At 62.6% G+C, this 113367-nt stretch carries 111 protein-coding genes, 3 tRNA genes and 1 pseudogene (2 of these 115 running past the window's edge); 44 read left to right on the forward strand and 71 right to left on the reverse strand.

The window, feature by feature from the left end:
• Positions 1–118: the 5' portion of a prolyl oligopeptidase family serine peptidase gene (locus ABUH87_RS03360; RefSeq protein WP_419956663.1), read on the reverse strand. The gene continues 1958 nt to the left of window position 1, outside the view; 118 of the gene's 2076 nt are visible here — the first part of the coding sequence; its start codon is at positions 116–118; the stop codon falls past the left edge of the window.
• A 96-nt stretch (positions 119–214) separates the two neighbouring features.
• On the opposite strand from ABUH87_RS03360, the gene ABUH87_RS03365 reads away from it, so the two are divergent.
• Positions 215–1348, forward strand: coding sequence for an AI-2E family transporter (locus ABUH87_RS03365; RefSeq protein ID WP_367769487.1), 1134 nt, complete (start codon positions 215–217; stop codon positions 1346–1348).
• Here the strand turns inward: ABUH87_RS03365 and der are convergent, their stop codons facing one another.
• Positions 1349–2722: a ribosome biogenesis GTPase Der gene (der, locus tag ABUH87_RS03370; protein ID WP_367769490.1), complete on the reverse strand. Its 1374-nt coding sequence runs from the start codon at positions 2720–2722 to the stop codon at positions 1349–1351.
• 87 nt (positions 2723–2809) lie between these two features.
• Entirely contained in the window at positions 2810–3112 is a 303-nt protein-coding gene (locus ABUH87_RS03375) for a DUF3297 family protein (RefSeq protein WP_367769494.1), read from the reverse strand.
• 77 nt (positions 3113–3189) lie between these two features.
• Here ABUH87_RS03375 and ABUH87_RS03380 point away from each other — a divergent pair.
• From ABUH87_RS03380 to ABUH87_RS03400, 5 genes are all read left to right on the forward strand, one after another.
• Positions 3190–3264: transfer RNA gene (locus tag ABUH87_RS03380), tRNA-Val, on the forward strand.
• Positions 3265–3633: 369 nt separating this feature from the next.
• Positions 3634–4920 (forward strand): serine--tRNA ligase, encoded by a 1287-nt coding sequence (serS, locus tag ABUH87_RS03385; RefSeq protein WP_367769497.1) that lies wholly within the window; start codon positions 3634–3636, stop codon positions 4918–4920.
• 3 nt (positions 4921–4923) lie between these two features.
• Positions 4924–5688 (forward strand): 5'/3'-nucleotidase SurE, encoded by a 765-nt coding sequence (gene surE / locus ABUH87_RS03390; RefSeq protein ID WP_367769500.1) that lies wholly within the window; start codon positions 4924–4926, stop codon positions 5686–5688.
• Positions 5685–6326 (forward strand): LysM peptidoglycan-binding domain-containing protein, encoded by a 642-nt coding sequence (locus ABUH87_RS03395; RefSeq protein WP_367769503.1) that lies wholly within the window; start codon positions 5685–5687, stop codon positions 6324–6326. The genes surE and ABUH87_RS03395 overlap by 4 nt, the downstream gene beginning before the upstream one ends.
• Positions 6323–7366, forward strand: a complete 1044-nt coding sequence (locus ABUH87_RS03400; RefSeq protein ID WP_367769506.1) for a potassium channel family protein — start codon at positions 6323–6325, stop codon at positions 7364–7366. Before ABUH87_RS03395 ends, ABUH87_RS03400 begins: the two co-directional genes overlap by 4 nt.
• On the opposite strand, the gene ABUH87_RS03405 is transcribed toward ABUH87_RS03400, so the two are convergent.
• The gene (locus ABUH87_RS03405; protein WP_367769509.1) at positions 7363–7755 is read right to left on the reverse strand and encodes a DUF1761 domain-containing protein; all 393 of its coding nucleotides are present in this window, start codon (positions 7753–7755) and stop codon (positions 7363–7365) included. The two genes, ABUH87_RS03400 and ABUH87_RS03405, sit on opposite strands and share 4 nt — an antisense overlap.
• Before the next feature lie 69 nt (positions 7756–7824).
• Here ABUH87_RS03405 and rimO point away from each other — a divergent pair, with 69 nt between their 5' ends.
• Positions 7825–9213, forward strand: coding sequence for a 30S ribosomal protein S12 methylthiotransferase RimO (gene rimO / locus ABUH87_RS03410; protein ID WP_367769512.1), 1389 nt, complete (start codon positions 7825–7827; stop codon positions 9211–9213).
• A 241-nt stretch (positions 9214–9454) separates the two neighbouring features.
• Entirely contained in the window at positions 9455–10216 is a 762-nt protein-coding gene (locus ABUH87_RS03415) for a competence/damage-inducible protein A (RefSeq protein ID WP_367769516.1), read from the forward strand.
• Positions 10217–10356: 140 nt separating this feature from the next.
• On the opposite strand, the gene ABUH87_RS03420 is transcribed toward ABUH87_RS03415, so the two are convergent.
• Both ABUH87_RS03420 and ABUH87_RS03425 read right to left on the reverse strand, forming a co-directional pair.
• Positions 10357–11205 carry a TauD/TfdA dioxygenase family protein gene (locus ABUH87_RS03420; protein ID WP_367769519.1) on the reverse strand — a complete coding sequence of 283 codons (849 nt, stop codon included), beginning with the start codon at positions 11203–11205 and terminating at the stop codon, positions 10357–10359.
• 103 nt (positions 11206–11308) lie between these two features.
• Positions 11309–11854 carry a murein L,D-transpeptidase catalytic domain family protein gene (locus ABUH87_RS03425; protein WP_419956656.1) on the reverse strand — a complete coding sequence of 182 codons (546 nt, stop codon included), beginning with the start codon at positions 11852–11854 and terminating at the stop codon, positions 11309–11311.
• Between the two features lie 19 nt (positions 11855–11873).
• Here ABUH87_RS03425 and ABUH87_RS03430 point away from each other — a divergent pair, with 19 nt between their 5' ends.
• The gene (locus ABUH87_RS03430; RefSeq protein WP_367770364.1) at positions 11874–11996 is read left to right on the forward strand and encodes a hypothetical protein; all 123 of its coding nucleotides are present in this window, start codon (positions 11874–11876) and stop codon (positions 11994–11996) included.
• A 152-nt stretch (positions 11997–12148) separates the two neighbouring features.
• Here ABUH87_RS03430 and rplA read toward each other — a convergent pair whose 3' ends face one another.
• Complete coding sequence (gene rplA / locus ABUH87_RS03435; RefSeq protein WP_367769522.1) at positions 12149–12850, reverse strand: 50S ribosomal protein L1; 702 nt, start codon at positions 12848–12850, stop codon at positions 12149–12151.
• A 4-nt stretch (positions 12851–12854) separates the two neighbouring features.
• Positions 12855–13286 carry a 50S ribosomal protein L11 gene (gene rplK / locus ABUH87_RS03440; RefSeq protein WP_367769525.1) on the reverse strand — a complete coding sequence of 144 codons (432 nt, stop codon included), beginning with the start codon at positions 13284–13286 and terminating at the stop codon, positions 12855–12857.
• Positions 13287–13600: 314 nt separating this feature from the next.
• On the opposite strand from rplK, the gene ABUH87_RS03445 reads away from it, so the two are divergent.
• Positions 13601–14656 carry an acyltransferase family protein gene (locus ABUH87_RS03445; RefSeq protein ID WP_367769528.1) on the forward strand — a complete coding sequence of 352 codons (1056 nt, stop codon included), beginning with the start codon at positions 13601–13603 and terminating at the stop codon, positions 14654–14656.
• Positions 14657–14722: 66 nt separating this feature from the next.
• On the opposite strand, the gene nusG is transcribed toward ABUH87_RS03445, so the two are convergent.
• From nusG to ABUH87_RS03475, 6 genes are all read right to left on the reverse strand, one after another.
• A complete protein-coding gene (gene nusG / locus ABUH87_RS03450) occupies positions 14723–15259 on the reverse strand; it encodes a transcription termination/antitermination protein NusG (RefSeq protein ID WP_367769536.1) in 537 nt (178 codons plus the stop codon).
• Positions 15260–15299: 40 nt separating this feature from the next.
• Positions 15300–15494 carry a preprotein translocase subunit SecE gene (secE, locus tag ABUH87_RS03455; protein WP_367769539.1) on the reverse strand — a complete coding sequence of 65 codons (195 nt, stop codon included), beginning with the start codon at positions 15492–15494 and terminating at the stop codon, positions 15300–15302.
• A 124-nt stretch (positions 15495–15618) separates the two neighbouring features.
• Positions 15619–17127 (reverse strand): hypothetical protein, encoded by a 1509-nt coding sequence (locus ABUH87_RS03460; protein ID WP_367769542.1) that lies wholly within the window; start codon positions 17125–17127, stop codon positions 15619–15621.
• Between the two features lie 27 nt (positions 17128–17154).
• Positions 17155–17230 (reverse strand) — tRNA-Trp (locus tag ABUH87_RS03465).
• A gap of 117 nt (positions 17231–17347) precedes the next feature.
• On the reverse strand, positions 17348–17839 hold the full coding sequence (locus tag ABUH87_RS03470) for an asparaginase domain-containing protein (protein WP_367769545.1): 492 nt from the start codon (positions 17837–17839) through the stop codon (positions 17348–17350).
• A gap of 94 nt (positions 17840–17933) precedes the next feature.
• Positions 17934–19217 carry an MFS transporter gene (locus tag ABUH87_RS03475; RefSeq protein ID WP_367769548.1) on the reverse strand — a complete coding sequence of 428 codons (1284 nt, stop codon included), beginning with the start codon at positions 19215–19217 and terminating at the stop codon, positions 17934–17936.
• 178 nt (positions 19218–19395) lie between these two features.
• Here ABUH87_RS03475 and ABUH87_RS03480 point away from each other — a divergent pair, with 178 nt between their 5' ends.
• Together ABUH87_RS03480 and aat are read left to right on the forward strand one after the other, a co-directional pair.
• A complete protein-coding gene (locus ABUH87_RS03480; RefSeq protein WP_367769551.1) occupies positions 19396–19713 on the forward strand; it encodes a DMT family transporter in 318 nt (105 codons plus the stop codon).
• 73 nt (positions 19714–19786) lie between these two features.
• Positions 19787–20596: a leucyl/phenylalanyl-tRNA--protein transferase gene (gene aat / locus ABUH87_RS03485; RefSeq protein ID WP_419956657.1), complete on the forward strand. Its 810-nt coding sequence runs from the start codon at positions 19787–19789 to the stop codon at positions 20594–20596.
• A 35-nt stretch (positions 20597–20631) separates the two neighbouring features.
• On the opposite strand, the pseudogene ABUH87_RS03490 reads toward aat, so the two are convergent.
• The 4 genes and pseudogenes from ABUH87_RS03490 to ABUH87_RS03505 form a co-directional block, all read right to left on the reverse strand.
• Positions 20632–21006, reverse strand: a pseudogene (locus ABUH87_RS03490) (DUF2155 domain-containing protein); the annotation flags it as partial.
• Positions 21007–21052: 46 nt separating this feature from the next.
• Entirely contained in the window at positions 21053–21454 is a 402-nt protein-coding gene (locus tag ABUH87_RS03495; RefSeq protein WP_367769562.1) for an NADH:ubiquinone oxidoreductase subunit NDUFA12, read from the reverse strand.
• A 13-nt stretch (positions 21455–21467) separates the two neighbouring features.
• A complete protein-coding gene (locus ABUH87_RS03500; RefSeq protein WP_367769566.1) occupies positions 21468–22010 on the reverse strand; it encodes a DUF192 domain-containing protein in 543 nt (180 codons plus the stop codon).
• Entirely contained in the window at positions 22007–22609 is a 603-nt protein-coding gene (locus ABUH87_RS03505; RefSeq protein WP_367769569.1) for a regulatory protein RecX, read from the reverse strand. Before ABUH87_RS03505 ends, ABUH87_RS03500 begins: the two co-directional genes overlap by 4 nt.
• Positions 22610–22749: 140 nt before the next feature.
• Between ABUH87_RS03505 and ABUH87_RS03510 the strand changes: the two genes are divergently transcribed.
• Positions 22750–24513, forward strand: a complete 1764-nt coding sequence (locus tag ABUH87_RS03510; RefSeq protein WP_367769573.1) for a fatty acyl-AMP ligase — start codon at positions 22750–22752, stop codon at positions 24511–24513.
• 3 nt (positions 24514–24516) lie between these two features.
• Here the strand turns inward: ABUH87_RS03510 and ABUH87_RS03515 are convergent, their stop codons facing one another.
• On the reverse strand, positions 24517–25269 hold the full coding sequence (locus tag ABUH87_RS03515) for a TonB family protein (protein WP_367769576.1): 753 nt from the start codon (positions 25267–25269) through the stop codon (positions 24517–24519).
• A gap of 85 nt (positions 25270–25354) precedes the next feature.
• On the opposite strand from ABUH87_RS03515, the gene ABUH87_RS03520 reads away from it, so the two are divergent.
• Both ABUH87_RS03520 and ABUH87_RS03525 read left to right on the forward strand, forming a co-directional pair.
• Positions 25355–26074, forward strand: a complete 720-nt coding sequence (locus ABUH87_RS03520) for a dienelactone hydrolase family protein (RefSeq protein WP_367769579.1) — start codon at positions 25355–25357, stop codon at positions 26072–26074.
• A gap of 289 nt (positions 26075–26363) precedes the next feature.
• The gene (locus ABUH87_RS03525; protein WP_367769582.1) at positions 26364–28934 is read left to right on the forward strand and encodes a TonB-dependent receptor; all 2571 of its coding nucleotides are present in this window, start codon (positions 26364–26366) and stop codon (positions 28932–28934) included.
• Between the two features lie 96 nt (positions 28935–29030).
• On the opposite strand, the gene ABUH87_RS03530 is transcribed toward ABUH87_RS03525, so the two are convergent.
• Positions 29031–30107 carry a phosphotransferase gene (locus ABUH87_RS03530; RefSeq protein WP_367769585.1) on the reverse strand — a complete coding sequence of 359 codons (1077 nt, stop codon included), beginning with the start codon at positions 30105–30107 and terminating at the stop codon, positions 29031–29033.
• A gap of 137 nt (positions 30108–30244) precedes the next feature.
• Between ABUH87_RS03530 and ABUH87_RS03535 the strand changes: the two genes are divergently transcribed.
• The 5 genes from ABUH87_RS03535 to ABUH87_RS03555 all read left to right on the forward strand — a co-directional run bounded on the left by ABUH87_RS03535 (position 30245) and on the right by ABUH87_RS03555 (position 36020).
• Complete coding sequence (locus ABUH87_RS03535; RefSeq protein ID WP_367769588.1) at positions 30245–31462, forward strand: CaiB/BaiF CoA transferase family protein; 1218 nt, start codon at positions 30245–30247, stop codon at positions 31460–31462.
• Positions 31462–31914 (forward strand): Zn-ribbon domain-containing OB-fold protein, encoded by a 453-nt coding sequence (locus ABUH87_RS03540; protein ID WP_367769591.1) that lies wholly within the window; start codon positions 31462–31464, stop codon positions 31912–31914. The genes ABUH87_RS03535 and ABUH87_RS03540 overlap by 1 nt, the downstream gene beginning before the upstream one ends.
• Positions 31911–33092 (forward strand): thiolase family protein, encoded by a 1182-nt coding sequence (locus ABUH87_RS03545; RefSeq protein ID WP_367769594.1) that lies wholly within the window; start codon positions 31911–31913, stop codon positions 33090–33092. Before ABUH87_RS03540 ends, ABUH87_RS03545 begins: the two co-directional genes overlap by 4 nt.
• Before the next feature lie 95 nt (positions 33093–33187).
• Positions 33188–34387 carry an amidohydrolase family protein gene (locus tag ABUH87_RS03550; protein ID WP_367769596.1) on the forward strand — a complete coding sequence of 400 codons (1200 nt, stop codon included), beginning with the start codon at positions 33188–33190 and terminating at the stop codon, positions 34385–34387.
• Between the two features lie 52 nt (positions 34388–34439).
• A complete protein-coding gene (locus ABUH87_RS03555) occupies positions 34440–36020 on the forward strand; it encodes an MFS transporter (protein WP_367769599.1) in 1581 nt (526 codons plus the stop codon).
• A gap of 66 nt (positions 36021–36086) precedes the next feature.
• Here ABUH87_RS03555 and ABUH87_RS03560 read toward each other — a convergent pair whose 3' ends face one another.
• The 4 genes from ABUH87_RS03560 to ABUH87_RS03575 form a co-directional block, all read right to left on the reverse strand.
• Positions 36087–37136, reverse strand: a complete 1050-nt coding sequence (locus tag ABUH87_RS03560) for a phosphotransferase family protein (protein WP_367769602.1) — start codon at positions 37134–37136, stop codon at positions 36087–36089.
• A gap of 111 nt (positions 37137–37247) precedes the next feature.
• Entirely contained in the window at positions 37248–38102 is an 855-nt protein-coding gene (locus ABUH87_RS03565; RefSeq protein ID WP_367769605.1) for an IclR family transcriptional regulator, read from the reverse strand.
• Positions 38103–38208: 106 nt separating this feature from the next.
• A complete protein-coding gene (locus tag ABUH87_RS03570; protein ID WP_367769608.1) occupies positions 38209–39765 on the reverse strand; it encodes a class I adenylate-forming enzyme family protein in 1557 nt (518 codons plus the stop codon).
• A 174-nt stretch (positions 39766–39939) separates the two neighbouring features.
• Positions 39940–41331, reverse strand: coding sequence for a helix-turn-helix domain-containing protein (locus ABUH87_RS03575; protein ID WP_367769611.1), 1392 nt, complete (start codon positions 41329–41331; stop codon positions 39940–39942).
• Between the two features lie 139 nt (positions 41332–41470).
• Here ABUH87_RS03575 and ABUH87_RS03580 point away from each other — a divergent pair, with 139 nt between their 5' ends.
• The 7 genes from ABUH87_RS03580 (at position 41471) to ABUH87_RS03610 (ending at position 49666) form a co-directional block, all read left to right on the forward strand.
• Positions 41471–43057 carry an isocitrate lyase gene (locus ABUH87_RS03580; RefSeq protein WP_367769613.1) on the forward strand — a complete coding sequence of 529 codons (1587 nt, stop codon included), beginning with the start codon at positions 41471–41473 and terminating at the stop codon, positions 43055–43057.
• Positions 43058–43145: 88 nt separating this feature from the next.
• Positions 43146–43322, forward strand: a complete 177-nt coding sequence (locus ABUH87_RS03585) for a hypothetical protein (protein ID WP_367770367.1) — start codon at positions 43146–43148, stop codon at positions 43320–43322.
• A 198-nt stretch (positions 43323–43520) separates the two neighbouring features.
• Positions 43521–44630, forward strand: coding sequence for a type III polyketide synthase (locus ABUH87_RS03590; RefSeq protein WP_367769615.1), 1110 nt, complete (start codon positions 43521–43523; stop codon positions 44628–44630).
• Positions 44631–44632: 2 nt separating this feature from the next.
• Positions 44633–45337 (forward strand): methyltransferase domain-containing protein, encoded by a 705-nt coding sequence (locus tag ABUH87_RS03595; RefSeq protein WP_367769617.1) that lies wholly within the window; start codon positions 44633–44635, stop codon positions 45335–45337.
• The gene (locus ABUH87_RS03600) at positions 45337–46440 is read left to right on the forward strand and encodes an NAD(P)/FAD-dependent oxidoreductase (protein WP_367769620.1); all 1104 of its coding nucleotides are present in this window, start codon (positions 45337–45339) and stop codon (positions 46438–46440) included. Before ABUH87_RS03595 ends, ABUH87_RS03600 begins: the two co-directional genes overlap by 1 nt.
• Positions 46441–46513: 73 nt before the next feature.
• On the forward strand, positions 46514–48592 hold the full coding sequence (locus tag ABUH87_RS03605) for a putative bifunctional diguanylate cyclase/phosphodiesterase (RefSeq protein WP_367769623.1): 2079 nt from the start codon (positions 46514–46516) through the stop codon (positions 48590–48592).
• Positions 48593–48733: 141 nt separating this feature from the next.
• Complete coding sequence (locus tag ABUH87_RS03610) at positions 48734–49666, forward strand: 1-phosphofructokinase family hexose kinase (protein ID WP_367769626.1); 933 nt, start codon at positions 48734–48736, stop codon at positions 49664–49666.
• A 15-nt stretch (positions 49667–49681) separates the two neighbouring features.
• Here ABUH87_RS03610 and ABUH87_RS03615 read toward each other — a convergent pair whose 3' ends face one another.
• Positions 49682–50329 (reverse strand): TetR/AcrR family transcriptional regulator, encoded by a 648-nt coding sequence (locus ABUH87_RS03615; RefSeq protein ID WP_367769630.1) that lies wholly within the window; start codon positions 50327–50329, stop codon positions 49682–49684.
• Positions 50330–50474: 145 nt separating this feature from the next.
• Between ABUH87_RS03615 and ABUH87_RS03620 the strand changes: the two genes are divergently transcribed.
• Positions 50475–50801: a 2Fe-2S iron-sulfur cluster-binding protein gene (locus ABUH87_RS03620; RefSeq protein WP_367769633.1), complete on the forward strand. Its 327-nt coding sequence runs from the start codon at positions 50475–50477 to the stop codon at positions 50799–50801.
• A 22-nt stretch (positions 50802–50823) separates the two neighbouring features.
• Positions 50824–52071 (forward strand): cytochrome P450, encoded by a 1248-nt coding sequence (locus ABUH87_RS03625; protein WP_367769636.1) that lies wholly within the window; start codon positions 50824–50826, stop codon positions 52069–52071.
• 38 nt (positions 52072–52109) lie between these two features.
• Here the strand turns inward: ABUH87_RS03625 and ABUH87_RS03630 are convergent, their stop codons facing one another.
• The 6 genes from ABUH87_RS03630 to ABUH87_RS03655 all read right to left on the reverse strand — a co-directional run bounded on the left by ABUH87_RS03630 (position 52110) and on the right by ABUH87_RS03655 (position 58834).
• On the reverse strand, positions 52110–52952 hold the full coding sequence (locus tag ABUH87_RS03630; protein ID WP_367769639.1) for an alpha/beta fold hydrolase: 843 nt from the start codon (positions 52950–52952) through the stop codon (positions 52110–52112).
• A complete protein-coding gene (locus tag ABUH87_RS03635) occupies positions 52949–53905 on the reverse strand; it encodes an aldo/keto reductase (protein ID WP_367769647.1) in 957 nt (318 codons plus the stop codon). The genes ABUH87_RS03630 and ABUH87_RS03635 overlap by 4 nt, the downstream gene beginning before the upstream one ends.
• Before the next feature lie 91 nt (positions 53906–53996).
• Positions 53997–54599: a DUF938 domain-containing protein gene (locus ABUH87_RS03640; protein ID WP_367769650.1), complete on the reverse strand. Its 603-nt coding sequence runs from the start codon at positions 54597–54599 to the stop codon at positions 53997–53999.
• Positions 54600–54640: 41 nt separating this feature from the next.
• Positions 54641–56203, reverse strand: coding sequence for a DHA2 family efflux MFS transporter permease subunit (locus tag ABUH87_RS03645; RefSeq protein ID WP_367769653.1), 1563 nt, complete (start codon positions 56201–56203; stop codon positions 54641–54643).
• Positions 56203–57381, reverse strand: coding sequence for an HlyD family secretion protein (locus ABUH87_RS03650; RefSeq protein ID WP_367769656.1), 1179 nt, complete (start codon positions 57379–57381; stop codon positions 56203–56205). Before ABUH87_RS03650 ends, ABUH87_RS03645 begins: the two co-directional genes overlap by 1 nt.
• On the reverse strand, positions 57374–58834 hold the full coding sequence (locus ABUH87_RS03655) for an efflux transporter outer membrane subunit (RefSeq protein ID WP_367769665.1): 1461 nt from the start codon (positions 58832–58834) through the stop codon (positions 57374–57376). Before ABUH87_RS03655 ends, ABUH87_RS03650 begins: the two co-directional genes overlap by 8 nt.
• A 78-nt stretch (positions 58835–58912) precedes the next feature.
• On the opposite strand from ABUH87_RS03655, the gene ABUH87_RS03660 reads away from it, so the two are divergent.
• A complete protein-coding gene (locus tag ABUH87_RS03660) occupies positions 58913–59527 on the forward strand; it encodes a TetR/AcrR family transcriptional regulator (RefSeq protein ID WP_367769668.1) in 615 nt (204 codons plus the stop codon).
• Between the two features lie 51 nt (positions 59528–59578).
• On the forward strand, positions 59579–60859 hold the full coding sequence (locus ABUH87_RS03665; protein ID WP_367769671.1) for an MFS transporter: 1281 nt from the start codon (positions 59579–59581) through the stop codon (positions 60857–60859).
• Between the two features lie 7 nt (positions 60860–60866).
• Here ABUH87_RS03665 and ABUH87_RS03670 read toward each other — a convergent pair whose 3' ends face one another.
• The 29 genes from ABUH87_RS03670 to ABUH87_RS03810 all read right to left on the reverse strand — a co-directional run bounded on the left by ABUH87_RS03670 (position 60867) and on the right by ABUH87_RS03810 (position 91316).
• A complete protein-coding gene (locus tag ABUH87_RS03670; protein ID WP_367769674.1) occupies positions 60867–61775 on the reverse strand; it encodes an NAD-dependent epimerase/dehydratase family protein in 909 nt (302 codons plus the stop codon).
• Positions 61772–62902, reverse strand: a complete 1131-nt coding sequence (gene proB, locus ABUH87_RS03675; protein ID WP_367769677.1) for a glutamate 5-kinase — start codon at positions 62900–62902, stop codon at positions 61772–61774. The genes ABUH87_RS03670 and proB overlap by 4 nt, the downstream gene beginning before the upstream one ends.
• Positions 62903–63005: 103 nt before the next feature.
• A complete protein-coding gene (gene obgE / locus ABUH87_RS03680) occupies positions 63006–64061 on the reverse strand; it encodes a GTPase ObgE (protein ID WP_367769680.1) in 1056 nt (351 codons plus the stop codon).
• Positions 64062–64158: 97 nt separating this feature from the next.
• Positions 64159–64234, reverse strand: a tRNA-Ala gene (locus ABUH87_RS03685).
• 94 nt (positions 64235–64328) lie between these two features.
• Positions 64329–65027, reverse strand: a complete 699-nt coding sequence (locus ABUH87_RS03690) for a hypothetical protein (protein WP_367769684.1) — start codon at positions 65025–65027, stop codon at positions 64329–64331.
• Positions 65028–65162: 135 nt separating this feature from the next.
• The gene (locus ABUH87_RS03695) at positions 65163–65903 is read right to left on the reverse strand and encodes a Bax inhibitor-1/YccA family protein (protein ID WP_367769687.1); all 741 of its coding nucleotides are present in this window, start codon (positions 65901–65903) and stop codon (positions 65163–65165) included.
• Positions 65904–66018: 115 nt separating this feature from the next.
• On the reverse strand, positions 66019–66831 hold the full coding sequence (gene proC, locus ABUH87_RS03700; protein ID WP_419956658.1) for a pyrroline-5-carboxylate reductase: 813 nt from the start codon (positions 66829–66831) through the stop codon (positions 66019–66021).
• Between the two features lie 53 nt (positions 66832–66884).
• Complete coding sequence (locus ABUH87_RS03705; RefSeq protein ID WP_367769690.1) at positions 66885–67403, reverse strand: type III secretion system chaperone family protein; 519 nt, start codon at positions 67401–67403, stop codon at positions 66885–66887.
• A gap of 131 nt (positions 67404–67534) precedes the next feature.
• Positions 67535–69370: an SPOR domain-containing protein gene (locus ABUH87_RS03710; RefSeq protein WP_367769693.1), complete on the reverse strand. Its 1836-nt coding sequence runs from the start codon at positions 69368–69370 to the stop codon at positions 67535–67537.
• A 281-nt stretch (positions 69371–69651) separates the two neighbouring features.
• The gene (gene ftsZ / locus ABUH87_RS03715; RefSeq protein WP_367769696.1) at positions 69652–71241 is read right to left on the reverse strand and encodes a cell division protein FtsZ; all 1590 of its coding nucleotides are present in this window, start codon (positions 71239–71241) and stop codon (positions 69652–69654) included.
• A gap of 153 nt (positions 71242–71394) precedes the next feature.
• Positions 71395–72672, reverse strand: a complete 1278-nt coding sequence (gene ftsA / locus ABUH87_RS03720) for a cell division protein FtsA (RefSeq protein WP_367769699.1) — start codon at positions 72670–72672, stop codon at positions 71395–71397.
• Positions 72672–73601 carry a cell division protein FtsQ/DivIB gene (locus tag ABUH87_RS03725; protein WP_367769702.1) on the reverse strand — a complete coding sequence of 310 codons (930 nt, stop codon included), beginning with the start codon at positions 73599–73601 and terminating at the stop codon, positions 72672–72674. Before ABUH87_RS03725 ends, ftsA begins: the two co-directional genes overlap by 1 nt.
• On the reverse strand, positions 73598–74581 hold the full coding sequence (locus tag ABUH87_RS03730) for a D-alanine--D-alanine ligase (protein ID WP_367769705.1): 984 nt from the start codon (positions 74579–74581) through the stop codon (positions 73598–73600). Before ABUH87_RS03730 ends, ABUH87_RS03725 begins: the two co-directional genes overlap by 4 nt.
• Entirely contained in the window at positions 74578–75474 is an 897-nt protein-coding gene (gene murB / locus ABUH87_RS03735; protein ID WP_367770326.1) for a UDP-N-acetylmuramate dehydrogenase, read from the reverse strand. The genes ABUH87_RS03730 and murB overlap by 4 nt, the downstream gene beginning before the upstream one ends.
• An 8-nt stretch (positions 75475–75482) precedes the next feature.
• Complete coding sequence (murC, locus tag ABUH87_RS03740; protein ID WP_367769710.1) at positions 75483–76892, reverse strand: UDP-N-acetylmuramate--L-alanine ligase; 1410 nt, start codon at positions 76890–76892, stop codon at positions 75483–75485.
• Complete coding sequence (murG, locus tag ABUH87_RS03745) at positions 76889–78076, reverse strand: undecaprenyldiphospho-muramoylpentapeptide beta-N-acetylglucosaminyltransferase (protein ID WP_367769713.1); 1188 nt, start codon at positions 78074–78076, stop codon at positions 76889–76891. The genes murC and murG overlap by 4 nt, the downstream gene beginning before the upstream one ends.
• Positions 78073–79278 (reverse strand): FtsW/RodA/SpoVE family cell cycle protein, encoded by a 1206-nt coding sequence (locus ABUH87_RS03750; protein ID WP_367769716.1) that lies wholly within the window; start codon positions 79276–79278, stop codon positions 78073–78075. Before ABUH87_RS03750 ends, murG begins: the two co-directional genes overlap by 4 nt.
• Positions 79278–80621 (reverse strand): UDP-N-acetylmuramoyl-L-alanine--D-glutamate ligase, encoded by a 1344-nt coding sequence (murD, locus tag ABUH87_RS03755; RefSeq protein WP_367769720.1) that lies wholly within the window; start codon positions 80619–80621, stop codon positions 79278–79280. The genes ABUH87_RS03750 and murD overlap by 1 nt, the downstream gene beginning before the upstream one ends.
• Positions 80622–80629: 8 nt before the next feature.
• Positions 80630–81700, reverse strand: a complete 1071-nt coding sequence (mraY, locus tag ABUH87_RS03760) for a phospho-N-acetylmuramoyl-pentapeptide-transferase (RefSeq protein WP_367769724.1) — start codon at positions 81698–81700, stop codon at positions 80630–80632.
• Positions 81701–81715: 15 nt separating this feature from the next.
• Positions 81716–83185, reverse strand: coding sequence for a UDP-N-acetylmuramoyl-tripeptide--D-alanyl-D-alanine ligase (locus ABUH87_RS03765; protein ID WP_367769727.1), 1470 nt, complete (start codon positions 83183–83185; stop codon positions 81716–81718).
• 1 nt (position 83186) lies between these two features.
• On the reverse strand, positions 83187–84653 hold the full coding sequence (locus ABUH87_RS03770; RefSeq protein ID WP_367769729.1) for a UDP-N-acetylmuramoyl-L-alanyl-D-glutamate--2,6-diaminopimelate ligase: 1467 nt from the start codon (positions 84651–84653) through the stop codon (positions 83187–83189).
• Positions 84650–86464, reverse strand: a complete 1815-nt coding sequence (locus ABUH87_RS03775; protein ID WP_367769732.1) for a peptidoglycan D,D-transpeptidase FtsI family protein — start codon at positions 86462–86464, stop codon at positions 84650–84652. The genes ABUH87_RS03770 and ABUH87_RS03775 overlap by 4 nt, the downstream gene beginning before the upstream one ends.
• Positions 86465–87010: a hypothetical protein gene (locus tag ABUH87_RS03780; RefSeq protein ID WP_367769735.1), complete on the reverse strand. Its 546-nt coding sequence runs from the start codon at positions 87008–87010 to the stop codon at positions 86465–86467. It abuts the gene before it with no gap.
• Positions 87007–87981 (reverse strand): 16S rRNA (cytosine(1402)-N(4))-methyltransferase RsmH, encoded by a 975-nt coding sequence (gene rsmH / locus ABUH87_RS03785; RefSeq protein WP_367769738.1) that lies wholly within the window; start codon positions 87979–87981, stop codon positions 87007–87009. The genes ABUH87_RS03780 and rsmH overlap by 4 nt, the downstream gene beginning before the upstream one ends.
• The gene (locus ABUH87_RS03790; RefSeq protein ID WP_367769742.1) at positions 87978–88478 is read right to left on the reverse strand and encodes a division/cell wall cluster transcriptional repressor MraZ; all 501 of its coding nucleotides are present in this window, start codon (positions 88476–88478) and stop codon (positions 87978–87980) included. Before ABUH87_RS03790 ends, rsmH begins: the two co-directional genes overlap by 4 nt.
• 340 nt (positions 88479–88818) lie before the next feature.
• Entirely contained in the window at positions 88819–89352 is a 534-nt protein-coding gene (locus ABUH87_RS03795; RefSeq protein WP_367769745.1) for a Gldg family protein, read from the reverse strand.
• A 190-nt stretch (positions 89353–89542) separates the two neighbouring features.
• Positions 89543–89887: a hypothetical protein gene (locus ABUH87_RS03800; RefSeq protein WP_367769748.1), complete on the reverse strand. Its 345-nt coding sequence runs from the start codon at positions 89885–89887 to the stop codon at positions 89543–89545.
• Between the two features lie 16 nt (positions 89888–89903).
• Positions 89904–90902 (reverse strand): cysteine synthase A, encoded by a 999-nt coding sequence (locus ABUH87_RS03805; RefSeq protein WP_367769751.1) that lies wholly within the window; start codon positions 90900–90902, stop codon positions 89904–89906.
• Between the two features lie 96 nt (positions 90903–90998).
• A complete protein-coding gene (locus ABUH87_RS03810; protein WP_367769754.1) occupies positions 90999–91316 on the reverse strand; it encodes a 2Fe-2S iron-sulfur cluster-binding protein in 318 nt (105 codons plus the stop codon).
• Between the two features lie 119 nt (positions 91317–91435).
• Here ABUH87_RS03810 and ABUH87_RS03815 point away from each other — a divergent pair, with 119 nt between their 5' ends.
• Positions 91436–92053: a DNA-3-methyladenine glycosylase family protein gene (locus tag ABUH87_RS03815; protein WP_367769762.1), complete on the forward strand. Its 618-nt coding sequence runs from the start codon at positions 91436–91438 to the stop codon at positions 92051–92053.
• 17 nt (positions 92054–92070) lie between these two features.
• On the opposite strand, the gene ABUH87_RS03820 is transcribed toward ABUH87_RS03815, so the two are convergent.
• Positions 92071–92397 (reverse strand): 4a-hydroxytetrahydrobiopterin dehydratase, encoded by a 327-nt coding sequence (locus ABUH87_RS03820; RefSeq protein ID WP_367770329.1) that lies wholly within the window; start codon positions 92395–92397, stop codon positions 92071–92073.
• An 11-nt stretch (positions 92398–92408) separates the two neighbouring features.
• On the opposite strand from ABUH87_RS03820, the gene ccmA reads away from it, so the two are divergent.
• The 4 genes from ccmA (at position 92409) to ABUH87_RS03840 (ending at position 95553) form a co-directional block, all read left to right on the forward strand.
• Positions 92409–92987, forward strand: a complete 579-nt coding sequence (gene ccmA, locus ABUH87_RS03825) for a heme ABC exporter ATP-binding protein CcmA (protein ID WP_367769765.1) — start codon at positions 92409–92411, stop codon at positions 92985–92987.
• Positions 92984–93643 (forward strand): heme exporter protein CcmB, encoded by a 660-nt coding sequence (locus tag ABUH87_RS03830; protein ID WP_367769768.1) that lies wholly within the window; start codon positions 92984–92986, stop codon positions 93641–93643. Before ccmA ends, ABUH87_RS03830 begins: the two co-directional genes overlap by 4 nt.
• A gap of 72 nt (positions 93644–93715) precedes the next feature.
• Positions 93716–94861 (forward strand): sulfotransferase family protein, encoded by a 1146-nt coding sequence (locus ABUH87_RS03835; RefSeq protein ID WP_367769771.1) that lies wholly within the window; start codon positions 93716–93718, stop codon positions 94859–94861.
• Positions 94862–94929: 68 nt separating this feature from the next.
• Positions 94930–95553: a carboxymuconolactone decarboxylase family protein gene (locus ABUH87_RS03840; protein WP_367769774.1), complete on the forward strand. Its 624-nt coding sequence runs from the start codon at positions 94930–94932 to the stop codon at positions 95551–95553.
• A gap of 6 nt (positions 95554–95559) precedes the next feature.
• On the opposite strand, the gene ABUH87_RS03845 is transcribed toward ABUH87_RS03840, so the two are convergent.
• The gene (locus ABUH87_RS03845) at positions 95560–96480 is read right to left on the reverse strand and encodes an SDR family NAD(P)-dependent oxidoreductase (RefSeq protein WP_367769777.1); all 921 of its coding nucleotides are present in this window, start codon (positions 96478–96480) and stop codon (positions 95560–95562) included.
• A 147-nt stretch (positions 96481–96627) separates the two neighbouring features.
• On the opposite strand from ABUH87_RS03845, the gene gntA reads away from it, so the two are divergent.
• From gntA to ABUH87_RS03860, 3 genes are all read left to right on the forward strand, one after another.
• Positions 96628–97341, forward strand: coding sequence for a guanitoxin biosynthesis heme-dependent pre-guanitoxin N-hydroxylase GntA (gene gntA / locus ABUH87_RS03850; protein ID WP_367769786.1), 714 nt, complete (start codon positions 96628–96630; stop codon positions 97339–97341).
• Positions 97338–97922, forward strand: a complete 585-nt coding sequence (locus tag ABUH87_RS03855) for a DUF1989 domain-containing protein (protein WP_367769789.1) — start codon at positions 97338–97340, stop codon at positions 97920–97922. Before gntA ends, ABUH87_RS03855 begins: the two co-directional genes overlap by 4 nt.
• A 221-nt stretch (positions 97923–98143) precedes the next feature.
• The gene (locus ABUH87_RS03860) at positions 98144–98590 is read left to right on the forward strand and encodes a hypothetical protein (protein ID WP_367769792.1); all 447 of its coding nucleotides are present in this window, start codon (positions 98144–98146) and stop codon (positions 98588–98590) included.
• A gap of 22 nt (positions 98591–98612) precedes the next feature.
• On the opposite strand, the gene ABUH87_RS03865 is transcribed toward ABUH87_RS03860, so the two are convergent.
• The 4 genes from ABUH87_RS03865 to ABUH87_RS03880 all read right to left on the reverse strand — a co-directional run bounded on the left by ABUH87_RS03865 (position 98613) and on the right by ABUH87_RS03880 (position 101308).
• Entirely contained in the window at positions 98613–99071 is a 459-nt protein-coding gene (locus ABUH87_RS03865) for an NfeD family protein (RefSeq protein ID WP_367769795.1), read from the reverse strand.
• On the reverse strand, positions 99071–100039 hold the full coding sequence (locus ABUH87_RS03870) for an SPFH domain-containing protein (RefSeq protein ID WP_367769798.1): 969 nt from the start codon (positions 100037–100039) through the stop codon (positions 99071–99073). The genes ABUH87_RS03865 and ABUH87_RS03870 overlap by 1 nt, the downstream gene beginning before the upstream one ends.
• A 73-nt stretch (positions 100040–100112) precedes the next feature.
• On the reverse strand, positions 100113–100439 hold the full coding sequence (locus ABUH87_RS03875; RefSeq protein ID WP_367769801.1) for a hypothetical protein: 327 nt from the start codon (positions 100437–100439) through the stop codon (positions 100113–100115).
• Between the two features lie 5 nt (positions 100440–100444).
• The gene (locus tag ABUH87_RS03880) at positions 100445–101308 is read right to left on the reverse strand and encodes a dienelactone hydrolase family protein (protein ID WP_367769804.1); all 864 of its coding nucleotides are present in this window, start codon (positions 101306–101308) and stop codon (positions 100445–100447) included.
• A 156-nt stretch (positions 101309–101464) separates the two neighbouring features.
• Between ABUH87_RS03880 and ABUH87_RS03885 the strand changes: the two genes are divergently transcribed.
• The gene (locus ABUH87_RS03885; protein WP_367769806.1) at positions 101465–102217 is read left to right on the forward strand and encodes an SDR family NAD(P)-dependent oxidoreductase; all 753 of its coding nucleotides are present in this window, start codon (positions 101465–101467) and stop codon (positions 102215–102217) included.
• Positions 102218–102243: 26 nt separating this feature from the next.
• Here the strand turns inward: ABUH87_RS03885 and ABUH87_RS03890 are convergent, their stop codons facing one another.
• The 4 genes from ABUH87_RS03890 to ABUH87_RS03905 form a co-directional block, all read right to left on the reverse strand.
• Positions 102244–102645 carry a VOC family protein gene (locus tag ABUH87_RS03890; protein ID WP_367769809.1) on the reverse strand — a complete coding sequence of 134 codons (402 nt, stop codon included), beginning with the start codon at positions 102643–102645 and terminating at the stop codon, positions 102244–102246.
• Between the two features lie 81 nt (positions 102646–102726).
• A complete protein-coding gene (gene purU, locus ABUH87_RS03895) occupies positions 102727–103581 on the reverse strand; it encodes a formyltetrahydrofolate deformylase (protein ID WP_367769812.1) in 855 nt (284 codons plus the stop codon).
• On the reverse strand, positions 103582–104616 hold the full coding sequence (locus ABUH87_RS03900) for an NAD(P)H-dependent flavin oxidoreductase (protein WP_367770332.1): 1035 nt from the start codon (positions 104614–104616) through the stop codon (positions 103582–103584).
• A gap of 131 nt (positions 104617–104747) precedes the next feature.
• A complete protein-coding gene (locus ABUH87_RS03905; RefSeq protein WP_419956659.1) occupies positions 104748–106007 on the reverse strand; it encodes an aspartate kinase in 1260 nt (419 codons plus the stop codon).
• Positions 106008–106102: 95 nt separating this feature from the next.
• On the opposite strand from ABUH87_RS03905, the gene ubiG reads away from it, so the two are divergent.
• Positions 106103–106861 (forward strand): bifunctional 2-polyprenyl-6-hydroxyphenol methylase/3-demethylubiquinol 3-O-methyltransferase UbiG, encoded by a 759-nt coding sequence (gene ubiG, locus ABUH87_RS03910; protein WP_367769815.1) that lies wholly within the window; start codon positions 106103–106105, stop codon positions 106859–106861.
• Positions 106862–106872: 11 nt separating this feature from the next.
• Here ubiG and ABUH87_RS03915 read toward each other — a convergent pair whose 3' ends face one another.
• On the reverse strand, positions 106873–107961 hold the full coding sequence (locus ABUH87_RS03915) for a potassium channel family protein (RefSeq protein ID WP_367769818.1): 1089 nt from the start codon (positions 107959–107961) through the stop codon (positions 106873–106875).
• A 366-nt stretch (positions 107962–108327) separates the two neighbouring features.
• Here ABUH87_RS03915 and ABUH87_RS03920 point away from each other — a divergent pair, with 366 nt between their 5' ends.
• The 3 genes in view from ABUH87_RS03920 to ABUH87_RS03930 are tightly spaced (at most 7 nt apart) and all read left to right on the forward strand, a layout consistent with a single transcriptional unit that may run on beyond the window.
• Positions 108328–109485 carry an efflux RND transporter periplasmic adaptor subunit gene (locus tag ABUH87_RS03920; RefSeq protein ID WP_367769820.1) on the forward strand — a complete coding sequence of 386 codons (1158 nt, stop codon included), beginning with the start codon at positions 108328–108330 and terminating at the stop codon, positions 109483–109485.
• Between the two features lie 7 nt (positions 109486–109492).
• Positions 109493–112702 carry an efflux RND transporter permease subunit gene (locus ABUH87_RS03925; RefSeq protein WP_367769823.1) on the forward strand — a complete coding sequence of 1070 codons (3210 nt, stop codon included), beginning with the start codon at positions 109493–109495 and terminating at the stop codon, positions 112700–112702.
• Positions 112699–113367: the start of an efflux transporter outer membrane subunit gene (locus ABUH87_RS03930; protein ID WP_367769826.1), read on the forward strand. Its footprint extends 801 nt past the window's final position; the window shows 669 of its 1470 coding nt (coding positions 1–669); the start codon lies at positions 112699–112701; its stop codon lies beyond the right edge, outside the window. Before ABUH87_RS03925 ends, ABUH87_RS03930 begins: the two co-directional genes overlap by 4 nt.

The following is a 113367-nucleotide window of genomic DNA, read 5'->3' on the forward strand; positions in this document are numbered from 1 at the left end:
CCTCTGCTGCCGAAGCAATACTGGCAGGACATACAAGGCTCACAGCGGCGCTGGCGGCCAAGAGAAGCGGAAGGGCTCGGCGCAAGATATCGTCTCCGGAGGTTGAGCTAAGCTGCATCATTGCAACGACAAACCGGTGAAATCCAGCGGCGCGATTGCGGGTCCCCGCGAACAAACTGCTGGAACCTGCTTCAAACCTGCTACTTATCCGACCATGGTCGAAACCGAACCCCACGACTCCAGATTTGATGATCGCGGCTTCCTGGCTGTCGTGGCGATCGTCACGCTGCTCTTCTGCTGGCTCATTGCCCCTTACTTCGGTGCGATCCTGTGGGGTCTGGTGGCAGCGATCCTGTTCGAGCCCGCGACGCAACGTCTGGCCACGCACCTGAATGGCCACACGAACTTCGCAGCGGCCTTGGTGCTTCTGCTGATCGTTGGATTGATCCTTGTTCCTGCACTCCTTCTCGGGACCAGTCTCGTGCAGGAGGCGACGGCTCTCTATGAGCGGATCCGCCTCGGAGAGATTGACGTCGTCGGCATGCTGAACGGCGTCCGGGATGCGCTCCCCAGTCGCGTGCGCCAATACATTGACGCTCAGGACCTGAGCGACTTTGACTCCCTCCGGCGGATGTTCGGCACCGGGATTGCGGACGGTCTGCAGAGCATTGCTTCACGCGCGCTGGTCGTGGGGCAAGGCGCGCTCAGCTTTCTCGCCGCACTGGGCGTCATGCTGTACCTGACCTTCTTCCTGTTGCGTGATGGTCGCCGCTATGGAGCGATCATCCGCTCGGCCCTGCCGCTCCGGCCCGATCTGCGTGACAGGCTTATCGACCACTTCGTGATTGTAGTGCGGGCCACGATGAAAGGCACGGTCGTCGTTGCCGTGGTGCAAGGGGTCCTCGGCGGCTTCATCTTCTGGGCACTCGGCATTGAAGGCGTGCTTCTATGGGGCACGCTGATGGGATTCTTTTCGCTGCTGCCGGCGATAGGGACGGGCATCGTCTGGGTGCCCGTGGCAATCTACCTGCTTGCGACAGGCGCGTGGGTCAAAGGCGCCGTCATGATCTTCTGCGGCTTCTTCATCATCGGCCTCGTCGACAATCTCCTGCGCCCAATCCTGGTCGGTCGTGACACACGCATGCCGGACTTTGTGGTGCTGATCGCCACGCTCGCCGGACTGCAGTTGTTCGGCCTGAGCGGTTTCATCGTCGGGCCGGTGATTGCCGCGCTGTTTATTGCCGTCTGGAGCATGGCGATCGAGCGCAAGGACCCGGAGCTGGATCTCCTGCCAGCGGCCGGAAAGCAGGAAAGCCCTGCTCTCCCGAGCCCTTCCAGCCGCCCCTAGTCAGTCACGCTTGAAGGGATTCTTCGGACTGCGCAGATTCAGCCTGATCGGCACCGCATCGAAACCGAGTTCACGGCGGATGCCATTGATGAGGTACCGCTTGTAGCTCTCTGGCAGCATGTCCAAGCGAGTTCCGAAGAGGACAAAGCCCGGCGGCCGGGTCTTGGCCTGCGTGATGTAACGCAGCTTGATCCTTCTGCCACCGGGGGCCGGTGGCGGGTTGGCCGTCAGAGCATCATCGAACCAGCGATTGAGAGCCGCTGTCGGGACGCGGCGACTCCATGCCTCGCGCAGATCGAACGCGGCGCGGATCATGTCATCCAGACCCTTGCCAGTGCGGGCCGAGACCGCGAGCAGAGGCACCCCGCGCACTTGCGCAAGCCCATCATCCAGTGCCGCACGGATACCCTGGAACAGCGAGGAGGCATCCTCGGCAACGTCCCATTTGTTAATGGCGATCATCAGGGCACGGCCCTCTTCCAGCACCATCGACGCGATCTTGAGATCCTGATGCTCCAGCCCCCGTGTGGCATCGAGCAGGAGCACAACGACTTCGGCGAAATCTATGGCGTGCCGCGCATCCGCGACCGAGAGCTTCTCCAGCTTCTCCACCACTTGCGCCCTCTTGCGCATGCCAGCCGTATCGATCAGGCGAACCGGGCGGACCTCTCCGTTGCGAGCGGTCCACTCCCAGTCAATGGCGATGGAGTCTCGCGTGATCCCCGCTTCGGGTCCCGTCAGAAGACGATCCTGACCCAGCAGCCGGTTGATGAGCGTTGACTTGCCGGCATTGGGCCGGCCGACGATGGCCAGCTTCAGCGGCCCCTGAAGCAACGCTTCCTCGTCGAACTCCTGATCCTCGTCCTCCTCTTCCTGAAGAGGCTCAAGGTGCGGCAGAAGCGCTTCGAACAGGTCGCCCATTCCCTCGCCGTGCTCGGCTGACACGGCAACGGGATCCCCCAGGCCGAGCGAGTAGGATTCCAGCAGGCCGCCCTCACCGGCCCGACCTTCGGCCTTGTTCGCGACCAGGATCACGGGCACCGGTGAGCCCCGCAGCCAGCGCGAGATTTCCTCGTCCAGCGGCGTCAGGCCCGCGCGCGCATCCATGACGAAAAGAGCCACATCGGCTGTTTGCAAGGCCGCTTCGGTCTGCTGACGCATGCGGCCGGGCAACGTTTCGGCGTCCTCGTCCTCCCACCCGGCCGTGTCCACGATCGTGAACTTGAGGCCGAGCAGTTCAGCGTCTCCGAACCGCCGGTCGCGGGTGACGCCTGGCTGGTCGTCAACCAGGGCGAGCTTCTTGCCGACGAGGCGGTTGAAAAGCGTGGACTTGCCCACATTGGGGCGGCCGATAATGATGACTTGCGGGGACATGATAATCGGGGACGTGGCGGTTTGCGCCGGTAATGGCAAGTCCCGTTACCGCCCGACGCAATCAGCCGTTACGAAATGAGTCGTCGCTCAGCCTTTGCTGGCGACGGGCGCGCCTTCTCCCAGATCCTCGTACCAGGCTTCCACGGGACCATTGAGCTTGATCGTCAGCGGCTGACCGGCGCGATCCTTGGTCTTGCCGGCCTGCACCCGGATCCACCCTTCGGAGATCGAGTATTCCTCAACATTGTTGCGGACCGTGCCTTTGAAGCGAATGCCAATGCCTCGTTGCAGCTTGTCCGCGTCGAAGTAGGGGCTACGGGGGCTGATCGCCAGGCGGTCCGGCGGCACGTCCGGGCCAGTGCCGGTTTCGGGGGTGGTATCGTCGCTCATGGGCCGCGGTTTAGAGTCGATTGGCGGCTTGTCAACGCGCGCGGCTTGCCCTAAGGGCGCGCCTTCCGCACTGGAGCGGGCGCGTAGCTCAGCGGTAGAGCACACCCTTCACACGGGTGGGGTCACAGGTTCAATCCCTGTCGCGCCCACCAGGGAAGCCTGATTGGCTCCCTGGATTGTGCCGATTCCGTCGATGCGGCCGTTTTCTCTGAATGAATGAAGTTGTGGGATTGCGAGAGCGCGCTCGGTGTTCTCAGCCGCGTGGAGCATTGCCTGAATGGCTGCAACACTCTGCGGCCGAGAACACCGCCCCCCTTCTGTCCCCTGCCCCCGATTGCGACCCGATTAGGCTGTGCGCTTCTTTACGCGTATGACGGAGCTAGAACGACTGCCGTGGATCGTCACCTTCGGTTCGGACCGGAGCGGAGCGCCACCTAAGGTGCCGTACGGAGGTGAGGCATACCTCGAAGCAAGTCAGGCTCGTCTTGCGCGGGGCTTGGCGAGGCGGCATAGCCCGGCCCATGCATGACATTCGGCTTATCCGCGACGACCCTGCCGCATTCGACGCTGCCCTAGCACGACGGGGCGCTGAACCGGCCTCCTCGCACATACTGGCTCTCGACCAACAACGCCGTGATGTCGCCACCCGCCTGCAGGAAGCGCAGAACCGGCGGAATGAAGCATCGAAGGCGATCGGGCAGGCAATGGCCAAGGGGGACCGCGAGAGCGCCGAGGCGCTCAAGGCCGAAGTCGCGCTGATCAAGGAAAACCTTCCTTCGCTCGAAAGCGAAGAGCGCGACCTGGACGAGGCACTTCGGTGCGAGCTCGCGCGCTTACCGAATCTGCCGCTTCCCCAGGTGCCCGAGGGCGCGGACGAGTCGGACAATGTCGAAGTCGCGCGCTGGGGGACACCTCGCGAGTTTGCGTTCACTCCGCGCGAGCATGCCGATCTGGGGCCGGCGCTTGGAATGGACTTCGAAACCGGCGCGCAGATTTCGGGCGCGCGCTTCACGTTCCTCAAGGGCCAAATGGCGCGCCTGCATCGCGCCCTGGCCCAGTTCATGCTGGACCGCCAATCAGGCGAAAACGGCTACATGGAATGCGCGCCCCCGCTGCTGGTGCGTGACGAGGCGGTATTCGGCACCGGCCAGTTACCCAAGTTCGCCGAGGATCTGTTCCGCACGACGGACGGTCGTTGGCTGATCCCGACAGCCGAAGTTTCGCTGACCAATGCAGCACGAGAGCAGATCCTGGGCGACGATACCCTGCCGCTGCGGATGACGGCGCTGACCCCCTGCTTTCGCTCAGAAGCTGGTGCGGCGGGGCGGGATACCCGTGGGTTGATTCGGCAACACCAGTTCGAGAAAGTAGAGCTCGTTACGATCTGCAAGCCGGAAGAGAGCCCCGCCGAGCACGAGCGGATGGTAGCCGCTGCCGAGTCGATCCTGCAGGCACTCGAACTGCCCTATCGCAAGGTCTTGCTCTGCACCGGTGACATGGGAGCCACGGCTCGCAAGACCTTCGACCTGGAGGTCTGGCTCCCCGGCCAAGGTGCGTACCGTGAAATCAGCTCTATCTCGGATTGCGGCGACTATCAGGCACGTCGGATGAACACCCGCTACAAGCCGGAGGGGTCCAAGCGAACCGAGTTTCTTCACACCCTCAACGGGTCGGGCCTGGCGGTCGGACGCACACTCGTCGCGGTACTGGAAAACTACCAGGAGGAAGACGGTTCGGTTCGGGTTCCAGAGGCCCTGCGCCCTTGGACGAGTGGCCTTGAGAGACTCATACCCGCAGGCCGGGACTGAGCCATGCGGATACTGCTCACCAATGATGACGGCATCAACGCGCCCGGCTTGTACGTCCTGGAGAAAATCGCGGGACAGCTGTCGGACGACATCTGGATCTGCGCCCCAGCGGAAGAGCAGTCCGGAGCCGGTCACTCGCTGACCCTCACGCGGCCCGTCCGCCTGCGTGAGCATGCGCCGCGACGGTTCTCCGTAACAGGCACACCCACGGACGCGGTGACGATGGGGCTGCGAAAGGTGCTTCCGGGACCGCCCGACCTCATTCTCTCCGGCGTAAACCGCGGGGCTAACCTGGGCGACGATGTGACCTACTCGGGTACCGTGTCTGCGGCCCTCGAAGGCGCACTCGCGGGGATCCGCTCGATCGCGCTCAGCCAGGTCTATACGCGCGAGGGTATGGGCAACGCCGTCTCGTTCGCCGCTGCGGAAGAGTGGGGCCCGAAGGTCATAGCCCCCCTCTTGGAAGCACCGTTTGCCAGCCGCACTCTCGTCAATATAAACTTCCCGGCGGTATCGGCAGAAGAGGTGCAAGGCATCCGCGTGGTTAGGCAGGGTTTTCACGACTACGCGCGCGGCTCGCTCGTCGAAGGCATCGACCCTCGCGGCTTCCCCTATTACTGGTTCGGCCTCCATGGCATCGAGCACACGCCCGGCCACAACACGGACCTGGAAGCGATTGCGGAAGGTTACATCTCCGTGACACCACTGCACCTGGACCTCACCCACGATGCGTCTCTTGCAGCTTTGGCAAGCCGCTACACCGGATGAGGCTCGCTGCGCTTCTGCTCGCAGCGGCGCTGCTGCCTCTCTCCGCCCACGCCTCTCCGCGGACTGAGACCGAACATCTCGTCGCAGAAGGCGAGACACTGAACGGCATCGCCAACAGAGCCGGTGTGTCCAGCAAGGCCATTGCAACGGCCAATGGGCTCAAGCCACCGTACACCGTTCGGAGCGGGCAGAAGCTCAGGATCCCGCGTCGGGGCGCGGGCCAAAGCGCCTCTACCGTAAACAGGAACCTGCCGCCCGACCGCGAAAGCGTGCATGTCGTTACCGAAGGCGAGACATTGGGCGGCATTGCGCATCGGGCGAAAGTCCCGCGCGTGCTGATCGCCGAGGCCAATCAACTGAAGCCCCCCTTCGCAGTGCGGACAGGGCAGAAGTTGCTTATCCCTCGCACGCGCCGCTACGCCGTTCGGGAAGGCGACACGGGGTCGGGCGTCGCTGCGGAATATGGCGTCCCTTGGCTTCAGATCGCGATCGCCAACGGGATCGATCCTGCCGCACCGCTTCTGCCCGGCAAAGAACTGTTGATCCCGACGGTCCTCGATCCTGCGGCAGCTCCTGCGGCCACCCGCGATGCCCGCACGGAAAGCCCGCCTGCTGACCTGTTGTCGAAAGCGCCGTGAGCCGGAAGCGCCCGCCCCGGTCATTGAAGCCACTGCGACGCGCCATTCCCGTGCCGGTCTGGGCCGATCTTGGCCTGCGGCTCGGCGGCGCGCTAGCCCTCGTCTTTATCGTCGTCATCATTCATTGGTTCGACCGCGACGGGCTGCAGGACTCGCTGGATGGTGAGGTAAGCTTCCTCGACGTCGTTTATTTCACGATGATCTCCATCACCACCACTGGCTTTGGCGACATAGCGCCGGTGACTGATCGGTCGCGGCTGGTGGAAGCAGTGATCGTCACCCCGATCCGCTTCGCCGTGATCTTCATCTTCGTCGGGACGGCGTACAACTTCATCATCCGACGCAGCTGGGAGACTTGGCGCATGAAACGGATCCAGGAGCGGTTAGCCGACCACATCGTGGTCCTGGGCTATGGAATCAGTGGCTCGGAAGCCGTGAGCGAGCTTCTGGCGCGTGGCACCGATCCCGCCTGCATCGTCGTCGTGGACCCGAGCACCGCCCGCTTACAAAAGGCGGAGGCTGTGGGCTGCAACGTGCTCGAAGGAGACGCAACACGCGACGAGACGCTTTCAGCGGTGCAGATCGACAGGGCGCGCTCGGTCCTCGTTTCAGCCGGGCGCGACGATACTTCGATCTTGATTGTGCTAACGGCGCGGCACCTTGCCCCAAGCGTCCCGATCACCGCTGTCGTGCGTGCCGACGACAACGAGATACTGGCCCGACAGGCTGGCGCGGACAACGTCATCAACCCGGTTCGCTTCACGGGGCTGCTGCTGGCGGGATCGGCACGCGGCAAGCACATTTCGGACTATCTTGCCGACCTCGCTTCCGTGAGCGGGCGCGTCCAACTGGTCGAGCGGACGGTCACCCCAAGCGAAGTCGGCAAACCTCTAACCGCTCTTGAGAGTGGCGGTCGCGGCCTTCGCGTCTATCGCCAAGGTCGCCCGATCGGCTTTTGGGAAGACGCAGCGCGCTCCCTTGAACCCGGCGACCTGGTGGTTGAGATTGCCCCAACCTGCCCTAACGAAGGCGACGGTTAGCCCAGCGCCCAGAACACCACGCCCATCGCAAGATAGGCCGCAAGCCAGAAGCCGCAGTCAAGGAGACGCTTCGTCGGCTCAGTGCCGGTGCGAGCATGCGTGAGCCATACGGCGGGCAGTACGAAGAACAACGCCGTTCCGCCGGTCTGCATGAAATAGAGCCATGGCTTGAAGGCCAGCGTCTCAGCGCCGATGCGAGCGAAGTTGTGCCCGAGCATGATGGCCGACAGCAGGAAAACCAAAGCTGGTAGCCACAATTTGCCTCCAGCAGTCTGGGCCCCGCCTAAAAGCGGCCGGCCGCTTCGGAACAGCGGACCGTTCCAGACCAATCCCACTGCGACTGCCAGCGCGGCAGCCAGGATCACCGCGAGCCAATTGACCGGACCCATCGCATTCCTCCCCTATATGTTCTGCAATGGTAGCGAGAATCATCGAAGAGGTGTAGGGGCCCGCGTTCCATGACCATCGAACTTCCCTCGCCGCGCAAAGTCGGCATGGTCAGCCTCGGCTGCCCCAAAGCGCTCGTCGACTCGGAGCGGATCCTGACACGGCTGCGCGCCGACGGCTACTCCATGAGCGCCGACTATAACGGCGCGGACGTCGTCCTCGTCAACACCTGCGGCTTTCTCGACTCCGCCAAGGAAGAGAGCCTCGCGGCCATTGGGGAGGCTATTGCGGAGAACGGCCGCGTTATCGTCACCGGGTGCATGGGGAATGAGGCCGAGGTCATTCGAGCCAAATTCCCTGAAGTGCTCGCCGTCACAGGCGCACACCAGTACGAAGCCGTGGTCGAGGCAGTCCACCAGGCCGCTCCGCCAGAACTCGGCCCCTACCTCGATCTGATTCCGCAGGCAGCCGGGGATGATCGCGGCATCAAACTGACGCCGCGGCATTATAGCTATCTGAAGATTTCCGAAGGGTGCAATCACGCTTGCGCCTTCTGCATCATCCCGCAGCTGCGCGGAAAGCTTGCCAGCCGGAGAATCGATGCGGTCCTGCGCGAGGCGGAGAAGCTCGTAGCTTCAGGCACTCGCGAGCTGCTGGTGATCAGCCAGGACACTTCGGCTTACGGCGTCGATATCGCGCACGAATCGCGCGACTTTCATGGGCACCCGGTGCGCGCGCACATGACCGACCTGGCCCGCGAACTCGGTGGTCTGCGCGGGTCGGATGGCACCCGGCCCTGGGTCCGTTTGCACTATGTCTACCCCTACCCGCACGTTGATGCGGTGATCCCGCTCATGGCGGAGGGGCTGCTCACGCCTTACCTCGACATACCGTTCCAACACGCCGCGCCAAACGTCTTGCGGGCCATGAAGCGCCCCGCGAACGAAGCAAAGGTGCTGGAGCGGCTGCGCAAATGGCGGGCGATCTGTCCCGACATCGCCATACGCTCCAGCTTCGTGGTCGGCTTCCCTGGCGAGACGGAAGCGGATTTCCAGTACCTGTTGGACTGGCTCGACGAGGCACAGTTGGACCGCGTGGGCGCCTTCCGCTTCGAACCTGTCGAGGGCGCCACGGCCAATACGATGCCCGGCGCTGTTGCTGAGGAAGTCAAAGAAGAACGCTACGCCCGAATCATGGAGAAGACCGCTGCGATCAGCGCCGCAAAGCTCGCGGCCAAAGTCGGGCGGGTCCTGCCGGTTATCATCGATGAAGTGGGCGAGCCGGACGAAGATGGAGACATAGGCGCTACCGGGCGCTCGCAAGCCGATGCCCCGGAGATCGACGGCGCTGTTCACCTGCGCCAGGTGAGCGCTGACCTGACCGTGGGCAGCATTGTCGATGTGCTTGTTGAGGATGCGGACGCCCACGATCTTTTCGGCGCAGTGGCCGGCCAACCGTAGCTGTGACGGCACCGTCGCGCCGATCTTAATTGCAAAGTTTGCAAGAACAGTGTTCTCTTTCGCACTTGCAGCATGACGTAAACGTAAGCATAAGGGACGGGCCTTTCAGGCATCCTCTCCCAAACTTTCATAGGGCTGGTCCTCGGACCAGCCCTTTCTTTTTGGCCGACCACGGGTGCCCGGTGGTGCAGCACTCGCCTTCCGGTGGCGAGTTGCGCACAATTGTCCTAGGCCATGCGACATGGCCGATTCAAACCGCATCTATACCGCCGCACTTGTCGTCATCGGTGACGAGATCCTTTCGGGCCGGACGCATGATAAGAATATCGCTCAGGTCGCGGCCTGGCTGGGTGTTCAAGGTATCCGTCTCGCGGAAGTGCGCGTGGTCCCCGATGTCAAAGAGGCGATCGTGGAAGCGGTGAACGCGCTGCGTGTCCGCAACGACTATCTGTTCACGACAGGGGGCATCGGGCCAACGCACGACGATATCACGGTCGATGCAGTGGCCGCCGCACTCGGTGTGCCCGTGATCGTGCACCCCGAGGCGCGAACGATACTGGAAGAGTACTACCAGACGCGCGGCGGCCTGAATGAGGCCCGCCTGCGAATGGCCCGCGTACCCGAAGGCGCAGACCTCATCCCGAACCGTTACACAGGCGCTCCTGGTATCCGGTACGACAATCTCTTTCTGATGGCCGGCGTTCCTCAGATCACGGCCGGTATGCTGGATGCGCTCACCGGCACGCTCGTCGGCGGCGCACCAGTCCTCACCGAGACAATTGGCTGCTGGGTGGCCGAAAGCGAAGTGGCCGACCTGCTGCGCCAGACGGAAAAGGCGCACGCGGGTGTCCAGATCGGCAGCTACCCCTTCTGGCGTGAGGGCCGCAACGGTGCGAACTTCGTGATCCGCTCCACAGATGCGGAGCAGCTGGCCGCATGCTCTCGCGCCCTGAGCCAGGGCCTTGCGGCGCTGGATCGCCCTGCAGTCGCGGGAGGTATCTAGAGCGTGCTGCTTTGAGCGGAGACGCTCTAGATCTTCAGTCGCCGCGTCTTCCGGAACGTCGGACGTAAACGTCAGCCCGAACTGGCCCAGGCACCTTCTGGCTGACCGGCACCGCCCCGGGTAGCGGCGGTGCCAAAGAGTCAGGCTGCGACGGTTTCTGTTCCGGCGATCGACGTGCGGTGCATCATGCGGCCGGTCGATTTTTCGTAGGGGATCGCCCGGTGCATGGCGCCAGTGTTGTCCCAAATCACGAAATCGCCCTTGCTCCACTTGTGGCGCAGGGAGAAAGCGGGCTGCGCGGCCCATTCCTGCAAACGGATCAGCATCGCGCGTCCCGCGGGGATCTCCATGCCGACGATATGGTCAGCGGTGGTGCCGATCACCATAGACTTGCGACCGGACTCATGAGTCCAGACGATAGGGTGCTCCTTGACCATACCGATCCCAAGCACCCTCTCGCGGTGCTTCTCCGGAATGGCGTCCGCGATAGGCGAAAGACTTGCCTTCACGGAGTGCACGGCCTTCAGTCCTTCGAGTGCCTGCTTCTCTTCCTCTGGCAGGCCTTCGTAAGCAGCGTAAGTGCTCGCAAACTCGGTCTCGCCACCCTTGTCCGGAGCGATCCGGCAGGAGAGCAGTGTCGCGAACGGCGGCGGCATATCCACGGTGATCCCGTCCATGTGCCAGAAGAAGGTGCCCAGCACGTATTCGGGCTGCGGATTGATCTTCTCGTCCAGAGTAACCTGGTAGACGTCCTGGTCGTTGCTCTGCACGTTGTTGCGCGCAGTCAGGCGCACCTTCCCGCCCATGAGGTCGGTGATCCGCAGTTGCTCCTCGTCGCTGAGATCGATCTGCGGAAAGACCACCACCGTGCGCTCCTCGACCTTGGCGCGAATCGCGGCCGCGGCCTCGGGCGTGAAGATGTCCTCGCGATTGTCCCAGAGGACCCGCGAACCGATAAATTCCTTGATATTCTCGAAATGGATAGCCACTGGCTGCCTCTCCCGAATGTCGTGCTGAACAGGTGTACAGCGCGCCGTTACACCGGATCGCCTCAACCGTAAACGCGATTGTTGGGCAGCGGACGCTACGTCGTTACGCGCGGGCCGCGTAGATCAATCGCCCCTCGCCCATGAGGTCGAAAACACGCGCCAATTCCCGCTCACCGACGGCAAAGCATCCCTGGCTGCGGCCCAGCTTGCCATGGGCCGGCAGCATATCCGCGTTGGCATACCAGGCGCCATGGACGACAATCGCCCGGTCCAGCGCATTGTTGTTCGTCGGATCCAGACCCAGCAGCCGCTGCGAACGCCCGTGCTTACCTACGTAGTAATTCGCCGTGACAAACGCGCCCTTGCTCGATGCATTGGAATTCGGCTTGTTGGAGAAACGCTGAAGAAAACCCGTGTGCCCCGGATCCGAGCCAGAGCCATGCGCCACGAGGAAATTCGTCGTTTCACCGGACGCGAGGTCCAGAACCTGCATCCGCATCTCGGACGAAGGTTGCGAAAAATCCACAACCGCGATGCGATCACGATGCCGGATGAGGCGATCATGGCGGTCGAGCGCTGCGAGCGCTTCCTTTACCAGTGGCGCATGCTCTTTAGGAGCAGCGGGCACAGAGCCTGGGCGGGCCTGCACGGGTCTGGGAACCATCGGCATGAGTTTGGCAGAAGAAGAGGAGTTCGCTGTCATCCAGCTTCGGTGCGAGGCGCTTACGCCGGCGACCGCGAGCGCGACGCCAGACATGATCAGCGTGCGTCGTTCCATCAGTGGTGTGTGAGGCATACCGGAAATGTAGTGCATTTCCCGCCACTTGGCAGGATCAGAACACGGAAATTAAGACGGAACGAGCCGCACAAGGGATGAAGCCGGGAACGAAAAGGCCGGCCAGGTTTCCCCGGCCGGCCTCTATCTCTGCGATCGAACGGAAGCTTAGGCGCCCGCGACCTCAGTTGTGTCGATCTTGATGCCAGGCCCCATCGAGGACGAGAGCGTGATCTTCTTCACGTACTTGCCCTTCGCGCCCGCCGGCTTGGCCTTGACGATGGCATCGACGAAGGCGTCGAAGTTCGTCTTGAGATCAGTGTCCGAGAACGACATCTTGCCGAGACCGGCGTGGATGATGCCCTGCTTCTCAACACGGAACTCGATCTGGCCGCCCTTGGCGTCCTTGACTGCCTGAGTTACGTTCGGAGTCACGGTGCCCAGCTTCGGGTTCGGCATCAGGCCCTTGGGACCCAGAACCTTACCGAGACGCCCCACAACGCCCATCATGTCCGGAGTGGCGATGACACGGTCGTAATCGAGGTTACCGGCCTGCATGTCTTCCATCAGGTCCTCGGCGCCCACTTTGTCAGCACCGGCGTCCAGCGCTTCCTGCGCCTTGTCGCCCTTGGCAAAGACGGCGACGCGCACGGTCTTACCGGTGCCAGCAGGCAGCGAAACCATGCCGCGAACCATCTGGTCTGCGTGACGCGGATCGACGCCCAGGTTCAGCGCGACTTCCAGAGTTTCGTCGAACTTGGCGCTCTTGAGGTCGCGCAGCAGAGCGATCGCGTCGTCAACGCCATAAAGTTTCTGGTTGTCACCCAGCTTGATCTCGAGAGCCTTAGCTTTCTTGGTCTGCTTAGCCATCGGTTCAGCCCTCCACCACTTCGAGACCCATCGAGCGTGCGGAACCCTCGATGATCTTGGTTGCCTGGTCGATGTCATTTGCATTGAGATCGGCGAACTTGGTCTGCGCGATCTCGGCAAGCTGCGAGCGCTTGATCGTGCCAGCCGAAGCCTTGCCCGGAGTCTTCGAACCCGACTTGAGGCCAGCAGCCTTCTTGATCAGGAACGAGGCCGGCGGCGTCTTGGTAACAAAGGTGAAGCTGCGATCCGAATAGACGGTGATGATCGTCGGGATCGGCATGCCCTTTTCGAGCTCCTGCGTGGCAGCGTTGAACGCCTTGCAGAACTCCATGATGTTGACACCGCGCTGACCCAGTGCCGGACCGATCGGCGGCGAGGGGTTGGCGGCACCAGCTGCAACCTGCAGCTTGATGTAACCGGAAATCTTCTTGGCCACGAGGGGCCTCCTTTCACACTATCGCCGCGCATCCGTTTGGAGAGTTGCGGCTCATGTTAAGCGGTCAAACGGAAAAGCTGCCCTTTCCTCCCGCACGAATCCACGGCACCAGCGGCACCGGGAAGCGGCCCCCTTAGCTTCGACACGCCGGATTAGCAATCCGTTTGCAACGCCACACCTGACGACTGCTAGAACATAGGTCCAATGTGGAGCGAACGAAACTTGGTTTCCGGCCCTCGTGTAATAGAGCTCGCCTCGCGGGGGCGCATGGGGATCAACGTCTTCGCTGCACCCTCGTCCCGGTGAGTACAAACGTGACCACAGCCAACCGCATTGCCTATATCGACGGCCTGCGTTTCGTCGCAGCAGGCATGGTCTTGCTACAACACTACTTCGAGCACCGAACCGGCTTCATGATGCGGGTGGTCACAACGTTGCAACCCGGCGTTGCAGGTGTCGCCCTATTCTTCTTCGTGAGCGGCTTCATCATCCCCTTCTCGGTCTCGCGCGGGTTCAACCCGATCGATTTCGCCATTCGCCGAGTAAGCCGCATCTACCCTCTTTATCTGGTATGCTTGGTACCCTTTGGCCTTTATCAGCTCACCGGCTTCGGCCTTGCAGCACGCCCGGATTTTAGCTCCGAAACCTGGGTGGCGGCAGCATTGCTTTTGTCAGAATACGTGGGCGAGAAGCCGATCATCGGCGCAGCCTGGACCCTACCGTTAGAGTTCCTCTGGTACGGGATCTTCGCCGCCTTCGCATCGACCGGTCGCTCGGGAGTTGCTGCGCAGCTGGAATGGACGATCGCTGGCATAACTTTGCTTGCCCTCGCATTCACGATGACGACCGGCTTACGTGTGCCTGCCGGACGCATATTCATGCTCTACGCTGCGGTGATCGGATACAAGGCGTTCCTGCTGACGGAAGGAAGCTTGAGCCTGCGACAATTCATGCGCAGCATAGCCATCTTCGCAGGACTGCTCATCCCCTCCTTTTACATCGCCTTCAGCGTTCACAGCCACGACCGCGTCCCGTTTGCGCAGGCGCTCTATCCTTGGCTGTTTTCCTTGGCGCTGTTCCTCTCAGTGGTGCTGCTGCCGCGGGTCAGAAACAGCGCGGTGCTAGCTAATCCACTGACGGCGTACCTTGGCGCAATCAGCTACTCGATCTATCTCATCCATGGCCCGACTTACGATGCCGTCCGCAGCATCACATGGCCGACCTGGACGATCCCGATTTCAGTGATCGCCACTTTCGTGCTCGCCAGCCTGACGTACCAGTTCGTCGAACGCCGCGGCATAGATCTTGGAAGAGCGCTCTCCCGCCGCCTGAAGCATCGCGCCCCGACGCTGGCAGTAAGACACGCCTGAGCTGCAGTCATGTCCCGCGAGCGATGAGCATTCGCGGGACAGATCTGAAGCCTGAGTACCTCAGCCTTACTTCGACAGCTCCACCTGCTCGAAATCGAGCTCAACCGGCGTGGCACGACCGAAGATCGACACCGAAACCTTGACGCGGTTCTTGTCGAAGTCGAGCTCCTCCACCACGCCGTTGAATGTCGCGAAGGGGCCGTCGAGAACCTTGACCGAGTCGCCAATCTCGTAGTCGATATTGATGGTCTTGCGCGGCGCGGCGGCGGCGGCTTCGGCGGCGCCGAAGTAACGTGACGCCTCCGTCTCGCTGATCGGCTGCGGCTTGCCGCCCGAGCCGAGGAAGCCCGTCACCTTGGGCGTGTTCTTGACGAGGTGGTACACGTCGTCACTGAGCGTCAGCTTCGCGAGGACATAGCCCGGCATCGTCTTGCGCTCAGTCTGCACCTTCTTGCCGCGCTTCACCTCGGTCACGACTTCGGAGGGCACCTGCACGTCCTCGACATAGTGCGACAGGCCCATGCGCTCAGCTTCGGAGAGGATCGCCTCCTTCACCTTGCTTTCGAAACCGGAATAGGCGTGAATGATGTACCAACGGGCCATGGGTCTCTCTTGGTCGTTTCCAGCGCGAGGCGGACGAAAATCAGATCAGCGAAAGCAGCCACTGAACGAACGAGCCGAACAGCGTGTCGATGCCGAGAAAAAACACGGCGAGCAGCACGGTCATCAGGCCCACGAAGATCGCCGTGGTCACCGTCTCCTGCCGAGAGGGCCAGTAGATCTTGGACGCTTCGGTGCGTACTTGGCGGATGAATTCGCCGGGGCTGGTCTTTGCCATTGTGTTCGTCTCTTGCCTGCTTGCGCGCGAGCGGTGTTGTCTGTCTTCCGCCTAAGGCTCATCGCCGCCCCGGCTAGAGCCGGGAGGGGCAGCGATGGTCCTCTTGTCGGAAGAGATAGGCGATCTAGCTAGACTCGGGCGGGTTTGCAAGCCGCGCCAGGAACGAGTTGGGTGTGCGAAAGAGGATGCGCGCACCATCCGGCAGCGCAACCGGCCTCGCCGTCCCGATATACCAGAGATAGTCCGCCTTCTTTCCTGCGCGAAAGCGGCGCAAGTCGATACGCTGCCACGGCGCATAGACGATGCGCTGGCTGGGGTCTGCAAACCGGCGGTATTCCTTCTGACGCATACCCAGCATGTGCACGTCAGGAAGCGCGAAGTTGGAGTTCTCCAGCGCACTTTTGCGGACCAGAGCATAGCTGCCCAGGTGCTCGAACGGCCCAAAACCCCACTGGTAGCGTGGGATCGCGACGGCGGTGGCGACGCTCGCCCCCTGCGGCACATGATCGAGCGCTTGCAGCATGCGTTCTGACGTGCGCCCGTCCTCGTACCAGTTCACGGTTACGACCCCCAGGCGAACGAGGAACAGGCTGGCAGCGAGCGCCATGCCCCACCTTGGGGCCGGCCAGTCAATGGCCAAGCACCCGACCAGCAGTGCAGCCGTCGTGAGGCGATAGTCCGCATAGTCGCCGCCGAAGATGTGACGGGGCACGAGCAGCGTCAGGACCAGTAGCAGCAGCGCTGCCCAACCAAGCCGTCCATCGATGCGGCGGGTTATGGCAGCAACGGTAAGCACCGCCGCCAACAGAGCAATCGTGACAATGTCCAGCCATTCGACGTGGCTGCGCAAGCCCTTGTAGAGGATTGCCCACTTGTATTCGAGAACGTGCCCCCCGTACGACATCTTCGAGTTGCTGCCCATGCCTGCAAGCATCGGCAGCAGCGGAAAGATCAGCGGCCACGGCGCCAGCACCGCGCTGAGTCCTTTGCGCCGGTACCACTCGTATCCGAATACCAGTACGCCCAGCACGCCCCACCCCGACACGTGGCAGAGCCAAACTACGAAACCGACTGGCACAAACACGAGCCAGCGCCAGCGCCATCCCTCAAGCTTCACCCAACCTGCGAAAGCGAAGAGCGCCAAAGCAAGCGAGAGCGAGTAGTTCAGGAATCCCATCAACAGCGCCGGCGACCAGATCGTCGTGAACGCCAGGATCGGCCCGAACCCGATCCGACCCCGGAGGGTCCAGGCGACCGAAAGAAACGAAAGCCCCGTCAGCAGTGGAATGGCCCAGGTGATGAAGCGCCCTGCCTCCTCGAGGCCGAGCAGAGGCACCAGCGGCACCATGAGCAACTCTACGCCAAGGTTCCCCGTCCACTCCCACTTGAAGGTGTAATACGCCGTCAGGAACGGATCGCGCCCGTGATCGAGCATTACCTTGTAGCCGGCGAGATGTGAGGGGTAGTCCGTCATCTGCGGCGCCCAGGCGACGAGCACCGGAAGTGCGGCCAGCAGGGCAAGCGCAATGCCAAGCCACAGGCCGCGGTCGCGCCAGCCAGCATCGAGTTCGTCGCGCTTGCGCACCCCAACCTCAGTCATCGTGCCGACGTCGGGACGTGTCGAACCGTGCATGTGCGCCTGATCTGCATTGATGGATGCTGGCAGGAGTGGAGGGACTCGAACCCACGGCCCTCGGTTTTGGAGACCGATGCTCTACCAACTGAGCTACACTCCTGCGGGCGCCGTGCCTGTAGAGCGTGGGATCACCGTTGGCAAGCAAATCACCACTCGGTTTGTCACACACTTGAAAGATCACGGGCCGTGGCCGAGCCGAAGCTGCGGCTTTTCCGCGTCAGTCCGTAGCGACAAAGGCGTTACGCTTGCGATCCTTGACCACCTGCCTGGCCGGAAAAACCGTTCCATTCATAGTGATATAGACGCCCGGAGGCAGCGCCTGAGCGCTCGCGAAGGCCATACCCAAGTTGAAAGCGGCATCACTCTCCGCAAACCGAGCAGGCGCAAGTGCGCCGACCAGCACGATGGTGCGCCCTTCGACTTCCTCGAGAGCCGCGGCTGTCTGCACCATGGTATCGGTACCGTGAGTCACGACGATCGACACTTCTGGCGCCTGTTCGACGGCCACTCGAATCGCCGTACGGTCGTCATCCGTCAGCTCAAGCGAGTCTTTGCGCATCAGTTCCGCGATTCGAAACGGATGCGTCACCCGCGCCGTCTTGAGCAGCGCGGACACCATGGGCTCGGCAATCTGGTATTCGCTCAATGCGTCGAAATACTGTTTGTCGATCGTACCGCCGGTGGTCAGCACGAGAATAGGAGCGATCATGTTCGAGCCCTTAGGGGATTGGAATGATGCGCCATCTAACGCTGGAAACAGAGAGCTAAAAGCCTGTGCGCACTCTGCGTTGCGATCAGCAGAATCAGTCCTCCAGAATCAAGCTCGCCCGCTTCGTGTCGCGCATGCGCAGGTAGACGATCAGCGAAATGGCAATCATTCCAGTGACGTACCAGTAGAACGCCCGCTCCATCTCGTTGATCTTGAGCCATAACGCCACGTATTCGGCAGTTCCGCCAAAGATCGTGTTTGCGATCGCGTAAGGAAGGGCGACACCAAGCGCGCGGATATGCGCGGGAAAGAGCTCCGCCTTCACGACCGCATTGATGGAGGTGTAGCCGCTAACAATCACGAGCGCCGCAAGAACAAGTCCGAACGCCGTAAACGGACTGGCTACCGTTTCCAGCGCCCGGAAGATCGGATACGTGAGAAGTACGCCGGCAACGCCGAACGAGATCATGACCGGCTTGCGCCCCACCCGATCCGACAAGGCACCAAAGGCGGGCTGCATCAGCATGAAAACGAACAGCGCCGCGGCGGTGATCCGGGTGGCCTGTTCGACCGAGAAGCCGCTGGTGTTGACCAGGAACTTCTGCATGTACGTTGTGTAGGCATAGAAGGCGAGCGTGCCTCCCGCCGTCAGCGCCATAACCAGGAATGCCTCCTTGGGGTGCTGCCGGAAAAGGGAATAGCTACTTGAGCGGGGCGCCGCACTGCTCTGTGCGTTCGTGAAGCTCTCCGTCTCCTTTAGCTGCCTGCGAAGGTAGAACACGACGACAGCAAGGGCCGCTCCGATCAAAAAGGGAATGCGCCAGGCCCAGCTCCTAAGGGCCTCCTCCGACAGGACTGTCTGCAACACCAGCAGCACCGAAAGCGCCAGGAGCTGTCCTGAGATCAGCGTGACATATTGGAAGCTGGAGAAGAAGCCGCGGCGTTGACGCCCTGCCATCTCGCTCAGGTATGTGGCACTGGCGCCGTATTCGCCGCCGACGCTCAGCCCTTGCAGCATTCGTGCAATCACCAGCAGGACCGGCGCGAGCGTCCCGATTGCGGCGTAACCGGGAGTCAGGGCGATCATCAGCGATCCAGCGCACATCAGCGAGACCGACAGCGTCAGCCCCGCCTTGCGGCCATGTCGATCGGCGTAGATACCCATGACCCAGGCCCCGATTGGCCGCATCACAAAACCGACTGCGAAAATGGCAGCCGCGTTCAACAGCTGCGCCGTGCTGCTGCCCTCAGGGAAGAAGATGGGTGCGAAATAGAGCGCAAAGGCGGAATAGGTATACCAGTCATACCACTCCACCAGATTCCCGGCGGATCCACCGATGATGTTGCGGAGCCTGTGCCCCCTGAGCCCTTCATTCATGCACGGCTTATGCGGAGCAGGCGCGGCCGGCGCAACGCCGCTTCGTGCGAACACGCCGAGCCCCCGTTGATCTTTCCGCAAGCGCGACCTAGCTAGCCCCTGCGGCGACCACGTTCCCGCCCCAGAAAAGGGGAGATCAAGACCGGGACGGCCCGGCAGTTCCTGGTTGAGGTCTGCCATGCCTTGGATATCGCTCATTATCGCCGGTCTGCTGGAAGTCGTCTGGGCTACGGCCATGAAGCAATCGAACGGATTCACGCGACTGTGGCCCAGCCTTATCACCGCAGGCGCCATGCTTGTGAGCTTTGCCCTGCTCTCCTGGTCGATGCGAACTCTCCCGCTCGGCACTGCCTACATGGTATGGACGGGGATTGGCGCGGTTGGCGCCTTCATTGCCGGAGTGGCGATCTATGGAGAGGCGCTTACCTCGGGCCGCATCGTCGCAGCCGTACTGATCGTCGGCGGTCTTGTGCTGATGAAGCTCTCCAGTCACTGAGCCTAGGTAGCGGACAACAGGCGCGGCACCTTTAAGCACGAGAATTGCAATACGATCTGCTAGGCTACGGCCCGTGCACACTCCCGCGACACCCGTGACTATCGAACCGGAATTGCTGCTCCTGGCCTACCGCAGCGGCATATTCCCAATGGCCGACCATCGCGACGATCCCGAGGTATTCTGGGTCGAACCGCGTTTGCGCGCCCTCCTGCCCCTCGACGGCTTCCACCTGTCTCGCTCGCTTGCCAGGACTTTGCGGCGAGGCCGATTCGCCGTCACGTGTAATGCTGCGTTCTCGCAAGTGATGGACGCCTGCGCGGCTCCACGCGGTCCGGATAACGGGAGCTGGATCAGTCACCGCATCCAGGCCAGCTACGAGAACCTACACCACCTGGGCTTTGCCCACTCCATCGAATGCTGGCATGACAGCGAGGAAGGAAAGCGTGAACTGGTAGGGGGACTCTACGGGGTGGGGTTCGGAAAGGTATTTTGTGGCGAAAGCATGTTTTCTACTCGCCCGGATGCTTCCAAGGTCGCGCTGGCGTGGCTTGTCGCTGCGCTCGTAAAGGCGGGTGCACAGCTACTGGACTGCCAGTTCATCACTGAGCACCTCGCCTCGATGGGTGCCATCGAGATCCCGCAGAAGCGCTATCTCGCCCTCCTTGAACAGGCTCAGCCCTCCGGCGTTTCGGCTGCTGGGGGCTCTGGCGCAGGTGCAGGATTGCCTGTCGGAGACGCTGTGGGTGCAGGCGCAGGACTCTCGTTTGCAGTTCCCCTGCCATTGCCCGCCGCATTCGATGCCCTGCTGGACGAGGCTTCTTCCCGTGGGCTTGCTTCCTCACCCGGAAAGCTCATCGCACAGTTCTTGAGCCAGACATCGTAGATGGGATGCTGCACCACGTTCAACGCCGGCGAATTGGCAAAGAGCCAGCCAGAAAAGATCTTGTGCCAAGCCAGCGGCTCCTGCGGCGTGGCACGATCTTCAACGAAGACCTGAACGAAAGCACCCTCTTCTTCCGGCCTTTCCCAAGGCAGAGAACGCTCACAAGAAGCAAGTTTCAGGACGACGTTGCCCACCCGGCGGGTCTCGCCGGGCTTCATCGTTACGTCCTGAGTCAGGTTGTTGCGCTTGTTGAGCAGACCCAGCGTTGCCACGCGGTCCTTCAGCGGTGTTCCATAGGTGTTGGTCCCAGGATCAACAGCCTGCTTGGGGGGCTGCGCAAGCGATTCAGGAATGTCCGTTTCCTGAGCATTCGGCTCCGGCTCGCCTTTACAGGCACCGAGCAGTAGCATCAACGCCGCCGGTGCAGCTAAAGCGAACGCCCTCAACGATGCCGCCTCAGGCGTCCGGCGACCAGGCTTCGTAGTCGCCCGTCGCGCGGGCACGCTTGCCTCCACGCTGCAGTGCGCCCTGCGGAAGATAGGCCTCGCCGGTTCCGGTCGCGTTCGGGGTGTAATCCACTTCCCAGATGCGAGGCGGCGGCAGATGGCTCTCAGGCACGCCGTCATAGCTGTGATGCAGCCAGCCATGCCATTCGGCGGGAACGTAGCTGGCATCGTTGCTACCTGAGTAGATCACCCAGCGCTTCTCGTAACCTTGTGGGGTCTTCTGCTTGGAGGAGCGGTAATACTTGTTGCCTGCCGAGTCAGTGCCGACATGCTCGCCGTGCCGCCAGCTCCACAGCGACGTGCCGATCGTCGCGCCGTTCCACCAGGTGAAGATCTTCGAGAGAATACCCATGATGCTTTGGGCGTTAGCGCCCTTCGCCCGCCCTGCCAAGCGGATTGCCACCTGCCGGGCCGGAGTTCGGGAGGTTCCAGCGGACCTTGTCCCCCGGCTCAATGCCGAGTTCGGCCGCGCGCCCTCCATTCAACTCCAGCACGCCGCTCGCCAGGCCGGCAGCCGGCAATGGCGTCAGGTCGTAAGGCTGCCCATGCACGATGTTCAGAACGCGACCGTCGGTGCCGACATAGATGATGTCGAGCGGGATCACCGTGTTCTTCATCCAGAAGGCAGGCTGGCGGGGTGTCCTCTCAGGAAACAACATGCCCTCATCCGGCGCCATTTCGGTTCGGAACATCAACCCGCGGGCCTGCTGCTCAGGAGTGGAGGCGACCTCAACACGGAAGTTGTGAGCGCCGGTCTTGCTGCTGACGACAAGATCGATCACCGGCAATCCTGAGATCGGGTGAACTGCACCTGGCTGCGTCGCCGCAGCCGCAGCCGAACCGCTGTCCAGAGTGCCCGAGGAACAGCCACCCAGCGCAAGAGCCAGTGCCAGGATCGTCGATGTCATTCGCAAATGTCGTCTCCCATCGACGGCGCGGCTTCAGAATCGAACCCGAGTGCAGAATCGAACCCGAGTGCAGAATCGAACCAAGCCTCTACCGTGGCCATCTCAGTCGCTTCCACGATTCGTCGCGCGTTGTCGAGCGTGTGACCCGCGCGCAGCATGGCGGCGATCTGCTTTTCGCGCTGCGGGCGATCGGGCAGCGGGTCGCACCACGGACCGAACCTGCGCCGCTTGGCCAACATCAGCGCTGCCCGGCTCGCCTGTGCGGCGTCCGGAGCGACTTCCGTACGCACATCCTCCTCCACTCCCGCAGCCCGAAGCGCCTCCCCGACGCGTCGCCCGCCATAGCCGCGCCGCAAGAGGCTCTCGCTCTTCATTCGGGCGAAGGCCGCGTCATCCACATATCCTGCTTCGGCAAAGCGCCGCGACAGCCCCTCCACATCAGGGGCCCGATCCCCTTCCCAGCCCCGCTCACGCAACTTGCGGGCGAGGTAAGCCTCCAGCTTCGCACGGGTGGTGGCGAAGCGTGCGACGTAGGCGAGCGCCATTTCCTCCAGCTTCGCAGGAGTGAGCGGCGACGGTTTACGAAGGGTTCGCGGCATCTTGCCCTATTCGTGCCACACTCGCCTTTGATTGAGGAGAGGCGTTGAAAGCGCGGGAGAGAGTTGTTTCGTACTGGTCAAAACCCGGATAAGGGGCCGCGAAACCGCAAAAAACGTATAACAGCACAAGGTCTTGTGAAATGAACGACACCATCCGACTGGTGCCGGAAGTGAAGGAGCAGACGCTGCTTCCCACCCCCAACGAGGACGTTTTGCCGCGCCGCATGGCGGATTTCGGCACCTTCGGCGAGGCGCTGGACTATGCGGCGCAAGGCGTCCGCGGCCTGAACTTCCACGATCCGCGCGGTGTCCTCACGCGGCCCTACTCCTTCACGGAACTGCGCACGGACGCCCTCGCGGCAGCGTATGAATTGATCGCGCGCGGTTTTGTTCCCGGCGATCGGCTCGCTCTTATCGCCGAGACCGGGCCGGAGTTCGCGGCGCTATTCTGCGGCGCCGTCTACGCCGGGGTCTGGCCTGTGCCTCTGCCCCTGCCGACCAGCTTCGGCGGCAAGGACAACTATATCGAGCAGCTCGCGGTACAGCTCGCCAGCGCCGACCCGAAGATGCTGGTCGGCCCCGGCGAGATCGCCGAGATGACCGCCGCCGCCGCCGTGCGCCAGGGTTGCGAGCACGCGAACTGGCCTGACTTTACGCGAGCCAGCGCCAAGCCGTGCGACTTGCCGAAGACGGACCCGGAAGACATCTGCTACCTGCAGTATTCGTCTGGTTCGACGCGCTTCCCGCACGGCGTGGCAGTCACCCATCGCTCGCTGCTGTCGAACCTCGCCAGCCATAGCCACGCCATGCAACTGGAGCCCAGCGATCGCTGCATCTCCTGGCTGCCGTGGTACCATGACATGGGGCTGGTGGGCTGCTTCCTGTCGCTGATCGCCAACCAGGTTTCGGGCGACTACCTCAAGACGGAGGACTTCGCGCGCCGTCCGTTGGCGTGGCTGGACCTTATCACCCGCAACGAAGGCAACTCGATCTCGTACTCGCCGACGTTCGGCTATGATATCTGTGCCCGCCGCATTTCCAGTCAGACAGCGGTGTCCGACCGGTTCGACCTCTCGCGCTGGCGTCTGGCCGGCAACGGCGCCGACATGATCCGGCCCGACGTGATGCAGAACTTCGTCAACGCTTTTGCGGACGCGGGCTTCAAGGCGAGCGCCTTCCTGCCCAGCTACGGCCTCGCGGAAGCGACGCTGGCGGTCACCGTCATGCCTCCGGGCGAAGGGATTCGCGTCGAGCTCGTCGAGGAAGAGCGCCTTTCGGGAAGCCCGCGCGACCTGTCGCGCCCTGCCCGCTACCGCGCGATCGTCAATTGCGGCAAGCCCGTGCGCGACATGGAAGTCGTAATCCGCGGCGAAAGCGGGCAGACGCTCGGCGATCATCAGATCGGCAAAGTCTGGTGCTGCGGCACCAGCGTCATGCACTCCTACTTCCGTGACCCCGAAGCGACGGAGGCCTGCCTCGTGGATGGCTGGCTGGACACCGGCGACATGGGGTACATGGCGAAGGGTTACCTGTTCATCGTCGGCCGGGCGAAGGACATGATCATCATCAACGGCAAAAATCACTGGCCCCAGGACATCGAATGGGCGGTGGAGCAGTTGCCCGGCTTCAACCACGGCGACATCGCCGCCTTCTCCATCGAAATGGAAAACGGCGAGGAGACTCCGGCCGTGCTCGTCCACTGCCGTGTGTCCGACCCTGTGAAGCGGCTCGAGCTGCGCGACCAGATCCGCGACAAGGTGCGGTCGATCACTGGCATGAACTGCGTCATTGAGCTGGTCCCGCCCAAGAGCCTGCCACGCACCAGCTCCGGCAAGCTTAGCCGCGCCAAGGCCAAGAAGCTGTATCTGTCGGGAGAGATCGCGCCGTTCGAATTGGCGGCGTGATTCTTACCGCGAGCCGGGCGTGAACCAGCGCTGCTGCCAGCCGTAGACCGACGGGACGGGACGGCCGGCGGCATCGCGAGCCGGGCGAAAGCGGAAGCGCTCGGTCGCAAGCTGGCAGGTGATGCGGTCCGCCTCGGGATCGCGGCTCGGACGCAGAACGCGGCAATCACTCACCCGTCCTTCGGGGCTGACGGTAAGGGCGATTGTCACCGAACTTCCGAGCCGCAGATCGCGCGTCGCTCTCGGATAGTCGCGTGCGGACACGATATCGCCCGCAATCTTGACAGCTTTGGCAGCGCTGCCGCCGCCGCCGGTACCCGACCCCGCTGCACCGGCTCCAGTGCCTTGCCCCTCGCCCCCCGCCCCGGTGCCCGGGCCGCTGTCACTTGCCCCCGCCTCGTTCTGCGTCCCAGTGCCTGCAACAGCCGGCGCGGGATCGCGAGCCAGCACCACCTTGGGAGTGGGCGCCACGACCTCTTGCGGCTTGGCCGTCGTCCCGCGCGGCGCTGCGGCGCCTTCTTCCCGCTCCGGTGCCGGGGATGGTACCGGAGCGGGAGAGAGCTCCGGGCTCGGCTCGGGAATCGGCGCGGTAATGATGACGTCGAAAGCCTGAACGACGGGCCGAATAGCATCCGCAGCCAGGCTCGGCGCAAACGCGCGGACCAGCGCCGCAACGGCCAACACATGAAGGATTGTCACCAGCAGTGCGACGCCCAGGCGCGTTCGTCGCGGCGGCTTCATATCGGCATCGGCCATGGCACCTTTGATATAGTACGCCTCCAACAGCTTTGATAGGAGTAGAGCCAAGCAGGTCAAAAGCACTGCACAAGGGAGAGTAATCGTGAGTGAAGCCCAAGATGCGCCGTTTCGCCTCGTGCATGAGGACACCACTCTGCAGGGCTTCGTCTTCGCGCCAGCTGGTGAGGGCCCCCATCCCGCTGTACTGATGTTCCCCGGCGCCACCGGCCCGGCCGAGACCTTTCGCCGGACTGCGCGCGAACTTGCCGATCTCGGCTATCTGGTGATCGGCGCCGACATGTATGGCGTCGATGCGGATATCAGCACGCCACAGGCCGCCGGTGTCCACTTTGAGGCTCTGCTTCATGCACCCGATCGCTTGAGAAGCCGGGTTGTTGCGTGGTTCGAAGCCGCATGCGCACGTGACGACATCGATGCGACGCGTGTTGCGGCCATTGGTTACTGCTTCGGCGGCAAGTGCGTTCTAGAACTCGCACGCAGCGGCGCCGACGTTCGGTGCGTCACCAGCTTCCATGGCCTGCTCAAGACTCATGCGCCGGCACAGGCTGGAACCGTTCGCGCGAAGATCGCCATCTGGACTGGAGGCCGCGACCCTTACGCTCCTCTCGAGGACCTGGATGAGGTGCAACGGGAGTTCGATTCCGCAGGGGTCGACTACCAGTCCACGCTGTTCGCTCAGGCGCAACATTCTTTCACAGATCCAGATCACGATGGAGTTGCAGAAGGGATCGCTTATGATCGCCTTTCGCATCGTGTCTCCTGGGCCGGTACGCTTGCCTTTCTTGACGAATGTCTGCGCTAAAGGTGTGTCGGTCGTACCACAATGGGAACGTCAAAAATCGGAATTGACGTTCGGGATTGTGAAAGGTGAACACCTCGTTTAATAAGGTGCCTAAGCTCAAAGAGCAGGAATAACGAAGTCGCAAAAGCGGCTCGAGATAACAGGGAGGATGGCAGTACCGAAACTGCCCGGAGGCTGCATGCAGCCTTATCGGCCAGACTTTTACCAGAACAAGCAAGAATACAGTCGCAACCGCTTCGACGGACGGTACAGCACGTCCGCGACACAAGTCCTTGGGAGGATGTATTTAATGACTGATAAGGCTTGGAAATCCGTACTCAGCTTAAGCGTCGCAATGAGCAGCCTGACCGTCAGCATGGCGGCGATGGCACAGGGGACAGACGGCGAAATCATCGTCACGGCTCGCCGCACCGAGGAACGACTGCAAGACGTTCCTATTTCAATCACAGTGTTCAACCAGGAGCAGCTGCAGAAGCGGAACATCGCGGTAGCTTCGGATCTGGCAGTCTACACCCCATCTCTTTCGGTTAATACCCGTTACGGCCCCGAGAAGGCCACCTTCGCCATCCGCGGTTTCAACCAGGACGCAGCCGCAGCCCCGACAGTCGGTGTCTATTTCGCAGATGTGGTTGGCGTACGCGCCCAGGGCGGCACCGCCAGCGGCAGCACTGTTGGCGCAGGGTCGTTCACCGACCTTCAGAACGTCCAGGTTCTGAAAGGCCCCCAGGGAACACTCTTCGGCCGCAACACCACTGGCGGCGCGGTGTTGCTCGTACCGCAGAGGCCGACGGACAACCTCGAAGGATATGTCGAAGGCACATACGGCAACTATGACCAGAAGCGCGTTCAGGCCGCACTGAACGTGCCGCTGGCGGATACCTTCAAGGTTCGCTTCGCCGTGGACCGCAACAAGCGCGACGGCTACATGCGCAATCGCACCGGAGTGGGGCCGGACGCATACAACGACGTAGATTACTTCTACGGACGCATGAGCATCCTGGCTGAACTGACGCCAGAGCTCGAGAACTACACGATCGCGACGTACAGCAGCTCCGATACTTATGGCTATGCCAATCGCTACGAGAGCTGTGATCGCAATCCGGTAAGCCCGTTCGAAATCGATCCCCGGACTGGGCAGCGTGGCAATCTGCCTCGCTACTATACGTCCTTGGCAGCCTGCGATCAGATCGACCGGCAGGCGGCTCGCGGCGATGGCCCGCTGGATGTAGAGGTTCGCAACCCCAACCCGGGCATTAAGCTCGACTTGTGGCAAGTGATCAACACGACCACATGGCAGGCAAGCGACACGATCACGATCAAGAACATCCTCAGCTACGGCGAGTACCGCGAGAAGGCCGCGTTCAACCTTTACAGCGATAACTTCTTCGTGCCGGACACAGGAGTCACACGCGCGCTTGCGGCCAACGGGGGCCCTGCTCCTGGCTCTCCCTTTACTTATATCCGGCTGGGCACCCAACCCGGGTATGACGCCGCCGCCGGATCCACCACAGTGGAAGAACTCCAGCTGCAAGGCCGTACTACCGATGGCAAGCTCACCTATGTCGTAGGTGGCTATCTCGAGTTCAGCCGCCCTCTCGGCTGGAACCAGCAACGCACAGGAATCTACGGCAACTGTGCAGATCCCGGTACTCTGGACTGTCAGGGCGGCCTTCCGTTGGTTCCCCTGCCGGCGGGCGCCCTCTTCCCCGGATCTCCTGCATTTACGCTGCCAGGCGCGATCATTTCAGAGTCCCGCACGAGATTTGCGTTTGATAACCACGGCGTATTCGCACAGGGCACTTACAACTTTACCGATCAGCTGGCTCTGACGCTGGGCGGTCGCTGGACGTTCGACAAGATTGACGGCTATGCCGAGAGCAACCGGTACCTGTTCGCCACTCTTCCTGCCGCGTTTGGTGGATCCACACGGTTGTTCCAGCGCGTCTGCAACGACAACCTCAATCATCCGACGGTTAACCTGATTACGAATGGCGGCAACACCGCAGCCTGTGGCACGAACATCGTCAACAAGTCGAATAAGCCGACGTGGCTGGTTGGGCTCGATTACAAGCCGACCCCCGACTGGCTGCTCTACGCCAAGTATGCTCGCGGGTATCGTCAGGGCGCCGTGAACTTCACAAATCCCGGCCTTGAGACAGTGGGGCCCGAGAAGCTCGACTCTTTTGAAATCGGTTCCAAGCTGTCATTCCGCGGCAGCGTTCCGGGCTATTTCAACCTGGCCGCCTTCTACAACGACTTCTCTGACCAGCAGATCTTCGGCGCTCTGGTAGCGAAGCCGGACAGCGGCCTTTCGGGGGGCGCGGCGCTGATCAACGCGGGCAAATCGATCATCAAGGGTATCGAAGCGGACGCCGGCATCACGGCGTTCGAGATGCTGCGGCTCAGCGCGAACTACACCTACCTGGACACAGAGCTCAAAGAACTGGTTCCGCCGACGTTGTCGCCGGACAGCCCATTCGAGGAGATCATCCCGCGCGGCGAGGTTGGCGGTCCGCTTACCTATTCGCCCAAGCATCGCCTGACCTTGTCCGGCGACGTCATGCTGCCGGTTCCTGAGACTGTCGGCGATGTCACGCTGGGTGCGATTTACACCTACACCTCATCGCAATACGTCGACGGCAACGTCAGCATCCCGTCTTACAGCCTGCTCAACCTGAACCTGGCGTTCAACAACATCGCTGAAAGCGGTATCGACGTCGTCGGTTTCGCGACCAACATTACCAACAAGAAGTACCGCATCACCTCAGGCGGCGGTTTTGAATCCTCCGGCATTCAGGACTTCGCCTATGGTCAGCCGCGGATTTACGGTGTGCGCGTCCGCTACAACTTCGGCCGCTAAGCAACAACAAGGACCCGCTTCGTGACGGAGCGGGTCCACTTTCGGCTACCGAGCCGACTTGGGCCACGCTCTTACGAGCGTGGCCTCTATTTTTTCTCACACTACGCCAAGCAGCGCATGGCTCTCATGCCTGGTGACCGCCTTGCCCAAGCGATCGGTGAACTGCACCGTAATCTGCGGATCGACACGACGGGTGATGCTCCAAAGGTAAAAGCCGTAGATTGCAGCCTCCCGATATTGCGACCATGCCTCGTTTTCGTCCGGCATCTCCAATCCATGTCCGCGCATCATCGCAAGGTATTCGCGAAGTAGCTGCCGCTCGTCCCTTTCTGCCACCTGCGTGGGCAACACCGCATTCAAGTGATAGGCCAAATCGACCGCCCAACCGCCACGCTGTAGAAGCTGCCAGTCGATCAGGCCCGCCCCTTCCGCAGTACGAAAGATGTTTCCGGCATGCGCGTCGCCATGGATCATGAACTGGCGCCGCTGCCCGTCGCGTGCCGCGAGTTCCTTCATCGCCGCCACCAATCGTCGGGCGTCACGCACATGGGGTGAAAGGTTGTCGCCCCGCGGCCCATCCAGCAATTCCTGCAGCATTTCCGGCGTGACGTACGTCATTCGTGACAGTTCGGCTGCGCGAGGGCGGATCCAGTCGGCTCCTCCTAGAAAACCGCTGCGGGCGTGAAGCTTCGACAGTTCGGTCAAGCTCTGCAAGGCTTCATCTGCGCTGAACGGCTCGAGCGCGGAGCAGAAGCGCGCGCCGTGTGTGATCAGATCACGCATGATAATGACGGCTTGTTGCGCCTCACGGTCGATCACGGCGGACACACATTCCGGGACGCGCATGTCCGGAATGGTGGGGGCGACCTTGGAATAGAAGTCGGCTTCCAGAACGCAAGTCGGCCCTCCGCGGGCGGTCATCTCGTCGACGTCGAGCAGCCCCTTGAGACAGAAGCCGTGCCTCTTCTCCGATCCGGAGAAGGTGACAGCAAACCGTACTTTGGTGGCTACGGTCCGGATTACCTCCACCTGCTCCACTGACGTAACAGCGGCGCCGCCAGAGACATCCGCGAGAGCTTGGCTGAGCCATGCCCGATCTAGTGCCTCTTCAAGCGTCGCTGGCACCGTGACTTTCGGCTGCGCCGGACTTTGGCGCGTGATTGTAGTTGGCATGCTTCTCCCCTCTCGTTCGGCGCAAGAGCGCTTGACCCAATTCGCCATTTCGTTCCATGCTTCGCAATAGAGAATTCTTGCGCTCGGGAAAACGCTCTTGCGGTCGCCCGATAGAGACGAGGGACATGGGAAGAGGCATGGGTAGACCCCTGGAAGGCATCAAAGTCGTAGAAGTGGCGATGTGGGCTTTCGTGCCCGCTTGCGGCGGCATGCTCGCGGACATGGGTGCGGACGTCATCAAGATCGAGCCACCGACCGGCGATCCCCTGCGCGGGCTGCAGATCGGCAATACCAATACCGGCAGCGGCCGAGCGATCGATTACTCTTGGGAAAGCTACAACCGGGGGAAGCGCTCGATCACGCTCGACCTCAAACAGGCAACCGGACGTGAGGTGCTGTGGAAGCTGCTGGAGGATGCGGATGTCTTCCTGACCAATCTGCTTCCCCGTGCGCGGCGCGCGATGGAGATCGATGCGGATTCGATCCGCAAGCGCTTCGCGAACCTGATCTACGCCAGCGGTAGCGGCGTAGGGCCGACCGGGCCGGAGATGGAAAAGGGCGGGTACGATGCCATCACCTTCTGGGCGCGTGGCGGAATTTCCTCCTCGCTGACCGATCCTGATGCGCCGCATCCCGTAGGACCTCCCGGGCCCGCATTTGGCGATACCCTGTCGGGCTCGATGCTGGCGGGCGGCATCTGTGCTGCAATCGCCAAGCGCGCGCTGACGGGTGAGGCGAGCGAAGTCGACGTGTCCCTGCTCGGCACCGCCATGTGGTCGATGCAGCGTTACATCTGCCAGGCCACCGCCGATGACATCGACCGCTTCCCCAAACCTCCTGCCGACAAGCCGAACAACGTGCTTGTCAGCAACTATCGCACGTCAGACGGGCGGTTCCTCGCGCTTTGCATGCTGCAAGCGGACAAGTACTGGGGGCCGCTGATGCTGGCCGCCGGACGCGAAGACCTCGCCAGCGATCCGCGCTTTATCGATGCCAAGGCCCGGCGCGAAAACCTCGACGCCTGTTATGCCGAAGTGAAAGCCATGTTCGCCGACCGCCCACTGGCAGAATGGAAAGACATTCTCGCGCGGCAGGAAGGCCAGTGGGATGTCGTGCAGAACGTCGGCGAAATGAAGGACGACGTCCAGGTTCAGGCGAACGGCTACCTTAAGCACGTCGACTACGGCGACGGCTCGACGATCCCGATGGTGAGCGTCCCCATGCTGTTCGACAAGCAGGCCCTTCCTTCCACGCGCTCGCCAGAGCTGGGCGCCGACAGCGATGCGATCCTTGCAGGGCTGGGGTATGACGAAGACGCCATCATCGATCTCAAGGTTCAGGGCGTCGTCTTCTGATGAGCGATGCGGCCAAGGACACCGGCGCAGCGCCTCCGCCACGCAAGCTGCCGCTGCTGGAGCCGGATAGCGCGTTCTACTGGACCGCGGGCGCTCAAGGTCGGATGCTTATCCAGCGCTGTACACCGTGCGGCACTTGGCAGCACCCGCCCCTGCCCCGCTGCGCCCGGTGCGGCAGCGAAGACGTCGCGCCCCAGCCGGTCTCGGGCCAAGGCCGCGTGGCCAGCTACACGATCAATTACGAGCGCTGGGTGCCGGGACTGGAAGTGCCCTTCATCTTCGGCGTCGTGGAGCTTGAAGAGCAGGCGGAACTCTACGTCTTCACCAACGTCCTTGCACCGCTAGAGAGTGTGAAAGTCGGCCTGCCCGTCGAAGTCGAGTTCGAGCAGCACGAGGATGTGTGGCTGCCGATGTTCCGCCCGCCTGAAAGCGCCCTGGGAGACGGGGCATGACGCTTTACCCGGAGAAGCAATGTGCCATCACCGGCGCCGGGCAGTCCGAAGTCGGACGCCCCTCCTCCCGTAGCGCGCTGCAGCTTACGGCCGACGCCTGCCTTGAGGCGATTGCCGACGCCGGGCTCAAGCCCTCCGACATAGACGGCATCGCGACATATCCGGGCAAGTCTTCCGAAGGCGGGGGCATTGCGCCGGTCAGTCCCTCCGAAGCGGCGACCGTGCTCGGCATCGATCCCAAGTGGATCCTCGCCTCGGCCGAGGGCTTCAGCCACATGGCCCCGATCTTCAACGCCATCACCGCCATCGCCTGCGGCTTGGCGCGCCATGTCATCGTGTTCCGCTCGGTCGCGCAGGCGCAAGCGCGCTTGAAGTCACGCGCCTCCACGCTGATGACGGGCAGCCGCAATCGAGTGGACGGCAACAACGCCTGGACGGTTCCGTTCAACGCGCTCTCTCCGATCAACACCTTCGCGCTCTACGCCCAGGCTTACTTCGAGAAGTACGGCGCCAATGAGCAGCAGCTCGGTGCTATCGCGGTCAACAATCGCGCGAATGCGATGCACAACCCCAATGCGGTCTATCGCAAGCCGCTGAGCCTGGACGATTACCTCGCCAGCCGCGTCATCTCCTCGCCACTGCGGCTCTTCGACTGTGATTCCCACATCGACGGGTCGACTGCGATCATCGTGTCCAGCCTCGATGCGGCCAAGGATCTCAAGAACCCGCCTCTTCGGTTTGAATCGATCGGCATGTCCATCGGCGGGCTCTGGGTCGGCAAATTCGAAGGGGATTTCACCCATCTGGCAGCGGACAAGGCGGGTGAGATGCTTTGGTCGCGCACCGATCTGAAGCCTGCCGACATGGACTGTGCGCAAATCTACGACGGCTTCTCGATCCATGTGTGGATGTGGATGGAGGCCTTGGGCCTTGTCCCGCAGGGAGAGGCCTGCCGCTTCGTGGAAGGTGGCCGGAGGATCGCCATTGATGGCGAATTGCCGCTCAACACCGGCGGGGGGCAACTCTCCGCCGGGCGCTTCCATGGCTATGGCCACATTCACGAAGCGACGGTCCAGCTCTGGGGCCGCGGCGGAGGTCGGCAGGTCCCAGACGCCCGCACCTGCATCGTTTCGAACGGAGGCTACGGGTACGGCGCGATGATCCTGCGCCGCGACTAAGCGCCACCGCCCCGCGCCGATCTCCTTGACTAAACCATTCAGAACTGCGATAATCAATTCACTATTTCGAATTACATTAAAGATGGAGTTGGGAGATGAGTGAAGCAGATCCGGCCATCAAGAGTGCTGGCGCAAGCGAATGGACCTTGGGCCCCATCTTCGATGCCGACGCCCACATCGATCCGCCGCACGACATGTGGAAGAGCTATCTTCCCTCGCACCTGAAAGACCGGGCGCCGTATATCGAGCACGCGGAGGAAGGCGATTTCATCGTGTTCGAGGGCAATCGCCGCCCTTTCATGATGATCAACAACCAGGCAGGCCGCGAAGGCAAGAACTTCAAGATGCAGGGCCGCCTGGCAGACCAGCGCAAGGTGTGGGAGCCTTCGCAGCGTCTGGCCGATATGGATGCGGACGGCATGGACGCCGCCCTGCTGTTCGGCGGCGGTCCGCTCGGCACCACCGACAACGAACTCTACGTGGCGAGCTATGAGGCTTACCAGAACTGGGTGCTGGACTTCTGCTCCGCCGCGCCAGACCGCCTGTTCCCTGTCGGTTACGTGCCCATGCGCGACATTGACGAGACGTGCGAGCATGTCGCCCGACTTGCCAAGAAGGGCTTCCGTGCCATCAACCTTCCGGCCTTCCCGCAGAACAAGAATGCCTGGGAGACGTCTTCCGGCATCAAGAACCTGAAGGAAGGACAAGTCTCGGCGCTGACGGGCGACCCCAAAGGCGCGCTGCAGTACTCTGACCCCGCGTTCGACAAGCTGTGGAAGACGGTATGCGACCATAACGTCATCATCACCTTCCACTTGGGCGCTCGCGTGCCGCGCTTCGGCCAGAAGGAATACTTCCTGGCGGACATGCCGATGAGCAAGCTGGCCATGGCCGAGCCAATCGGTATCTTCATCTACAATGCTATCTTCGACCGCTTTCCCGATCTTCGCATCGGCTCGATGGAAAGCGGCGTGGGCTGGTTCGCGTGGTTCGCCGAGTACAACGACCGCACCTGGGAGAAGCAGCGCTTCTGGACGGAGTGCCCGATCAAGAACCCGCCGAGCTACTACATGGACACAAACGTCTTCGGCTCGTTCATTCAGGATCGGACGGGCATCCTGTGCCGCAACCTGCCGGGCGGCAAGAACATCATGTGGTCGTCGGACTATCCGCACTCCGAAACGACCTTCCCCCGGTCGCGCGAGATCATCCTGCGTGACTTCGCCGGCGTGCCCGACGACGACATCAAGGACATCATCAATAACAATGCACGGAATCTGCTCGGCCTCTCCTGAGGCCGAGGCGCGATACAAAGAACAAAGAAAATGAATAGCCGAGGGAGACGGCGTGGCGACAGTTTCAGACATCCCGGCGCGCGCTAGCGCCGGCTCATCACGCGTAGGCGGAGCGGCGATCTTTGCGCTGCTGCTGCTCGCGGCGGCAAACCTGCTCAACTACCTCGATCGCTACATCGTCTCGATCCTTGCGGAGTCGATCAAGGCGGACCTGGGCCTGGACGACGCACAACTCGGGTTCCTTCTGGGCACCGCCTTCGCGATCTTCTACTCGATTGTGGGTATCGCAATGGGCGGCATCGCCGACCGGCTCAGTCGCAAGAAGGTGATGGCTTTCGGGCTGGCCTTATGGTCGGCCATGACCGCGCTTGGCGGTGCGGCGACCAGCTTCGCTGGCCTTGCTGCCGCTCGCATTGGCGTCGGGGTAGGCGAGGCAGCCGCCAACCCCTGTTCTCACTCACTGCTTTCAGACGTGTTTCCTGCCCGAAATCGCTCGCTTGCGCTCGGTGTCTATCTTGCAGGCACGTTCCTCGGTGGCGCATTGGCCATGGCAGTTGGCGGATACTTCCTCCAGCACTGGTCTACTTCGATGTGTACCGCCGTGCCCATCGCGGGCGCATGCGATCTTGCGGCATGGAAAGCGGCCTTGATCTGCGTAGGCCTGCCCGGCATTCCTCTCGCGCTTCTGCTGCTCACCATCCGCGAGCCGGCACGCGCCAAGCCAGCTACGTCTAGGTCGACAGGCGTCATCATCCGCGAATTCTCGGCAGCACTGCCGCCGTTCACATTGTGGACGGTCCTGCGTGAAGGCGGCCGACCGGCGCTGGGACGCAACTTGCGTCTGCTCGCAATGGTCACGGTGGCGGCCGCGCTTCTCGTCGCAGTCACCGGGGACTATGCGCAATGGATCGCATTCGGCGTCGGAACTTACGTCGTCGTAACGTGGGGCCAAATCCAGGCGATGCGCGATCGACCGCTGTTCGCTCTAACGTTCGGAGACCGCACGTTCGTCTACGCGATGACCGCCACGGCCCTGATTGCCTGCGTCGGCGGAGCGGTGAACGTCTGGGCAGCGCCCTTCGCCATGCGCACTTACGCCATGAGCCCCAGCGAACTGGGCGCAAGTCTTGGCATCATTCACACTCTTGGCGCGATTCTGGGCGTGATCAGTGGCGGCTGGCTTGCCGATGCCTGGAAACAGAAAGACGCTCGCGCGCCTTTGGGCATGGGCGCCATCTCGATCTGCGGCTCGCTTATCACCGTACCGATCATGCTGCTGGCGACGGACATCACGGTGTTTCTCACCGCCTATGCCGCAGTCAGCCTGGTGGGGGCGATGTGGAGCGGAGCGACGGCGGCATTGGTGCAGGACCTGGTTCTGCCGCGCATGCGAGGCTCCGCAGCCGCATGCTATTCGCTCATCGCCATCGTGGTGGCTTCAGGCACGGGGCCTTATTGGGCTGGCAAAGTCAGCGCGGTCACCGGATCGCTGACGGCCGGAATGCTCAGCCTGCTCGTGCTGGCACCCATCTCACTCGTCTTTCTGTGGCTCGCCTCTCGCAGGCTACCGCACGAGACACCGGAAACCCGCCTCGCGCTTGCTCATGCAGCAGGTGAGCCCGTCGAAGGCTGAAAGCGCCGGAGTCCTCCCCGCGTTCGGCGGGGAGGGCGCTCCAGCCCTGAGCCTTCCTGAAGACGCTCAGCCCACTTTCAAGCGTTTTGCCATCATTCGCGCGTCCATCATCGGAGTGCCGCGCAAGTGCCCCAGACGCACGCCGGTGCAAGTCATCTTGAACTCGGCGAAGTCCTCGTACCATCCAAGCCCATCCGCCGACTTGCCGCTGACCACTTCCCACAGCGCGACCGTCTCTTCATGGCGCCCCATACCTTCCAGCGGTGCGCCATAGGTAGACTTGGGGCCATGCATCGTCTCACTTAGCACACAGAACCAGGCAAGGTCGTGCAGCGCGCCGCCAAGCGAAGGCTGCTCCCAGTCCATGACAGCGACAACCTCGAACGCTTCATCGAACATCATGTTGCCAATCCGCGCGTCGCCCCAAACCAGACCCTCCGGCTGGTGCTCTGGCCACTCGGCCTCAAGACGGGCTAGCGCTGAACGCAGGATCGGCTGCGGCTCGACCTCCTCCAACCAGTCGACGAAGCGGCAATACTTGTCCCATTCCTGCGCCAGGCCGCGACGAGCGCCTTCTGGACCTTCAAGAAACTCCAGCCCCTCCAGAGGGACTGTCTGGATCAGGGCGAGTTGAGTCACGGCGTTGCGCCAAAGCGTCTGCCGCTGCTCCGGCGTGGCTTCGGCCAGCCAGCCGCTGCGAGCATAAGGTGGAATGCTCACCGGCACGCGCCCCTGCTTCTTCTCCATCACGAAGAACGGCTTGCCGAGGACGCCAGCATCCGCTTCGAACCAGAGCGGCTTCGCGACGCGCACGCTGCCACCATCGGATAGCGCCTTCATGATGCGGTACTGCTCTTCGAACAGGGTGTCCGGGAAGACGGTAAACTTTTCCGGCCTGATCCGCAGCACGCAACCCTGGATGTGTTCTTGCCCGCTCTCATGCCAATGCGCGTCGAACAGGATCGTCTCGTGCGACTGCCCCGCTCCTCTCGGGTAGGCGAGATTCTCGATCCGCACCTCACTGGCGTTCGGCAGCCGGCGCGAAAGCCAGTCTGCCAAGTCACGTGAGAGATCGTCGAGATCGCGTGTCTCGGGGGCTACGATAACGTCGGACATAGAGGCTCTCCCAAACCTATTGTTCGAAATATAGAATTTGTTTTCGAATAGGGGTATGGGATACGATTGCGCAGCCGCCCGGTCAAGCACGGGCGGCCGGAGATGGGCCTGTCAGTCTTCTGTGCTGCTGGCGCGTCCTGATAAGAAGTCGGAAACGCGCTGGCAGGCGTCACTCAGCCGCTCTCCCGCTTCGCGGACTTGCGCGCCAGTCTGCAGGTCCCGAAAACCTGCCATGAGCAACGAGATCGAAACCCGATCCCTCGCGTCGTAAATAGGCGCCATTACGGCAGCGAGCGGGTAGCGGTCTTCATCCGAAAGGGCGAGCAGAGGCGCAACCGGCGGATCATCGGCGGCACTGCGCAGAGCGCTGGGCGCATTGCTGAAGCTATGATCGACGCCCGCTGCGCGGATCAGAGGAAGATACCCGTGCTCCTGCACAAACCGAGTGCCCGCCTGCAGAGTGTTACGGCGTTCCTCGTCTGCATTCGGAATGTTGCGATCGAGCCAAGCCTGCGCCTCTTTGGGCGTCTTGGCGAAGAACACGATTGCCTGCACCGTGGTAATGGGCATGCGGATACCCAGCGGCACCGGATAGCCGACGTGGTTCGCTGACGCGGCCCGCTCGCGCAGGTGCATCATGTCGCCTTCCATGAAGTAGGCGCCGCACACCACGTCGAACTCATCCGCAATGCTGCGCATCTCGGGCTGTGCGACCTGAAGCGGGGAGAAGTGCTCTGCGGCCGTGCGTCCTATGGCCGCGAGCGCAGGACCCAGCACATAGGTCTTGTCGCCGGTCCGGTAGAGATATCCCACGTCCACCAGCCCGGTAAGCAGCGCATGGCAGGTCGCACGGCTGAGCTTCAGCGCGCGTACAAGGTCCGTCAGCGCGAAAGCCTGACCAGGGTGGTCGGCGATGAAGTTCAGAATGGCGGCGACGCGGCGCACACCAGGGGAAGACCGCGACATACAACCTTTCGCTATTTCGAACTGGCGGTAAGTCGTTGTATCCTACGCGTCAATACCGCCTCGCCTCACTTCCGCTCGCCTCTTTGGCGATCCCTCTTTCAGTGTTTCACTCCCGGCCGAGACGCTGCGCCATCATCCGCACCAGTTCACGTCGGGCCACTTTGTTGCTTGGCAGCAAAGGCACGTCCTCGCGCGCCAGTGCGACGTAAGCGCGAGGCACCTTGTAGCTGGAGAGCCGCCGGCGCAGCGTGGCCTCGATCTGATCGAAGTCCAATTCGGCGCCATCTCGGGGCACCACAGCGGCGACGAGCAGATGCCCCCGCTCCGTATCGGGCAGGCCAAGCACATAAGCATTATGCACGCCTTCGAGCGACTGCATCTCCATCTCGACCTCAGCGGGTGAGACATTCGAGCCCATCGTCTTGATCATGTCACCATTGCGGCCAACGAAATGGATGCGCCTTCCCTGGGGGCGATCTTCGATCTCGCACAAGTCGCCAGTCTTGAAGTAACCGTCCGGCGTGTAATAATCTTGCCGTTCCAGCTTATGCAGGCCAGTGGCGACGGGATAGCCGCGCAGCTGCATCTCGCCGACTTCGCCAGCGCCTACCGGTTGGTTATTCTCATCGGCAATGCGGACCTCGTAACCGGGCGCGATATGATCCATGGGCGCACAGATCGGGCGGCCCGGAACCCGGAACTCATCGCCGTGCGAGTAGGGGCCGAGCGTCTCACTCATGCCGAGGCCCCACCATGGCTTGGGTGCCTTTGAGAGGAGCGCCAGGTCTTCATCCGAAGGCACAGAGCCAAAGGCCATCCGACTGTTGCTGAGCGTGCGCTCCGTGCAAACGGTGATCGCCCCAACCTCCCAGTTCGGAACCAGCCACATCATCATACCGCCCACCCAGAACATCGGCATCATCGCCTGGGATTCCTTCCCACGCTGCGGCCCAAGCATCTCGACAAGATAATGGCTGCGGAACAGCGCGGGTCCGTGATTGTGCTTCACCCCTTTGGGCAAGGCCATCGACCCGGATGTGTAAATCTCCACCAGCTGATCGGTCGTGTGTACCTCTTGCTCGACTTCGCGCAGGAGGTCGTCGCCCACGCTCTCCGCTGCCTTCGAAATGAAATCCATGCTGCGAAACGCGGGTGGTAGATTGTCCCCGTGCGAAACGATCCAGCGCAGGTAGGGCACGCGCGCCAAGCGCAGCTCCGGACTGGTCGCGTCTGCAAGCTCCGGCAGCGCGTCGCAGAGGCGCTCGACGAAATCCTTGCCCAGCAGTTCGCGCTGCACGTAAAGCCCATGGATATCGGACTGGCGCAATACCCGCACCAGTTCATTGGAGCGGATCATCGTGCTGATCGGAATCGCGATCGCGCCGATCCGCGCAGCCGCCGCGAACCAGATCGCGAAGCGAGGGCCGTTCCCGCAGATGAAGCCGATGCGGCTCCCCTTGCCCACTCCCAGAGCCAGCAATCCCCTGGCAATCAGAGCGGATTTCTCATTCAGTTCGGCGAATGTGGCGGACTCGTCAGGAATGGAGGCGTCGCGAAGCACGATCGCAGTCTCGTCACCGTAAGCCGCAGCCGCAGAACGTACCAGTTGCGGAAATGTCTTTGCCTGGCGGGGATCGCTCAGCGCGGCGGGCTCCTGACTCACGGATGCATCCTCTTCTTTTTTCTTCTCTCAGTCGGCGAAGGTGATCGCGCCCTTTAGCGAAGCCAGTCTCCCCACGTGAAGTTGGTTCTAGCTACAAGGCGTGATCGCACGGAGGAGTAGACTCGTCAGTCGCCTTTGCAAACTTTTTGTCACCAAAGCGAACTGTGCAGGTCGTCAGCTTTCGGCAAAGGCGTAAGGCTGGGCTGGACGCCGGTAGTCGTCAGCAAGAATATCCCGACCGATCGGCGGCGCGGACCGCGCCTCGCACTCGGCCCTGTGACACAGCCGGCAAGTCACGCCAATCGGAGTTGCAGGACGCTGATCCTGCTCTTGTGCATAGACGAGCCGGGAGGCCTCCTCTGCCGCGCAGCCCAGAGCGATGGCACGCAATGTTCGGACGCTACCATGGCGCCCCCCGCCCGTGCTGACGGTCCGCGCGATCGAGAAAAAGCGCTGGCCGTCGGGAAGCTCCAGCCACTGCGTTGTGACTTCCCCGGGGCGGCGGAACACCTTGTGCACGGTCCACAAGGGACAGCCCCCCCCATGGGCGGCGAAGGGGAATCCGGCGCCATCCAGCCGCTTGGAGACGTTCCCCGCCTCGTCCACCCGCAGGAAGAAGAATGGCACTCCCTCCTGACCGGGCCGCTGCAGGGTCGTGAGCCTGTGCGCCACCTGTTCGAAGCTTGTTGCGAAGGAAGCGGCGATCGCCTCTACGTCGTAGCGGCGCGCCTCCACTGCGCGCGCGAAGCGATCATACGGCATGAGCAGCGCCGCTGCAGAGTACGCTGCAAGTCCGCGCCGCACCAGCGTCTCGGCAGTCTTGCTGGAGAACGCCTCCTCGCGAAGCACTTGACCGATTTCTGTGCGCAAACTGGAGTAAGCGATATGCAGTGAAATCTGGAAGCTTCGGGTTTCGGGCCGCAGCGTGTCGGCAATCAGCAACTGCTGGTTATGACGGTCAAACCGCCGCACGGCATTCACGAGCACCTCGGGAGGCAGAAAGCGGACGCGCACGCCTTTCTTGGCGAGATACCGCGTTGCCCCCCCTTCCTTATCAATCTCGGCGGCCAGATCCTCGGCGCGGCGATCAAGCAAGTCGATATAGTTGCGCCGGGCCGCCAGGAAGCGCTGCGCCTCTGCCACGGGATCGTGCCCCTCCGCTTGGCTCAAGTCCGCGCGCTGCTCTGCCAACGCCTGCTGCTCGCGGGTGTAGGCTCCATGGAGCCGCAGCAGGGCCTCGGACACGCCCGGAAAGCTGGTTGCCAGGTCCGAGATCTCGAGTGGCGGCAAGTCGATGTCCGAAAAGATCGGATCGCGCAGCACATCCGCAATGCGGCGCGCGTAGTTCTCGCCATCCTCGCTGGCGAGGTCCGACACATCCAGACGGTAGGTTCGCGCCAGCCGTAGCAGCAAGTCCGCGGTCACCGGTCGCTGATTGCGCTCCAGCAAGGCGATGTAAGAGGGCGAGATACCAAGATCGTCCGCCATCGTCTGCTGCGTGAGGCCAAGTTCGCGGCGCAGCCTGCGCAAGCGCGGCCCAAGGTAGAGGGGGCGATTTCCAGCCATCGGCCACACCATTGTCACGTCCGCACAACTTTACAAGGAACTTCTGTAAAGTTTGACACGGCGACTCCGGGAGCGGTTCCGTCGACCGCCCGTCGCACTTAGGTCCGGCACACGCACTTCATCAACTTGAGGATCCGACGTGACCTATCAGCAGACCATAGCCGAAGCCGGCAAGACCATCGGTACCGAACCCAGTTGGAACGGCATCGAGGCCGAGTCCGTGGCCCGCATGCGCCTGCAGAACCGTTTCCGTACCGGCCTCGACATCGCGAAGTACACCGCCAAGATCATGCGCGCCGACATGGCTGCCTATGACGCCGATCCTGCCAACTACACGCAGTCTCTGGGCTGCTGGCACGGCTTCATCGGCCAGCAGAAGCTGATCAGCATCAAGAAGCACTTCGGCACCACCAAGGGCCGCTACCTCTACCTGTCCGGCTGGATGGTCGCCGCCCTGCGCTCCGAATTCGGCCCGCTGCCCGATCAGTCCATGCACGAGAAGACCTCGGTCCCGGCGCTGGTCGAGGAACTCTACACGTTCCTTAAGCAAGCCGATGCCCGCGAACTCGGCGGCCTCTTCCGCGAACTCGATAAGGCTCGCGAAGCCGGGGACGAGATGGAAGCCAAGCGCCTTGAGCACGCCATCGACAACTACGAGACGCACGTCGTTCCGATCATCGCCGACATCGACGCCGGCTTCGGCAACGCCGAGGCGACGTATCTGCTCGCCAAGAAGTTCATCGAAGCAGGCGCCTGCTGCCTGCAGATCGAGAACCAGGTCTCCGACGAGAAGCAGTGCGGCCATCAGGACGGCAAGGTCACCGTTCCGCACGAGGACTTCATCGCCAAGATCCGCGCGATCCGCTACGCGTTCATGGAAATGGGTGTCGACGATGGCCTGATCGTCGCCCGTACAGACTCACTGGGCGCTGGCCTGACCAAGCAGATCGCTTTCACTCGCGAAGCCGGCGACATCGGCGACCAGTACAACAGCTTCCTGGATTGTGAGGAAGTCAGCAGCGTCGGCCACGGCGAAGTTCTGATCAGCCGCGACGGCAAGCTGATGAAGCCCAAGCGCCTGCCTTCGAACCTCTATCAGTTCCGCACCGGCACCGGTGAGGACCGCTGCGTACTCGATTGCATCGAATCGCTGCGCAACGGCGCCGACCTGCTCTGGATCGAAACCGAGAAGCCCCACATCGGTCAGATCGGCGGCATGGTGAACCGCATCCGCGAGGTCATTCCCAATGCCAAGCTGGTCTACAACAACTCGCCCAGTTTCAACTGGACGCTCAACTTCCGCCAGCAGGTGTTCGACGCCTGGACCGAAGCGGGCAAGGACGTGTCCGCCTACGACCGCACCAAGCTGATGAGCGTGGATTACGACGGCACCGAACTGGCGGACGAGGCCGACGAGCGCATCCGCACCTTCCAGAAGGACGCGGCGCGCGAGGCGGGCATCTTCCACCACCTCATCACCCTGCCGACCTATCACACCGCCGCGCTGTCGACCGACAACCTGGCCAAGGAATACTTCGGCGACGCGGGCATGCTTGGCTACGTCAAGGGCGTGCAGCGCCAGGAGATCCGTCAGGGCATCGCCTGTGTCCGCCACCAGAACATGGCCGGCTCTGACATCGGCGACGATCACAAGGAATACTTCGCCGGCGAAGCCGCGCTGAAGGCGGGCGGCGCCCACAACACGATGAACCAGTTCGCCGCCTGACAAGCAGTCGGGGCAGCGGGTGCCGCTCGCTGCCCCAGCATCACAAACCACGCGGTACGTCCCGCGCGCGAAGGAAAGGATACCTGCTATGACCGACATGGCCACTCAGACCGAACCGAGCCGCGCCCGCGCGGTACTCTCGAATGAGGACTTCAAGCTTCTTCAGGAAGCGGTCCTTTTCTACATCAAGGCGCACGAGGACGATCCAATCTCGTCCAAGTACTCCAATCTCTATCACCGCCTCGGCAGCGCGATCCGGCGCTGACAGAGGAACGCTCCCGCGAAAGGGAGCGCACATCCGGTTTCCTGGGGAGGAAAGCCGCGGCCCGCCGTGCACCAGCGCGGCGGGCCCTTTCGCATCGGCACGTGTCTCAAGCGTTGCAGCTATCGCGCTACACGAACGTTTGCATTTCGCATCCTCACGCATGAAGCTGATGGGTGTCCAAGAGGCAGACTGCTCAAGATGCGAATTTCCGGCGCACCAGCGACAGCACACATCAATGCAATCGGCACCGCCCTGCCACCCCACGACGTCCATTCCGCCTTTGACGGCCTCATCGGCCATATGCTTTCCGGCAGACGGGAGCGGGCAGTGTATCAACGAATGGCAAAGCGATCGGCAATCGAGAGCCGGTACTCTTTCGTAGAGGCCATCGCAGCCGAAGACGGCGCTGTCAGCGATAGTGAAGGCATCTACACCCGCGGCAGTTTCGCGAGCACTGCCCGCCGTATGGAGCTTTACGAGCGCTGGGCTCCTGAACTCGCTCTGCAAGCGATTGCCGAACTCGATGACGACATCGCGACACAGGGCATTACCCACGTAGTGGTTGCAAGCTGCACCGGCTTCATGGCTCCCGGCTTGGATCAGGTTCTCATCCGCCGCACGGGAATCGACCCCTCCGCAGAACGCACGCTGGTGGGCTTCATGGGTTGCTACGCGGCCGTGAACGCGTTGCGCCTAGCGCACCATCTCGTTCGCTCGACCCCCGAAGCGCGGGTGCTGGTGGTGAATGTCGAGCTGTGCACGCTGCATCTTCAGGAGACTGAGGAGGTCGATAAGCTGCTGGCGATGCTGCTCTTCAGCGATGGCGCCACCGCCGCACTCGTGACAGCTGAACCCACGGGGATTGCCCTCAGCGACTTTCGCGCGGTCGCGATCCCCGGCTCGGATGAACTCATCACCTGGCGGATCGGTGATCAGGGCTTTGCGATGCATCTGGATGGCCAAGTGCCCATTCGGATCGCAGAGGCATTGGCGATCGAGCGCAGCCGCAACGATCAAGACGGCATCTTGCGCGGCCAATCGCCCGAAGACTACGATCTCTGGGCAGTGCACGCGGGGGGACGGTCGATCCTCGACGCAGTGGAGCGCGGACTGGAGCTTCCCCCGGAGGCGCTTCTGCCATCCCGCACCGTCCTGCGCGAATGCGGCAACATGTCCTCTGCCACTTTGATGTTCGTGCTGGCGCGAATGTTGGCGGCTCGCAAGGAAGGCGATGGCGAACGTCCGGGTTTCGGGATGGCTTTCGGCCCCGGCCTTGCTGCCGAGACCTTCCGCTTCAGCCTGCTTTGAGCATGCCCGACCTGCGTCAGCGTTCGCTGGCTCCCGAACTGATGGACGGAGACGACGTCACTCTGGAGGCATTTTCCTCGTGCATGGCAGACCTCGCCCAGGTCAACAGCGTCACGATGGCGCGCCGCCCTACCCTCGCCTTCATCAAGCGCGCTCTCGATCGCATGCCGTCTGGCGCATGCCCGGTCATCATGGACGTTGGCTTCGGCGCAGGCGACATGCTCCGCAGCGTGGCACGAATGTTGAGGCGCAGAAAGCGCCAGGTGAGACTCATCGGGGTGGACCTGAACTGGCGCAGCGAAGCAATCGCACGTGCGGCGCCGGATCCTGAGCTCGGCATTGAGTGGTATACGGGTGACGCGTACGATTGGCGGGACGAGAGAGCACCCGATCTGGTGATCAGCTCGCTCGTTACCCATCACATGGATGATGACGAGATCGTGCGCTTCCTCGCCTGGATGGAGAGCACCGCCAAGCACGGCTGGTTCATCAACGACCTGCACCGCCATGCTCTCGCGTGGCACGGCTTTACCGCCATGGCGGCTCTGGCGCGCTGGCACCCGTTCGTAAGACATGACGGCCCGCTTTCCATCGCGCGCAGTTTCCGGCGCGAAGACTGGGAGCGGCTACTCAGCCGCGCTGGTGTGAATACCGCGACCGTATGTTGGCGCTTCCCCTTTCGGTACTGCGTAGAGCGCCTGCGGTAATGAAGCCGATCATTGTCCTGGGCGGCGGTCTGGCCGGCGCAAGCGTGGCGGCACGTCTGGCCAGAGCGGGGCATGCGGTAACCGTCCTGGAGCGGGAGACAGGGCCGCACGAGAAGGTCTGTGGCGAGTTTCTCTCGGTAGAAGCCTGCAGCGACCTCGAGACGATGGGCCTAGATGCGCACAGGCTGGGTGGCGTTCCGATCGACCGCGTGCGCGTGCACCACAGGGCTCGCAGCATCGAGGCGAAGTTGCCCTTTCTGGCGCGCGGACTCAGCCGCGCAGTTCTGGACGAAGCGCTTCTCCAGCTGGCATCCCGGTCTGGCGCCGACGTGCAGCGGGGGGTCCGGGTGAGCGGAGTCGACGGGCGCAAGGTTCTCACTTCCGAAGGCGCGTATGAAGCGGAGCACATCATGCTCGCCACGGGTAAGCACGATCTGCGAGGTCACGCCCGCAGCACTCCTGCCACCAAGGACGGCTACATAGGCTTGAAGATGCACTGGCGGCTTTCCCGTTCCGCATTGGAGGCGCTCGGCCCGGCAATCGAGCTGATCCTGTTCGATCACGGCTATGCAGGTCTCCAACGCGTAGGCGCGCGCGATGCGAACCTGTGTCTGGTGATCAGGCGCGATCGCTTTGCCAATATTGAAGGCGGATGGGACGGGCTGGTCGCCTCCCTGATGGGAGAGCCGGGACTGAGGCAGCGGCTCAATGATGCAGAGCCTCTGTTCGCGAAACCACTAGCCATAGCGAACCTGCCCTATGGCTACATTCACCAGCCCCAATCGGATGAGCCAGCACACCTGTGGCGTCTAGGAGATCAGGCTGCGATGACGGCATCGCTGACCGGCGACGGAATGGCAGTGGCCTTGCGCAGCGCACGCCTCGCAGCTGACTGCTTCCAGAGAGGCGCGAGTAGCGCGGCTTTTCAAGCCCTGCTTGCCCGGCATGCTGGCACGCAGGTTCGACGCGCCATGCGTCTGCAGCGGCTTTCAGAGCGCCCGCTCGCCCTCCGTCTGGGTCTGCTCGCGGCAGAACTTTGCCCCTGGCTCCTGGCCAAAAGCGCTGGCTTCACGCGTTTGCCGAGCTACCCCCACGTGGTATGACCGCTTGGCGCGGAAGGTTCCCAAAAAATTAACCAGTGCGCCCTAGCAATTTGCTCGGAATATTGGGGCGCAGATGAAACTCGAACTCGATGAAGGCGCTCTGGCCGGCGCCGTTGACATGCACGCCTTCCAGTCACTGGAAGAAGCCATGAAGGCGGCCACTCGCGCCGAACAGCGCCTGCGCGAAGCCATCGACCTGTTACCCCAGGGCATCGTCTTCCTCGATGCAGAGGGCCGATACATCCTTTGGAACCAGCAATACGCAGAGATCTACGCCGTTTCCGCTGACCTGCTGGCGCCCGGCGTGCGATTCGCCGACACGCTGCGCGTCGGGGTTCAGCGCGGCGACTATCCCGAAGCAGTCGGGCGCGAGGAAGAGTGGCTGCAGGAGCGGCTGGCGCGCATGGCGGCGCCGGCTTCCAGGCACGAGCAGAGACTCGCAAACGGACGCCGGATTCTCATTGAGGAACGCCAGACGTCCGATGGGGGCACCATCGGCTTGCGGGTAGACATCACGGAGCTGCGGGAGAGCGAAGAGGCGTCTCGCCTCCTCTTCGAACGCAATCCGGTCCCGATGCTTGTTTACGATCTGGACAGCGGCCGCATTCGCTCGGCAAACCCCGCTGCGGCCGAATACTTCGGCTATCCGCTAACGGAACTTCAGGGTTGTGCCGCCCATACCCTGTTCACTGAGTGCGAGTGGCCCCGGGCAGAGCACATGCTGTCCTTGGACTTCAGCGAACAGAGCCAGGCCTGGCAGATGCGAAAAGCAAACGGCGAAATCACGGAGGCGGTGATTTCGACGAGACTTTCGCAGCTCGAGGGCTACGCCGCGACGATCATCTCGGTTTTCGACATCACTGCCCGTCGCCGTATCGAGCAGCGCATGGCGTATATGGCCCGGCATGACGAGCTGACCGGGTTGGCCAACCGTACGCATTGTCGCGAACATCTGCGCCACCTTCTCGAGAATGCGACAGGTGAAGAGACGGTGACCCTGGCCCTCATCGACCTTGATCACTTCAAGGCAGTAAACGACACGTATGGGCATCACTTGGGCGATGCCCTGCTGACCGACGCTGCTCGCCGGATGCGCGAACTGGTCCCGGCAAGTTCGCTCCTGTGCCGCATAGGGGGGGATGAGTTCGCCCTCATATTCAGTCGATCGAGCCGCACTCAGGCGGAGATCGTGTCACGTTCGATCATCACCGCTCTGTCTCAGCCTTTCCTGGTCCAAGGCAATGTGCTGCACATCGGCGCGACCGTAGGCTTCGCAACCTCGCCGTACGACAGCAGCGACCCTGAGACGCTCTTGAGATATGCCGATCTGGCGCTCTACGCCGCCAAAGCGGAGAAGCGTGGTACATGTCGCAGTTTCGAAAGCGGGATGGACGCAGCCGCGCAGGAGAAGACGCGGCTTGAGATCGACTTTCGCAAAGCACTCCAGAACAAAGAGCTGCGCATTCACTATCAGCCGCTCGTAAACCTAGAGAGTGGCGCCATCGAAGGTTATGAAGCCCTGCTGCGTTGGCACCATCCGGTACGTGGGGACATCTCGCCGGATGTTTTCATACCTCTCGCCGAAGAGATGGGCCTTATCGAGGCGGTGGGCCGCTACGTGCTCCAGACCGCCTGTCGCCAAGCGACTGACTGGCCTGAGCACATCAAGTTGGCGGTCAATGTCTCTCCGCTGCAATTTCGCAACGGGAACCTCATCAGCACAGTGATCGGCGCTCTCAGCGCCGCGAACCTGCCGGCCGAGCGCCTCGAACTGGAAATCACCGAAGCTGTGCTGATGGAGAAAGGCCCCCGTCCCGCAGCCATTATCCGAAACTTGCGTGCGTTCGGCATTGGCATTTCGCTCGATGATTTTGGCACCGGCTACTCCTCGCTCAGCTATCTTCTGAACTACCCTTTCACGAAGATCAAAATCGACAAGTCATTCATCCTGAAACTGCAGCATGAGGACAGGTCGCGAGCAGTCATCAGAGCCGTTATTGGCCTCGGAAAGAGCCTGGGACTTACGGTTACGGCCGAAGGCATAGAAGACCCCTCGGTTCGCGACTACTTGCGCGACGAGGGTTGCATGCAAGGGCAAGGCTTCCTTTTCGGACGTCCTGCCGCAGCAGAAGAGCTTTCGGCGCAAGCGTAGCTCCGTCCTGCCGAGTGTTTGCGCCGGACCAGCGATAAACCTGCAGCCTACGTCCGCTTTCCCCGTTGCGACTTGACGCCCTTGGTCGATCCGGCTTGTTCAGCCGGACGGACGCAAAACGATGACGGGAACCGCTCACGCATGCCACGTATCGCCACGCTCACCATGAATCCCACGATCGACGTCTCGTATGACGTCGCGCGGGTCCAGCACACCCACAAGATGCGCACAACGAACGAGCAGTACGCACCGGGTGGGGGCGGCATAAACGTCGCGCGCGTGTTCAAGCGTTTGGGCGGAGAGGCACTCAACTTCTATCTTGCCGGCGGGGCTACGGGGCCGACGCTGGAGCGACTACTGTCCGAGTTCGGGCTGGGATGTTGCCGCATACCCATTGCGGGCACGACCAGGATCGCCTCTGCCGTGCATGAGCTGGAAACCGGGAAGGAATACCGATTCACCCCTTCCGGACCGACAATCAAGGAGTCGGAGTGGCAGGACTGCCTGGACTCGCTGTCCGCCGCACTGCCGCTCGACGCGCTAGTGCTTTCCGGCTCGCTGCCGTCTGGAGTTCCTGCCGACTTCTACGCCCGTGCGGCCGCAGTCGCCCGCGAAAGTGGAACCCCTGTCGTTCTCGACAGCTCAGGCGATGCGCTGGCAGCTGGGCTGGAGGCCGGCGGTCTGCTTCTGGTGAAGCCCAGCCAGGGTGAACTTGCCGCTCTGGTGGGTCGAGAGCTGGAAGGCATCGAAGAGATCGGCGTCGAGGCCATGCGCTTCGTCGAAGCCGGCAAAGCGCGGCTGGTTGCAGTCACTCTGGGGCACCGGGGCGCCGTGCTCGCACGCGCTGAAGGGCCATCCTTCCTTCCCGCCCCTGAAATCGAGGCCAAAAGCGCGGTGGGCGCTGGCGACAGTTTCGTTGCGGCGATGGTTCATGCGCTAGCGAACGGGCGCGATGAACTTGAAGCGTTTTGTTTCGGAATGGCCGCGGGGTCAGCCGCAGTGCTGTCTCCAGGCACGGGACTTGCCGATCCCGAAGATATCCAGCGCCTGCATGCGCAGATCTGCGGAGGCTAAGTTCGAGCTACCGCTTCAGGCTATCACAGCGCGGTAGCAGAATTCCCAGATCGCGTCGGCGAGCTCCTTCCGCTTGCCCAGATCGGGCACACCGCCCTCCTCCGCAAGCAACTCGACGTGCAGCGTTGCAGCAACGAAGTTGTAGAGTAGGCTCGCCTGCAGGCGAGCATCGCAGCTGCGCAAGGTTCCCTTTTCTACCCCAAGAGCAATCTGCTCGGCTATAAGGGCGACGAGCGGACTGATCGCCACTTGCAGGTCCTGCGGCCGGGACTCGGCGAGCCGTAAGTGCTCACGACTCAGCGCTGCACTGCGACGTCCTGCTTCTGTGCTGCCAAAACCAAGTTGACCAAGCACGAGCCCGGTTACGATGCGACGCAGTGCCTCAACAGGGTCGCCTGCCTTTTGCGCCTCGATACTGAAATGGTCTGCGGCGAACCTCAGCGTCCGCTCGAAAACCGCAAGAACCAGATCATCCTTTCCGTCGAACTGCTCGTAAAACGCGCGTCGGGCCAAGCCGGAGCGCGTGAGCACAGCTCGGATCGTCAGACCCTCAAGGCCATTCTCGTCCAGTAATTCATTCGCCGTACGAACAAGCAGCTGCGTGCGTTCGACTTTGTCGTCGCTACCGAAGCTGCTCGTTTCCTGTGAGATGATGGTTGCCATGCAGCCAAGAGTTACGCTCGATCACAAATCGGGTCCAGCGTGAGTTGATCCACCTCAGGGAGAAGAATGCGCGACGCACCACACGAGTTGACTTCACCGGAGTCGCCGTCTAATGTTGAGAACAGCGTTCTCATAGGAGAGAAAGATGCCAAAGGTTACGTACGTCACTCACGATGGTCGCAAGACGGAGGTCGACGTGCCGGTGGGCGAGAACATCATGCGTGGTGCGCTCTACAACGGAATAGAAGAGATCGTCGGCGAATGTGGAGGCGGTCTCTCGTGCGCGACCTGCCACTGCTACATCGACGAGGAATGGACCGATAAGGTTGGGCCGCCCCCCTTGGAAGCTGAGGCGGAATTGCTTGAGTCCGCTGCGGCCGAGATACGCCCGAACAGCCGCCTAAGCTGCCAGGTGGATGTTACCGAGGCGCTGGACGGCTTGGTCATCCACATGCCCGAGACCCAGTACTGAGCTGACGAAGGGGAGGAAGAACATGCCTATCGACGCCGCCAATCCCGTACCGCCGACACTGCCGCGCCGCGCTGGTGTCGATCAGATCCCCGCGCATGTCCCTCAGGATATGATCCGCTCCGCGGGAATCACGTTTGGTCCGGAGTTCCTTAAAGCTCCACATGACTTCATGGCGAAGCTGCACGAAGAGTACCCGCCCCTGTGGTACGATGTCTCTCCGTTCGGCAACACCTGGAACGCGATCAAGCACGAGGACGCGCTGTTCGTACTGCGCCATCCGGAGATCTTCTCGAACGAAGGCGCCACACCGTTTCCGCGCGATCCGGATGACTACTTCTACTTCATCCCGATCGAAATCGATCCGCCGCACCACCGCAAGTATCGCAACATCGTCGATCCGCTCTTCAGCCCCAAGGGAGTGCTCCAGCTAGAGGACAAGATCCGCAAGCTGGCGAATGACCTCATCGACGAGTTCATCGCAAAGGGTGAGTGCGAGTTCACTGAGGAGTACGGTCGCCCGCTGCCGGTTTCTGTGTTCCTCGACATCATGGGCCTGCCCCAGTCGATGCGGGATACGTTCGTCTCTTGGGCTGTGGAGCTTCTGCACTCCAATGATCGCGCGATCATGGGCAGCGCCATGCAGAAGATCACGTCCTACCTCAAGGAAGCGATCGCCGAGAAGAAGGCGAATCCGGACGACGGTGTGGTCAGCCGCATTGCCCACGCAGCCCCGGACGGCGTGCCGCTTTCCGACAAGGAGATCTTCGGCTTCGTCTGCTTCCTGTTCATCGGCGGTCTCGACACGGTGTTCGCAACGCTGAACAATATCTGGCTCTACCTTGCCGAACATCCGGAGAAGCGCCGCGAGATCATCGAACGGCCAGATGATATCGACAAGGTGGTCGAAGAACTACTTCGCCGCTGGTCAGTGACGTTCTCCGGACGCGTACTTGCGCAAGATTACGAGATGCGTGGCGCCCAGATGAAGACGGGCGATCGCATCACCTGCGTGCTGCCAGCCTGCAACTTCGATCCCGACGTGTTCCCGAACCCGCTGGAAGTGGACTTCGACCGTCCTCGCAAGACGATCCTCGCCTTCACGGTGGGCGTGCACAGCTGCATGGGCGCGCACCTTGCTCGCCTGGAAGTGAAGATTGCGCTGCAGGAATGGCTGAAGCGCATTCCTGAGTTCTCCGTGAAGCCGGGGACGGAAATCGAATACCGGCCCGGCGGCGTCGTTGGTCCGGAGCACCTTCCGCTCGTCTGGTAAGCCGCATCGCGCCGCTTCGGCCACAAGCCGGAGCGGCGCTACGCCGGAATTGACAGCACCTTGGCCAAGGCATGCTCAAACGCCTCTGGCCTCTCGTACATGGCCCAGTGCCCTGCCCCGCTTACTACCTCGAACTGAGCGCCGGGGCATACCGAGCGCAGAGCTGCCTCCTGCACAGCCGGTTCCGGATGCGGACGATCGAATTCACCCCAGATCGCGTCTACCCGGCATCGCACACGCGGCAGGATCTGCAGGAGCTTGTCTGGCAGGACCATGTCGGCAGCGAACAGCCGCGCCCGCTTCGCATTGGGCAGCAACATGTGCACAGCGAGCGCGTCGGCACTCTCCGGGTGGTGCAGCATCAAGCCGAGCAGGTTCGCCCTCAGCGCAGCTTCTCGCTCTTCCCCTCGAAGGCCACTCACGCTCCTGAGTGTCACATGGCCATTGGGCGTTCCGAGCCCCCCACAGCCTACCAGGATCAGCCGCCGCGCCACATCGGGGTAGAAGGCTGCAAGATGTGCGAAGACCACTCCGCCGAACGAAAACCCGCACAGGTCCGTCGGTTTTCCATCCCCAAGGATGCCAGCAAGCCCCTCGGCGAGCGCTTTCGCAATTCCGGTATGATCGGGCGTATCCGGCAGCGCCGATTCGCCGTGGCCTGGCAAATCGACTGCAATGATTTTCCGGCTCTCTGAAAGCCTCTCGATATTGCGGATCCAGTGCTGCCAAGAGCCTTGCGCGCCATGAGCGAGGACGAGCGGCTCGCCCTCTCCCCAGACATGCCAGACAACGGTTCCATCGCCGCAGGGGGTCTCGACCCTCTCCGCTCTCTTCTGGAGAGATTGAATGGCAGCGGGCGGCTCTAGCATAGCGTCGATCAATAACGGTCTCCCACGACCTGCTCGACCGGCACCGCCCGCTCGATCAGAGCGAGATCGTCGGTGGACAGCGAAAGGTCGGAAGCTGCGACATTCTCTCCCAGCCGCTCGATCCTGCGGGTCCCGGGGATCGGCACCACGTCCTCTCCCTGGTGCAGCACCCAGGCGAGCGCCAGTTGTGCGGACGTACACCCCTTGCGACTAGCGAGGTCCGCCAACGCCTGAACAAGCTGCAGGTTGGCCTGGCCCGCTTCGGTCTGGAAGCGCGGCATGTTCGCTCTGAAATCGTCCGCCGCCAAAGTTCCTGGCTGGACCGTGCCTGTGAGAAAGCCCCGGCCCAGCGGACTGTATGGCACCAGCCCGATACCAAGCTCGCGGATTGTCGGCAGTACCTCCGCCTCAATCTGTCGCGACCAAAGCGAGTACTCGCTTTGCAGCGCTGCAACAGGCTGCACCGCATGGGCCCGCCGGATCGATTCCGGATCGGCTTCGGACATGCCGAACCAACGCACTTTACCTGCCGCGATCAGGTCACGCACCGCCCCCGCGACGTCCTCGACCGGAACGTCCTTGTCGACGCGGTGCTGATAGAGCAGGTCGATGCTATCAGTACCCAGCCGCCGGAGCGAAGCCTCGACGACTTCGCGAATATGCTCAGGGCGGCTGTTCAGCCCGTTCGCGCGGCCAGTTTCAGGGTCGATCTGAAAGCCGAACTTCGTAGCCAGCACCACCTTCTCGCGAAACGGTGCGATCGCACGTCCAACCATCTCCTCGCCGAGGTATGGACCGTAAATCTCAGCCGTATCGAAGAGCGTGATCCCTTTCTCATAGGCCGCGAAGAGCAGATCATTGGCATCCGACTGCGACAGCCGCTCACCATAGGCGCCGCTGATGCTCATGCACCCTAGGCCCAGCTTTGAAACTTTGAGGCCACCGCCCAGTTCGCGCATCTGCATGATCTGTCCTCTCCTGTCCGCGAAATCGGCGCCAGCAGAGCACATCCCGACACCGCGTGCAAAAGACCTGCGGTCGATCTGCGCGACCAGCTCAGCAGCGGCGAAATATCACCGTGAGGTTGTTGGCTGGCATCTCGACAACGCCGTCACGGCTCAACCCATGAGCCTTGGCCATGTCTGTAACCTCGTCAAGTTTCCGCAATCCCCAGCGAGGATCACGAGCCTTCAAGTCCGCGTCGAACGCAGCATTGCTTGGCTCCAGCGGTCGATCAGAGCGAAGATAGGGGCCGTACAGCACGAGCGGCGCTCCAGGTGAAAGCAACTGCTGCGCGCCAGCCATCAGGCCGATCGTCGCCTCCCAGGGACTGATGTGGATCATGTTGATGCACAAGATCGCGTCGGCCCGGTCGAGCGGCCACTCCGCAGATGCGGCGTCGAGCTCCAAAGGTTCTGACAGATTATCGAGCTGCGCCTCCGCCCGCCACGCCGAGATGGATTCGCGGGCTTCTGGAGAGGGATCGGTCGGCTGCCAGGTAAGCTCTGGAAGAGCGCGCGCGAAGTGGACCGCGTGCTCACCGGTCCCGCTTGCGATCTCCAGCACCAGACCCTTGGGTGGCAGGACATCGTGCAGCACTCGCAGGATAGCATCCCGATTTCGGGCAACGGCGGGAGCCTGGCGGCGCGCATCATGCATGGGGATCGATTAGCCCATTCCCATGCATGTGCAAGTCTCGCCTAATGCGCGGCCGCCGGACCAACTCCTTTGCGTGGCCGTGGCGCCAGCCAGATCGCCGAGGCCGCGAGAAGCAGCACTACGGCAGCCACCATGAACAAGTGCGTCGTGCCGACAGCAGTGCCCTGCTGGGTCACCACCTGTTCGAGGACCGCCCGCGCCTGCTCAAGACTGAAGCCTCGCCCTTGCAGCTCGGTGAGCAGTTCTGGGGCGCCGTGCAACTCGCCCGCGAGCTGTGCCGTATCGTCGCGCGACTGATTGCTCCAGTACGTGGTGACGATAGCCGTCGCGATGGCGCCGCCCAATGTCCTGCCGAAATTCGCCATGCCCGCAGCCGATGCAGTCTCGCGCGGTTCCACCGAACCGAGGCTGATCGTGGTGAGCGGCACCATGAAGAGCGCCACGCCTGCGCCCTGCAGCAGTTGCGGCAGCGCCAGAGTCCAGAAGGTTGCGTCGCTGGTCCACCATAGCGAGCGCAGCAGCGAACAGACTGCAAGCCAGGCAATCCCGGTGAATACGAGTACACGCGGGTCCACACGCTTCATCAACGCCGGCACCAGGGGCGACATGATTACCGCAAGCACGCCGCTGAAGGCCATCACGTATCCTGCATAGGTGGCCGTATAGCCCAGCGATGTCTGCAGCCACTGCGGAATGACGACGATCGATGAAAAGTACGTGCCGAATGCAAGGATCAGAGAGAGTGTCGCCGCCGTGAACCCCGGATGGCGGAACACCTTGAGATCGACGATCGGGTGCTCCTCGGTCAGCTCCCAGATCAGGAACAGTGCGAAGAAGATCGCGGCCACAACAGCGCAACCCACGATGAAGGGAGACGCGAACCAGTCCTCCTCCCGTCCCTTGTCGAGCATCAGCTGCAAAGCGCCGACCCAGGTAATGAGAAGCCCAAGTCCGACACCGTCGATCGGTTTCTTCACGGTGGGCGTCTCAACACCGCGCAACAGCGTGACGACCCCGAAGAAGATCACCGCAATGATCGGCACGTTGATGAAAAATATCCATTCCCAGGACCAGTCATCGCTGATCCAGCCACCCAGGATCGGCCCCAGGATCGGAGCGACAACCACGGTCATAGCCCAAAGCGCCATGGCCTTGGGGTGCATCTCGCGAGGAAAAATGCGCAGCAGCAAGGTTTGCGTCAGCGGCATGAGGGGGCCGCCACAGAAACCCTGGCCGAGGCGGAACAGCACCAGCATGCCAAGGCTTTCGGACAGGCCGCAGAGCACCGAGAACACGCCAAAGCCCAGGAGCGAGAAGACAAACGTGCGTAGCGTTCCGAAGCGCCCGGCCAACCATCCCGTCAAGGGGACGCAGATCGCCTCCGCAACGGCGTAGGACGTAATGACCCAGGTCCCGCTCGAGACCGAAACGGCAAGCCCCCCGGCGATGTGCGGCACCGAGACGTTCGCAATCGTCAGGTCGAGAACGACGATGAAGTTCGCCAATGCCAGCACAAGGCCGGCGATCATCAACTTGGCACCGCTGAAGGGTTGCGGAGCCTCTGATGGCTCGAACAACCCCCGGGCCGCTGCGCGCGCAGTCATCAGCGGCGGCCGCTCGTCAGATCAATCGTAGCTTCCATGGACAGGCCGACGCGGAGGGGGTGTTCGCGCAATTCCTTGGGATTGAGCGAAATACGCACGGGGAGCCTTTGCACGACCTTGATCCAGTTGCCGGTGGCATTCTGCGCCGGAATCAGGGCGAATGCAGCACCGGTACCCCCGGCAAAGCCCATGACCTTCCCGTGATAGACAACATCGTCTCCATAGAAGTCGGACGTAAGCTCAACATCCTGCCCGCTGCGAACCTTGCCGAGCTCATCTTCCTTGAAGTTCGCGTCCACATAGAGCTGCTCCAGCGGAACGATGACCATCGCCACGGTGCTGTTCGTCACGCGCTGCCCGACCTGCACGGACCGCTGTGCCACGATACCATCGATCGGCGAGCGTATGACGGTGCGGGCGAGATTCAGCTTCGCCTGTTGCAGCTTTGCCCGTGCGTTGCGCACCTCGGGAGCTTCGTCCATCGGCACGCCCTGGGTCAAGGCCACGGTGGCAGCTTCGTTGCGCCGGGCGCTGATCGCATCGGCGCGTGCCTGGCTGAGCGCGGCTTGGGCCTGGCTTACCGCTGCCTGGCTAGCGGACAACGCATTACGCGCCTGGGTGAGTTCCTCCGCCGACACAGCGCCGCTGCCTTCCAATGAAGCGCGCCGCTGGTAATCCGCGCGAGCCCTCTCGAGGTCGGCCTGGGCCGAGGCAAGCCGCGCCTGCGCCTCTGGCACGGCCGCTTCCCTGGCATCGGCAGAAGCTCCTGCTGCAGATCCCTGCGCGCGGGACTGCGTGTACCGACGCTCAGCCAAGGCGAGTTCGGCTTCCGCCTGCGCGACGGCGATCTGCTGGTCCTCATCGTCAAGCCGCATGAGCAGCTGACCGCGTCGAACGGGCTGCGTATCGACCACGGAGACTTCAACGACCTGACCTGCGGTCAAGGGCGTCACTTGCGCGTTTTCCGCAGCAACATATGCGTTGTCCGTCGTGACCGAGCGGCTGCCGATAAAGGTCTCGTACAACAGAAATAGACCGCCGATCACCACGACCACCACAAGGAGGGCGATGATAAGCGGGCGGCGCTTCGACTTGTCGACGACAGCGGCCGACGGTTCGCCTGCTCCCGCGACTCCCTGCGGCTCACCAGCGGGCTGGTCGTGCTGGATGTCACTCATCTGTCGAAACCTTTTCCTTCGTGTGTTCTTCGTATCCGCCCCCGAGCGCGCGCTTCAGAGCCACTTCGCTGGCGAGAATACGGAATTGCGCGTCGATTGCGGTCTCACGCGATGCAAGCGCGAGTTGCTGGGCGCTGAGCGCCTCGATGTAGCTGGATAGACCGGCATCGTACCGCTTCCGCGCGAGTTCGTAGGCTGCGTCTGCTGCCGCTACCGCCAGCTGAGCGTCTCGTGCCTGCGTCTGCGCCGCCTCACGAGCGGCCAACGCGTCGGCCACTTCGCGCAGAGCGTCGACGACAGTCGCGTTGTAGTCCGCAACAGCCAGATCGAAATCCCCTCGCGCTCTACGGTACTCTCCGCCCAGCCTGCCGCCATCGAAGATCGGGAGGCTGAACGCCGCACCAGCATTGCCGTAGGTGGAGCCAGAATCGATAAGGTTGGACAGACCAATTGAAGTCAGCCCGATCAACCCGCGAAGAGAAATGTCCGGCAGATACGCGGTCTTTGCGACATCGATCCGCTTGCCCGCAGCCTCCACACGCAACCGTGCAGCAACGATGTCAGGCCGGCGTCCGGCCAGCGCTATTCCTGCATTTTCAGGCAGCGCCGTCCCGCTTGCCTGCAGAAGCGAACTCGGCTGGATGCTCAGGCCGCGATCGGGGCCCGCACCCAACAGCGCAGCAAGCGCGTGCCGTCTTGCCGCGATTTGCTCGCGATTGGCCGACAGAACTATGCGCGCGCGCGCAGTCTCTGCTTCCGTCTGCCTGACCGGGGTCTGATTTTCGATGCCCTTCTCGGCCCTGCTACGTGTGAGCGCGCCCAGGCTCTCACGCGATTGCAGGGCTTCCGAAAGCGTCGCCTCGCGGGCGAGCAGCCGGGCAAGATCGAAGTAGGAGGACACCACATTGCTTGCGATCAGCAGCCGAGCCTGGCTCGCTTCAGCCATCGCAGCATCGACCTGCGACGTGGCCGCGGCCAGCAGAGAACGACGGCGCCCCCAGAGATCCAGATCGAAATCGCCGGTCAGCGCCAGATCGCCTCTGCTCTTCCACCCTTTCGGGACGAACTCTGAGGGGATGCCGTTATTATAGCTCTGCTTGACGACACCTGCGGTGCCTTGCCCGCCGATCTGCGGCAGAGTTTGCGCTCCGGCCACGTCGGCGGCGCCACGCGCCTGACGGATGCGCGCTTCCGCGGCAGCAACGCTGGGAGAGCCTGCCAGCGCCTCCGCCACCAAAGCGTCCAGTTGCGGGTCACCGTACGCTCTCCACCAGTCCTCCTGCGGCCACGCGGCGACCTGCTCGGCAGTTGCGAAAGTCCGAGCTGTTTCAAGCGAAGCGGGCGCGCGGATCTGCGGTCTGGGACCGAGCTCGGGCATGCCACATGCGGAGAGTGCCAAGGTAATCGCCAGGAGCCCAGGCGTACCGACTCGAGAGAGGAAAGGTGTACTCATCAGTACGCTGCAGATCGTATTCTGCATTGCCCCTGTCAATAACAAAGTGTACTACCCAGTACAGCTATGCAGAATATCATGGGAAAGAGGGAGCTGAACCGGCAGAAGCGCCGCGCCACGATCGTGGAGGTCGCCACGCGATCCTTCCTGGAACAGGGCTATGCGGCCACCAGCATGTCAGCCATCGCCGACGAGCTCGGTGGTTCGAAGGCTACGCTTTGGGGCCATTTCGCGTCGAAGGAAGAGCTGTTCAGCGCCGTCGTGGATGAGCAGGTTGCACGCTTCGCTGCCGAGATGGAGGGCGCCACGACTGACGAGGTGTTCTCCGTCGCTGCGCTTCACAGCTACTGCCTGCGTTTCCTGCGTACGCTCATGCGGCCACAGTCGATCAGCCTGTTCCGGCTAATCATGGGCGAAGGCGGCCGCTTTCCAGAACTGAACGCCGTCTTCCACGTTCGCGGTCCTGCGAAAGTTCTCAACTACCTGACGGATTTCATGGCCACCGGCTTGCCCCGCAGTGAAGCGCAGCGTGTAGCCCTGCTGACGATATCGGCCCTGGTCGGCTGGCGCTCGCAGATGCTTACCCGGCCGGAGCCTGTCGCGCCGGAGGAAGCTGAGCAGTTCGTCGATGACTTCATTGCCCATCTCAAGCTCTCACGATACGAGGATGCGCCAGAGCAGCCGCAAAGCTAGCACGTCTCCCGATCACGGGAAGCGAGCGCCTGTCTCGCCGCAGGAGTGAGCGTGTCCCCACCCGATCTTTCACTTCTGCGCACCCGCAGGCTTGGTCCGATGTTCGCCGTGCAGTTTCTGGGCGCGTTCAACGACAATCTGCTGAAGTTCGCGCTGCTGTTCATGGCGAACTTCAGCATCTTTGCAGCAGCACCGGAGAAAGCCGAACAGCTTGCCGTCGTCGCAACCGGCCTGTTCATCCTCCCGTACTTCCTCTTCTCCGCTCTTGCCGGACAGATTGCGGACCGCGTCGACAAGGCATTGCTGGTGCGAGTGATAAAATGCGTCGAAGTTCCGATCATGGCTCTCGCCCTGCTCGGCTTCTGGCTCAGTTCCGTGACGATCCTGCTCGTTTGCCTGTTGCTCATGGGAACCCATTCGAGCTTCTTCGGTCCGGTCAAATACTCCATCCTGCCCCAGCATTTGCGCCGCGAAGAGATCATGGGCGGAACCGGTCTTGTCGAGGGAGGCACTTTCCTTGCCATTCTCGGCGGGCAACTCCTTGCCGGACTAATCGACCCGCAAGTAGCCGGGGTCACAGGGCTTGTGCTGGCCGTAGCAGGCCTTGCGGCCAGCTTTTCCGTGCCGACGGCTCCTCCTGCAACTTCGAAGAAGGCGTTTGACCTCAACCTGTTTCGCGGCACCTGGCATGTCCTGCGCAGCGCCAGACAGCAACGCAGTGTCTGGCTGGCGATATTGGCGATCAGCTGGTTCTTCACAGCCGGAGCCGTCTTGGTGAGCGAATTTGCGCCGCTGGTGTCGGGCAGGTTCGGTGGGAACCAGTCAGTGGTGAATCTCTTCCTCGCCGTCTTCTCCGTCATGATTGCAGTGGGATCACTGGCGGTAAACCGGCTGCTCAAGGGAGAAGTTTCCGTCCGCTTCGTCCCGGTAAGTGCCCTGGGCATGGCGGCCGGTCTCATCGACCTCTGGCTGTCGGCACGCGGTTTCGGGACGCCACTCGATCAAGCCGGCATTGCTGAGTTTCTTGCACACCCCGGTGCATGGAGGCCCCTGACGGACGTGGTGCTGATCGCCTTTTCAGGAGGCATGTTCATCGTGCCGCTCTACGCGGTCCTGCAAGTCGATACAGCGCCCGGAGAGCGCTCTCAGGCGATCGCAGCCAACAACATCGTCAATGCCGCCGTGACCGTTGTGGTGGTGGGGCTCGTCAGTGCGATGCTGGCTGGCGGGATGGACGCAGGTGGCGTGGTCGGCGCCTTGGGTATCGTCACGCTCGCAGTCGCCTTGATCAGCCTGTACGGCTTCCGTCATCCCCCTCTGAGAGCGCCATAAGGCACCCTCAAAGCCAGCCTTGTTCCCTGTACCACTGTGCCGTCGTCTTGAGCCCGGTCCGCGTCTCTACAGTCGCTTCCCATACCTCGTGCGGCACCTGGGCCGATGGTTGTCCAGTCCAGTCGGGGTGACTGAAATAGGCCGCCCGATCCTGCGTCATCTTGGCGCCACGCCCGCGCAGGAAGCCGTCTATTCCTGCGGCGCGCCGCAAAGCGGCCGGTGAAAGGCTCAACACTTTCGGACGCCGCCCCACGGCCCAGCCAATCGCCAAGGCCAGCTCACGGTGCTCCCAGCCGCCCGCCCGTCCGTCGTCCGGCTCGAACGTGTGACCACTCACCCGAAGGCTTCCCGGCAGCAGCGCCAGCAAAAGTCGCGCAAGATCCTCGACGTGGATCAGCGAAGCACGACCCTCTTTGGGCATCGGAACCAGGCCCCAACGCGCGGCCCGGAACAATTCGAACATCTCCTTGTCGCGAGGGCCGTAGATTGCCGGCGGACGCACGATGGTCCAGTCCAGCAGAGTTGCCTTCACGACCGTCTCGCCGCGTGCCTTCGATGCACCATAGGCGGAAAGCGATGGCTCCCGCGCCGAGAGGGAAGAGACATGCACAAAGCGGCTCACGCCCTCCTTGCCTGCGGCTTCCACCAGGTTCAGCGTGCCCCTGACGTTCCCGATCTCGAACGCCTCCCGGTCCGGAGCATTGACCACACCGGCGATGTGCACGACGGCATCGGCATCGCGAACCAGCGTGGCGAGAGCTGCCCGGTTCTCCAGGTCGCCGGAGATCCATTCCACGCCCGGCCTCGGATCCTGCGGCGCCCGCGCCAGAGCTGTCAGCTGGTGCCCCGCAGCCAACGCGAGGTCGACAAATGCCTGACCGACAAAGCCGGTTGCTCCCGTCAGCGCGATGATCACTTCAGAACCAACTGATCGCGGTGAATAACGGCCGAACGGGGTGCATAACCTAGAAGCTCAGCGTGCTCGCTGGAGTGATGCCCCTTCAGGCGCGCGCATTCAGATGCGTCGTACTCCGCAAGTCCATGCGCAAGGACGCGCCCGTCTTCGCTGCATATCGCCACCGGATCGCCGCGCTCGAACATTCCGGCGACGCGTGTCACTCCCTTTGCCAGCAGACTCGACCCGCGGGCAAGTGCCGCCGCTGCACCCGCGTCGACCGTCAGTTCGCCTTTGAGCCGAAGACGCCCGCCCAGCCACGCCTTGCGAGCGCCTGCCTTGCGGCGCGGGCGAAACAGCGTGCCGATGCCTTCTTCCGCCACCCGGGCAATGGGACGACCGTGAACACCGTTTCCGATCACGAGTGCGATACCGGCCAACTCGGCAATCTGCGCCGCCTGCAGCTTGGAGGTCATTCCGCCAGAGCCCATGCCCGACGCCGAATCGCTGCTCGCCATGCTGTGGATCTCTGGCGTCACACCATCTACCCGCTCGATCAGGCGTGCACCGGGCTCCTTCGGGTTGCGGTCGAAGAGACCGTCAACATCGGACAGCAGCAAGACCGCATTTGCCTGCGCCGCTTGTGCCACGCGAGCGGCAAGACGATCGTTGTCACCGAAACGGATTTCCTGCGTCGCCACCGAGTCGTTCTCGTTGATTACCGGAACCGCACCCGCATCCAGCAACCGCGCCAGCGTAGCGGTGACGTTCAGATACCGTCGACGGTCCTCGAGGTCCTCCAGGGTCAGCAGGATCTGCGCAGCGGTCAGCCCCTTCGCGGCGAGCAGATCCGCCCAGAGACCGGAGAGCGCGATCTGCCCGACGGCGGCGGCGGCTTGAGCATCAGCTAGGCTGCCACGGCCGCCCTTTTCAAGGCCAAGCCGCGCGGCGCCCAACGCGATGGCGCCCGAAGAGACGATGACAACGCCCTGCCCGCGCGCGCGCGCCTCAGCAATTTCGGAGACGAGACCCTGCAACCACTCACGGCGAACGCCGCCTGCGTCCACCAGCAGAGATGAGCCGACCTTGACGATCAGGAGCGGGCACGAGGTCGTTTTTGTAAGGTCGGAAAGGTTGGCGATCGTCATGGGCGTGCAAGCCTCTAGGCGGTTCGCCCCCTCAAGGAAAGCGCCTGCATCGGACGCCAGAGGCACGTCGTCGCTCTGACGAATCGCCCTGCCTCTCCTATCATCAGAGCGGAGACCAGGGCGTCTCGTCCTGCTCCTCCCGCTCGCCCTGCGGGCGCTCGGTTACGGTCGCAGCAGGAAGGTAGGCGATGACCCCGTCCAGCAACGCGTCAATGCCCTCTCCTGTAGCACCGGAGATGGCAAAGACCTGATCGGCGCCAGCTTCTTTCAGTTCGCTGGCGAAAGCAGCCGCCAATTCGGGATCGGCAAGATCGATCTTGTTGAGGACCACCAGCCTGGGCTTCTCTTCCAGCCCGCCTCCATAAGCCGAAAGCTCCTCTTCGACGATCTGCATCGCCTCGGCAGGATCGGTCCCCGCGATGTCGATCAGGTGGATCAGCACACGGCAGCGCTCGATATGGCCAAGGAAGCGGTCGCCGATACCTGCACCTTCGGCAGCACCCGCGATCAGCCCGGGAATGTCCGCCAGAACGAACTCACGCTCCTTGTGCCGCACCACGCCCAGCTGCGGGTGCAGCGTTGTGAAGGGATAGGCCCCCACCTTGGCGCGGGTGTTGGTAAGTTGGTTGATGAACGTGGATTTGCCCGCGTTGGGCAGTCCGACAAGCCCCACGTCCGCGAGCAGCTTGAGCCGCAGCCACACCCACAGCTCCTCGCCCGGCAAGCCGGGCTGGTGCTGACGCGGAGCACGGTTTGTCGATGTTTTGTAGGAGGCATTGCCGCGACCGCCCAGACCACCTTCCAGCAGCGTGAGGCGCTGGCCGGCCTCTACAAGGTCCGCCAGGACGGTCTCGCGATCCTCATCATCAATGATCTGGGTTCCGACGGGAACCTTGATAATGAGATCCTTGCCCTGCGCGCCCTTGCGATCCTTGCCCATCCCATGTCCGCCACGCGGCGCCTTGAAATGCTGCGTGTAGCGAAAATCGATCAGGGTATTGAGCCCGGCAACCGCCTCGAAAACGATGTCGCCACCCTTTCCGCCGTCACCTCCGTCCGGTCCGCCATACTCGACGTACTTCTCGCGCCGAAAGCTGACAGCCCCCGGTCCGCCGGCACCCGAGCGAATGTAAATCTTGGCTTGATCGAGAAAGTGCATGGCGGTCTCAGTCCGATGGAACGTGCGCGGCCAGTCGCGGTCCGCCAAAACGCGAACGGCCGCAACCATGTGCGGCCGATAGCCAGAAATCAATCACTGGTGGAGCCGAGGGGGATCGAACCCCTGACCTCGTCATTGCGAACGACGCGCTCTCCCAGCTGAGCTACGGCCCCGTTCCAGCAATCGCGCGAGACGGAGTTACCGCGTCGCGAGCGGCTCCATTAGCGAACTGGCCGCTCGCGCGAAAGAGAAATTTGCGATCCAGGGTTACTGCGGCGTCACTGCCTCGGCGCGCCGCTCCGGTGCAATAACCACGATCCCGCCGTACTTGGCGTGCCATGCTGCCAAGTCTGCACGATACTGATCGTAGGCATTGAAGAAGTCCATGAATGGCGCTTCGATCTTCGCCAGCCCTTGGGGGGCGTAACCTTCCAACTGCCCAGCAGGCAGCAGAGCGATCTCGGAGGCAATCTGCATCGCCGCTTCGCAGAAGGTCGTCTTGACCGGCGGCACCGCAAAGAAGTTGTAGACCTGCGTTTGATAGGTCTCACGCTGGCGGATGCCCTCCCTGCCGCCGAAAGCTCCGCTGAAGCTCTTGTTGAGTTCAGCGTTGGCCTTGTCCAGCGACTTGTCGTGGACCTTCAGGAAACCCTTGTAGCCCTCAAGAACGGCAGCATACTCGGGCTCCACGCAATTCAGTGCAGCCACGTTAAACGCGGAGCGCAGGTTCCACACCGCCTGTGCGCTGGAGACATCCGTATTGACGGTCTTGCGCACGCCATTCTCTGCCACTTCAGGAATGCGCATATTCTCCGGCGCGCCCATCGGGGGCTGCGGCAGCGGCGGGATCACCACCACTGGAGGAGGCGGAGGCGGAGGCGTCTTTTGTGCGCACGCAGCGAGGATGCTGATCAGCACCGCCATCGGCGCCAGTTTCCAGAAGCGTTTGGTCATGGGACCCGTCACCGACCCTCTCCAGAATGTGAGATGTCTCATGTATCCGCTTAAACCCGCAATGCAAATGCCCGACGCGAGCAACTCGCGCCGGGCACCATCAATGACCTGTGGATGATTGGGCGCAGAGCGTGCCCCAGTCCCTTGTCAGTCGCGCTGACCCATGAAGCTCAGCAGGAACTGGAACATGTTGATGAAGTCCAGATAGAGGCTGAGGGCGCCGAGGACGATCGCCTTCCCAGCAAAGTCCGTGCCGGCCAGTTCATAATACTGGTGCTTCAGACGCTGCGTGTCGTAAGCGGTCAGACCCGCGAAGATCAGCACGCCCAGAGCCGAGATCGCCATCTGCAGCACAGTCGACTGCATAAACAGGTTGATCAACATCGCGACCAGGATCCCGATGAGACCCATGATCATGAACGAGCCCATGCCCGACAGATCCTTCTTCGTCGTGTAGCCCACAAGGCTAAGCCCTGCAAAAGCAGCTGCCGTGGCGAAGAACGTGCTCGCGATCGACTGCGACGTGAAGACGAGGAAGATGGTCGAAAGCGACAGGCCCATGACCACGCAGAAGCCCCAGAACAGGCCCTGAAGCGTAGTCGTGCTCATCCGATTGGCGCCGAAGCTCATGCCGAATACGAACCCGAGCGGCGCAAGCGCGATGACCCACCAGAGCGGTGTGCCCATGATTTGCGCAGCGAAGCCCGAGTTGGCGAACAGCATCGCAACGATGCCGGAGAGCAGCACGCCCGACGCCATGTAGTTATAGATCGACAGCATGTGGCGACGCAGCCCGGCATCGTAGCTGGCGCGCGTGCCCACCTGGCCGCCGAGGCCCGGGGACGCACCGAAGCCCGAACGGGGCTGGGGGTCGTTCCAGTTAGCCATTTTAAACTCCCTATCCCGGCACCGCCCAATGCGGTGTTTCCGGACTTGCCAGATATCGGACTTCTGCGTTGACAATTCAAGAACAAGTGGACGTGACCGCACGTGACGAATTGTATCAACCGCCTCGAGCCGCTTTCCCCATTTCGGCAGAACGGCGTTCGGCCGCTCTCATGGCTTCCTCGACAAGGCGCAAAAGTTTCTCATCGGTATCGAACACATCCAGCCCCGCCTGTGTCGAGCCTCCAGGGCTGGCCACACGACGCGCGAGTTCTCCCGGTCCATAGGGCGAGGACGCCGCTAGCAAAGCGGCCCCTTCGGTGGTCGCAAGTGCCAGACGCTGGGCCTGAGCGGGAGCAATCCCAAGCGCCACCGCGCCTGCCGCCAGCGAGTCGATGAAGCGGTAGACGAATGCCGGGCCGCACCCCGATAGAGCCGTCACAGCATCGAAGAGGGTCTCATCCTGCAGCCATTCCGGTGAGCCGAGTGGCTGAAGCAGGCTCTCCAGTGCCGCGCGGTCCTGTTCCCTCAGGCCTTCTCCCACCAGCGCGAGGGGCGATTTACCGATCGCGGCCGCAAGGTTGGGCATAAGCCGCACGAGGCCGCCATTGGAGGAGAACCGGCCCGACAGCGTGGCCAGCTCGACGCCAGCGAGGATCGAAAGCAGCACCGTGCGGGCACCGACCGCCTTGGTGACCTGCGGCGCTACAGCGTCGAGCAACTGAGGCTTGACCCCGAGCAGCACGACATCAAAGGCTTCCTCGGGAACTTCGCGCACGAGTGCCACACCTTCAGGAGCAGCCTCCAACCCCGGATCAGCGATCGTGAAGCGCGAAGGCTCCATACCGCTCCGCAGCCAGCCCTGGAGTATCGCTCCGCCCATATTGCCACAGCCAACAATAAGGATCCGCTCCATCAGCTCCATACTCATCTCCTTGTCTGGACCGAGGAGCTAGAGGAACGCGGCGCAGCTGCCAACAACGCTCAGGCTTCACCTGCAGCGTCGACCAGCGCCGCGGCCAAAGCTTCGGCCGGGGTCTTGTCACCCCAGAGAATGAACTGGAACACGGGGTAGAACCGGTCGCACTCGTCGATCGCAGCCTCAACTACCGCCTGCGCTTGAGCCGGGCCGAGCAGACCCTCTTCGCCCAGCATGAGCCCATGGCGATAAAGCACGACACCGCCGTTCGACCAGACATCGAAGTGGCCAAGCCACAACTGCTCGTTGATGAGTGCCAACGCCTCGAAAACGGCCGCGCGTTTTGCTTCCGCCACCCGGATTTCAGGCAGGCAGAGCAGCTGCAGCACATGATCCTCGGGGCGCCAGATCGCCTGGAACTGGTACGTCGCCCAGCTGCCTTTCACTTCGGCGGAAATCTCATCCTCGCCGGCGTACTCATATGGCCAGTCGCGCGCCTCGAACAGCGCTGCAAGCATCTCCACCGGAGCAGCCTCTTCCTCGCGCTCGATCTCGTCGCCAACGCTTCTCATAAATCCTGACATTACGCCTCCCTGACGCGCATCAGTTGCGTCTTTCGAGGTGCGCGGCACAATTGCGTGGCATCACAGGGCTGCGCAAAACTCCACAAGTCTGTGAACAGCGTGTGGATAAGCCACTTGTTGCCGCCGCTGGATCAATCCTTCGCGAGCTGATCCACCACCTGACCGGCGGGGCTGGTCCAAACAAAGGCGTTCGAAATGTCCGCCTTCTTGACCTGAGCCGCAAACTCGCCGGCCTCCTTCTGGGTTTCGAACGGACCGACAAGGATGCGGTTCGTGCGTCCCATGTCACTCACATTCGCTTTGCGCCCCTTGAACAGCGCGGAATGCTGCTTCGAAAGCCGGCCCCAGTCGAACGCAATCGCCTTCTCGTCTCGACCGACCCCAATCTGCACCCAGATGCGGCTCGGATGACTGGGCGCCTCCTTCTTGCTCTCAGCCTTCTTGCCAGTTCCCTTCTTGGTGCTGGCCGCCGAGCGCTTCTCATCCTTGGCTTCCGGCGCCTTGCCGGAACCGCTCTTCTTCTGCGTGCCCTTGTCGGCTTCCGCAACCTTTGACTCGTCAGCCTTGGATGCAGAAGGCTTAGCCGGAACGGCGTCCACAACGGCCTGCGCGGGAGGCTCCGGCTTGGCCGGCTCTATCGCGAGTACATCTACAGCCCCCGCGACAGGTGCAGGCGCACGGCTCGGCGCGCCAAGGTCGGCGAATATCTGTTCGAGCGTCACTGAACCGGGCGCCGAGCCCCCGCTGGCACGCGGGGTGTTTGCCGTTGCCGTCCCCACGCGGGCCAGGTCAAATCCCGGTGCTGGAGCCGCACTTTGAGTAGCGAGAGTGTTCGCGGGTGAGGCTGCCGGCACTGACCTGTCAGGCACCACTGCAGCCGTCGCGCGGACAGGTTCTAACCCGCCGGGAGCAGGCTTGCTGAGGTTAGCGGCAACCGCAGACGTACTTGTCTGCCGCTGCGCATTTGCTGGCAGCCGCGATGACGAAGATTCGGGAGCCGCAGGCCTGGCGTTGGCGGCACTTGTGCCTGCACCCGGTTTTGCTGGATTCCGTGCGCCGCCAACGGGCGGCAACTCGTCAGATTCCGAACGATCAATAGCTGGCATAGGCTCAGGCGGTGCTACGCGGGCAGCGGCGTCAGCCTCCGCTCGCGCAAGCTTAGCTGCTCGTTCCTTGGCCCTGACCTGGGCACGACTCAAGGGCTCTGCCGCCTTCTGCTTTGCCGTGGCGTTTGCGGGCGCTGTCGTGCCGCTGCCCATCGGCTTACCCTTGGGGATCAGACCGGCATCCGCCGCCGCCACTCGTGTGCTGGTTCGAGGGACGTATGCCGCAATCGCAGGATCGTCGCGCCCAATCTCCGCCGCGCGAGGAAACTTGCCGAGATTGGCAGCTGCAGCCTGCTGCGCCCTTGTAAGCCGCGGCATGTAGCGCAGGTACGGCGTCATACTTTCCGCCAATTGCGTGGGCAGGATCGCGTTGACGGTCTCGACGGCTTCCTTGGTCTTCCCAGCGATCGCAAGAGCGAATGCATGCGAACGCCAGCCCGGCTTGTCCTGTTTGCGCAGCAGAGGCATCAGCATCGCCTCCGACGCAGCGGCATCGCCAGCGATCGCCAAGCTTACGCCATAGCGCCGGCGCAGTTCGTCGTCGTCTTTTCGGGCGAGCGCCACACGGTAGTACTTCTGCGCGGCGGCCTGATCTCCGACCAGATCGTAGGCGAGCCCGTGATCAGCGGTGACATCATCCGCCGCTCCGCGCGCCTCCGCCGACGCAAACAGCGGAAGTGCCGCCATCGGGTCTCCCTGCAGGACAAGGGCCCGGGCAAGACCTGCTTGAACGCGGGGATTGTTGGCGGAAATGGCGTCAGCGCGCTTGTAGAAGCCGGCCGCCGCCTCAGGATCGCCCATCGCGGTGGCCGAATCGCCGGCTTCAATCAGAGCATCGATGTCGCGTGGATTTCTTGCCAAACGCGCGAGCGCCTGAGTCAACCGCCGCGAATCATCGCTCGGCAGGGCCTGGACGACGGGCTGCGACACCACAGGCGCAGACTGCGCATGCACGGCATGTGGGAACGCGAGCAGTCCTGTGGAGGCTGCGCTTGCGAGCCATGCTCCAAGACGACGCCTTAGCTGCAAGGTGAGGCACTTCCTTTTCGACCGGCTTAAAAGGCGCCGGACCATCCAGCACCGTATAGCGGAGCCAAGCTGAACTGGGCAGGAACGGCGCAGGCCGCTCCTGCCAGATGGGCTTACTGGTTGTTCTGACGCCCCAAGAACCGCGGGATGCTGATCGAGGCACCATCATCGTCGTCGGAGTCTACCGAGGGAGCGGCCTTGGAACCGCGCGACAAGTTGGACATGCGCTCGAACAGAGTGCTTCCGGTTGCAGCCGGGCGCTGCGCAGGCGCGGGTGCAGGAGCCGGTGCAGGCTCTGCCGGGAACGCGCGACGCCTTCCAAACGCTGGCGCCTGCTCAGCGGCATCAGCGGCAAGGTCCAGCTCGTCCTGACGGCTCGTCTTGGCAATCGATGCCTGCTGCACCCCGCTCAGGTCCAGCGGTTGGCGCTGCGGTCGCGCGATGCCGGCGGGATTGCCGTAGCTGGCGGGAGCACTCTCCACCTGCTCCTCCGGCAGCTCCTCAGCACCTCCGAGTTCCAGCGCAGCTTCGTCTTCTTCGAACTGAGCCGCTTCGGAAAGGTCGAGTGGCTCCGCTTCCGGCTCAGCGTTCTCTGGCTCTGCAGACGCTGGCTCGTGCGCAGGCGGGGCCAACGCAGGAGCCGGAACTCTTTCACCGGCGGGTGCTGCCGAAGGCCTCACAGGGCCGCGAGACATGCCAAGGTTGACCGGACGAGAAGCGATTTCTGCCTGCTCTGCGGACTGCTCAATCCCGGTCGCAACAACAGAGACACGGATCTTGCCCTGCAGGTCAGGATTGAAGGCCGAGCCCCAGATGATGTTCGCGTCGCTGTCGACCAGTTCGCGGATGTGATTGGCCGCTTCGTCCACCTCGAGCAGCTTCATGTCGTCACCGCCGATGATCGAAATGATGACGCCCTTGGCGCCCTGCATCGAGACGCCGTCAAGAAGCGGGTTGGCAATTGCACGTTCCGCAGCTTCGAGCGCACGGTTCGGGCCTTCGCCCTCACCCGTACCCATCATCGCCTTGCCCATCTCGCCCATGACGGAACGCACGTCGGCGAAGTCGAGGTTGATGAGGCCGGGCATGACCATGAGATCGGTGATCGAACGAACACCTTGCTGCAGCACCTCGTCGGCGAGCTGGAACGCCTCCTTGAAGGTGGTTTCCGCTTTCGCCACCAGGAAGAGGTTCTGGTTCGGAATGACGATCAGCGTATCGACGTGCTTTTGCAGTTCCTCGATGCCAGCCTCGGCCGAGCGCATGCGCCGCGTGCCTTCGAAGAGGAAGGGCTTCGTGACCACGCCGACTGTCAGCACGCCCTTGTCGCGCGCAGCCTTGGCGATGATCGGCGCGGCTCCCGTGCCCGTGCCGCCGCCCATACCGGCCGCGATGAAGACCATATGGACGCCTTCAAGCAGCCGTTCGATCTCTTCGATCGTCTCTTCAGCCGCGGCGCGACCGACCTCGGGCCGCGACCCGGCACCAAGGCCCTGAGTGATATCAGGCCCCAGCTGGATGCGGTTTTCCGCGATCGAGCTGTTCAGCGCCTGCGCGTCCGTGTTGGCGACGATAAAGTCAACGCCTTCGATCTGCGCGTTGATCATATTGGCAATGGCGTTGCCGCCAGCACCGCCAACGCCGATTACTAGGATCCGCGGGCGCAATTCCTCGATCGCCGGCGGCCCGATATTGATGCTCATCTCACTCTCCTGGCAGACACGCGCGGATGAAATTCCTTGACCAAGCCTGATGGCATACCTGAACTCCATCGAGCAAAGTGCGGTAAAGCTTTGTCCACAGCCGACCGGCGCAACCGAGGAACGGTTCGCCGCGACGGCTGATCCCTCGCCGGCTCAGAAGTACTCCCGAAACGCGCGATAGATACGACCAACCGAGCCCATCCGCTCCGCCCGAACAAGGGTCTGACGGCGATTCAGGGCCCGGATATCGACCGGGTCGGCTGCAGCGTATAGCACAAGCCCCGCAAGAGTCGAAAACCCTGGTTTTACATGTGCCTCCGCAAGACCGTTGAGGTGCGGAACACGACCGATACGCACCGGTTTACCGAGCGCAGCCTGGGCGTAATCGGCCAATCCCACCAGTTCGGCCCCACCGCCGGTAAAGACCACTTGCTTGCCGCGCTGACCATTGAATCGCATCATTTTGAGCGATTTGTTCACCTCTTCCATCAGCACGCCGAGTTGCCCGGTGATAACCGCGATCAGTTCCGCACGCGGAATGCGATTCTTGTCATCCGCATGGCGAGCGATCGGGCCGCCCTCTTCCTCGCCAGGCGCGTTGACAGGTATCATCTCGCGGTGATCAGTAGGACTGGCCAGTGCCGACCCATTCACGCACTTCAGGCGCTCGGCCTGGAAGCGCCGAATGCCGAAAGCGGACGCAATTGCATCAGTGATGTCTGCTGAACCCATCGGAATGGCCGTCAATCCGGTTAGCATCCCTTGCGAATAGACCGCCACGTTCGTAACCTCGGCACCGAACTCGACCAGCGCGACGCCCAAGTCCTGTTCTTCGGGCGAGAGGCAGGCGTGTCCTGCGGCAATGGGCGATGCCACGACAGCCTCGACCTCTAGATGCGCGGACTGGACGGCCTCGGTCAGGTTGCGGATCGGCGCACCGTCCGCCAGCATGATGTGGATATCGACGCCAAGCCGTTCCGCGTGCAGTCCCTTTGGACTGACCACGCCATGAGCGCCATCCAGCCGATACTGCGCGGGCTGCGCATGCAGGACAACACGCCCGTCGGGACGGATAACATCACGAGCCGATACGAGGAGCTGATCGATATCCTCCTGCTCGATACGCCTGCCGCCGATCTCCGCGTCTACTTCGGCGACCTGGCTGACGAGCCCCGCGCCTGAGCACCCTACCCAGACCCGCTGCACCGAGGTGTCGGCCATCTTCTCAGCGCGATCGATGGCATCGCGGACGGCATAGGTGGCAGCGGCCATGTCGGTAACGTACCCGCGCCTGACGCCCTGACTGGCACGATGGCCTGATCCAAGCACAACCATGTCGCCCACATCGGAAATGCCCGCGACGATGGCGGAAATACGGAATGATCCGATGTTCACTGCGCCAAAAACGCGACTGATCCGCGGTCCAGCCATCAGTTCTTCTCCCCCTGACGAACAGCACCCGCGCTAAGAGCCGCTTGCTCTGCCTCTCGGCCCGGAATACGCAGATAGATGCGGTCCCCAGCCCGCATGTCGAAGATCGTCACCTTCCCACCCAACAGCCGGTTCGTGCCGTCAAGCCGCGCAAAAGACACCAGCGCACCGGCCGATTCTCTCTCACCCTCCGGCAAAGCAAGCACTTGCCCGGTCTTGAACGTGATGTTCCACCGGCGGTTGCCGATCCATTCCGCCTCCTGCACCCGCGGCTTCAAGGCGGGTGCGGCGTCCAGCAGCCGCGTAAGCCCGGTGACCTGCTGCCCTGCACCGAGACCGGAAACAATCAGTCTGCCCTGCGCAGCGGCCCGCGTCACGGCCTCCAGTTCGTGCCCGGTCTCATCAATGAGCACGAAACGATCGGCCTTTCGCAGCACGGCATGCGGCGCACGTTCGACGATATCGATAACCAGCGTATCCGGAAGCTGGCGCGAAACACGCGCATCCTTCACCCAGGAAAGACCGATCAGATCCTGCCTCAAGCTCTCCAGGTCGACGAGCGGCATGGACCGATCCCGCTGCGCGAGGGCCCGCTCATAAACTCGGAGTTCGTTGAGGTTCTGCACACCGCGTACGTCAACGTGCCGGACCTCAAAGCCTGCGTCGGAAGCGATCTGCGCGATCTGCATATTGGCCATCGCTGGGATCCCGGCGACCGAAGCGACAGCCCAGAGCAGCGCCGCCGCAGCGCTGAGGATGACCGCAAGAAACATCCGGTGCAGCTGCGCTTCCGTGAATGGAAGCCAGGCCATGAGCAGATCAAGCGCAGAGCCTGTGCGGGCCTTGGCCTGTTTGACCTTCTGCCGCTTGCCGTGCGCCGCCGCAGTCTTGCGGACGCTCGTGGCCTTGCGGCGGATGGTCTGGCTCATGGTGCGGCCTTCCCATCCCGTGCCACGCGCTGGGCACGGGCGTCGGCCAAGGCCTCTGCCACGATCGCTTCCACCAGCTCCGGGTACTCCATGCCACAGGCGCGCGCCTGCTCGGGAACAAGGCTGAGCGGGGTCATACCCGGCTGCGTGTTGACCTCCAGCAGGAACAGCCCTTCCACGCCTTGAGTGTCGTCCCACCGAAAGTCGGACCGGCTGGTACCACGACAGCCCAGAAGCCGATGAGCACGCAATGCAAGATCCTGGCAGGCTGCGGTGATCTCTTCTGGTATTTCGGCAGGGCACACATGCTCGGTCAGGCCGTCGGTGTACTTGGCGTCGAAGTCGTAGAAGCCGGATTTCGGCTTGAGCTCGGTCACAAGCAGAGCCCGATCGCCGATCACGGCGGTGGTCAGCTCTCGCCCCCGGATAAACGGTTCGGCCAGCAGGCGTTCAAAGTCCTGCCAAGGCCCTCGGGCGTCAGGCGCAATAGGGCTTCCGTAGTTGCCTTCTTCTGTGACGATAGCGACGCCGACCGAAGAGCCCTCGTTGACGGGCTTCAGCACGTAGGGGCGCGGCAGGGGGTCAGCTTGGAAAATGCTGGCGCTTTCCACGATCCGCCCGCCCGGCATCGGAATGCCCTGGGGCACAAGCGCCTGCTTGGTCAGTTCCTTGTCGATAGCGATGACGGAGGTGGCGAGCCCCGAATGAGTGTATGTCAGCCCCATCAGGTCCATCATGCCCTGCACGGTGCCGTCTTCTCCCGGAGCGCCATGAAGCGCGTTGAACACGACGTCCGGCTTCGCTTCGCTGAGCCGCAGTGCAACGTCCCGGTCCATGTCGATGCGAGTGACAGTATGGCCCTTGGATTCGAGCGCCTTCGCCACGCCTTCACCGCTCATCAGCGAGACCGGGCGCTCCGAGGACCAGCCACCCATCAGGACGGCGATGTGCAGCTTGGGGATCACCGCGCTGTCGCTCACTTCTTGCCCACCCTTTGAATCTCCCACTCTAGTTCCACGCCGGAGCTTTCCCGGACACGCCTGCGAACTTCCTCGCCCAGCGCCTCGATATCCGAACTTGTCGCTTCCCCGGTGTTGATCAGGAAGTTGGTGTGCTTCTCGCTCACTTGCGCGCCGCCCAGAGTCAGCCCGCGACAGCCTGCCCGATCGACGAGTTCCCACGCTTTGTGGCCTCCGGAAAGCTCCGGAGGCGGGTTCTTGAAGGTCGAGCCGCCGGTCTTCGAGCGCAGCGGCTGCGATGCTTCACGACTTGCCGAAATCCGATCCATCTCCGCCTGGATGGCAGATGGCTCCCCGGCGCGCGCGCGGAAACGCGCCGCGACGACGATGGCACCTTCCGGCAGTTCCGAGTGTCGATAGGTATAGCGCAAAGCCGCGTTCTGCAGCGTCACCAGTTCGCCCGAGCGCAGCACCACATCACAGTCGACGAGAATGTCTTTGACCTCGCTGCCATAGGCGCCGCCATTCATGCGTACGAAGCCGCCCACCGTACCCGGTATCGAGCGCAAGAACTCCAGGCCTGCGATGCCGTTGTCGCGTGCCGTCGACGAAACGAGGATGCCCGACGCGCCGCCGCCACACTCAAGCGTGACGGCATCCAGCCTACGCACGCCTGCGAAGGCCTTGCCAAGCCGCACCACCACTCCGGGCACTCCGCCGTCCCGCACGATCATGTTCGAACCGAGCCCTAGGGCCATGACGGTGACAGCGGGATCCAAGCCTTGCAGGAAAGCCTGCAGGTCCGCCAGATCGCGCGGTTCGAACAGCCATTCCGCGCGCCCGCCAGACTTGAACCAGACCAGCGGCGCAAGCGGCGCATCGGGCGTCAACTTGCCAGCCACGCTGGGGAGCATGTCGAGCGTCACGCAGCCAGCTTCCCTTCGATGGCGCCTGCAAGTCCGGCCGCCCACTTGGTGATGTCCCCCGCCCCCAGGCATACGACCATGTCGCCGGGACGCACGACACGCGCCAGCGCATCGGAGAGGTCGTCGAAACCGCTGACGACGTGGGCATCGCGATGGCCACGCGCCTTCAGTCCGGCGACCAGCGCATCGGCATCGATCCCTTCGATCGGCGCCTCACCGGCTGCGTAGACCGGAGTGACATAGACCGCGTCGGCATCGTTGAAGGCGGTCTGGAAATCGTCCATCAAGTCCCGCAGCCGCGTGAAACGGTGAGGTTGAACAACGGCGACAACCCTGCCCTTCACGCCTTCGCGCGCAGCGGCAAGCACGGCGCGGATTTCGACAGGGTGGTGACCATAATCGTCTATCACCGTCGCGCCGTTCACTTCACCCACCCGGGTGAAGCGACGCTTCACTCCACCGAACTGCGCGAAGCCGGTTCGCACCACATCGTCGCCGCAGCCCATCTCGATGGCCACGGCCACGGCGGCGAGGGCGTTCTGCACGTTGTGACGTCCGGGCATCGGCAGTTCCATGCCTTCGATCCGACGCTGTGTGCCGTCGCGCTCACGAACCACGACGTCGAACCGGTTCCCGCCCGGCACCGGCGTGACGTTTTCCCCCCGTACGTCTGCCTGAGCGGAGAAACCGTAAGTAATCACCCGCCGGTCGCGAACCTTCGAGATTACGGCCTGCACCTCGGGATGGTCGACGCAGAGCACGGCCGCGCCGTAAAACGGCACGTTCTCGATGAATTCGATGAAGCAGTCCTTCACCTTGTCGAAGCTGCCGTAGTGCTCAAGGTGCTCAGGATCGATATTGGTGACAACGGCAATCGTGCCATCGAGCCTCAGAAAGGACCCGTCACTTTCGTCCGCCTCTACGACCATCCAATCGCTTGCGCCCAAACGTGCGTTGGACCCGTAGGAATTGATGATACCGCCGTTGATGACAGTGGGGTCGACACCGCCCGCCTCGAGCAGACAAGCCACCATTGAGGTGGTCGTCGTCTTGCCATGTGTGCCAGCCACAGCGACGGTGTTCTTGAGCCGCATCAGCTCTGCCAGCATCTCGGCCCGGCGCACCACCGGAATGCGGTTCTCCAAGGCATGGACCACTTCGGGATTGTCACGCTTTACCGCAGTGGATGTCACGACCACGGCGCAATCGGTCACGTTCTCGGCAGCGTGGCCGATCATCACCTTTATACCGCGAGAGCGCAGCCCCTCGACCACGTAGCCCTCGGCTATGTCCGAACCCTGCACGGTGTAGCCGAGGTTGTGCATGACCTCGGCGATGCCGGACATGCCGATACCGCCGATACCGACGAAGTGTACGGTTCCGATATCGGTGGCGACGCCCTTCATTCTACCACCTCGAGCGCAAGGGCCTTCTTGCCGTTCGGAGCCCCTGTGGACTTCGTGCCCATCCGGATCACATCCATGAGAGGCGCGCCGCCGAAACTCTCCACCAGATCCGCAAGATCGGCGGCGGCATTGGGGTGACCGCAGTTCCACGCAGCGTGAGCCGCATTCGCGAGTGTCTCGGGATGCTGAGCCATGGCCTGGATCTGCTTTGCCAACTCGCTCCCGGTGAACTTGCTTTGTCGGATCGAGCGAGCTCCTCCTGCAGACGCCATCTCCCGAGCGTTCGCGGCCTGGTGATCGTCAGTCGCGATCGGAAGGGGAATCAGAATGGCGGGGCGCCCAACGCCCGTCAGTTCCGCGATGGTCGATGCGCCTGCCCGGCCGATGAACAAGTGCGCACCGGCAAGCCGTTCCGCCATGTTCTCGAAGTATGTCGCCAGCTCGGCCGGAATACCGTGGGTGGCATAGCGCTGGCGGACCGTCTCGATATCCTCGGCACGACACTGCTGGATCACCTGCAAGCGGGAACGCAACGCAGTGGGCAGCATGGCCAGTCCATCTGGAACCACCTCCGAAAGCACCCTTGCGCCCTGGCTTCCGCCTGTCACGAGTATTCGGAAAAGGCTGTTCTCTGTGAACGGAGGAAACGGTGCCTCACGCAGAGCCAGCACCTCGGCTCGTACAGGGTTGCCGACAAGTGTGACCTTGTCCTGCAGTTTGGCAGAGAGCCGGTCCACCTTCGTAAAGGCAGTCGCAATCGCATCCACCCGCGAAGCGAAAAAGCGGTTCACTCGCCCAAGCACCGCGTTTTGCTCGTGAATCAGTGTCGGGATCTTCGCCGCACGGGCCGCCAGCATAGTCGGCAGCGCGGGATAGCCGCCAAAACCGACAACCGCTGAAGGCTCGAAGCTCTCGAACAGACGCAGCGCCATGCGCCTCCCTTCGAGCACACCTCTGGCGCCTTTCACCCATGCGAACGGATTTTTGCCTGCGATGCGCCCAGGAGGCAGAATGTGGGCCGGCAACGAATCGGGCTTGCCTGGAATTGCCGCTCCGCGCTCGTCGGTGATCAGCGCGACATGGTGCCCTCGCCGCTCAAGCTCCACCGCAAGCGCAAAGGCGGGGATCAGATGCCCCCCGGTTCCTCCGGCTGCGAGCACATAGTGGCGGCTCACGGCAGTCATGACAGATCTCCGACGTCACTGAGCGAGAAGCGCTCTCGATCGATAAAGGGATTTCGGCGCGTCAACGCCAGCAGCAGCCCCAGGCATGTGCAAACCGCAACAGTGGATGAGCCACCATAGGAAACGAGAGGCAGGGTCATACCCTTGGACGGGAATAGCTGCAGGTTCACGAGGATGTTGATGAAGGCTTGCCCACCGAACTGAGCGGCAAGACCGGTTGCCGCCAGAACCGTAAACAGGTCATCCTCGCGCACCTGACGCAAGATCGTCTGCACCAAGATGGCGCTGTAGATCATCACGACCACCGCACAGGCAGCCAGACCGAACTCCTCGCCAATGACAGAAAAGATGTAATCGGTATGAGCCTCCGGAAGCGCCATCTTGCGTGTGCCCATCCAGAATCCCGCACCCAGCCAGCCACCGTTGAGCAGCGTACGCTGGGCAAGATCCACCTGGTCATAAGCACTGCCGCCGCCAAGAAACGCATCGATACGGTTCTGCGCATTGTCGTAGAGGAAGTACGCTGCAGCCACTCCCACAATTCCCAACATCGCGACGGCCGCCACGCGCTTCACATCAAGCCCGGAGAGCAGCACAAGCACGAACCACGTGCCTGCGAACAGCATCGTCGAACCAAAGTCCGGCTGCATCATCAGCAGCACAGCGATCACGCCCACCAGACCGATGGTCACCTGCATGACGGGCAGTCCCTTGTCGCGCACCTGCCAGGAGAGGATCCAGGCGAGCATGATAGGGAACCCGCACTTGAGGAACTCGGATGGCTGGATCGATATGCCAAGGTTGATCCACCGCCGGGCACCGTTCACTTCGCTGCCGACGAACGGCACGAGCACCAGCGCAGCCAGCATCACTCCTGCCAACACGATGCCCAGACGCCTGGCCGCGTCCTTGGACAGCGTGGAGGTCACGAAGAGCGCAACCAGACCCAGAGCCTGCCAGCGCAGATGCAGAACGAGGAAGTGAAGATCGGACAGGTCCTTGGCCGACGTGGAGAGACGCCGCGCGCTCGCCGGTGAAGCCGCAGCCACCGAGATCGTCCCTATAGCCATCAGGATCAGAACGAGGCCGAGCACGACCCGGTCGATCTCCTGCCACCAGATCGCCAGACGGCTTCGCCGGTTACGGTTGTACCGTACCAGAGCATTACCGCTGATCGGTAGTGGGGTGGCGCGCGTAGCCATCAGCCGCGCTCCTGCTCATCATTGGCGCCGGGCATCGTCAGCGCCTCCACGATCTGCCGGAAGGCCTTACCCCTCGCTTCGTAGTCGCGGAACTGGTCAAAGCTCGCACATGCAGGCGAAAGCATCACAATGTCGCCAGGGCGCGCGTTGCTGATCGCCATGCGGATCGCCTCTGCCATCATCTCGCTACGATAAACCTCCATGTGTGGCGCCAGAAGGTCAGCGAAAATCGGGCCGGCATCACCAATCGTATATGCGGCAGCGACATTCCCGAAGTAACGGCTGCATTCATCAAGATCCTCGCCCTTCGGCAAGCCGCCTACGATCCAATGGATGCGCCGTTCGGGATTGGGAGGAAAGGCCGCCAGAGCCGGTGCCGTAGACGCGGGATTGGTCGCCTTGCTGTCGTTTATGAAAAGCACGCCGCCTGATTCCGCAACACGCTCCATGCGATGCGGAAGCCCCGCGAAAGTGCGCAGCGCCGGCTCCCACTGCGCCCTCGTCAATCCCAAGGCTTCCACAATCGCAACGGCAACGGCCGCGTTCTGGAGGTTGTGGGGGCCCTGCAGAGAAGGCCAGTCCTTCTGCAGGTCAACCATGTCACGCCCGTCGGCGAAACGTACACGGCCGGGTTCGTGTTGTGTCACCTGCATGCCCGCAATCGCCGCCGTCTCGTCGTCTCCGACTCCGAACACCGCGCAGTTGTCCGCGGCCTGCATTCCGAAGAGGCGGGCTTTCGACGCAACATAGCCGCCAAAGCCCTCGTAGCGGTCGAGGTGATCTGGCGTAATGTTCAGCAATGCAGCCACATCACAGTCGAGGCTGTGCGTCAGATCGATTTGGTAGCTCGACAATTCGAGCACGTAGACGCCGCCGTCAGGCAAAGGCTCCCGCCCGAGGATGGGCAAGCCGATGTTGCCGCCCATACATGCGGGCACACCGACGCTCTCCAACACGTGATGGACAAGCGAGGTTGTGGTCGACTTCCCGTTGGTGCCGGTGATGCCCACGACCCTGTGTGCGGGCAAGCTTGGGCGAAGGAGCGCAAAAAGCTCAATATCGCCGATCACGGGCACATTGGCCTGAGCTGCAGCTTCTGCGATCGGATGGCGGTTTAGCGGAATGCCCGGCGAGACGACGACGCCCGCCAGTCCCGCAAGGTCCGCACTCACCGGATCAGCCAATTCCACCCGATCTGCCAGAGCGGCGCGCGGCTCTTCGCGGTTGTCCCAGGCCATGACCTGCGCACCGCTCGCCAGCAGGGTCTCGACCGCCGTCAGACCTGACCGCGCAAGCCCGAGAACCGCGTACCGCTTTCCTGCGAAGATGGGGGAAGTGAGCACGGCCGAAGCTATCGCAACTTCAGCGTCGATAAACCCGCCACTGCGAGCACGATGGAGATGATCCAGAAACGGATCACCACCGTCGACTCTGCCCAGCCGAGCTGTTCGAAGTGATGGTGAATAGGCGCCATGCGGAACACGCGCTTGCCGGTTCGCTTGAAGAAGAACACTTGAATGATGACGGAAGCCGCCTCCAGAACGAAGAGGCCGCCCACGACTGCCAGCACGATCTCATGGTGAGAGGCAACTGCGATCGCGCCGAGCGCACCGCCCAGAGCAAGACTTCCGGTGTCGCCCATGAACACCGCGGCGGGCGGTGCGTTGAACCAGAGGAAGGCAAGTCCCGCCCCCATGATTCCAGCGCAGAAGATGGCCAGTTCACCAGCGCGGGGCACATGTGGAATACCCAGGTAGCCCGCATAATCCACGCGACCGGCAAGGTAAGCAATGATGGCGAAGGTGCCTGCCGCTATGATCACCGGCATCGTCGCAAGACCATCCAGACCGTCGGTGAGGTTCACGGCATTGCCCGCGCCCACGATCACGAAGGCCGCGAAGACATAGTAGAATGGCCCCAAAGGGATGTAGCGCCCGGTGAGGAACGGCACATATAGGTTCGTGGAGATCTGGCTGACGATAATGTAGGCTGCGATGCCCGCGACGACGAACTCTAGCAGCAGGCGAAGCTTGCTGGAAAGTCCGGCATGGTGCCGCTTCGTGACCTTGTCATAGTCATCAAGGAAGCCGATCACTCCGAAGCCCACTGTCACGGCGAGGCAGGCCCAGACGAACGGATTCGTCAGGTCCATCCACATGAGCATGGACAAGACAAGCGCCGTCAGGATCATCAGCCCGCCCATCGTCGGCGTCCCGCGCTTGGCGAGATGCGTCTTGGGCCCATCCTCACGGATCGGCTGGCCCTTACCTTGCCGCACGCGCAGCATGTTGATGAAGCGAGGGCCGATCACCAAACCGATCAACAGAGCGGTGATCAACGCGGCACCCGCGCGAAATGATTGGTAGCGGAAGAGGTTCGCGCCCCCTTCGAAGTGAAACCAATCTGCGATGATATACAGCATTTCGGGGGTGGGAACCTACCCTTCGCGCTTGCTAAGAGCTGAAACGAGGGCTGCAAGCCCGACCGAGTTCGATCCTTTTACAAGGATTGCGTCGTCGCGCTCCAGCCCGAAGGCGCGCAGAGTGTCAATGGCCTCCCGCACGGTTTCGCAATGGGCGAAGGTCAGCGGTTTGCCAAGCGCGTTGACCTCGGCTTTCCCCAGTTCCTCGCTCAGCGGGCGCATCTCAGGCCCGACGAGGACCGCATAATCGACGCCTGCCTCGCGCATCGGCCCGGAAAGCGCGGCATGGTAATCCGGCCCATGACTGCCGAGTTCCTTCATCGCGCCCAGCACTGTGATGCGGCGCCGTGCGGGCGTACGGCCAAGCTGCGCCAAAGTTGCACGCATCGAGGCAGGATTGGCGTTATAGCTCTCGTCGATGAGGAGAGCTTTGGCGTCCGGCTCGTCTCCAGGCACATCGATCTCAATGCGGGCGCCGCGGCCGGCCAGACCCTCCATCTCGGCCAGCGCGACGCCCGCGGCACCGAGGTCCCCGCCCACCGCGCGGACCGCGGCCATAACCGCGAGAGAGTTGATTACCCAGTGCTCGCCAGGAGCAGCGACAGTGTAGCAAATCCGGCGGTCGCCCATGTCTGCCGTCACCAGCGAGCCGCCGCCTATGGCCGCGACGGTATCGAGCAGCCGCACGTTCGCATGCGCAGCCTTACCGAAAGAAACGATCGTAACGCCAAGCTTTTCAGCCGCAGACTTCAAACCCCCAAAGTGCGGACTGTCGGCAGGAATAATGGCGACCCCACCGGGCTCCAGTCCCTGGAATATCTCCGCCTTGGCGTCGGCGATAGCCTCTTCGGAGCCCAGCATCTCGATGTGAGCCGGCGCAATCGTCGTGATCACCGCTACGTCAGGGCGTACCTGACGAGTGAGGGCGGCAATCTCTCCGGCGTGGTTCATCCCCATTTCGAAGATGCCGAACCGGGCGCGGGCGGGCATTCGGGCCAGGCTCAGCGGAACACCAACGTGGTTGTTATAGCTTTTGACGGAGCGATGCGCGTCCCCGTGCGAGGAACGATCCAGCGCAGTGAAGATGGATTCCTTCACTCCGGTCTTCCCGACCGAGCCCGTCACGCCGACGATGCGGCCACGGCTGCGTGCGCGCGAGGCGGCACCGAGACGTACGAGCGCATCCATGGTGTCCTTCACCAGAATATGAGGCCGATCGATCGGCCGATCGACGACCGCGGCAGCCGCACCTTTGGCGAAGGCGGTATCGAGGAACCGATGACCGTCGGTCGTCTCTCCTTTCAATGCGAAAAACAGGTCGCCCGGCTGCACGTCGCGACTGTCTATCTCGACCCCTGAAATCAGAAATTCACCACTTGCCGTACCCTTCACGGCGCGTGCGATGCTCTCCGCATCCCACAGTGCGAGGCAGTTCTCCTCCGGAGCTTCGACCGGCCAGTCGAGGATGCGGGCAATGGCGTGCATTTCAACGGTCTCCCAAGGCGCCAGACATTTCTCTGGCGACAGTTACGTCATCAAATGGCAGCACACGCATGTCTGCGCCGCTGCCGACCACCTGCCCCTGTTCGTGCCCCTTGCCAGCCACGAGGACGATGTCCCCGCTCCCGGCTTCAGCGATCGCCGCGCCGATGGCATCGCGGCGTTCTCCGATTTCCTTTGCCCGACCGTCGCAGCCGCCAAGCACCATGGCGCGGATCACAGCGGGATCCTCGCCACGGGGATTGTCGTCAGTGACGATTACGGTGTCAGCGCCCCCACACGCTGCGCGGCCCATCTCCGGCCGCTTACCCTGGTCGCGGTCTCCTCCCGCACCGAAGACGACGATCAGGCGTCCGGCGACGTGGGGGCGAAGCGCATCGATGGCTGCCGAGAGAGCATCCGGCGTGTGCGCATAGTCGATGTAGATCGGCGCACCTTTCGCGGATACCGCCGCGCGCTCAAGTCGCCCACGAACCGTCTGCAGGCGCTTCATGGCGTCGAAGGTCTGCGCAGGTTGGCCACCCGTCGCCAGAACCAGCCCCGCCGCGACGAGCGCATTGGCCGCCTGGTACGCTCCGATCAGCGGCAGCTCGATCTTCAAAGCGACGCCGGCGTGCTCGATGTGGAGTGTCTGACCCAAAGCACTCGGCACCCGATCGAGCAACCTGATGTCGCCCCCCTGCGCACCAACGGTAAAGAGCCTGAGACCGCGTTGCGTGGCGTGAGCGATGGCCTTCTGCGACCACGCATCGTCAGTCCAGATGACCGCTGTACCCTGCTCTTCGACAACCTCGTCGAAGAGCCGCATTTTGGCCGCGAAGTATTCCTCCATCGTCGCGTGGTAGTCGAGATGATCGCGGCTCAGATTCGTGAACGCGGCTGCGGCCACTCGCGGGCCCTCGCTGCGATACTGGGAGAGGCCATGACTAGAAGCTTCATAGGCAACATGCGTAACGCCTTCGCGCGCAAGTCCGGTAAGGTTCGCCAGGAACGTGACGATATCCGGGCTGGTGAGACCGGTGGAAACACTTTCGTCGCTGGTCGTTACCCCGAGCGTTCCGATCGAAGCTGCCCGCAGCCCCATCATGCGCCACAGTTGGCGCGTCAGTTCGACAGTGGAGGTCTTCCCGTTGGTTCCCGTCACCGCAACCAGAGTCTCCGGCACCGGCACGAAGAAGCCGGCTGCGAGTTGAGCGAAAGTGTGCCGCGGCTCTGCGCTTGCGATGTGGACTGCGCCCTCCACTACTGCTCCAGGCGCGGCTACGATCGCGACGGCACCGGCCTCTATGGCAGCGGGGATGTAGTCCTCGCCGTTGACCCTCGCGCCTCGGAATGCGCCGAAAACCGTGCCGGGCGCCACCTTGCGATGATCGGTGGCAAAGCCGGTGATGTTCGCGTCAGGCCCCTGAGGCAATGCCACGCCGACCGCTTGCGCAAGAACAGAGAGCTTCACTCCTTGATCTCCCCTGGGACAAGCGGCTTCAGATCCGAGATATCCACATCGCGCGTCTCGTCAGGCATGATCCCGAGCAGCGGGCCAATCCGGGGCACCACACGACTGACAACCGGCGCTGCGTTCCAGGCGGCCGTGCGCTGGAACGAGGTTGCCTGAGTACCCTGCGGCTCGTCCAGCATGGCGATGACGACATAGCGCGGATGATCCATCGGAAATGCAGCTGCGAAAGTCGCGATCAGCGAACTGCGCCGGTACCCGCCCGCTCCTGGCTTTTCCGCCGAACCGGTCTTGCCTCCAATCCGAAAACCGGGAGCATCGGCTTTACGGCCCGTGCCGTAAGAGACAATCATCCTCAACAACTGCCGCATGCGAGCACTGGTGGCGGCGGTGAACACGCGGCGGCCCTCAGGCACTTGGCCGGCCTCCAGCTTGTGCAGTGTCGTCGGTCGCCAGATGCCGCCGTTCACGAGAGCGGCGTAGGCAGCCGCAAGGTGAAGCGGTGTCACGGCGATGCCGTGGCCGTACGATACCGTCATCGTACGCAGGCGGGGCCATTGACCCGAGGGCCAAATCGGGAAGCCCCGCGCCGGCAGTTCGATCCTCGGGCGCTCGTTCATGCCGAGCGATTCCATGGTCTTCTTCATCCGCGCCCCGCCGAGTTCATCCGCGATCTGCGCGGTGACGACGTTCGACGAGTGCATCAGCGTCTCAGGAACATTCAGAGACGTACCCATGCTGTGACTGTCCCGGATGGTGAAGCGGGCCACATGCAGGGGCGCAGCGGGCCAGCGCCGCCCCAGATCGGTGATCGTTCCTGCGTCGAGCGCCGCAGCCACAGTGATCGGCTTGAACGTCGATCCCAGTTCGTAGACCTGATTGGTCACGCGGTTAAAAATGTTCGGCGTGCTGTCACGATCGATCTTGTTGGGATCGAACGAAGGAAGCGACGCCAGCGCCAACACCTCACCAGTGTCTACGTCGAGCACAACTCCCGCGGCACCCTTGGCGTTGGATAGCGCCATTCCACGGCCCAGTTCATCCTCCAAAGCACCCTGAACACGTACATCGATGGAAAGCGCCGTGCCTTTTGCACGCCCCTCCTCCGATTTCAGGTGCGCGTCGAACACCTGCTCCATACCCACTTTGCCATTGCCGCCGGCATCGACGAAGCCGAGCACGTGCGCGGCCATCGACCCCTGCGGGTAAAAGCGGGAAGTCTCCTGCGGAAACTGCAGAGCCGGCTCACCGATGGCGTGAACGCGGTTCGCGTCCTCAGGGAGGATCGAGCGACGCAGATAGCCTGCGCGGCCAGAGGCGAGCTTGCGCGCCACCTCCGCGCTATCCAAATCGGGGAAGATTGCGTGCAGCTTCTCCGCAACCTCTTGCGGTTGTCCAACGAGCGGCGGCCCGTCGGTCATTGCCTCGGGGTTGAACCAAAGCGAATAGACCCGGAAATCGCGCGCGAGCGGCGAACCGTTTCGGTCGACGATCACTCCGCGCGCCGGCAGCAGCAGGCTTCGAATGTCGGCGCTGTACGAGGAGCCGCCGGTTAGCCCGAGGAAACCCAGGCGCACCAGCGCGCAGATCGCCAGCAGCGCGAAACCACACAGCACCCACAAAGCGCGCCACTTCGCGACGACAAGTGCTCGCTGGCGTACATTGACGAGCCGGTGGCGTCCTGTGGATAGGGGCACCGTGGGACGTACCGGGTCAGGATTCGAAAACGCCAGACGAGGCGCGTTCTCCACACGCGCTGCCTCCGCCATGCGCCCGAAGGCAGCCTCAGACGAGATGGCGCGAGAAGCCATCTACTGCGCACCCCCTGCCAGCTCGATGCGCGCCAATCGCTTGCTCAGGTCCTTCGCGTCACGGGCCAGCGCTTTCGCCTCGGCATCGGTGGAAGTCTCCCGCTCCGCCTCCTCTCGCGCAGGAGCGGCTGCTGTGGCGCCGGTTACAGGCGAAACCATGGCGAGGAGCCTGCTACCCGCGCTCTCCGCCTCCTCAGCCGCAACCGCGGCGCTTGCAAAGCGGATCGGCTCAGGAGCGCCGGGAGCGGGGGCCTTGCCCAAAGCCGCCAACTGACGTTCGCCCTCGATATATTGCTCGGCGCGCGGAGCCTCATAGCCGAACTCCACGTCATTCAAGGTCTTAAGCTGCTGCTGATTGGAGCGTGTCTGAAACTCTGTCTGGAGGAAATCGATGTCCCGCTGCAGATAGACGATCCGCTTCTCGGTGGCCGCGACCTGGCTCTTCACCGCATTCACGCGGAGCATCAACGCCACGCTGAACGCACCGCAAACCAGCAGCACGGTCATCCAGCCAATCGAGTGAACGCGGTCTCTAGTGAGATTCATGCGGATTTCCTCTCGCGAGCGGGGGCTTCGGTACGCACAGCGCTGCGCAGGGTGGCGGAACGGGAACGGGGATTGGCTGCCACTTCGCTCTCACTGGCGCGGACAGCCTTGGATACCTTCGCAAACGTCGGTTCCTGCTGCACTGGCGCCTGCGGCATGTGGCGCGAGGCGGAGGCAGTCGCCCCGCTCGCTTCACGCAAGAACTGTTTGACGACGCGATCTTCCAGTGAGTGGAAAGAGACCACCGCCAGTCGCCCTCCCACACCAAGGAGCGCCTCGGCTGCGGAGAGGCCAACCCCCAGTTCATCCAGCTCGCCGTTCACATGAATCCTGATGGCCTGGAAAGTTCGCGTCGCCGGGTCCTTGGGTGCTCCAGCGTGATATCCCAGGGCCTTCCTCACCACGCGCGCAAGATCGCCAGTCGTCACCAGCGGGCGCGCAGCCACGATGGCGCGCGCCACACGACGCGACTGGCGCTCTTCGCCGTAAAGATAGAGCACATCGGCGATGGCGCTCTCATCAGCTGAGTTCAAGAAATCGGCCGCGGATTCACCCTCCTGACTCATGCGCATGTCCAGCGGACCATTGCTGGAGAAGGCAAAGCCGCGCCCGGGTTGATCCAACTGCATGGACGACACTCCGATATCCATCGCAATGCCGTCCACCCGCGCTATCCCCAGCTCTGCAAGCGCTGCCACCATCTCGGAAAACCGTCGCGGGTGAAGCACGAGGCGGGGTTCGGATGCGTGAAGTTCGGGCCAACGCGCCGGATTGTCGCGGGCGGCAGCAATCGCATCAGGATCGCGATCAAAAGCGTGCACCGTTGCGCCGGCATCCAGCAGACGGCGCGTGTAACCGCCGGCACCAAACGTGGCGTCGACGATCACTGCTCCCGGGGCAGGGCGCAGCGCTTCGACGACTTCCTCCAGCAGAACGGGGATATGAGGTTCGGAAGACAGTCCTGCGGTCATTTGCGCACGGCCTTCTTCAACTCGGCAGCGGCAAGACTTGCGCAGGAAACCTGAGCGCCCTTGAACGTCGGCTCAGTCATGGCAGCGAGCGCATCAGGCGCGAACACGAAGAAATACTGGCCCGCGCCCTGAAAGTAGAGCTGATCGTCAACCTCGGCGAGCGTGGCGAGATCCTCAGGCAGGACAAAGCGCCCGCTGCCGTCAAACGGGATCTCGTGATAATTGTAGAGCGTCATGGCCAGCATGTCGCGGTCGAATGGCTGACCGGACTTCATGGCAAACTCACGCTCCTGCTCGATGATGTTCTCGAACTCGTTCACACGGGAAAGACCGTAGCCGACGAGGCAGGGCCAACGGTCGTGCTTCGCCAGGCAGAGAATCGGCGCTTGGCTCGATTCGCGGACAGTCCCGCGGAACAGATTGGGCAGCACGAAGCGGTTCTTGTCGCGTCGAAGCGAGAAGCCCTGTCCTCGATAGATCAACGGCTGCCCCGCCATCTTTGCCGACTCGTTCCCTGAGATGCCCCGTCCCGAAAACAACCCACCCCGCCCCGAACCCGCCATTCGAGCGGGATCGGCTTTCCGTGACCAAAGCGGTCCCGGCGAGTTCAGCCATTCCGATTGGCCTTCGTATTAGCCCCTTACAGACGGGCCGAAAAGGGAAAAGTGGGGACGAATGGGACGAACTGCCCGAAATAGCCGTAGGAGCCGTGAGAGCGCCGCTCAGCAACGCCCCGCCGGAGCCGCAAAAGCAGCAGATAACCTAAGTATCCGTCCAAGAAGGGTGAGTTACCAACTATCCCGCACTCTCCCCGATAGAGGTGAATGCGGCAGTTGATCAGGAGGCGATTCGGTCCAGAAAGGCTCTCAATGGGGCGTCTCTTCCCGCATTATCCCCATCGAAGAGCGCGGCGTCAGCAATGGCAATGACGCGACCTTCGCCAATCTTGCAATCCACAGCCAGCCCGCCGCCTTCGATTCGGCAATTCGAATCCGGCAGCACTCTGAACTGGCCGGGCAAGTTCACAGGCAAGGTAGCGCCGAAGATCTCAGCGGCTCTCTCTCCGGCCGGTTGGTCTACATCGAACTCCAGTTCGACGCCCCAATGAGTCAGGATGGGCGACAACATCGCCATGGACTGAGGCCGGCGAGGATCTCCCAAGGGATATTCTGAGTCCGCCGTCAGCATCGGATCAGCAAAAAGCAGCAGACGCCCTCCGCTCCGCACCCACGCATCAAGCGCCACGTTCTCATCGGGCGAAAGAGCCCTTGGCTGAGCCAGGATGAGCAATCCATTGCGCGGTAGCGAGAGCTTCCCGTCTGGGCCCGCAAGAGTATCGAGCGGAACCACTCGCCCTCTTTGCTCGAACATACTCAGAGCCCAATGAGCAGGCGCCCGTCCGGCAAGCTGTCCCCGAATGTCCCCACTTTCGGACCAGAGGAGCGGCAAGCTTGTCGAAAGGCCGATTACCGCCGAGTCGGTAGTGACAACCTCGTTTTGCCGGGTTCCACAAGCGACAAGCGAGAGCGTCGCCAGCAGGCCGCCGACAATGCGCAGAATGCTAAGGCGCGAATGAGGCTGTTGGCTGAACAGGCGTCGCTCCGATCTCAGGCGTGGGGTCTGCCGATGGAACAACGCCGATGTCCGCTAATGGTTCGCTACCCGTCTTCTTGGGCTGCGCATCGGCCGCGATAACTTCCTCCACCGGCTCGCGAACATCGGTGAGCCTGGCGCGATCCATGATAATGTTCGCCAACCCCACGATCAGGAGCATCGCAGAAAGACCGAATACGCCAACCTGCAGCCGGTGGACCGCCTGCGCGCGCAGTTCGCGCGCAGAAGGGGGCGTGAAATGCTGGGCTGTGGTGATCGGCTCGACTATGCGAGGCGGAACGTTCCCTGCCATCGGCAAGATGGATACCCTACTGCGCAAGCCAAGGGAAGACCGGGAGCCCCTTGGCCTCAAGCCACGCAGGATTGTAAAGGGATGAGAGGTACCGGAACCCGGTATCGCACAGGATAGTAGCCACACGTGACCCTGGCCCCAGATGACGCCCAAGCTGGACCGCACCGGCCACGTTGATGCCGGAAGAAAGGCCGAGGCAAAGGCCCTCCTCCGACAGCAGCCGGCCAACCCAGTTCAAGCCCTCCTCGTCCGAGATCCGGAATTGCGTATCGATCGGAGCGCCTTCAAGGTTCGCCGTAATGCGGCCCTGGCCAATACCTTCCGCAACAGAGGAGCCTTCGGCCTTCAACTCGCCATTGGCATAGTAGTTGTAAAGCGCGGCTCCGTGCGGGTCCGTCAAGGCGATCGTGACGTTCTCGTCATACGACTTGAGGCCCATGCCCACACCGGCAATCGTGCCGCCCGTGCCTGCCGCGCAGGTGAACCCGTCTATGCGCCCTCCCATCTGCTGCCAGATTTCCGGCGCAGTGCTTTCGATGTGCGCTTTGCGATTTGCCGTATTGTCGAACTGATTTGCCCAGATCGCGCCTTGTGTCTCTTCGGCGAGGCGGCGCGAGGTATGCACGAAGTGGCCCGGATTGGAAAAAGGCGCTGCCGGCACGAGGACAAGTTCAGCACCAAGCGCACGCAAGGTGTCCATCTTTTCGCGCGACTGAGTCTCCGGCATGACAATGACCGTGCGGTAACCAAGCGCGTTGGCGACCAGGGCCATCCCAATGCCGGTGTTGCCGGCTGTTCCCTCGACGATAGTGCCGCCGGGTTGGAGTTGCCCTTTGGCCTCCGCGTCACGCACGATCCACAGCGCCGCCCGGTCCTTTACCGAGGCGCCTGGATTGGCGAATTCGCACTTGCCCCATATCTCGCAACCCGCAGCCTCACTGGGCCCTTTTAGGAGCACAAGAGGCGTGTTGCCGATGAGATCGAGAGTGGAGCTGCGAGCGTCAGGCGCGGTCATGGGCGGGAAGTAGGAACTTGGATCGCCCGGCGCAAACCCTTTACGCCGGGCCCGCCCGAAAACAGTCGCTGAACGTCCATTTCAGACGCCTGAACCTCAGTCTTCCTGCGCGATCGTGACCTTGCAGCCTTCCAGCACGCCCGAAATCGGCACCTGGCAGGAAAGACGCGAGTATTCGTTACGGTGTTCAGAGCTGTCCAGCAGATCGTTTTCGTCTTCACTCATCGCCGGGAGCTTGTCGAAGAAGGCCGGATCGATGTGTACGTGGCAGGTCGCGCAGGAACAGCAGCCGCCGCACAACGCCAGAAGCTCGTCGAAACCACTGTCGCGGATCACTTCCATCAGCGTGCGACCTTCGCTCGCCTCCACGTTGGACTCTTCACCAGACTGATTGACAACGATGATCTGCGGCATGTCGCTTCTGTCCCCTTCTCGATCCTGTGATACGCAATGTCTCACAGCGCGGGCCTATACAAGCCTTCGCCGCAGGCTGCTAGTAGGTGGCTCCCGCTTTTGCAAGGCAACCGGAACCCATGGGACTAGAAGCACAGGCACTACGTGAAGGGCTGGACGCGATAGCGGCCCACGAACCGGCCATGGCGCGGGCTCTCCGGCTTGCGGGTTATCCCGAGCCGCGTATCCGCGCCACCGGCTATGCGACGCTTCTTCGCACCATCGTAGGACAGCAGGTCAGCGTGGCCGCGGCAGCCTCGGTCTGGAAGCGACTGGAGGCGCTCCTTGGCGAGGGCCTCCCCCCGGAGCGCCTTCTCCAGAGCGAGTTCGACGCCCTGCGGGCCTGTGGCCTCTCACGCCAGAAACAGGGATATGCCCGCTCTCTGTGCGAGCTGGTGGTCGCGGGAACTCTGAACCTGGAGAACCTGCCTGCCGATGATGAGGAGGCGATCGTCGAACTGACCCGCATCAAGGGCATCGGCAGATGGTCTGCCGAGATCTATCTCCTGTTCGCAGAAGGACGGCCGGACATCTGGCCGGCAGGAGATCTTGCCGTCCAGGCGGGTCTGCACAAGATCCTGGCACTGCCCGCCCGCCCTGATGAAAAGCAAACCCGGACGCTTGCAGAAGGTTGGCGCCCCCACCGGGGGGCCGCCGCGATCTTCACTTGGCACTGCTACAACAATGCCGCTCTTTGAGCCGCTGCCGGCTCGTCTCAGGCAATCGAGTCGATAAATCGCGCCATGTCCACGTCGCGCACGCTCACCCCACCAGCGTCGTGCGTTGTGAGAGTGATCTCAACCCGGTTGTAGACATTGAACCATTCGGGGTGATGATCGGCCTTGTCTGCTTGCATTGCCACCCGCGTCATGAACCCGAACGCACCGTTGAAGTCTGCGAAGCGCAACGTGCGAGTAATGGCAAGCCCATCCTCACGAAGGGACCAGCCCGGCAGGGAGGCAAGCGCCTTCTCGCGCTCGGTTTCGGTCAAGCGTGCTATCGTCATGGCGCTCTCCTTGGCAGCTCTCGCGACATCCCCTATCGCGCCCAACCATGCAAGAGCCCCGCATCGCAGCACATGACCTTGCCTGCCGACGGGGCGACCGTTTGCTGTTTCGCGGTGTTACATTCGGCATCGAGGGCGGACAGGCGATGCAGGTTGCAGGCGCCAACGGCACGGGCAAGTCCAGCCTGCTGAGACTGTTGGCGGGCCTGACCCGTCCGTTCGCTGGTACGATAGAGCGGGTGGGAGAGACCGGCCTGCTCGATGAGCGCGCCGCGCTCGACCCCGATCTTCCTCTTGGCCGCGCTCTGGCCTTCTGGAGCAGCATCGATGCTCGCAGCCCCGCGGCGGTGGAAGCGCTTGGGTTGAGAGAACTGCTCGATGTTCCGGTGCGCTACCTCTCGACAGGCCAGCGCAAGCGCGCCGCCATGGCGCGCCTCCTGGGGCAGAACGCGACGATCTGGCTGCTGGACGAACCGCTGAACGGACTCGACGTTCACGCCGCTCGTGTGGTTGAGGATCTCACCGCTGCACATTGTGCATCCGGGGGCATCGCTCTGATAGCCTCTCACCAGCCGTTCGCGCTGCCGAACATGACCATGCTCGCACTTCAGGAATATGCCGTATGATCCGGCTCTTCACCGCTCTGCTGCGGCGCGATCTGGGTCGGCTGCTCGGTTCCGGTCAGGGTGGCGGCGCGGTGCTGCCCGTCCTGTTCTTCCTTGCCGTTGCGATGATCTATCCCTTCGCCGTGGGACCGGATGCGCCCCTGCTGGCACGCACCGGAGGCGGCGTGATCTGGGTGGCAGCTCTGCTTGCTGCGATTCTCCCACTCGACCGCCTGATCGAACCAGACCTGGAGCGCGGGATGTTCGATCAATGGGCCTTGCGGGGAATAAGCGAGGAGTGGGTCATCGCGGTGCGCGTGATCTCACACTGGCTGAGTTTCGGCCCACCGCTCATGCTCGCCGCACTTCCGGCGGGCGCGCTGCTGGGCCTTGATGCACGCGGCTTGCTCATCGTGGAACTGGGCCTTCTTGCCGGCACTCCGGGACTGGCCGCACTGGGCGTGGCAGTAGCGGCCATCACGGCCGGTCTGCGGGGAGGAGCGGCGCTTGCGGGCCTACTGATCATCCCACTTGGCGTGCCGCTGTTGATCTTTGGGGCCGGGAGCCTCTCGACGGGCGGAGAAGGCGGCGTCGCCCTTACTGGCGCGGTCAGCCTCGTCCTCGTCGCAGTTGCTCCCTTTGCCGGAGGCGCCGCAGTACGCGCCTCTCGCGACTGATCGTCCCTGCGATTGCCGCTCTCGCCCTTGCGCAGGCATAAAGCCGGAAAACAAGCGAGAGGATAACAGCCGGTGACCCGCGAACGCGAACTCATCGAAAAGGCCCGGAGCGAGACCGGCTTGGACAACTTCGGGAGCGACGACTACCGGAAAGGTCTCGAAGTGCTCGTCTCGGGCCTTGAGCGCGAAGCCAATCTCAACGCAGTTGGCGAACACGCTGTGTATGATCGGATCGTCCTTCATCTGAAGCAGCGCCTGATGATCGAGGGCTGGTACGATCGTCATCCCGAGATTGCCGAGGGAGAAATCCGACAGCCCCTCTTCGGCGTCAGCCTTCCACGAACAGGATCCTCCGCGCTCTCGTTCCTTCTCTCCAGCGACCCTGCCGTCCGGTACTTGCGCGTCTGGGAGAGCGCCCAACCCTGCCCCCCACCGGCGACCGTCGTGGGGCCAGACCCGAGACGCGGCAATGCGGCAGGTGCGCTTGACGGCGAACTGCAGGGAGGAACCCGCACGCCCACCGGCATCGACGGAGCAATGGAGTGCCAGGACTTGATGGCGCTCAGCATGGCGAGCCAGATCTTTCTCTCGTTCGCCAAGATCCCCAGTTACGCGGATTGGCTTCTCGAAGCCGACCTCACGGCCACGTACGCCTACGAAAAACGGGCGTTGAAGCTCCTGCAGTGGGGCGAACCCCAACGCCCCTGGCGTCTCAAGGCGCCATCACATCTGCTCTACCTCGGTGCGCTTGACGCCGCTTTTCCTGATGCGCGGTTCGTCATGACCCACCGCGATCCGTCAGACGTGCTTCTCTCGGTCTGCGCGGTTTACGCTGACATCATGGGGCGGTTCACAGACACTCTGGATCACAGGTACATCGGCGAGCTCAACCTGCGCACATGGTCGGAGGGCATGCGGCGCGCCATCGCCTTCCGCTCGCAAGAGAGTAACGACGCACGCTTCTATGATATCCACTTCAAGGCGATGCAGCAGGACCCCCTTGGCGAAGTGCGCGGGCTATACGCCTGGCTGGGAGAGGATGTCTCACCCGAGTTCGCAAGGGCCATGGCACTCTGGTGGGCGCAAAATGACGAGCGCGAGCGTGCGGTCAAGCCCGATCCCGCCCAGTTTGGCCTGGATGCTGCGCAGGTGCGCTCGCAGTTCTCCGAGTACCTTTTGCACATGCGCAAGTGGGCTCCCTACGCCGAGCCACAATGACTTGCCCCCTTGCCCGCTCAACACGAGCAGGTAAGGCAAGCACAAACCTGACCAGGAGAGGAACAAGCATGGGCCAGCCCGTTACCGGCAAGCATGAATTCGACACCGCCGCTCGCGAGAAGCAGGTGATTGCCGGAGGGCCGCGCTATGCGCCGCTCAAGCTGGATGAAATCTCTGCCGAGGGTCAGGAGCAGGTTGACGAAATCCGCTCCGCCTTCAGCATCCCTGAGGACCGTCCCTTTCCCGATGTGAGCCTGATTACACTGCGGCACCCCGGCATGTTCAAGGGCCAGATGGTGCTGGGTATCGAACTGGCTGCGCGTGGAACCATTCCCGCACGCGAACGCGAATTGGCCATTTTGCGCATCGCGCTGCTGGCTGGCGCGCCGTTCGAATGGTGCGAGCACGTGGACATCGGCAAGGCTTTTGGCGTCACGCCCGAAGAGATCGAGCGCGTGATCCAAGGCTCCGAAGCAAAGGGCTGGACCGAGCACGAAGCTGCCCTGCTGCGGGCAGTGGAAGAATTGATCGCAGACCACTGCATGTCCGATGGCACGTGGGACACGCTCGCGAAGACTTACTCCGAGAAGCAGATGCTGGAAGTGCCCATGCTGGTAGGTGCCTATCTCATGACGGCGCTGCAGCAGAACTCACTCAAGATCCAGCCCAAGGGCGGCTTTGATTATCGGTAAGGCGGCTTAGGACGGCGGCCCGAAGAGCGCAGCTACTTTCGCGCTGCGCTCTGCAAGGTCGCCAGGAAAGTTGGCGTGCACCTCTCCCATGGCACTTCGGATGGCGGTCTCAACCGCATCCGCAGTGTCATCGGCAGCAAAAGCACCCTCTCCTTCCGCAAGCCGCATGCGCGCTATGCGACCGCCTCCCAAGGCCAGGATTTCTCCTGTCAGGTCGCAATCCTCAGACAGCAACCATGCCGCGCCCGCGGCCACCCGCTCGGGTGCCATGCGTTCGAAGAACCAGGTTGCGTAAGGCTCATGTAAGAAGCCTTCAGTCATCCGGGTCTGCGCTGCGGGGAGCACGCCGTTGACGCGGATCCCAACTGCCGCACCTTCAACGGCAAGGCATCGCACCACTCCGATCAAGGCCGCCTTGGCGGCCGCATAAGGCGTATTCCCCGCTGCTCCGTAGAGTGCGGCAGACGGGGCCAGGACTACGCGACCGAAACCCTGCGCACGCATTTTCGGCCAGGCCGCTCGAGCCAGCCGCATCGCCGCCACCGGGTTGACCGCCAGCAAGAGTTCAACGTCCTGATCCTCTATTGCCTCGGGCCCCTTCAAGTCTGGGCAGGGGCTCGCATAGTGGCACAGGCCATCGATCGTTCCGTATGCCTCGATGCAGGTGGCAATCGCCTCCTCGCAGCCGGCGAGCGTGGATAGATCCGCCGAACATCCTTTCGTTATGCCACCCGCCTCGGCAATTGCGTCGGCGGCCTCCTGCGCTGCGCTGCTCTGAACGCCGCGGCCAGAGAGAGCTGAACCGTTGTCCACGATCACCACTTTGGCACCGTGCTGTGCGAGCAGCCGCGCCTGCGCAAGCCCGATCCCGCGCGCGCCGCCCGTCACCACAATGGCTTTGTCCTGAACAGTGAAACCTCGGTCCATCGGGCACTCCTCCCTGCCGCCTGCCTTCAGCGTAGTTGTCTTCATGCCCGACCAAAGGGCAAGAAGGGAACCTTCCGGCGCCTGACGACCTTTTCCCCGGTAACAAGGCAGAACTTGATGTTACATCAAGTCGATTGATAGAGAAAAATGGGACCACAGATCACGTCAACGGGGGAGTTGGAGCTGCAGGAGGAGTTCGCGAGCTTTGTTCGCGAGCAGGAATTCCCGTGCGTCGGCGCCAAATCCGCTCTTGCCCATGGTACGCTCAAGACCGTCGTTTGCTGGTCTATCGAGAGCGGCTGGGACGATGTGCGAATCCATCGCGAACTGCTGGAATGGGCGTTCCGCTACCGGGAGGAACCTGGCCTTTTCCGAAGCATCGCCTTCATCTTCGCCAGCCCAGGGCCGCTTTCCGAAGAGCGGTTCGAGCGCGCCATGTGGGAGCGGATCCAGTCGTTGGCGGACAAGGATGCATGGCTGAAGCAGCCGTATGATCCTCGTGTGAGCAGCGACCCCCAAGATCCGCACTTCTCACTCAGCTTTGGAGGGGAAGGTTTCTTCGTGGTGGGCATGCACCCGAATGCCAGCCGCCCTGCCCGGCGTTTCAGCCACCCTGTCCTCGTCTTCAACCTGCACGATCAGTTTGAGCAGCTGCGCGACCAGGGCAAGTACGAGACGATCCGCAAGACGATTCTCGCACGGGACGAGAAGTTGGCCGGCTCCGTGAACCCGATGCTGGCCCGGCACGGAGATGCAAGCGAAGCTGCGCAGTACAGTGGACGGCTCGTCGGTGACGGATGGCGATGCCCTTTTTCTGACCCCCGTCTCGACAAGCCAGAACCACTGGAAGCTGCAGAGTGAGCCCACAACGAATAGCACCTCGGTCCGCTGCCGGTTTCGAACTGCGCGCAGGACAACTCCTTACCGTGATCGATCCTGAGGGAGTTCAGGTCGCGGATCTGCTTGCCTTCAGCCGCGATGATCCGCGGGAGGTGATCAGCAACGGACGCACATTCGATTATGAGGAGACGATAACGCTCACCACCGGCAATCGCCTTTGGTCTAATCGCTCCAATGTGCTGCTGAACATCGAGGCGGATTCGGTGGGCCGCCACGATTTCTTGCTGACCCCGTGCAGTGAGCAAACCTTCCGCCACTTCTATCCCGACAAGCCAGTACACCGGGGGTGCTTCGGCAATCTGGCAGAAGCTCTGAAGCCTTGGGAAATCGAACCCGATTCGATTCCCGTCGCCTTCAATTGCTTCATGAACGTTCCGGTAGACGAAGCCGGCAAAGTGCGCGTTCTGCCGCCGGTTAGCCGTGCCGGCGATTCGGTTTCGCTGCGCGCGGAAAAGGACCTCATAATCGGCCTGACCGCGTGCTCGGCCTACGACAGCAATGGCGGCAGCTTCAAGCCGATTGACTACCAGATCACAGACTGAGCTCGAAAACCCTTCAACAAGGCCGGAGCGGGCAGCCACGCCCGCCCCGACTGAAAGGTGGGGAGATGAGAGCGGCGCCCCATGACTGACGCCGTTCCGAGCCGCTCTGCCGCAGGATCTTCCGCAAGGGGTTGACCGAACGACTGAGCCGCGTATCACTCGCTAATGATAATCGTTCGCAAATAAAACCCCTTTTTGAGAACGCCTGAGGAGATGCCGGAATGTACCAATTCGTCGATCGCGAACTCGAGAAGCTCGACTGCGGAAGCCGCTTCCTCGTCTGGTCGATGCGCGCCTGGGTCACCTCCATGGGCCAGCGCACCTGCCCCGCACAGGCGCTCGCCCCGGCTTTCGCAAGATGGCGCATGATCGGTGGGCTCCAGGCCTTTCACCGCACGATGCTCCTCTTCAACCGCGATGCTTTGGAGACATTCGGGTTTGCGCCTCTGGCCTGCAGCCGCGTTTCGGAACACGAAGCGGTCATACTGAGCCTGATTATCGCGCTCCGCGATCAAGGCGCCGGGATGGCCCGCGGGACGCTTGAACTGATGGTGCAAGAAGAAGCGGTCGGAGACCTGCTTGATTCGCTCACGAAGGTAGGCGCTGCGCTCGCCATGGCGGGCATATTCCCCAGCGAGGCGCATCCGGCCCCCCAGAGGGGTGGCTGAACCATCGACGCCGGCGGCAGGGTCAGTGGGGAATAGGGGCGACGATCAGAACAACTCCGTCAGCCCCAACGATCCGGAGGCGAGTGCCGGGGGCGGCATCATCGCCGCGGGCCAGCCACTCACTGTCTCCCAGGCGAACCCGTCCGCTACCTCCAATGATCGCCTGGATCACCACGACCGTCTCTCCGACAGAGCGCGCCGCCCGCCGGTTCATCAGCGGATCGGCGCCGATGACCGGATGGCGCGCCAGGTATTTGCGTCCGGCGAACACCGCGATGAGCGAGAGCAAAGCGAATATCAGGATCTGCAGCGGAAAGCCGATCGGCAGCAGCCATACAAGGACTCCGGTGATCAGCGCAGCGCCGGCCATCCAGATCAGGAACATGCCGGGGATCGCCATTTCGGCGATTGCCAGCACAAGCCCGATCGCCAGCCAGGCAAAATGCGCGTCGAGGTCGTTCAGCGCGTCCATCACGTTCATCACGTCTCTCTACGTTCACCCGATGGAGGCACCGTGCTCCGGCGCGGCTGCGTATATGTTTCGCCCTCGCGGAGCGCTTCCTTGGCGAGTTCTCCAATGCCGCCCAACGTGCCGATCAGTTGTGTCGCCTCCACCGGGAAAAGGATCGTTTTGGCATTCGGAGAGGTGGCGAACTTCGCAACTGCATCGGTGTATTTCTGAGCGACGAAGTAGTTGATCGCTTGAACGCCGGATTGCGCGATGGCGTCGCTCACCATCTGCGTCGCCTTCGCCTCTGCTTCCGCCTCGCGTTCGCGCGCTTCCGCGTCGCGATACGCGGCCTCGCGACGTCCCTCCGCGGCCAGGATCTGCGACTGTTTCTGACCTTCCGCCTTGAGGATTTCCGATGCGCGGCGTCCTTCCGCCTCTAGAATTTCGGCGCGCTTCTCGCGCTCCGCCTTCATCTGTCGCGCCATAGCATTGGAAATGTCGAGCGGCGGGCGGATGTCCTTGATCTCGACCCGCGTGATCTTCACGCCCCAAGGTGACGTTGCATGGTCAACCACTGAAAGCAGGCGCGCATTGATTTCGTCGCGCTTCGAAAGGGTCTCGTCGAGGTCCATCGATCCCATGACTGTGCGCAGGTTCGTAGTCGTGAGCGCCATGATGGCGGGGTTGAGGTTGTGCACCTCGTATGCGGCCTTGCCCGCATCGAGCACCTGGAAGAAGACCACGGCATCTACGCCGACCATGGCGTTGTCCTTGGTGATGATCTCCTGGCCCGGAATGTCGAGCACCTGCTCCATCACGTTGACCTTTTGGCCCACGCGATCGACGAAGGGGATGATGAGATGGAGGCCGGGCTCGGCTGCCAGTGTAAACTTCCCCAGACGTTCGATGGTATAGACGTATCCCTGGCGCACGACCCGCACGCCCATCACCAGAAACACCACCACCACGACGATCAGCGCTATCAGTAAACCGGCCATGGCTTCCGTTCCCGAGGATTGGTCTCCGCCGATCCTAACGCCTGCCCGCCAGCCCACAAGCAGAACCGGAGGATCAGCCCCTCTGGCGTGCGGCAATCACGCGTTCGATGAAGGGAATAAGGCCGGCCTGCCCCGACGCCTTGTCCTTCATGTGTACCGTGATGCTGTCGCTCTGTTCAAAGGCGGCACGGGCGATCGCTAGACGCTCGGAAAGACCGAGGCCTGCGCTGACAATCATCAGATCGATGGGCTCAAGCGCTAACATCGTTCGCGCCTCGTCGAGGCTGCCTGCATAATGAAGCGCCAGATCCTTGTGACTACCCGGGGGCCACCATGCTCCCTTCAGAGCATCGATGCTCTGACTGACGACCAGAACATGAAGCTGGCCGTCCGAACGCATCGATTTCAGACCGTTCCGAAAAGCACGAGCATACGCTGCCAGGCCTCGTCTGCTGCGTTAGGATCGTAGGCTGGCGAGTCCGGGACGCACCAGCCATGATCGGCCGGGTATACCTCGATCTCCGCCGGAACATTGGCAGCATCGGCCGCCTTGCGAAGCTGCTCCTTCGCTGCGGGATCCTTTGCATCGTCGTTGCGCGCAATTGCGAAGAGATACGCAGCTTTTGTCTGGTCCAGCAAGCGATGCGGGCTGTCCGGTTCGTCCGTCACGAGGCCTGCACCATGGAACGATGCGGCCGCCCTCACGCGGCTGGGCACGGCAGCAGCGGTGCGAACGGTGAACGGACCGCCCATGCAGTACCCGTTGCTGGCAATCCCGCGCGCCTTATCTACGGCGGCTTCTCCATCAAGGAACGCGACGTAGGCAGCTGCGTCACGCGTGATCGCCGCTGGAGTGAGCGCCTCACGCAGCGGCTTGATCCGAGCTTGCCCCTCTGGCGTCCGGAACTCCGAAAAGCTGTTCAGGATCGGCGCAGGCCCACCACGATAGTACTGATTCACGCAAAGGACCGCATAGCCCGCCGCAGCCAGCCGCCGCGCCATCACCTTCTTCGCCTCACGCAGTCCCGCTATGTCGGGCCACATGATCACGCCCGGATGAGCCCCCTCAGCCGGGTGGACGAAGAAGGCGTCCGCGACGCCGTCGGCCGTGCTGATCTCCACCATTCGTTCGCGCAGATCGTTCCCGGAACTTCCGGCACGGAGTTCGCCGGCACACCCGGCGAGCGCAGCTGCGGCACCGAGCACAGCGAAATCACGGCGGCTAAGGTTCAGGCCAATCCTGTCGTCGTGAGTCGCGTCTTCACACATGCGGTTGCGCTCCGGTCTTGTCTTGTCCGCGGCACAAGGTAGCCAAGAGCCGACGAGCCAGCCAGCGAAATTGGTTCCCTGACGATCCTGAACGCACTTGGGGTTCGGCGGGTCCCGTCGCGAGACCAGGTGGCCGTTCGACAGAGGGGAAAGTTCATGGACTTCAGCGGCCGCCATGCGGTGATTACCGGCGCATCAAGCGGGATCGGCCTTGCGACTGCACGCCGCATTGCAGAGCTCGGTGGCAAAGTGACACTCCTGGCGCGCCGATCCGATGTACTCGGGTCTATCTGCGCCGAGATTGGCTTAAACGCGCGCTGGGTCTCGGCCGATGTGGGCCAGCAGGACCAGGTCATCCGCGCGCTTGACGAAGCTGCGGCGGGTCACGGTCCGATCGACGCCCTGTTCCTGAATGCCGCCACCGAAGGCATGTTCGCGGCCACGCCCCATTACACCGACGCAGCTTTCGAGGATGTGATGCGGGTGAACGTCGCCTCGCTGTTCTGGACCATTCGCCACGTCCTGCCTGCCATGATTGAACGGCGCCGCGGAGCCATTCTCATCACCGGCAGCCTTGCGGCGGAAACGGGCATGGCGGGGAACATCGGGTATCTCGCCAGCAAGCATGCGGCTCTCGGGCTCGCGATGGGTGTCGCCATGGAGGCCGCGCCGCATGGGGTGCGCTGCAACGTCATCAATCCCGGCTTCATCGACACGCCGATGCTCGCCGGCGTGCCAGAGAGCTTCAAGGCGCAAATGGCGCGCCGCGTTCCGCAAAAGCGCATCGGAACGGCAGAGGAAGCCGCCGAGGTCGCAGCCTTCCTGCTATCGGATAGCGCCAGCCATGTTACCGCGCAGCGTCTGGCTGTCGATGGGGGGCTGCTGGGTACGCTGATGATTGAAAACTGAACGGGGAGGCGAGCGCCCTTCCGCTCTCAATCAGCGGCGAAGTTCAGCTCGATGTTCACGGCATTGGGGTCCGCCAGGAAGATCTGGCGGATAGGGCCGTGCTGCCGATCGTTGACGCGATAGGCAATTCCCATGCTATCAAGCTTGGCCCGCATGTTGTCGAAGCCCTCGCATCGAAATGCCACGTGGTGCACTGCGTTTGTGGATTGCCCCGGTACGTAACCGTCATAACGGTCCGACGCCGGATCCTTCCACACCAGATGGACGATAGCAGCGCCTGTCTCATCGCGCATCCAAGCGCCCCGAAAAGTCGGAGCAACCGCAAGGTTGTCGCTGCGCGTGAGACCAAGCACCCGTTCATAGAATCCGGCGGTCTCATCCAGATCCTGAGCAAGAATATTGACGTGATCGATGCCGCTGACGCGCATGGACGCTCTCCCGTGCTTTTCGCACTGTGATGAGGTTGCTCCGTCCGATGGGCAAGGGCAATACCGCGCCCTGCCGCGATTTTAGCTGCGGAACACAACCGTGCGGGCGCCGTTCAGCAGCACCCGATCCTCCAGATGCAGGCGAACCGCCTCAGCCAGAACCCGGCGCTCAATGTCCCGCCCCTTGCGAACCATATCATCAGGCGTGTCCGCGTGAGTGACGGCTTCCACGTCCTGGTGAATGATCGGCCCTTCATCCAGATCGGCTGTCACGTAGTGCGCCGTTGCACCGATCATCTTCACGCCGCGCGCATGGGCCTGGTGATAGGGCTTGGCGCCCTTGAAACCGGGTAGGAAGGAATGATGAATGTTGATGCAGCGCCCTGAAAGGTAGCCGGCCATCTCGTCCGAGAGGATCTGCATGTATCGCGCCAACACCACCAGCTCTGCCCGGCTCTCCTCGACGATGGCTCGTACCTGCGCCTCTTGCGCAGCCTTGGTATCCCTGGTGACCGGCAGGTGATAAAACGGAATGTCGCCAATAAGGGAGACGTTCAGCACATCGCGAGGGTGGTTGCAGACAATGCCCACCACTTCCATCGTGAGTTCGCCGATCCGGTGGCGGTACAGCAAGTCAGCAAGGCAATGGTCGAACTTGCTAACCATCAGCAAGACACGCCGCGGACGATCCCGGCGCAGCATCGACCAGGCCATTGCGTACTCGTGCGCGATCGGGCCGAAGCCTTCCCGGATGTCCTCGCGATCGGCCTCACCCGGATCGAAGGCCACCCGCATGAAGAACTTGTTCTCGGCCAGGTCGTTGAACTGCTGCGCCTCGATGATGTTGCCACCGGCCTGCGCCAGGTAACCCGTCACGCGGGCAACGATGCCCGGCCGATCAACGCATGAGAGCGCAAGGATCAGCGGCTCGGCCATTTATGCCGCCGCTCGCCTATCGAGAGCCGTCTCGCACTCGGCAACAAGTGCTCCGATGATCTCTGCGACCGGCTCTTCCTTGGTCACCATTCCGACAGACTGGCCCGCCATCAACGACCCGTTCTCCACGTCACCGTCAATCACCGCACGCCGCAGGGCGCCGGCCCAGTAATGCTCGATCTGAAGCTGCGCTTCGGCCATGACTACCTGGCTTTCGTCCAACAGCTTTGCGACTTCGATCTGCTTGGCGGTGAAGGCTTCGGTGCCCTTGTTCTTCAGCGCGCGAACAGGAATGACCGGGAGGCGCGCGTCAACTTGCACCGATGCGACGGCGTCTCGGGCCGACGCCCGGAAAAATGCCTGCTTGAAAGCGGGATGAGCGATCGATTCGCTTGCACAGGCAAATCGCGTGCCGAGCTGTACGCCCGCCGCACCCATCTCAAGATATCCGGCGATAGCCTCTCCCCGACCAATGCCTCCAGCCACGAACACCAGATGATCGGCGGCGAGGGTTGGCAGGATCTCCTGCGCGAGGACCGAAGTGGAGACCGGACCGATGTGTCCGCCGGCTTCCATGCCCTCGATCACCAGCGCGTCTGCGCCGGAGCGCAGCAGCTTCTTGCCCAGGGCCAGCGTAGGCGCGAAGCAGATGACCTTGGCCCCACCATCTACTCCCTGGCTGGCTTTGATAGCTTCCACGCTGCCCTTGGGCGGTATGCCGCCCGCGAGCACCACATGACCCACGCCATGCTTTCCGCAGACCTCAATCAGTTCGAAGAGCTGCGGATGCATGGTGATGAGGTTTACGCCGAAGGGCTTCGACGTCAGCGCCTTGGTCGCCGCGATCTCGGCGTCGAGCAATTCAGGCGTCATCGCTCCGCAGGCAATCACCCCAAAGCCGCCGGCATTGCTGATTGCCGAGACCAGATTACGTTCCGACACCCACGACATCGCTCCGCACAGGATGGCATATTCGCTGCCAAGAAACTGTGCACCGCGCGCCATCAGCGCGGAGGTCTTCGGATTGGATGCCATCGGTGTTCCCGTCTGCCCGGTCATGGAAGGCCCGCGCCTTAGGCTGGCGGGGCGCCTCACACAAGCTGCGAGCAGCCTCCTGGCCTGCCGGGATGCGCTTCGCGTCTACAAGTGCGTCCGACCGGATACGCTCAGGCAGTCGCATCCATCCCGTAGGCGGTGTGGAGGACGCGCACGGCCAACTCGGTCTCATCCGCGTCGATGAGGACGGAGACCTTGATCTCGCTGGTCGAGATCGCCTGGATGTTGATCCCCCGATCTGCGAGCGTGCGGAACATGGTGGACGCCACACCCGCATGGCTGCGCATCCCTACGCCCACGACGCTGATCTTTGCGACCTTGTCGTCAGAGATCATGCGATAGTAGCCGATGCTGTCCTTGCGCTCTTCCAGCATCGCCTGGGCGCGCAGGAGGTCCGCCTGGGGAACCGTGAACGTGACATCCGTCTCGCCTTTGTCCTTGGCGACGTTCTGGATGATCATGTCGACGTTGATATTGGCTTCGGCCAGCGGGCTGAAAATCGCAGCGACGGCACCCGGACGGTCGGGCACGCGAGTCAGCGTGATCTTGGCTTCGTTCTTGTCGGCGGCGATGCCGGTGATCAGCTGGCGTTCCATGTCGCTTCCTTCGAGTTCCTCATCGCTGACGATCATCGTACCTGGCAGGTCATCCGCAAGCGGCGCGCTATCATCGATGAACGATGAAAGCACCTGCACCCGTACGCCTTCCTTCATGGCCAGGCTGACCGAGCGGGTCTGCAACACTTTCGAGCCCACCGAGGCAAGCTCAAGCATCTCCTCGTAAGTCACTAGCGGCAGCTTGCGTGCCTTGGCGACGATGCGCGGATCGGTGGTGTAGACGCCATCCACATCGGTATAGATGTCGCAGCGATCGGCATTGACTGCGGCAGCCACCGCGACCGCCGAGGTGTCCGACCCTCCGCGGCCGAGCGTCGTCACCCGTCCCTCAGGGGATACACCCTGGAAGCCGGGAATGACCGCAATGTCTCCCTGCGCCATCGAGGCGATCAGGGCTTCTGAATCGATGTCTTCGATGCGCGCCTTTGCATGCGCGTCGTCGGTGCGGATCGGCACCTGCCACCCCAGCCAGGAGCGCGCCTTGCATCCCATGGCCTGAAGAGTGAGAGCCAGAAGGCCCGACGTTACCTGCTCTCCGCTTGCAACGACCACGTCGTACTCGGCAGGATCGTAAAGCGCGTTGGCTTCGCGGCAGAAATTCACGAGGCGGTCCGTTTCGCCAGCCATCGCCGAAACGACGACCGCAACCTCATGGCCGGCCTCCTGCTGGCGTTTGACGATGCCCGCCACGCGCCGGATGCGCTCGGTCCCGGCCATCGAGGTACCGCCGAATTTCATCACGATGCGAGCCACGTCGCCGGTGCTCCTTCAAACGTCGATGGCCCATGCCAAAGACAGGTGGTTGGGGGCAGGTGGATTAGAGTCGGGCGCGCTGTTAGGGGTACGTCATGAACAATGCAACTACGCCGCTCTCAACTCACGAGACCATCCGCCCGGAAGAGGCTGCGCACTTCGGAGCGCTAGCCTCCGAATGGTGGGATCCGAAGGGATCATCGGCAATGCTGCACCGCCTTAATCCGGTGCGACTCGCCTTCATCCGCGAGGCGATCAACACGCATTTCGGCAAGGATGCCACGGCCCTCAAACCCCTGTCGGGACTGCGCGCGCTCGACGTCGGCTGCGGCGCAGGCTTGCTGACCGAGCCGCTTGCCCGCCTTGGCGCTGAGGTGACGGGAATCGACGCCGCTCCCGAAAACATCGCCGCAGCGTCGGCGCACGCGAGCGCAATGGGCCTTTCCATCGACTATCGGGCCGGGGAAATCGGACAGATCGCTCCGACCGGCTTTGACCTCGTGTGCGCCATGGAGGTGATCGAGCACGTCGCACACAAAGGCGCTTTCGTGTCTTCGCTGGCCGCCGCTCTCGCGCCAGGCGGCATGCTGGTCATTTCGACGCCCAACCGCACCGCTCGCTCTCGTTTGCTGCTGGTCGAGGCGGCTGAGCGCCTTGGCCACGTCCCACGGGGCACCCACCACTGGGGCGACTTCGTCACGCCCGACGAGCTCGCCGAGCTGCTGGCTGCGGCAGGCCTCACGATGAGTGCGCCCCGTGGCATCAGCTGGTCGCCACTGACGGGGCTTCACCTGGCGGAGGACCTCGCCCTCAACTACATCGCCACAGCTACAGCCACCGCGACGAGCGCCTAAACCTCGTCGCTCTAGGCTCCGTCACTTCTGCACGGCTCTTCCGCTCCGGCCACGATTATCTCGTCAAGGTTGTAGGCCATCAACTCGGCAAAGGCTGCCAGAGTAGGGAACCACTCCTGCCGATCCACGCGGTACTTAGCGAGCTGCGCTTCGCTTACATCGATGCCCGCCTGGCGCAGCCTTGTGAGTGCGGCACCGAAGGAACGCACGTCCTCGCGCTCAGCGCTCTCATCTTGCGTTCGGTCAAGAAACGAACTGCCGACCTGCTGAAGCAGGTCACAACCGCTCCCCCAGAAAAGGTAAAGAGCGGACGAGTGCTTGAGCGTGTGAAAGTCCGACGAGAGGGCCGTGCGGATGAGGGTGGCGGTCTCGAGCGTAATGTAGGCCACTCGGGTCAACGCGTACCGGTCATCCCGCATGCGAAAGTAATGCAGGATCGGATATGAGTGATGCGATTCAAGCAGATTGAGCACTTGCGATCCGATGGGCACCAACTGCCCCTTCGCGCCTTCCGAGCCGCCCAGCAACATACCCGCAAGCAGACGGACCGGCTCCCCTGTTCCGCCTGTCAGGTGATGAAGCGTCTGCGCGAGCGTATTTCGTCGGACGACCGCGGAATACACCGACATAAGGTACGTCAGCGTCAAGGTGAGCACGGAGAAGCCGATCCACGCCTGAAGGATCATCAGCATGCGATACATTGTCGATTGTGGCACAATGTCGCCGGTGCCGAGCGTGGTGAAGGAGAATCCCGAGAAATAGACCGCCGTACCAAAGTCGGTAGGCGTGGGGCCGCTACTCGCCTGGATCCCCTCTCCCAAAGCCGGCCAGTAGATCAGGGCGAAACCGAGCTGCAGAAGCAGGCTCCACACCATCACGGTCTCGACGATCATGATCGGTCCTGCATAGGATAGCAGGAGCTTCCTGCCCTGGGGGCCACGACGACGCGCGATTGCGCGAAGCAACAGCCAGGTGGCGCGATAGAGGCGCGGCGTCAGCAAGCCCACTCCGATGCGCGCGTAAAGGACTGCGAGGAAGACGTCGGCAATGGATATCAGGATAAGCGCTGCACCGGCGAGAACCAAAACGATGTCCAACACTCACCTCATCGTCGCCTTCGTGCCAGATCGCGCCACACCGTCTTCAGGCGCGGCCACGAAACTGCTGCACTTGATCAGTGCGACGCCGCTTCAGGTCGCACGCACGCTTTCCGAAGAACGAACGGTGCCGAGGGCGCACTTGTTCCGCGCCGGATTTCGCTGCTCCGGCCCAGTTGCACAACGAGGCACTTCCGAAGTGTGTCGCAGAGTGTCGCATCTGCAACTTCTTGTCTTGAAGCTGCGCACAAACAGCCTGATAGGCATGCTCTCGAACGCTGGCGAGGCTACCTCTTGAAATCCGTACATTGTTCCGTCCGGTGGGAACGGTCTCCGCTTCGACCGACTCTTGCCGCCGTGGCGCTGCTGTTGGCGCTACCCCTTGCCGCCTGTGGCAGTTCTGCCGAGCAGTCCGGAAGTGGTCAGCCGCCGCCGCAGGTGGGCTATGTTCTGGTGAAGACGTCTTCAGTGCCCGAGCCGGTGACACTCGGCGGACGGACCGTGGCTTTCGAGACGAGCGAAGTGCGACCGCAGGTCATGGGCGTCATCCGCCGCCGCCTGTTTTCGGAAGGCAGCTATGTGCGGGCGGGCCAGCCGCTGTTCGAGATCGACCCCAGCCTTTACCGCGCGGCCGTGAACCAGGCGGAGGCGAATCTCGTCAGTGCGCAGGCGAGTGCCGAAGCCGCAATCGCCAGGGCCGAGCGCCTAAAGCCGCTGGCGCAGATGGAAGCGGTTTCTCAACAGGAATATACGGACGCAGCGGCACAAGCGCGTGTCGCGCGCGCCGTTATTGCACAGAACAGGGCAGCGCTGGAAACCGCGCGCGTAAACCTGCGCTTCACCACAGTGCCCGCCCCGATCAGCGGGCAGATCGGCCGCTCCCTCGTGACTGTCGGAGGGCTTGCAAGCGCCGGGCAAGAAACACCTCTCGCCATCATTCAGCGTACCGACCCGATGTTCGTCGATATGCAGCAGTCCGCGGCTGATCTTGTGACGATGCGGCGCAAGCTGCGCGATGGCGGCATCGCAGCGGGTAGCACCGCCGTCACTCTGAAGCTTGAGGATGGAAGCGATTACCCCCTGCAGGGCACAGTCGAATTTTCTGAGGTGACAGTAAACCAGCAGACCGGGACCGTAACGCTGCGGGCCCGGTTCCCGAACCCCGAAGGCCTGCTATTGCCGGGAATGTTCGTGAACGCCGTCTTCAATCAGGCTTTCGACCCGAATGCCATTCTGGTTCCGCAGCAGGCTCTCCGGCGTGATTTTGACGGGTCGGCCTTTGTCATGGTCGTCGGCAAGGACGACAAGGTGTTTCGCCGCAAGGTCAATACTTCACGCACTTACGGTAACAGCTGGGTTGTGACGCAAGGACTTGCCAAAAACGAGAAGGTTATCGTGCAAGGGCTCAACGGCCTGAAGCAGGGCACGCTGGTTAAGGCGGTGCCTGCGAACGCGCCACAAGATCCCACCGTTGACCGGGAGCAAGCCGCCGACGCCGGCGCCGGTGCACCGAAGCGGAGCGCCTGACCGCACCATGTCGAGGATCTTCATCGACAGGCCGATCTTCGCTTGGGTCATCGCGATCATCGTGATGCTGGCTGGTCTGGGCGCTCTGCTGGCCCTGCCTAACGAGCAATATCCTGACATCGCGCCCACGCAGGTAAACGTCTTCGCGACTTATCCAGGCGCCTCGGCAGAAGCGATCGAGAACAGCGTCACGCAGGTGCTGGAGCAACAGCTCACCGGGCTGGACGGGCTGCTATACTTCAGCTCGCAATCCTCGAACCGCGGTCGCGCCTCGATCAGCGTGACCTTCGCGAAAGGCACCGACCCGGACATCGCGCAAGTCCAGGTGCAGAACCAGATTCAAAGCGCTTTGGCCCGCCTGCCTCAGCCGGTGCAGGAACAGGGCGTCAGGGTTACAAAATCCAACCCCGACCAGCTCATGCTGGTGGCTACATACGACGTCACCGACACGCGATCGAATCAGGATGTCTCGGACTATCTGACATCCAATATCCAGGACCCGCTCTCGCGGGTTGATGGCGTTGGCGAGGTGAATGTCTTTGGCGCGCCGCATGCGATGCGCATCTGGCTGGATCCTCGTAAGCTCGCCGCCGTGCGTCTGATGCCAAGCGACGTCATCGGCGCCATCCGCGCGCAAAACACGGAGATCGCAGCCGGCGAAGTGGGTGGTCTGCCCTCGCCCCAGGAGCAGATGCTCAACGCCACCGTCACGGCACAGTCACGGTTGCAGACACCCGAGCAGTTCCGAGCCATCATTCTGAAGACGCAGGCCGACGGCTCCACCGTCACCGTGGGCGATGTGGCGCGCGTCGAGATCGGCGCGGAAAGCTATGCCGTCGTCAGCCGCGTCAATGGTCACCCCGGCGCAGGAATGTCCATCTCCCTTTCTCCGGGAGCCGACGCGCTGCGGACTGCAGAAGCGGTCAAGGCGAAGATGGAGGAACTGGCTCAAGGCATGCCGGATGGGATGGAGTATATCTATGGGAACGACTCCACCGAGTTCATCAAGCTCTCCATTTCGGAAGTGCAGGAAGCGCTGATCGAGGCGATCGTTCTGGTGGTCCTCGTCATGTTCGTCTTTCTGCAGAGCTGGCGTGCGACCCTGATCCCCACGATCGCGGTTCCGGTGGTGCTGCTCGGCACTTTCGCGGTGTTCTACATCGCCGGGTTCTCGATCAACACTCTGACCCTGTTCGGTCTGGTTCTGGCAATCGGGCTTCTGGTCGACGACGCCATCGTGGTCGTCGAAAACGTCCAGCGCCTGCTGGAAGAAAATCCCGGCATGAGTGCGCGCGAAGCCACGATCGAGTCGATGAAGGAACTGCAGGTTGCCCTGGTCGCGATCGCTCTCGTGCTGGTGGCGGTGTTCCTGCCGATGGCCTTCTTCGGTGGATCTACGGGCGTGATATACCGCCAGTTCTCACTGACAATTATCACGGCTCTGGTGCTGTCCGTCTTCGTCGCATTGATCCTGACGCCAGCTCTCACGGCAACACTGCTCAAGCCGACGGGGCAGCCAGCGCCTCCGGGACGTCTGCAGCGCGTGTTTCCAGCTGTCGATCGCGCGCTTGTCCGCTTCCATGCGTCGTTCAACCGCGGCTTTGAGCGCCTTGCCGACGGCTACGGGAAGATCGTTCAGCGTACGGTCGATCGCAAGTGGATCTTCCTGGCGATCTACGCGGCCGTCGTGGCCATCATGGCCATTTTGTTCTTCCGCCTTCCGAGCGGCTTTCTGCCGAACGAGGACCAGGGAACAGTGATGGTGCAGTTCCGCCTGCCGCCCGGCTCAGTGCGCAACCGGACGGAAGAGGTCCAGGCGGCTGTCGAACGCTATTTCCTGACCAACGAGAAAGAGAACGTGAAGAGCATCTTCACGGTTGCTGGCGGCGGCATGGGTGCCTCGGGTCAGAACACCGGCCAGGGCTTTGTCAAACTCGTCAATTGGGAAGACCGCGAAGGCAGCGAGAACGCAGCGAACGCGATCGTCGAACGCGCTGCCAAATCCCTGTCCGTCCTGCGCGATGGGCAAATCTTTGCGCTGGTTCCCGGTGCCGTGAGAGGACTTGGCGCCTCGGCCGGATTCTCGCTGGAATTCCAGAACACCAGCGGCATGAGCCGCGAAGAATTCACAGAGGCGCGCGACCGGCTGCTGGCGCTCGCGAGTGCCGATCCGCGCCTGACCGGCGTGCGGCTGAGCGACTTGCCCGAAGTATCTACGCTGCGCATCGATATGGATACGCGCAAGCTCACCGCCTATGGCCTCAACCCCGGCGACGTGAATAGCACTCTGGCGACGGCCTGGGGCGGCTCGTACGTCAACGACTTCGTGGACGCTGGGCGCGTGAAACGCGTCTTTGTACAGGGCGACGCGCCGTTCCGGATGAAGCCTGAAGACCTCGCGCAGTGGTACGTACGCTCCAACAGCGGGGAAATGTCTCCGTTTAGCGCGTTCTCCCAAGTGGGCTGGTCGACCGTGCCCAGCACCTCGTCTCGCTTTAACGGAGTTCCCTCGTACCAGTTCTCTGGACAAGCTGCGCCCGGAGTCAGTTCCGGCACTGCCATGGACGTGATCGAGAGCCTCGCCGCTCAGATACCGGGCACGAGTGTCGCCTGGTCTGGCGCATCCTACCAGGAACGGCTCAGTTCGGGGCAGGCACCGCTGCTGTACGCCTTGTCGCTGCTGGTCGTTTTCCTTTGTCTGGCCGCGCTTTACGAAAGCTGGTCGATCCCCGTCGCCGCCATTCTCGTGATCCCGTTGGGGCTGGTTGGCGCCATCTTCGCAGTGACCCTGCGGGGGCTGGAGAACGACGTGTATCTCCAGATCGGGCTGCTCACCACCATGGGGCTGGCGGCGCGCAACGCCATCCTGATGATCGAGTTTGCGGAGCAGGCAGAGAAACGCGGAAAGCGCGTGATCGATGCTGCTCTGGAAGCTGCTCGCATCCGCTTGCGCCCGATCCTGATGACCAGTTTTGCATTCATCTTCGGTGTGCTGCCGCTAGCTCTTGCGACTGGCCCCGGCGCAAACAGCCGGATAGCCATTGGGACGGCGGTGGTCGGCGGAATGCTGACGGCAACGATCCTGGCCATCTTCTACATCCCCCTCTTCTTCGTCCTGGTGCGTCGCGGCGTACGCGATGGCCTTGAGGCAGCAAGAGAGCGCTTGCGCAAACGCAAGGATGGCGCAAACGCCCCGCCAGAGGGAGAACCGGCGTGAGCCCGGGCGTTCTGTTCCCTCGCTTGCTTGTGGGACTCTCGGCACTCGCGCTGAGTGCGTGCTCACTTGCTCCCAAGCATGTGACCCCGGTTGCGCCAGTGCCCGCCGGGTGGCCCGTCGGCGACGCCTACCTGTCTCGGGCGGAGGCTGCGCTGCCCGAGGTATCGTACTCCGACGTCTTCCGCGATCCGCGCTTGCAGCAGTTGATCGCGCAAGCGCTGGTAAACAACCGCGACCTTCAGGTTGCGGCAGCCAACCTCTCTGCCGCAAGGGCCTTGGTCCGCGTGGTCAGGGCCGATCAATTTCCCGCAGTGGGCCTGACTGGCTCTGGCACCTTCGCGGACAACGGTGGTTCGGGCACGATTGCAGGATCACCCGGTGTTGCCGCTTCTGCGCGGCGCGGCTGGGCATACGCAGCACAGGCGGGGGTATCGAGTTTCGAGCTCGACTTCTTCGGCAAGTATGCAAACGCTACCGAGGCTCAGCGCAATGATGCGCTTGCGACCGAAGCTGCGGCACGTACCGTCCGCCTGGGCCTTATCGCCGACCTTGCCCAGGCTTGGGCCGCCTATGGCGCGGACCGGGATCTCCTCGCTATCGCCCAAGCGACAGTCAGCAATGCAGAGCGCAGTGTCGCGCTCACCAGCGCACGGCTGCGCGGCGGT

It is taken from the genome of Novosphingobium rhizovicinum (genome assembly GCF_040813635.1).
GTDB lineage: Bacteria > Pseudomonadota > Alphaproteobacteria > Sphingomonadales > Sphingomonadaceae > Novosphingobium > Novosphingobium rhizovicinum.

Coding starts and splice junctions, on each gene's coding strand:
- ABUH87_RS03365 (WP_367769487.1), top strand. CDS start 215: ATGGTCGAAACCGAACCCCACGACTCCAGATTTGATGATCGCGGCTTC.
- der (WP_367769490.1), bottom strand. CDS start 2,722: ATGTCCCCGCAAGTCATCATTATCGGCCGCCCCAATGTGGGCAAGTCC.
- ABUH87_RS03375 (WP_367769494.1), bottom strand. CDS start 3,112: ATGAGCGACGATACCACCCCCGAAACCGGCACTGGCCCGGACGTGCCG.
- serS (WP_367769497.1), top strand. CDS start 3,634: ATGCATGACATTCGGCTTATCCGCGACGACCCTGCCGCATTCGACGCT.
- surE (WP_367769500.1), top strand. CDS start 4,924: ATGCGGATACTGCTCACCAATGATGACGGCATCAACGCGCCCGGCTTG.
- ABUH87_RS03395 (WP_367769503.1), top strand. CDS start 5,685: ATGAGGCTCGCTGCGCTTCTGCTCGCAGCGGCGCTGCTGCCTCTCTCC.
- ABUH87_RS03405 (WP_367769509.1), bottom strand. CDS start 7,755: ATGGGTCCGGTCAATTGGCTCGCGGTGATCCTGGCTGCCGCGCTGGCA.
- rimO (WP_367769512.1), top strand. CDS start 7,825: ATGACCATCGAACTTCCCTCGCCGCGCAAAGTCGGCATGGTCAGCCTC.
- ABUH87_RS03415 (WP_367769516.1), top strand. CDS start 9,455: ATGGCCGATTCAAACCGCATCTATACCGCCGCACTTGTCGTCATCGGT.
- ABUH87_RS03430 (WP_367770364.1), top strand. CDS start 11,874: ATGAGTTTGGCAGAAGAAGAGGAGTTCGCTGTCATCCAGCTTCGGTGC.
- rplA (WP_367769522.1), bottom strand. CDS start 12,850: ATGGCTAAGCAGACCAAGAAAGCTAAGGCTCTCGAGATCAAGCTGGGT.
- nusG (WP_367769536.1), bottom strand. CDS start 15,259: ATGGCCCGTTGGTACATCATTCACGCCTATTCCGGTTTCGAAAGCAAG.
- secE (WP_367769539.1), bottom strand. CDS start 15,494: ATGGCAAAGACCAGCCCCGGCGAATTCATCCGCCAAGTACGCACCGAA.
- ABUH87_RS03460 (WP_367769542.1), bottom strand. CDS start 17,127: ATGCACGGTTCGACACGTCCCGACGTCGGCACGATGACTGAGGTTGGG.
- ABUH87_RS03470 (WP_367769545.1), bottom strand. CDS start 17,839: ATGATCGCTCCTATTCTCGTGCTGACCACCGGCGGTACGATCGACAAA.
- ABUH87_RS03475 (WP_367769548.1), bottom strand. CDS start 19,217: ATGAATGAAGGGCTCAGGGGGCACAGGCTCCGCAACATCATCGGTGGA.
- ABUH87_RS03480 (WP_367769551.1), top strand. CDS start 19,396: ATGCCTTGGATATCGCTCATTATCGCCGGTCTGCTGGAAGTCGTCTGG.
- ABUH87_RS03495 (WP_367769562.1), bottom strand. CDS start 21,454: ATGGGTATTCTCTCGAAGATCTTCACCTGGTGGAACGGCGCGACGATC.
- ABUH87_RS03500 (WP_367769566.1), bottom strand. CDS start 22,010: ATGACATCGACGATCCTGGCACTGGCTCTTGCGCTGGGTGGCTGTTCC.
- ABUH87_RS03505 (WP_367769569.1), bottom strand. CDS start 22,609: ATGCCGCGAACCCTTCGTAAACCGTCGCCGCTCACTCCTGCGAAGCTG.
- ABUH87_RS03510 (WP_367769573.1), top strand. CDS start 22,750: ATGAACGACACCATCCGACTGGTGCCGGAAGTGAAGGAGCAGACGCTG.
- ABUH87_RS03515 (WP_367769576.1), bottom strand. CDS start 25,269: ATGGCCGATGCCGATATGAAGCCGCCGCGACGAACGCGCCTGGGCGTC.
- ABUH87_RS03525 (WP_367769582.1), top strand. CDS start 26,364: ATGACTGATAAGGCTTGGAAATCCGTACTCAGCTTAAGCGTCGCAATG.
- ABUH87_RS03530 (WP_367769585.1), bottom strand. CDS start 30,107: ATGCCAACTACAATCACGCGCCAAAGTCCGGCGCAGCCGAAAGTCACG.
- ABUH87_RS03535 (WP_367769588.1), top strand. CDS start 30,245: ATGGGTAGACCCCTGGAAGGCATCAAAGTCGTAGAAGTGGCGATGTGG.
- ABUH87_RS03540 (WP_367769591.1), top strand. CDS start 31,462: ATGAGCGATGCGGCCAAGGACACCGGCGCAGCGCCTCCGCCACGCAAG.
- ABUH87_RS03545 (WP_367769594.1), top strand. CDS start 31,911: ATGACGCTTTACCCGGAGAAGCAATGTGCCATCACCGGCGCCGGGCAG.
- ABUH87_RS03550 (WP_367769596.1), top strand. CDS start 33,188: ATGAGTGAAGCAGATCCGGCCATCAAGAGTGCTGGCGCAAGCGAATGG.
- ABUH87_RS03560 (WP_367769602.1), bottom strand. CDS start 37,136: ATGTCCGACGTTATCGTAGCCCCCGAGACACGCGATCTCGACGATCTC.
- ABUH87_RS03565 (WP_367769605.1), bottom strand. CDS start 38,102: ATGTCGCGGTCTTCCCCTGGTGTGCGCCGCGTCGCCGCCATTCTGAAC.
- ABUH87_RS03575 (WP_367769611.1), bottom strand. CDS start 41,331: ATGGCTGGAAATCGCCCCCTCTACCTTGGGCCGCGCTTGCGCAGGCTG.
- ABUH87_RS03585 (WP_367770367.1), top strand. CDS start 43,146: ATGACCGACATGGCCACTCAGACCGAACCGAGCCGCGCCCGCGCGGTA.
- ABUH87_RS03590 (WP_367769615.1), top strand. CDS start 43,521: ATGCGAATTTCCGGCGCACCAGCGACAGCACACATCAATGCAATCGGC.
- ABUH87_RS03595 (WP_367769617.1), top strand. CDS start 44,633: ATGCCCGACCTGCGTCAGCGTTCGCTGGCTCCCGAACTGATGGACGGA.
- ABUH87_RS03600 (WP_367769620.1), top strand. CDS start 45,337: ATGAAGCCGATCATTGTCCTGGGCGGCGGTCTGGCCGGCGCAAGCGTG.
- ABUH87_RS03605 (WP_367769623.1), top strand. CDS start 46,514: ATGAAACTCGAACTCGATGAAGGCGCTCTGGCCGGCGCCGTTGACATG.
- ABUH87_RS03610 (WP_367769626.1), top strand. CDS start 48,734: ATGCCACGTATCGCCACGCTCACCATGAATCCCACGATCGACGTCTCG.
- ABUH87_RS03615 (WP_367769630.1), bottom strand. CDS start 50,329: ATGGCAACCATCATCTCACAGGAAACGAGCAGCTTCGGTAGCGACGAC.
- ABUH87_RS03620 (WP_367769633.1), top strand. CDS start 50,475: ATGCCAAAGGTTACGTACGTCACTCACGATGGTCGCAAGACGGAGGTC.
- ABUH87_RS03625 (WP_367769636.1), top strand. CDS start 50,824: ATGCCTATCGACGCCGCCAATCCCGTACCGCCGACACTGCCGCGCCGC.
- ABUH87_RS03635 (WP_367769647.1), bottom strand. CDS start 53,905: ATGCAGATGCGCGAACTGGGCGGTGGCCTCAAAGTTTCAAAGCTGGGC.
- ABUH87_RS03640 (WP_367769650.1), bottom strand. CDS start 54,599: ATGCATGATGCGCGCCGCCAGGCTCCCGCCGTTGCCCGAAATCGGGAT.
- ABUH87_RS03645 (WP_367769653.1), bottom strand. CDS start 56,203: ATGACTGCGCGCGCAGCGGCCCGGGGGTTGTTCGAGCCATCAGAGGCT.
- ABUH87_RS03650 (WP_367769656.1), bottom strand. CDS start 57,381: ATGAGTGACATCCAGCACGACCAGCCCGCTGGTGAGCCGCAGGGAGTC.
- ABUH87_RS03655 (WP_367769665.1), bottom strand. CDS start 58,834: ATGAGTACACCTTTCCTCTCTCGAGTCGGTACGCCTGGGCTCCTGGCG.
- ABUH87_RS03660 (WP_367769668.1), top strand. CDS start 58,913: ATGGGAAAGAGGGAGCTGAACCGGCAGAAGCGCCGCGCCACGATCGTG.
- proB (WP_367769677.1), bottom strand. CDS start 62,902: ATGACGATCGCCAACCTTTCCGACCTTACAAAAACGACCTCGTGCCCG.
- obgE (WP_367769680.1), bottom strand. CDS start 64,061: ATGCACTTTCTCGATCAAGCCAAGATTTACATTCGCTCGGGTGCCGGC.
- ABUH87_RS03695 (WP_367769687.1), bottom strand. CDS start 65,903: ATGGCTAACTGGAACGACCCCCAGCCCCGTTCGGGCTTCGGTGCGTCC.
- proC (WP_419956658.1), bottom strand. CDS start 66,831: ATGAGTATGGAGCTGATGGAGCGGATCCTTATTGTTGGCTGTGGCAAT.
- ABUH87_RS03705 (WP_367769690.1), bottom strand. CDS start 67,403: ATGTCAGGATTTATGAGAAGCGTTGGCGACGAGATCGAGCGCGAGGAA.
- ftsZ (WP_367769696.1), bottom strand. CDS start 71,241: ATGAGCATCAATATCGGGCCGCCGGCGATCGAGGAATTGCGCCCGCGG.
- ftsA (WP_367769699.1), bottom strand. CDS start 72,672: ATGGCTGGACCGCGGATCAGTCGCGTTTTTGGCGCAGTGAACATCGGA.
- ABUH87_RS03725 (WP_367769702.1), bottom strand. CDS start 73,601: ATGAGCCAGACCATCCGCCGCAAGGCCACGAGCGTCCGCAAGACTGCG.
- murB (WP_367770326.1), bottom strand. CDS start 75,474: ATGCTCCCCAGCGTGGCTGGCAAGTTGACGCCCGATGCGCCGCTTGCG.
- murC (WP_367769710.1), bottom strand. CDS start 76,892: ATGAAGGGCGTCGCCACCGATATCGGAACCGTACACTTCGTCGGTATC.
- murG (WP_367769713.1), bottom strand. CDS start 78,076: ATGACTGCCGTGAGCCGCCACTATGTGCTCGCAGCCGGAGGAACCGGG.
- ABUH87_RS03750 (WP_367769716.1), bottom strand. CDS start 79,278: ATGGCTACGCGCGCCACCCCACTACCGATCAGCGGTAATGCTCTGGTA.
- mraY (WP_367769724.1), bottom strand. CDS start 81,700: ATGCTGTATATCATCGCAGATTGGTTTCACTTCGAAGGGGGCGCGAAC.
- ABUH87_RS03765 (WP_367769727.1), bottom strand. CDS start 83,185: ATGCACGCCATTGCCCGCATCCTCGACTGGCCGGTCGAAGCTCCGGAG.
- ABUH87_RS03775 (WP_367769732.1), bottom strand. CDS start 86,464: ATGGCTTCTCGCGCCATCTCGTCTGAGGCTGCCTTCGGGCGCATGGCG.
- ABUH87_RS03780 (WP_367769735.1), bottom strand. CDS start 87,010: ATGAATCTCACTAGAGACCGCGTTCACTCGATTGGCTGGATGACCGTG.
- rsmH (WP_367769738.1), bottom strand. CDS start 87,981: ATGACCGCAGGACTGTCTTCCGAACCTCATATCCCCGTTCTGCTGGAG.
- ABUH87_RS03790 (WP_367769742.1), bottom strand. CDS start 88,478: ATGGCGGGGCAGCCGTTGATCTATCGAGGACAGGGCTTCTCGCTTCGA.
- ABUH87_RS03795 (WP_367769745.1), bottom strand. CDS start 89,352: ATGTTCGAGCAAAGAGGGCGAGTGGTTCCGCTCGATACTCTTGCGGGC.
- ABUH87_RS03800 (WP_367769748.1), bottom strand. CDS start 89,887: ATGGCAGGGAACGTTCCGCCTCGCATAGTCGAGCCGATCACCACAGCC.
- ABUH87_RS03805 (WP_367769751.1), bottom strand. CDS start 90,902: ATGACCGCGCCTGACGCTCGCAGCTCCACTCTCGATCTCATCGGCAAC.
- ABUH87_RS03810 (WP_367769754.1), bottom strand. CDS start 91,316: ATGCCGCAGATCATCGTTGTCAATCAGTCTGGTGAAGAGTCCAACGTG.
- ABUH87_RS03815 (WP_367769762.1), top strand. CDS start 91,436: ATGGGACTAGAAGCACAGGCACTACGTGAAGGGCTGGACGCGATAGCG.
- ccmA (WP_367769765.1), top strand. CDS start 92,409: ATGCAAGAGCCCCGCATCGCAGCACATGACCTTGCCTGCCGACGGGGC.
- ABUH87_RS03830 (WP_367769768.1), top strand. CDS start 92,984: ATGATCCGGCTCTTCACCGCTCTGCTGCGGCGCGATCTGGGTCGGCTG.
- ABUH87_RS03840 (WP_367769774.1), top strand. CDS start 94,930: ATGGGCCAGCCCGTTACCGGCAAGCATGAATTCGACACCGCCGCTCGC.
- ABUH87_RS03845 (WP_367769777.1), bottom strand. CDS start 96,480: ATGGACCGAGGTTTCACTGTTCAGGACAAAGCCATTGTGGTGACGGGC.
- gntA (WP_367769786.1), top strand. CDS start 96,628: ATGGGACCACAGATCACGTCAACGGGGGAGTTGGAGCTGCAGGAGGAG.
- ABUH87_RS03860 (WP_367769792.1), top strand. CDS start 98,144: ATGTACCAATTCGTCGATCGCGAACTCGAGAAGCTCGACTGCGGAAGC.
- ABUH87_RS03865 (WP_367769795.1), bottom strand. CDS start 99,071: ATGAACGTGATGGACGCGCTGAACGACCTCGACGCGCATTTTGCCTGG.
- ABUH87_RS03870 (WP_367769798.1), bottom strand. CDS start 100,039: ATGGCCGGTTTACTGATAGCGCTGATCGTCGTGGTGGTGGTGTTTCTG.
- ABUH87_RS03875 (WP_367769801.1), bottom strand. CDS start 100,439: ATGCGTTCGGACGGCCAGCTTCATGTTCTGGTCGTCAGTCAGAGCATC.
- ABUH87_RS03880 (WP_367769804.1), bottom strand. CDS start 101,308: ATGTGTGAAGACGCGACTCACGACGACAGGATTGGCCTGAACCTTAGC.
- ABUH87_RS03885 (WP_367769806.1), top strand. CDS start 101,465: ATGGACTTCAGCGGCCGCCATGCGGTGATTACCGGCGCATCAAGCGGG.
- ABUH87_RS03890 (WP_367769809.1), bottom strand. CDS start 102,645: ATGCGCGTCAGCGGCATCGATCACGTCAATATTCTTGCTCAGGATCTG.
- purU (WP_367769812.1), bottom strand. CDS start 103,581: ATGGCCGAGCCGCTGATCCTTGCGCTCTCATGCGTTGATCGGCCGGGC.
- ABUH87_RS03900 (WP_367770332.1), bottom strand. CDS start 104,616: ATGGCATCCAATCCGAAGACCTCCGCGCTGATGGCGCGCGGTGCACAG.
- ubiG (WP_367769815.1), top strand. CDS start 106,103: ATGAACAATGCAACTACGCCGCTCTCAACTCACGAGACCATCCGCCCG.
- ABUH87_RS03925 (WP_367769823.1), top strand. CDS start 109,493: ATGTCGAGGATCTTCATCGACAGGCCGATCTTCGCTTGGGTCATCGCG.